The sequence below is a fragment of the Halostagnicola sp. A-GB9-2 genome (assembly GCF_030068615.1).
In the GTDB taxonomy this organism is placed as follows: Archaea; Halobacteriota; Halobacteria; order Halobacteriales; family Natrialbaceae; genus Halostagnicola.
In genome coordinates this window covers 1-109,116 of record NZ_JASJOC010000002.1, presented here as the reverse complement: position 1 = coordinate 109,116, position 109,116 = coordinate 1, and the positions used below count along the sequence as shown (strand labels likewise).

Sequence of the window (109,116 nt, the reverse complement as noted above, 5' to 3'; positions counted from 1 at the left end):
ATCGTACTGATCGACGACCTCAAGAGCCAGTCCGGGCCGGAGGATCTTCTGTGTCGCACCGAGATAGATGAACGTCGTCCCGAGGCCGAATCGAACGACTGTCGGAAGATACCGTCTGTAGGGAGCCGTTCGGTCCTGAAACGAACGTGCGCTATCGTAGATCGGATCGAACCGCCTGTAGACGGTCCCCGGAGTGCCGGCAACTCGCTGGAGAACGTGATCGGCACTCGGCTTCCCGCTCCCGATCAACGCGATGGCGAGCAGGCCGCCGACGAACTCGAATTGTAAGAGAAGCGTCGGCCAGATTACCACCCCGACGAGATAGACCGCCAACGTTGCGAGCGCAACGACTCGAGTTGCGAACCCGAACAACAACAAAAAGCCGAGCCCGACCTGCAGAATCCGAAGCTCGACCTCGAGGGCGGGGCTAATGAAGTAGCCGCCGAAACCGGCACCGATCAATGGGATGCCAAAGGAGATCCGCAACAGCCATGGAACGTAGTCGACGTACTCGTCCATCGCGTGGCTGAACGCGCCAAGATCCCGCTGGAACGGCTGGATCCAGAGGTAGAGAGTTACGATGCCGAGAACGACGAGTCCCCCGGCCAGCAACGGGCCGACGACCATCGGATCGGTGAGCGCATCGGCGAGAAATTCGTCGACCGGAACGCCCTGCTCCCCGTCGACGACATACTCCTCGTGAGCACTGACCGAACCGACTGTCGCGCCGAACCAGCAGGCGGCAATTGTGAGCCAGACACCGATCCGGCTCGGTCGAACGTCGAATCTTCGAAACATACCTAGTGATATGAGGACGGCGGTAAAAACGACGTGGCTACGATCTACTTTTCGCGGCCGTCCAACCCGGTAACGGGGCACCTAACACTCAAACGTCGAACACGACGTACGCCTCCCAGCCGTCGTCGGTCTCCTCGAGGCGCATCTCCGAGTACGTGACCGCTTTGATCTCTCGTGCGGTGATTTCGGATAACGGAACGCCGCGTGCAGTGGCCTCGATCGAATAGGCTGTCTCGTCAGCCGAGTCGTCTTTGGTTCGCGATTCACCGAGTTCGGCAATTTCGAGTTTCTCGACCCGATTATCGACGGGAAGCTCGAGGCGAACGTCGCGGAGGTAAATCAGTTCATCGATGTAATCGAAAAGCAGCGCCTCGAGATTTTCCGCACTCACCGTGAGCGAGAACCGGTCTCCGCCAGTTTGGGGGATGTCCTCGGTCGAGGCCGCGGCGAGTCCGTCCGCGACTGCGCCGAAAACCGACTCGAGACTGTCCCCAGTTGCCCCAACCGCGATATCGGCAGTGTGTTCTCGGAGTTCGAAACCCATCGGTTCCCGGTTTATCGGCGAGGACCGTATGGCCGTCGGTTCCACGGCCCGGACACATTCGATTTAGCATGTCTGATTGCCCGGGTCGCCAACAGTTCGAAAATCGCCTTCTCAGCCGAATATATCAAAGTTATGATGATCCCTTCACGAGTTCGCATGCCGGTGGAATTATATTGACGAGACTGTTAGAAGACAGCAGTGAGCGTCAACATCGACAGTCGCGTCGTCACCTCGGGTAGTGACGATTATGTCGACGAAGCCTGGCAACTCAAAGAGGAGATCAACGACCGTGTTGGTGTTCTCAAACAGCGACATAGTTTCTTCACCGACGCTTATCGCCGCTCGACCGTTCACATCTATCTGCAAGACGAGGAACTGATCGGCTTTGCGGCCGTTCGACGGGACGGCTACATTCTCTTTCTGGCGGTCTCGCCCGACTATCAGGGCGAAGGGATCGGCAAGCGTCTCGTCGCACGCGTCGCAGAGGAATACGACACGATCACCTGTCACGCTCGAACGACCAACGAGGATGCGCTTCGATTCTACGAACACCTTGGCTTCGAGATCAACCGTCGGATCGACAACTACTACGAAGACGGCGGCGACGCCTATTACCTCAAACTCGGCTCGAGCAGCGGTATTACGGACAAGATTTCCGAACTGATGCGCCGGTAGCCGCGAACGGTCGCATGTCAGTTGTTTTCCACCGCTCGAGTCACACTCTTCGCTATAAACGCACCAGCTACAATCTTCTCGAGATTATCGCACAACCGTAACGTCACGAAATCGACACGCTACCGTCACCTGCATATAGTGCGTCTTTATATCATTCGCGGTGAGTCCTCCCGTTCGCTGTCTTTCGAGCGTTCGAGACTTTCGGGAAGATTATAGTCTCCCGTCTCAGATACCGTGGACGAATGGAGGAGCGAACGAGAGCGTATCTTCGAGGCCGGTTCCGTGATCACTACCGTCGGACGGAGATCACGCTCCCGCCCGAGGCTAACGAGCGCGAGTGGGGGTTCATCCCGTGGACCGAGGGGCCGGGAACGACGATGGTCAGACACCGATCGCTCCTCGAGCTCGGCGACATCGAGGAGTTTCTCGTCCGCAAACGGCCCCAACACGTCTACTTTTCTGCGGGACGCTATCGCGACCCCGGTGCGGGCTCGATGACCGAAAAGGAGTGGCGCTCGTCGGATCTGGTCTTCGATCTCGACGCCGATCACCTGCCGAGAGTTACCCTCGGCGAGGATTCGTACGCGGAGATGCTCAGCAAGTGTAAGGACGCCCTCCTTCGCTTGCTCGAGTTTCTCGAGGACGATTTCGCCTTCGAAAACATCGAGATCGTCTTCTCCGGCGGGCGGGGCTACCACGTCCACGTTCGCGACGAAAACGTCAAACACCTCGACCGGGAACACCGCCGCGAGATCGTCGACTACGTTCGCGGGATCGGTCTCGACTTCGAGGAGCTGATCGAAACTGAGACGGTCGCCGGACTCGGTCGAAAGACGCCGACTGAACGGCGAAACCTGCGAGTCGACGGCGGCTGGGGGTCCCGAATTCACGAGCACTTCATGGCCTTCATCGAGGATTTGCTCGAGATGGACGAAGAAGACGCGCTCGAGCGATTGCAGGAGTTCGACGGCATCGGCGAGGGAAAAGCCGAAGCGACGCTCTCGGCCGCCCGGAACAACCGCGAGGGCCTCGAGGCGGGCAACGTGACCGTTCACACTGCCATCGCGCAGTTGGCCGAACGGTTCGCGTCGACGGCGGTCGAACGCGACAACGCCCCGATCGACGAACCGGTGACGACCGACACGAATCGGCTCATCCGACTGCCGGGGAGCCTCCACGGCGGGAGCGCCTTGACGACACAGCGGATCGCTCCCGAGGACCTCGAGGCGTTCGATCCGATCGTCGACGCCGTTCCGGAGACGTTTACTAGCCACGAAGTGGCGATCAATGTCGACCGCGGCGGCGAGGTCGAACTTGGGGGCGATATCTTTACAGTCCAGGAGGGTGACCAGTCACTACCGGAGTACGTCGCCATGTTTCTCATGGCGCGTGGCCGCGCCGAAAAGGAAAAAGAATGAATCTCGACGAACTACGCTCGGTCCAGAGCAAGGAGCGCCAGAAGGATAGCCTCCAGAATCTGCGCCCCTCGTTCTATCAGGAAGTCGGCGAGTATATTGCAGACCTCGAGGACGAGCGCGATCGCGTCGCGGAAGCCACGGACGATCCGTTTGCCTCACCGGAAGTGAGCCAGCTCACCGACGAGATCGAGACCGCTAAAGACGTCGTCGAGGCGATCTACGAACGCCGAATGGGGAAACTCGTCAAGCAGGCGAGCCTCTCTGCGGCCGGCATGGCGGCGAACGACGAGGGACTCACGGCCGAGGAAGCCGATCTCTTTGACGACCTCATCGACCGCATCCAGTCGAACAAAAATCGAGTGCTCGACGTGCTTGAGGGCGTCGACGCCGAAGCGGGAACACAAGCCGAGACCGAAGCGCTCGAGGGCGAGGGCGAGCCGACGGCGTCAGAACGAACTGGCTCACCGACGGCATCGGCCGAAACCGGCGAGGAGGCGATCGGCGGGTCAGCTATCGAGCCCGAAGATCGGACCTCGCCCGCACCACCCGAGTCACAGCCGGAGAGTGCCAACGCGAACGAATCGGTATCCGACGCGTCGGATTCGTCCCCGGACTCGAGCACCGTCACTGCCGCGGACGTGATGGGTGGCGATCCGCCGGAACCAGCGGAGTCGTCCGGGACGGATCCGGCGGAGCCAGAGCCGGAAGCCCCGCCGAAGCCACCGGCTCCCGACGGTGACGAAGGGGCGGACTCGACTACGCCGTCGACCGGTACCGAAGGTGACACGAACGACGGGGCTTCACTCGAGCGCCTTACCGTCAAGATCACCGAGGATGTCGGTTCGATTCTGGGCGTCGACGACCGGGAGTATACGCTCGCGGCCGACGACGTCGTCACGCTGCCCGAACAGAACGCGACGCCGCTGGTCGAGCGCGAGGCCGCCGAACAACTCGAGTGAACGGTTATTGGGTGATTCGGTCGAATCACAATACATACAACGACGCTCTCGAAGACGCTTCTATGCTCGAGGTTGGCGACGACGCACCACAGTTCGAACTACAGAATCAGCACGGAGAGACCGTTCGCAAAACAGATTTTGACGGCCAACGGCTTGTCATCTACTTCTATCCGCGGGCGAACACCGACGGCTGTACGACCGAAGCGTGTGGCTTCAACGACACACTCGCCGCACTCGAGGACCTCGATACCGCCGTCATCGGGATCAGCGACGACTCGGTGTCCGACCTCGAGAAATTCGCTGGGGAGTACGACCTCGAGTTCGACCTCCTCGCCGACGAGATGGGTGAGGTGTCGACGCTGTACGAATCCTACGGCGAAAAGCAACTGTTCGGCAACACGTTCGACGGCGTCTTCCGGAACACCTACGTCGTCGGTCCCGACGGAGCCATCCAGGCGGTTTACGAAAACGTGACCCCCGAGGGTCACGCCGAGGAGGTCCTCTCGGATCTCGAGGACGAACCGGCGGAAGCGTTGCCGTAGGTCGTCGCGCCCGTCGAATTTGCGACGGGTGATTTGACGAGTGCTCCGTACTGCGCGAGCACACTCGAGTGCGTCGCGCAAGCGACGAGGGGTTCCGAGTTCTCTAAGTAGTCTGCCCGGTACCACCCAATATCGACAGCGAAATGGCACTCAGCGATAACGACCGGTCGATCGCGGCGTTCACGATGTTAGCCCACGCGATCGTCCACTGGTTCGAGTTGGCGATCCCGATCTTTCTTGTCGTCTGGCTCGACGCGTTCGACGTGAGCGTCGCGCTCGTCGGCCTCATCGTCGCGCTCGGGTACGCGCCCTTCGGCCTGGGCGCGTTACCCGCAGGACTGTTGGCCGATCGGTACGGCCCGAAGCGACTCGTCCTCGTCTGTCTGGCCGGCATGAGCGTCACCTTTGTGACCCTCGCCTTCGCGAACTCGATCTACGCCGTCGCGGCCAGCCTGCTGTGCTGGGGAATCGTCGCGAGCATCTACCACCCCGCCGGGCTGGCGCTGATCAGCACCGGCGTCGAGAGCCGAGGAACGGTTTTTGCCTGGCACGGCATCGCGGGCAACGTCGGCATTGCGCTCGGCCCGTTCGCCACCGCGACGATGTTGCTCGTCCTCGAGTGGCGACTCGTCGCCGTCGCGCTGGCCGTTCCCGGGATACTCGCGACCGCCTACGGGCTCCGAGCGCAGTTCGATCCCGCCGCCGCTCTGGGAGATTCGGACGACAGCGACGGCGGCGACGACGCAAGCGCTTCGACGGGATCGCTCTCCGCTCGCGAGTTCGCCTCGAACTCTCGGACGCTGTTTGCCAGTTCGTTCCTGCTGGTCTTCGCCGTCGTCACGTTCGTCGGCCTCTACTACCGCGGCGTCCTCACCTATCTGCCGGAACTGTTGAACAACCTCCCGGCGATGGAGGGGATCGAACCGCCGAGCAGCCTCGAGGAACTCTCGCTGGGCGATTACTTCTACGTCGGTCTGCTCGTCGCGGGGATGGCGGGTCAGTACGTCGCCGGCAAGTTGACAAGCCGCGTGCCCGTCGCTCGGGGGTTGATCGTGGCCTTTGTCGGACTCGCAATCCTCGCCGTCGCGTTCGTCCCCGTTTCGTCGATGGGCCTCGTCGTGATTCTGCTCTACTGCGGCGTCCTCGGCTTTGCCCTATTCGCGATCGAACCCTTCTATCAGGAGGCCGTCGCCGTCTACACCCCGCCGGAAACGCGCGGGCTCTCCTACGGCTACACTTACCTCGGCATGTTCGGCCTCGGCTCGGCGAGCATCGCCCTCGGCGGCTTTCTCCTCGATCACGCGACGATGGCGACGTTTTTCGTCACGCTCTCGTCGATCGCACTGGTCGGTGCGGGCATTTCGGTGAAGTTGCTGGTTGGACCGGCACCGCGAGAAACTCGATCGACCGATTCGGCGACCGCGCCAGACGACTGAGCGTGCCTCTCGAGTCCGTCCGGTGCCATCCCGTTGATGATGGCACTTACTCTTGCAATTTCCGTTAGCTAAAGGGCGAAGATTCCGATCAACACCGCTCTCATATTCTGGATCGGTATCTACGCTATCGTGAAATATATCGTTCTATTGTACTATCCGGTTGACAATCCGACGAGTACACGATCATCGACTCGACAATCGACACTCCTCGAGTTGAGTCGTATCCGAGAGAACCGCAGATCGAAAAAGTCAGAACGCCTCAAGCGACTTACTGGAAGGTTCGACCCAGCTGGTCGCTCTCACCGCTTGGCTCTGCCTGCTGGAACTGCTCTTCCATCTCTTCGTACTGCTCTCGAGTTTCGGGGGTCACGCTCGGCTGGACCTCCTCGAGGGCGTATTCGAAGTGCTCGCGGCTGATTCGAACGTTGCCGATGCTGTCTCCCATCTCCTCGGGGTCGACCGAGTTGATGAACTCGCGGCTGGCCGCCATCGAGGCCTCACGACAGACAGCTTCGATGTCGGCACCGACGTAGCCCTCCGTTTCGGCGGCGAGCCACTCGAGGTCGACGGCGTCTGCGAGCGGTTTGTTACGCGTGTGGACCTCGAAGATGCGTTCGCGGCCTTCCTCGTCCGGCACGGGGACGTGAACGTGTCTGTCGAGTCGGCCTGGACGGAGCAGGGCGCTGTCGATCAGGTCCGGTCGGTTCGTCGTCGCGATGACGACCACGTCCTCAAGCTCCTCGAGGCCGTCAAGTTCGGTCAGCAGCTGGCTGACGACCCGTTCGCCGACGCCGGAGTCGGTGGTGTTCCCGCCGCGTTCGCCGGCGATGGAGTCGATCTCGTCGAAGAAGATCACGGTCGGTGCGTTCGACCGAGCCTTCTCGAAGACCTCGCGGACGCCCTTCTCGGATTCGCCGACGTACTTGTTGAGCAGTTCGGGGCCTTTGATCGAGATGAAGTTCGATTCGGCCTCGTTGGCGACCGCCTTCGCGAGCAGGGTCTTCCCGGTCCCCGGTGGCCCGAACATGAGGACGCCCTTGGCGGCCTGCATGTCCATCGCCTCGAACACGTCGGGGTAGTCAAGCGGCCACTGGATGGTCTCGCGAAGCCGCTCTTTTGTATCGCCGAGCCCGCCGACATCGTTCCAGGTGATGTCCGGAACTTCGACGAAGACCTCCCGAAGCGCCGAGGGCTGGATGCCCTTGAGTGCCTCCTTGAAGTCCCGCTCGGTTACCTGGAGACTCTCGAGAACGTCCGCGTCGATCTCGTCGGACTCGAGGTCCAGTTCGGGCCGGATCCGTCGGAGCGCGTTCATCGCGCTTTCGCGTGCGAGACTCTCGAGGTCCGCACCGACGAAGCCGTGAGTGTTCGACGCGTAGTGTTCGACGTCGACGGAGTCCGAAAGGGGCATTCCGCGGGTGTGGACCTGCAGAATCTCCTTGCGTCCCTGCTTGTCGGGAACGCCAATTTCAATCTCGCGATCGAACCGACCGCCGCGACGAAGTGCGGGATCGATATCGTCGATCCGGTTGGTCGCCGCGATGACCGTGACGCGACCGCGCTCCTCTAAGCCGTCCATCAGCGAGAGCAGCTGCGCGACGACGCGACGTTCGACGTCACCGCCAGCTTCCTCGCGCTTTGCGGCGATCGAGTCGAGTTCGTCGATGAAGATGATCGCCGGGGAGTTCTCCTCGGCTTCCTCGAAGACCTCGCGGAGTTGTTCCTCGGATTCGCCGTAGTACTTCGACATGATCTCCGGTCCGGAGATGGTCTCGAAGTAGGCGTCGATCTCGTTTGCGACCGCTTTCGCCATCAGCGTCTTCCCGGTACCGGGTGGTCCGTGCAAGAGGACGCCCTTCGGCGGTTCGATGCCGAGTTGCTGGAACAGCTCGGGGTGGCGCATCGGCAGCTCGATCATCTCGCGGACTTGATCGAGTTCGTCGTCGAGACCGCCGATATCCTCGTAGGTGACATCCGGGATGCCTTCGGACGCTCCACCGGGGCCGGAGCTGATCTGCTCGGCTGGCGTCTCTGAGATTTCGATATCGGTCGAGTCGGTGATGACGACCGTTCCCGACGGCGAGGTGCTCGCGATTTTCAGCGGAACCGACTGGCCGGAGCTGGCCATCGGACCGAACGAGAGCGAAAACGGAACCGTCTGGCCCTCGGTGACGGCCTGTCCGCTCAACTTATCGCGGACGAGCGGGCCGATATCGCCCCGAATACGAAGGTTTTGCGGGAGCGCGACGGTGACGGCCGTTGCCGGTTTGACATCGGCCTTCTCGACGGAGACGCTGTCGTCGATCCCGACGTTTGCCTCCTGTCGGAGACGACCGTCGATTCGGACGACGTTTCGTCCCTCGTCTTCGGGATAGCCGGGCCAGACTCGGGCAACGGACTGTCCGTCACCTTTGCCCTCGATTGTGATGTAATCCCCGTTCTCGAGGCCGAGCTCGCTCATCGAGACGCGATCGATCGCTGCGAGTCCGCGACCTGCGTCTTTTTGCTTGAGGGGTTTGACGGTGAGTTTCATACGTTGTCCTCCAGTTCGATAGTGAGCACGCCGTTTCTGATAAACGTGTCCGCGTCGTTCTCTTCGACTGGAAGATCGAACTCGTACTGTTCGTCGCCGCTGACGATAATGACCGTTCCATCGACGAGATCGACTGACGGCTCCGGCACGCTCGTGCCGAGGTCGATCGCGATGACTGACCCGTCCTCGTACTCGTATTTGCGAGCGAGTTGATCGCTCGTGAATTGCTCAGAGTTCATTGTGACTAACCCTAAGTTAGGGCTTCTAGTACTTATATCTGTCGCAGGCAAACCCACAGAGGGCGAAGGGATAGAGAAGAAGAGCTTGAACGCAGTTCCACGCTATCTTTGCAACTTCGTCTCCATCAGCGGTCGCCCCTGTCTTGGCGATCAGCCCCATCAGGATAGTCGACGCGCAGAGCCGCGAAGCTGACTCGGGTATTTATGCGGGCTGTTATCCTTTAGCAACGTATGAGAACGCTCGCCCACCACGGACGGGAGACGGCATACACTGTGACCGAGGGAGAAACGTCCAGCGAAACGGTTTGTTTCGTGCACGGCAGCGGCGGTTCACACGCGGTTTGGCGCTTTCAAGAATCGCTGTCGGATCGCTACGAGATCGTCGCACTCGACCTGAGTGGACACGGCGAATCCGACGATATTCAGGCGAACTCCGGCTACACCGCACTGTCGGCGTACGCCGACGATGTGCTCGCGGTCGTCGAGGAAACGGATTCGACCGCCCTCGTCGGGAACTCGCTCGGCGGTGCTGTTGTCCTCCACATCCTCCTCGAGCGGTCGTTCGAAGCCGAGGCGGCGATTCTGACCGGGACGGGTGCCCGAATGGGCGTGCTCGACGATCTCCTCGCCTGGCTCAAGTCGGATTTCGAGCGGGCCGTCGAGTTCCTCCACGAGCCGAACAGGATCTTTCACGATCCCGATCCGGAACTGCTCGCGGCGTCGCGCGAACGAATGCTCGAGTGCGGACAGGCGGTCACGTATCGCGACTTCCTCACCTGCCACCGGTTCGACGTTCGAAACGAACTGCACAGAGTCGAGGTTCCGACGCTCACAGTCTACGGCGAGTACGATCAGCTTACACCGCCGTGGTACCACGAGTATCTCGCCGACGAGATCCCCAACGGAGCAATAGTCGAAATCCAACAGGCAGCGCATTTTCCGATGGTCGAACAACCCGACGCCTTCAACAAGACGATAGCTGAGTTCCTCGAGTCCCGGTAGCGTCCCGAGCCGAGGGAGTGTCTTCGTCCGATCCGCGAAAATCTTCGTCGCCGCGCGATCAGTAAATGTCCTCGAGGTCGCTCTCTTCGTGACTGTGTTCCTCAGCCGGGAACTCGCGCTCCTCGACCGCTGAAATATATTCGTCGACCGCCGACTCCATCTCCGAGCGGACATCGCCGAACTGTTTCGAAAACGACGGCGTCCACTCGCTCAGACCGACGGCGTCGTCGAAAACGAGTACCTGTCCGTCGCAGTGGGGTCCCGCACCGATCCCGATCGTCGGGATATCGATCGCTTCGGTTATCGTCCGGGCGAGATTCGAGGGCACGTGCTCGAGGACCAGTGAGAACGCACCCGCATCCGCGTGGGCTTTCGCCAGGTCGAGCATTCGGTCCGCGGCCTTCTGATCCGTACCCTGCCGGGGATAGCCGCCGTACTGGTTGACGTGCTGGGGGGTCAACCCGAGGTGGGCCATGACCGGGATTCCGAGCTGGACCATCTTCTCCGTGATATCGACCGTGTGCTGGCCGCTCTCGAGTTTGACCGCCGACGCTCCCTCCGCTTTGAGCATCCGGCCGGCGTTTTCGATGGTCGTCGCCTCGTCGACGCCGAAGGAGAGAAACGGCATGTCCGCAACGACCAGCGCATCGTCGGTCGCTCGAGCGACGGCACCGGTGTGGCTGGCCATTTCGTCGACGGTCACCGGGACCGTCGTCTCGTACCCGAGCGTGGTGTTTCCGAGGCTGTCGCCGACGAGAACGACGTCGACGCCCGCCTCGTCGACGATTTCGGCTGTGGGTGCGTCGTAGGCGGTCAGCACCGTGATAGGGTTCTCACCCATCTGCTCTCTGAGGTCGCGTACGGTTACCATACACACACCTTCGTACCCGATCAGTAAACAGCATCGTTCTTCGAGCACGCCCGCGACGACCCCTTCTCCGGGACGTATTTGGCTCGTCCCGCGGCACTTATTAGGACTGCACGGCGAGGTCAACTCGTACTCGTGCCAGAACCCGTCGAAACCAGTTCACCCGACGGCGTCGATTTCGGATGGGTGATGCAGGTTACGTTCGTCGCGACCATCGCCGTTGGAGCACCAATTGTCGCGCTCCTATCGGTTCCCGTCGATCTTCCGAGCTGGGGTGCTCGCGTAGAGTTCGCTATCCGCGTCGGGGCAGTCATCTGGATCATCACCGCGCTATCGGTATTTCTGTATGCGAAACGTCAGCAAAAATAGCGCTTAAGTGGGACAACCGTCGTTCTCGCGGTCACATACCCTCAAGCGGTACCGACAGGGATCGGCTCCGTTCGCCGATTAGCAATCCGACATCCGACCGCCGGTTAATAGCTCGGCTTCCGACCGTCGACGTACTCGAAGTCGATACCCGCCCGTTCTGCGGCCAGTTCGTCCCGTTCGGAGTCACCGACAAACAGCGTCGTCGTCGGGTTCACGGAGAGCGACCGAATGGTCTCGATCAACGGCTCGGGATCGGGCTTTCTCATCGGCATCGTATCACGACCGACGACGGCCCCGACTGCATCCGCGAGCCCGTGTTCCTCGAGTGCGATCCGGCAAGCCGCTTCGCAATTGAGCGAGCAGACGCCAACCGGAACCTCGCGCTCGAGGAGGTCATCCGCATGAGCGAGCCGCTCGGAGCGTCGAGCTCCCTCGCGTTCGTGGTCGGCGATCGTCTCTTCGATTTCGCTGGCCAGCCCGACGGAGCTCGAGGCGTCGAGCATATCCCAGAGTTCGGTGCTTGGGGGTTCGACCCCATCGTATGAGTAGACGGCGAGCACGTCGATAGCGACGGCTTTCCAGTCGACGGCGAGGTCGACTAACGTCCCGTCTAGATCGTACACAACCGCGTCGTACTCGGTCACGTTCGAAGGTACCAGTCGAACCTGAATAGAGACTTCGATTCTGGCAATCGGTTCTCGACCGGAGACTGCTCTCGAGTCGTCCGAAAGCGCCGAGAACTTCGTCCCCGATGCGCCAAGAATACGTGCGACGTCGGAGACAAAATAATTTCAGACACAGCGGCTCAGTCGTCGCCGGGAGCCGGTGCCTGCTGTTCTTTGATGTGGTCGACGATCGCTCCGGTTTCGGTTACGAACTCGTCGTAGTCCATCTCCGCTCCGTGTAAGACTGTCGAGAAGTATCGAACGTCGCCGGCGACGGCGACCGTTTCGTCTATCTCGTCGTCGGTTACCTCCTCGAGTTTCGCTTCTTCCCTGTGGAAGTGGATGCAGTATGGACACTGTATGGCGGATGCCGCACTGAGTGCGACGAGAGCCTTTTCGCGCTGTGTGAGTTCGGTTTCTCCGAGCTGGAGATCCCGGACGACTTCCCAACTGTGATCCGCCGCGGACTCAGGAAGCGCTTCGATCCAGCCTGGAACCTGCCCAAAATACTCCGTTATTTCTGTTTCTGTCTCTTTCGATACCATTTTCCTCCTCCTCAGTTCTGGATCTCGCCGCGATCGCGTTCGGCGGTAGGCTGAGTGCCGAGACGACGTCAAGAGACCCGTCTCTTCGTACGTGTCACAAGGAAATGAAGCTAACACGCTCTTCTTCGGGGGTACCCCTCGTATTTCTAGAGGGTATTCGGACAGGAACAACGACAGAATTGGACAGACACAAGGGACAGGCACAAGGAAAATACCGGACAGACACAACGACGAACCCGGAAACCGAACGGAGCTATCCTTAGGGTTTTTGCGCGTCGACTCCCAACGGGTGGTATGCAGTTTTGCGACGAGTGCGGTTCGATGATGAAAGCCGACGGTGAGCAGATGGTCTGTACGAACGACGACTGCGGGCTCTCGAGCGACCGGGATCGAGAGCGCGAATCGGCGTTCGTCACCACGGAGGCCCAGACCGACAACGAGGTGATCGAATCCAGCGAGGAAGCGAACTTCGAAGGGAAACCCATCGCGACGGATATCATCTGCGACGACTGTGGAAATCAGGAAGCGTGGTACGAACTCAAACAGACCGCCTCTGCTGATGAACCCCCGACGCGGTTCTTCAAGTGTACCGAATGTGGCTACCGGTGGCGGGGCTACAACTGACGGCGGCTCAGGCCGCGTTTTTCTCCCGAAGTCTGGAGAAGGCATCCTCGAGATGCATCGGCATCGTCGCGGCAGCGAGCGTCTGGACGTGCACCAGATGGGTGATCGCAGGCGCGAGTCGCCGGCCGGACAGCGTCGCCGCTTCGCGGCCGATTTCGTCGGCTGGAACGCCGTAAAGCGGAGCGTCCTGTATAATGGAGTCGATATACTCGCGTTTCGTCGCGTCGTCGCCCGTGAGTTGCTCGCGGATCGTTCGTTGTGACGCTTCGGAGACCGACTCCTCGAGCGGCCTCGAGCAGACGGATTCAGCGTACCATTCGAGCGCCCGCGACGTCGCCTCGAGAATCGCTTCGTTCGAGTAGTCCCCGTCCTCGTGGAACCGACGAACTGCGGCCTCGACTTCTGCCTCACGCGCCTCGACGAGGGCGTCAAGCTGATCAGGAACGTCCGACTCGAGGACGGCGTCGACGACTGCCTCACTCGAGTCGGCGTCGTCGACGGCACCCTCCTCGAGAAGCATGACCGGAGCGTTGGCGACGCCGTTTTCGATGTCTTCGGGGAGATCCTCGACGTCGTCGAAAATCGTGTAGACGAACAGGAGGTTCTGCGAGACGGTCGTGAGCCGCTCGAGCTGGTCGTCGGAATAGGAGCCGGACGCGCCGACGACGGTTGCGACCAGGTCCCCCCAGACCGAGCCTCGCTGGTCGAGCCGTCTAACCGCGTCGGCTTTCGACGCCTCGGAAGAGCCGAACCCGTCTTCGTCGAGTTGCCCGGTACCGATGGTGCGGATGCTGGAAGCGACCTTCCCCGTCTCGAATCCGTCTGGGAGGTCATCGAGACGGTCGATCAGGTGCGTAAACACCAGATCACCGATCGTCACGTGCTGGTTCAGGAACTGTCTGGTGGTCAGTCTCGTCGAGGACTCGCCAGCGCGTTCTACTGCGGAGTCGAGAGCCGTCTCGTCGATTGCGTCGTCGTGGAGACTGCTCGAGACGAACAAGAGCGGAGGAATTTCGGCGGCAGTGCCCGCGAGTTGTTCATCTTCGGATTCCAGATACGTGAATACGTAGACCAGAATACCGAGGAGTCCACCCTGATCGCCGTAGCGCTCGAGTTTCTCCCGCAGGGAAGGGTGGATCTCCTGATGGTCCAGAAAATCAGAAGGTAGTAGGGACATACTGCTGACATGGAGTGGTGGGCAAATCAGTGTAGTGGACTCGCCCGTGATCGCCCTCGTCAGCGGTGAGCCTCGAGGCAGTCGACGACTCCGAAGGCGTCTCGCCAAACTGATTTGGCTAGCCCGCCTAACGTATTCGTATGAACATTCTCGAGGCCCTTCGAGCCGAGTCGGGAACCGTCTGTACGGTGGGTGCGGGCGGGAAGAAAACGACACTCTACACGCTCGCCTCGCATGCGACCGAGGACGTCGCACCCAGAACCGTCGTCACGGCCAGCGTTCGGATTCCGTTCTTCGACTCGCACGTCGAGCGGGTCGACGTGACCGAGGAGCCAGTTTCGGCTCTCGAGGAGCGAGCGGACGGCGGAACGGGAACGAGCGACGCGAACGGAGACTGGCCGCTTGGTCTCGTTCCCGAACGCGCAGACGAGGAACGGTACGGCGGCTACGACAACGAGATCATCGACGAGATCGACGCGTCGGGGGAAGCCGATCTCGTTCTCGTCAAAGCCGACGGGGCGCGAATGCGGGATTTCAAGGCACCGGACGATCACGAGCCCCAGCTCCCCCAGTGCACTGATACCGTGATTCCGATCGCGAGCACCCACGTCGTCGGCGAACCGCTGTCGACGGAGCTCGTCCACCGACCAGAACTCGTCGCCGACATCACCGGACTCGAACTGGGTGAGGAGATCCGACCGGCCGACGTGGCGGCCGTGCTCGCGAGCGAGCAGGGCGGCGTGAAAGACGTTTCCGAGGACGCGACGGTCGTTCCGTTGCTCAACAAAGTCGACGACGAAGCGCTTCGCGACGCGGGAGTCGAAATCGCGACGGAACTGCTCGAGCGGTCCGATCACGTCGATCGGGTCGTCCTGGCACAGATGATCGCCGACGATCCGCTCGTCGACGTTCTCGAGTAGCTTTAAGCCGGATCGACGACCACTCCGCATATGACCGAGGATGAGCGCCACCGTCAGAGCCGCCTCTTTACCGACGACGACGGGACGTTCGACGCCGACCGCGCTCGAGACGAGTCCTTGCCCGTCGAGGACGGCGAGGTGGTCGACACCGACGACCTCTCCGACCACCAGCAGTACCTCGAGGGAAGAGGGATCTACGACGAACGGAATCGGGTGAACGACCTGACCGGCCGAGAGTGGAAGTACGCAACGAAATCGGTGCTTGCCGAGGGATACCCGCCCGATGTCCAGCACGACCTGCGAAGCGAACACGGCGGACAGAAACCGCCGCGACTCTGCGCGGAGTTAATCGGGCGCTTTAGCAAGGCGGGCGATACGGTGCTCGATCCGTTCGCCGGCGTCGGCGGTACCTTGCTCGGCGCGAGTTTCTGCGAGCACGAGGGAACGGGGCTTCGCGAGGCCATCGGCTTCGAGCGAAACAAGCGGTGGATCGACATCTACGAAGAAGTCTTAGCGCAGGAGAACGCTGAGCGCCGGGAGCGAGGCGATTCGCCACTCGCCGAACAGGACGTCCGTCACGGGGATTGTTCGTCACTAATCGAGGAGATACCGGACGACTCCGTCGACCTCCTGCTCACCGACGTCCCTTACTGGCACATGGACGAACTCGAGCAAACCCGGAACGAACGGGCGACTCGAGAGAGCAAACTGGGTTCGTTCGACGGGGGATCGACAGGGGAGGGCGAAAGCGGTCCCATCGCCGAAGGCGGAATCGACGATAGCGAGACTACCGACGAAGGGAGTGTCGACGATAGCGAGACTTCCGTCGAAGAGGCACCCGACGACGGCGACGGGGAGCCGGTCGGCCGGACGAAAACGGCATGGCTCGAGGATATGGCCGAGAAGTTCGCCCGGTTTTCCAGAGCCGTCGATCCGGACGGCCACCTCGTCGTCTTCATCGGAGACATGTACCGCGACCAGTCCTACGAGTTCCTTTCGGCCGATCTCGCTCGAGCGATCGAGTCGGCCGCACCCGTTCGGCTGGTCGCCAATCTGATCTGGTACGACCCGTCCAAAGACCTCCACGTCTACGGCTATCCGTTCTCGTTCGTTCCGTCGATGGTCCACCAGAACGTGCTCGTCTTTCGACCCGACCGGGAGGAGTGACCACTATCTAAAGACTGGGCGATTGAAGCACATTTCCTCACCGTCTGACGATCGTCACGCAATCGTCTGACACAGTTTTATCATATATCGTGCCGACGAATCAAACAGGCGCGCACCGCGTGACGGGTACCAACTCCCCCCATCCTCCCGTCAGCGCGCCTCCCCCCATTCGCTCCCCACTTTTCACACCATCCTCCACTCGCATTCTACCGGCAGTCGACCTCGGATCGAAACGCTCGAGCGAGAACTATCGAGAATAAGTCGAACGAATCCCATCGACGAGTCGGCAACTCAACTCGAAGCAGGCGACAACGTCGTGTGTACGTCGTCTGCGACGTTGGTTTCCGTAATGATAGCAACCTCGTCTCCCACCGACAGCTTGGTTCCGGGGAGCGGGATGGTCAGCGGCTCGAGGTCGTGTCCGTGGGCGTAGATTCGAGCGTTGCCCGGTAACTCGAGTTCGCTGATCCGTTTGCCAACGGCCGGGGAGTCGTCCGTAATTTCGACGACCGTGAGCTGGAGGTTCGCGGTCAGGTCCGCGACGACGTTGAAATCACCGCCGAGGAGGGCGGTCTTCGCGCCCGCCGCGCCGAGTCGTTCGGGGTAGATGATTTCGTCGACGTCCTCGGCGTACTTCTCGTAGATGTCCTGGCGATAGTCTTCGTCGATTCGGAGAACGGTCCGACAGCCGTGGTGGGAACCAACCATACACGCCGCGAAGTTGACGTTCAGGTCCGGCGTGAACGCCCCGATCGCGTCGGCGGTATCGATTCCCGCCTCCAGCAACGCGGCCTCGTCCGCGCCGTCGCCGCGGAGGGTTTCGAACCCGTTCTCTGCCGCTCGGTCGACCCGGTCCGAATCGTTGTCGACGACGATGACGTCGTGTCCCTCTTCCGCGAGAACCCTCGTCGTCCGTGATCCGACACGACCGTATCCCACGATAACAAACCTCATAGATCTGGGTACGTGGCGGACGGTCAAATACGTTGGTCCCGTCGACGAGCGAGACGGTCGTCCCCGCTCGAGACTCGAGCGTAAGGAATTCCGAAAGCAACGGACCGTGCGGTCCAACATCGAGAGCCAGACCGCCACCGTTCGAGTCCCATTCTCGATTCGTTTTCCGGACAGATACACGCGAACTTGCATAAAATTTCGTTAGGCGAGACAGGAAGGGTTAAATTGCCGGTGTCGCTATGCTCGTTCATCCAACATGGGGGCACGTGAGACGATCGCGGAGTTTTTTGACTTCGACGAGCACGGGACCGATTTCAGAACGGAGACACTGGCGGGACTCACGACGTTTCTGGCCATGGCGTACATCATCGTCGTGAACCCGGCGATTCTCAGCGACGCGATCCTCTACGATCACGACGCCGGGGAGTTCCAGGAGACCACGATGATCAACGGCGTCGAATACACGTCGGGCGAGATTTTCCAGATGCTCGCCGTGGTCACGATACTGGCCTCGATCGTGGCTATTCTGGTAATGGCACTGTACGCGAACCGCCCGTTCGGACTTGCACCCGGGATGGGGCTGAACGCCTTTTTCACCTACACGGTCGTCGTCATCCTCGGCGTCCCGTGGGAACTTGCCCTCGCAGCGGTGTTCGTGGAAGGAATCATCTTCATCGCGCTGACGGCTGTCGGCGCACGGAAATACGTTCTCGAGTTGTTCCCCGAACCAGTCAAATTCGCCGTGGGGGCCGGTATTGGCGTCTACTTGCTGTTTCTCGGACTGCAGGAGATTCAACTGGTCGTCCCCTACGACGGTACCCTCATCACGCTCGGGAACGTCCTCCAGAGCCCCGTTGCGGGACTCTCTCTGGTCGGACTGGTTCTCATGCTTTTACTGTACGCTCGAGGCGTCAAGGGGTCGATCGTTATCGGCATTATCACGACCGCGGTCGCCGGCTGGGCGTTGACCCTCGCCGGCGTCTTCGAACCCGACGTTCTCACGCCCGAGGGATCCTACGAGCAAGTCACCAACGACGGGATCCTCTCGATGCTCGTGTCGGTTCAGTACGACTTCACGCCCCTGTTCTGGGGATTCGTCGACGGGCTGGGGATGATCACCGACGAACCGCTCGTCTTCCTGCTGGTCGTCTTTACGTTCTTCTTTGTGGACTTCTTCGACACCGCGGGGACGCTCATCGGTGTCTCCCAGATCGGCGGCTTCCTCGACGAAGACGGCGATCTGCCTGAGGCCGAGAAACCGCTCATGGCCGACGCGGTCGGCACGACCGTCGGCTCGATGATCGGAACCTCGACGGTGACGACGTTCATCGAGTCCTCGACGGGCCTCGAGGAGGGCGGGCGAACCGGATTCACCGCGCTCGTCGTCGGTGGCTTCTTCGCGCTCTCTCTGCTCTTCGTGCCGCTGATGTCCGCGATTCCCCAGTATGCGACCTACCTCGCGCTGGTCGTCGTCGGAATCATCATGCTCCAGGGAGTCGCCGACATCGACTGGGAACACCCCGCATGGGCGATTTCGGGCGGCCTGACGATCACGATCATGCCGCTGACGACCTCGATCGCGAACGGTCTCGCGGCGGGGATTATCAGCTATCCGCTCGTCAAATCTGCGATGGGCGAGCGCCGAGACGTCTCGCTCGGACAGTGGCTGCTCGCGCTGTCGTTCATCGTCTACTTCATCGCCTACTTCGCCGTCGAAGCCGGCGCGATCACGTTCTGATCGGTCGCTCGTTCCGGTACCGACCCGTTTTCGCCGCCGTACATGGCAACCAACGTACTCATACGGGAGGGCGGACAACACTCATCCATGGCTGACATCACGTTTTACGAACTGCCAGGCTGTCCGTTCTGTGCGAAAGTCCGAACGAAACTCGAGGAGCTCGAACTCGAGTACGATTCCGTCGAAGTGCCACGATCCCACGGCGAGCGCACCGAAGTCGAGGAACTCAGCGGACAGACGGGCGTTCCCGTCATCGTCGACGAGGCCCACGACGTCGACGGCATGCACGAAAGCGACGACATCGTCGCGTATCTCGAAGAGACGTACAACTAGGAATCAAGAGCTCGAGACCGCTCGGTCGGAAGTCTGCCGGTCAACTCGACGGTACTCACACAACTTTTCGGGCTATATCCAGGAGAAAAGAGTTGTTACTGCTCCCGGAATCGAATTTGTGGGCCCGTCGGGAAACCCTTACGCTGAAACCGTGTATCCTGCCTGCTCGACCGCACCGCCGATCGATGCGGCGTCCGCGAGAGCCGGATTGTGTTCGACGCGAACCTCGTCCGACTCGTGGTCCGCGGTCGCCTCCGAGACGCCATCGAGCCCCTCGAGGGCCTCGACAACGTTCTGTTCGCAGCCAGTACAGCTCATGCCGGTGACCTCGAGCGTCGTCTGTTCCATATGTGCGTATTCGGCTCCGACAAGGTGAGCCTTGCCCTCCCGGCTGTCTGCATAGTGGTGAGGATGGGGTGGTAGCGGTGAGGGTAGTGAGGGTGGTAGTGGTGAGGATGAGGTGGTAGCGGTGAGGGTGATAGTGGTAGTGGTGGTAGTGGAATACGAACGAAGGCCCGATCACCGATCGCCTCGAGCGTCTTTGAGGGATCGATTTAATATGTGATCACTGTCTTGTACTAGACATGTATCGCGTGCTAGTTCCGATCGACGACCGCGATGATCGCGTCCGTTCACAGGCCGAAGCAGTGCTCGAGTTACCGGATGCTGACTCGGCTATTCGGGTCGATGTGCTCCACGTCGAGACCGATATCGAAATCTTCGACGGCGACGGAGAGGAGCCCGAGATCGGTGAACTCAAAGAAGATCGCGACTCGCTCGAGGAACTCCCCGAGACCGCACCCCTGATCCGCGATCTGTTGGCCGAGGCGGGGGTCGAGACTGCCTTTCATACCATCGCCGGCAACACGACTTCCGGGATCCTCAACGTCGCCGACCAGTTCGATTCCGACACGCTCGTCCTCGGCGCTCGCCGGCGAACGCCCGCCGGAAAAGCGATCTTCGGCAGCGTCAGCCAGAAGATCATCCTGAACAGCGATCGGCCGGTGATGGTCGTTCCGAACTGAGCCACGAAGGTCGACCGACTCCCTTCGTTCGATAGAGGTCACTGCCCTGCTTGAACGAAAGGCGCGGGCTTCGAACCCTACTCTCCGCCGGTTTTCGGCGCTCGTCCGAGATGCGATTCGACAGCGTCGACCTTGTCGCTCGCAGTCTGATCGCTCGTCCGCTTGTCGTCGATTTTGAACACCGTGCTGACTCGATCGGCGTCGATCGCGTCGTGGGCGGCCTGGGCCGCGGCGAAGAGTTCGTCGGTCGTCTCCGCTTCGATCGTCGTCCCCATCGGGCCCGTTTCGTACTCGACGTCGTACTCCTCGAGTGCATCCACGGCTTTCGCGACCTCGCCGGACATGCTGTCTTCGATGACTGGTGCCGTACTCAGAAAGCCAATGACGGTCATCGGTTCGAACAACGGGCGACGTCCCTAAATCCGTTCCTCTATCGGGAGTGATCGGGCAGAGAAAACAGGCCAACAGCGACGGTTAAGAGGGCCGAACGCGTCAGTTCGGGGGCCGGCGGCGCTGGGATCTGGGTGGGTAGACGATAATATCTCCGTTAGCGTAGACGTAGACTTCGTGTTCGAGGGCGGTAAACGCGACGTGGCCGCCCGTTCGATCGCTGCCGTCCGCCTTCGACGCGAAGAGCCGTTCTAGTGCGTCGGGATCGACGCTATCGTACAGTGAGAACTCGCCCTGTGAAACGTCGGTATCTGCGATCGACGCGAGTGCGTGAACAACCGTCGCCGTCAGCGTCGCACTACCGTCGGTGTCGTACTCGAATACGTACCGATCGTTCGTCTGGTCGTACTGGATCTCGCTCGCCTCGTCTGAGGTATGTACTTCCGTTTGCATTTCGATATCTGCTCGTTCGATTGTCCAATTGTTCGTACTGACTCATCGTATAAAAGCCAATCGGAGTGTTGAAATATAGACACTTGTTACAATAATAGAGGAGAGAATGTCGTTTCGGAGTGGACGGATCGCTCTCGTTGACAGCGATAGAATCGTCCTCAGCGAGGATGTGGACGAAGACATCTTCCGCTTCGACCTGAAAACAGTCCTCGAGGAGTGACGCTCCGCAACCACTAAACGCGGCTCACTCCTATCACGACCAATGAGTGATTGGACCGAAACGTACCGGCCGACGACGCTTTCGGAGGTACGTGGGAACAACAAGGCTCGCGACCAACTCGAGGAGTGGGCCGAAACGTGGGACGACCACCGCGACGCCGTTATCGTCCACGGCAGTCCCGGCGTCGGCAAGACCTCCGCGGCACACGCGCTGGCCAACGATATGGGCTGGCCGGTGATGGAACTCAACGCGAGCGACGACAGACAGGCCGACGTCATCGAACGGATCGCCGGTGAAGCGGCCAAAAGCGGGACGCTCACGGCCGGCGAGACGGGGCGGCGGCTCGTCATTTTGGACGAGGCCGACAACTTCCATGGCAACGCGGACTACGGCGGCTCTCGAGAGGTTACTCGAGTCGTCAAGGACGCCGAGCAGCCGATCGTCCTCGTGGCCAACGAGTTCTACGAGATGAGCCAGTCGCTTCGCAACTCCTGTGAGACGATCGAGTTCCGGGACGTCTCGACGCGCTCGATCGTTCCAGTTCTGCGAGATATCTGTCGCCGAGAGGGGATCGATTTCGACGAGGACGCGCTGAAAGCGATCGCTGACTCGACCAGCGGCGACCTGCGCTCTGCGGTCAACGATCTTCAGGCCGTCGCCGAGGAGACGGATCGGCTCACCGTCGAGGACGTGGTTACCGGCGAACGGGATACGACGGAAGGGATCTTTGACTACCTCGACGCGCTGATCAAAGAGGAAGACGCGGAAGGTGCACTCAAATCATCGTACGACGTCGATGAGACGCCGGACGATCTTATCAACTGGATCGAGGACAACGTTCCGAAAGATTACGAGGGCGACGAACTCGCCGACGCCTACGAGTTCCTCGCCAACGCCGACCGCTGGCTCGGACGCGTCCGAGCCACTCAAGACTACTCCTACTGGCGGTACGCCTCGGACAACATGACCGCAGGCGTCGCCGCCTCGAGACGGGGATCGAAAGGCGGCTGGACCCGCTATGGCCCGCCGAGCTACTGGTCGAAGCTCGGCCGAACCCGCGGCGCTCGAGACACCCGTGATTCGATCGCCGAGCGAATCGCCGAACGCGAGGGAACGAGCGTCGGAACCGCCCGCCGGGAAATCGTCCCGTTTCTCGAGTCGATGACTCACCACTGCAAGCCTCGCGACCTGACCGTAACGATGGCGGCGGCCTACGAGCTGGACGCCGACGAAATCTCGTTCATCACTGGTAGCGGCGCGGACACGAACAAGGTCGAGTCCATCGTCGAGGACGCCGAAGAACGGACGGCAGAGGTCGCCGTCGAGCACTCCGGAACCGCCTTCGAGAACGCGGTCCGTTCGTCGGATAATGACGCTGAGGGCGAAACCGGTGGCGACGAAGCCGCCGGAAGTACTGGCGATCGATCCGACGGGATTAACGGATCGAACGGCTCCGGCGGAGGATCCGACAATCAAGCGACGCTCACCGACTCGAGCGCCCAAACTGCCAGATCGGACGTGACCGAATCCGACGAGGACGACGCCCGCGAGACGATTGACGAAACCGAGACCGACGACGATCAGTCAGGCCTCAACGAGTTTTTCTAGAAGCGAACGATCCGTACAGTTACGTTCGTGCTTGGTGTGAACTCGTCTCGAGTGAGTCCCATGACATCAAGACACCCCTGTCCACTCTGTACCGACGCGTTCGAGAACGAAAGGAGGCTTACCGTCCACCTCGAGGTCGAACACAGAAAGTCCGAACTCGTGACATATCTCGTCGACGATCAGGCGACCTCGTCCGAATCAGTCACTGAGCCGGAGAACGGAACGCACACAGATACCCGTCCGACGCCGCCCCTCTGAGAGGAGTTCGACGGGTTTTCTCTCGGCTACGTCTCTTGGCCCCTCTCTACTTGTCGGCATCCGATCGGACCGGCCCTGAAATCGACCGGCGGACGCCGAGAGCCAGCTCTCGAGGCGTTTCACCTTCGAGCGGCGGAACCGTCTCCACGGGGTGGCCGGTCATCCGCTCGAGTTCCCCGACGTTCGTCCGTTCGGCGACCGTCTCGCCGCGATACTCGTTACAGATGATCGAGCGCACATCGACACCGCGGTGCTCGAGCGCCTCGACTGTCAGTGTCGTGTGGTTCAACGTTCCGAGACCCGACCGGGTGACGACGACGGCCGGGCACTCGAGATCCGTCACGAGGTCGATCACCTCGTACCCCTCGGCGAGTGGGACGTGGAGTCCGCCGACTCCCTCGAGAACGCCGACCTCGGCCGACTCGAGGGCAGAATCACACCGCTTCCGGATTTCACCATCGGACAGGTCGATGCCCGCACGTTCGGCGGCGACTCGCGGCGCGAGCGGTTCCTCGAGGTATTTAAAACAGCTCGCCGCGTCGGAGTCGTCGCACGCGTCCGCGACGAACCCGGCGTCGTCGTCGGGCGGGTAGCCGGTCTGGACGGGCTTGACCGCTCGAGCGTCGATTCCGTCGTCGCGAAGCGTTGCCGTCACGCCGGCCGTAATCACCGTCTTTCCGACACCGGTATCCGTGCCGACGACCGCGATCCGTTCGTCGTCGTGTTCGAGGATCATGTGTCAGTAGTGTGCTCGAAATCGTACGTCAGTAGTCGCGTTCGAGGATCCCGGTCGATCATCCGCGCTGATCGGTCATCTGCGTTCGTCCGGACAATCGCGGCTCGCTCATAACAATCCAACTTCGTTACCGACGGTCTGGAACGCCTCGAGACAGGTGACGATATCGGCTTCGTCGTGTGCCGCTGTCGGAACGATACGAATCCGGCTCGTTCCTTCGGGAACGGTCGGCGGCCGGATCGCCGGCGCAACGATCTCGCGCTCGCGGAGGCCGGCGGCGAGGTCGAGTGCGTCTCGACGGTCGCCGATGATCACGGGCAGGATCTGCGAATCGCCGAGGATATCGAGACCGAGGGCTTCCAGTCCGTCCCGGAGGTGGGCGACGTTCTCCCAGAGCTTTTCGCGAGCGTCGCTGTGGCGAGAGACGTGCAGGGCCTCGCTCGCGGTCGCGGCCGCCGGCGGGGTCAACCCCGTTGAGAAGACGAACGAGCGCGCATCGTTGACCAGCAACTCGATCAACTCGTTGCTTCCGGCGACGTAGCCGCCCTGACTCGCGAGGGCCTTCGAGAGCGTCCCCATCTGGACGTGGACGCGATTCTCGAGCGACTCCGACTGGACGATTCCGCCGCCGTCGGCGTACAGTCCTGTCGCGTGTGCTTCGTCGACCATCACCCACGCACCGAACCGCTCGGCGGCGCTACAGATCGCCTCGAGCGGGGCGACGGTTCCGTCCATACTGAAGACCGAATCCGTGACAATCAGCCAGGATTCGTCCGCCGCGGGCGAGCCGGCTTCTGCTGACGGCGCTGACTCCGAGGCTCGCTCGGATCGAGCCGTCAGCTTCGCCCGCAGGTCGCCAGCGTCGCAGTGGTCGTAGATTACGACCTCGGCGTCGGAGAGGCGACTCGCGTCGATAATACTGGCGTGGTTCAACTCGTCGGAGAAAATCACGTCGGGTTCGAGCGCTGTAATCGTTCCGACGTTCGCGGCGTAGCCCGACGAAAAGGTCAGCGCACGTTCCGTTCGTTTGGTTTCTGCGAGCAACCGCTCGAGGTCGTGGTGAACGAGCGTATCGCCGGTCACGAGTCGGCTGGCACCCGCTCCGGTGCCGACGGTCGCCGCGGCCTGTCTCGCCGCGTCCTGCACGCGCTGATCGTCGGTGAGTCCGAGATAGTTGTTCGACGCGAACACCAGCGCCTCCTCGGACTCGAGTACCGGGAGGTTGCCGCCCGAGGGTTCTGCAAAGTACCCTCGCTCCGCGACTCTATCGACGGGTGAAAGCGCCCGCTTCAAGTCGTTCGCCTCGCGTTGACGGAGGCGTGTTTCCAACTCGAACCCACGGTCTACCATCTACGTGGATGGTGACCGCCCCACGGTTTTACTTTCACGGTTCGACGCCGCCAAACCAGTTCGTGGCGATTTGCAGGCCTGCGGACCACAGCGACTTTCTTTGACGGCGTTTGAAAGAAGATTATGAACCTCCCGCTCGGAACAGAGACGATCGAGCTCCGACTGCCCGAGTGTGACGTCTCGGTCGCCACGCCGTCCGGAATCGACACTGTCGACGTTCGTACGGCCGCAGAGCGGGCGCTCCAAAACCCACACGGCGCACCACTCGAGTCGCGCGTCGCTCCCGACGACGACGTCGCGATCGTCGTTACCGACGGCACTCGAACGGTCCCCGACGACGTGCTTCTCTCTGCCCTTCTCGAGCGACTGGCAGATCACGGCGTCGCTCGAGAACGGGTTACCGTCGTCGTCGGTCTCGGGCTCCACCGGCCGATGACCGAGGCGGAGATCGATGCGATGCTCGGTCCGCACGCCGACCTCGCGGTGAACCACGATCCGGACGACATCGTGACGGTCGGAGCCGTCGACGGCTGTCCGATCGAAATCGGCACGCCGGTCGCGAAGGCAGACTCGATCCTCTCGACGGGCGTCGTCGAACCCCACCAGTACGCGGGGTTTAGCGGCGGCGCAAAAACCGTCGCGATCGGTGCCGGAAGTGAGTCGCTGATCCGCTACACGCACGGTCCCGAGATGCTCGCCCGAGACGGCGTTCGGCTCGGACGGATCGACGGGAACCCGTTCCGAAACGCGCTCGACCGCGCGGGCGACCTCGCCGAAATCGACTTCTGTCTCAACCTGACCCACGGCCCGAACGGTGTCCTTGGCGTTGCGGCCGGCGATCACCGGGCGATCGTGCGGGAACTCGCAACCGTCGCTCGCGACGCTCTCTCCGTTCCCGTCGATGACGAGTTCGACGCCGTCGTCTGCGGCGTCGGCGCGCCGAAGGACGCGAACCTCTACCAGGCGACCCGAGCCGCCACCTACGTCGCGCTGGGCGATCGGAATCCCCTGCGACCCGGCGGGAAACTGGTTATCCCCGCCGAACTTCCGGAAGGCGTGGGAGCGGGTGACGGCGAAAAGCGGTTCTATCGACGGCTTCGGACTGCACCCGACGCGGAAACGTTGTACGAGGAGATGCGACGGGGCTATCAGCCCGGGGCGCAGCGAGCGTTCGTGGTCGCTCGAGTGCTCCGCGAGCACGACATCACCGTAGCGAACAGCACCTCTCCGGCGGTCGTCGAGGACTGTCTGATGAGCGCTCGAGCGGACGTAGCCGATGCCGTCGAACCCGGCAGCGACGTGCTCGTCGTCCCCGACGCGTTGAACACGCTGCTCGTCGAGGGGTAGTTCGGCGCTCCGAACGAGCGAGCGCCCCGAGGTAGGTGGGGTCATTGCAAGCGGCGAGTGCCGCTCCCGTTTTATCGCCACGGGCGTGGTGGAAACGCCCATGCTCGAGCGAATCCGTTCACATCGGCCGCAGGGCCGTGTCGCCGTCTGGCTCGTCACGGCCATCGCGTTGCTCTCGATCGCGACCGGCGTCGTCGCAATCATCACCGCCCCGACCGTCCAAGCGAGCGGGTTCTGGGGCGACCTGCAGGCGATTTCGGAGTTCAGCGGAACCGTCCTTGGGTTCGCCCTGCTGGTCACGGCCTGGGGAATGTACCGCGGCTATCGGCTCGCCTACGTCGCGGCCGGGGCGCTCGTCCTCCTCGCCGCGGTTCACGGGATCGCCCAATCCCGGCTCCTCTCGGTCCCGCTCGTCGTCCTCTCGCTGGGTGGGCTGATCGTCCTCGTCCTCACGAGCAGTCGGTTTACCCGCTCGACGTCGCTTGGCGCGACTCAACTCGGAACGCTGATCGCCATCATCGGCGTGTTCTCGTACGGAACCGCCGGGTCGTACGCGCTTCGCGCCCAGTTCGACGAGTTAAACACCGTACTCGACGCCGTCTACTTCACGTTCGTCACCTCGAGTACGGTCGGCTACGGGGACATCCACCCGTTGACCGAGGGTGCGCGGCTGTTCGCCATCTCGCTCATCGTCCTCGGACCGACGACCGTCGGGTTGACCGTCGGCTCCCTGATCGGCCCCGAAATCGAAAACCGGCTCTCGAGAACCGGCCGTCGAGCGAAAGCACCGAATCGAGGTGACGGACACGACAGAATCGTCGTCCTGGGGTACGACGATCTGACCGAATCCCTCGTCGACGGGCTCGAGAATCATGCGGACGTCTGCGTCGTTAGCACCGACGAGGCGGTCACGGGCAAGTTCGGGAACCGATCCATCGGCGTCGTCGCCGGCGATCCGGCGGACGAAGCGGCACTCGAGCGGGCGAACGTAGCCGAGGCGACCGCTCTCCTGGTCGCGACGGCGGACGACGCCCAGAACAGTTACGCCGTGATCACCGCGAGGGAGCTAACCGACGCTCGGATCGTCGTCTGCACCGAGGACGGAAATCCGAACGCTCTCGAGAAAGCCGGCGCCGACGTTGTCGTCGATCCCGGAGAACTACTGGCGAACGCCATCGTCGGCGACGCGGCCCGCTCGAGTTCGCACGCCGATCACTCCGCCGTGTCGACGGCCGACCACAGCGGATAGAGATCGTCTTCGACGGGGTTCGTGATCGTCTCGTCGCCGAGGCGGAGTTCGGGTCGATCGACTGCCTCCCGCACGGTCCCGATCACCGCGGCCTCGATCCCCGCGCCCGACAGCGCATCGAGACAGGCCTCGAGGTCGTCGTCGGGAACCGTCGCGACCAACGCTCCCGATCCGAAGATCCGGAGCGGGTCGACGCCCGCGGCCGCACAGAGGGCGGCCGTCTCCTCGCGGACCGGGACGGCGTCGCGGTCGATATCGAGCCGACACTCCGACGCTCTCGCAACCTCGAGCAGTCCGGCCGCGACGCCGCCTTCGGTCGGATCGTGCATGGCCGTCGCGTACTCGCGGACGAGCCTGGCGTCCGGAACGACGCTAATCTCCTCGAGAAACGCCTCGGCTCGCTCGCAGGCGGCCGCGTCCACCTCGAGGTCGTCGCCGAAATCGGCGGCGAGAATCGCCGTTCCCTCGAGCCCCGCCGCCTTCGTCAAGACGACCCTATCGCCGGGTTCCGCCCCGCCCGTTGGGATGAACGCCTCGGTCGATCCCATCGCGGTGAGCGAGACGAGCGGGCGATCCAGCGCGTCGACGTACTCGGAGTGGCCGCCGACGATCGACGCGCCGACCGCCTGGGCCGCCACATCGAGATCGCGACTGATCGGCTCGAGATCGGTTTCCTCGGGGAGCATGACGACCGCGGTGAGCCACCGCGGATCGGCACCGGAGGCCGCGACGTCGTTGCACGCGACGTGAACGCCAAGCGTGCCAACCTGTGAGGCCGCGAGCGAAATCGGATCGGAGCTCACGACGAGGGTGCCGCCCGGCCAGTCGATCGCGGCGGCGTCTTCGCCGTCGGCGGGCCCCTGCGTGACGGTCTCGTCGGCCGCGCCCGTCCGATCGAAGACGTGCTCGAGCAGATCTGACGGACTTACTTTCCCGGGCATACCTACGTCTGGGTCTATCGGCGGTTTGTAGCTGTCGGCTCCGAACGCGGATCCGTCCGACTGGGCCACGGAAACGAGTGCCTATCAGAAGACTAACTTCAGAAGGTCATTTTCGGTGCAACCGCAGGATAGTCACAGTTGTACCGGTAAATCGTTACAGCGGGTCGTCTCACTCCTCATCGAGCAAGGAGTCAACCAGTCGCTCGAAGCGGTCGACCAGTCGCGTGCCGGGCGCCGGTGAAATCGCCTCGAGCAGGGCCGCCGTCTCCGAGGGACGTGCCAGCGAGAGCGAAACCCGATTACCGCGGACGTACTCGCGCTCGACGACGCCGCAATCTTCTAAATGAGAGAGGTGGTGCTCGAGCGTGCTTCGCGGAATATCGAGCGCGTCGGTCAGTTCTCCTGGTCTGGCGGTTTCTCGAGAATAGAGCGTCGTGGCAACGGCACCGGCGGTCTCCCGTCGGAGGATGGCGACGGCGTCGCGTTCCCACTCGTCGTACTCGGGCGGGTAATAGTGCGTTCGACCGAACCGCTCGTGTCGAACCACTCGGTCGTCGTCGATCAGTCGCCGAACGTGATACTGGATCTGTCCCGGTGCGAGCGAGAGATCACGCACGAGGGCATTGAAGTGGATACCTGGGCTAGTTCCGATTTCGTCCTCGATTCGTACTCTAGTTTCGTTCATTTGTCCTTGTTCGGTGGTTTCCTCTCAGCGTTCGACTCCGTCTCGAGGGTGCCGACGGAAAGCACCGCGGCGATCAAGAATCCCGCAATAACGACGTCGAGCAAGTGCTCGATCGTGTGATGGTGCCCCATCGGAACGTGGCCGAGAACCGTCCCGGCACCCACGATCGGGCGCAAGACGAGCGCCCCTAACGCGGCCGTGATTAACAGGTACGGAAGCGACTTCCGGCGGCGAAACGCCGTCGCGGCCAACGCGAACACGATCAACGCACCGATCGCAGAAATTGCAAGCAACAGCGCCAGATGCCAGTCGACCTCGCCCGATCCGATCGAACTCTCGAGGACGACCGTTTCCAGACGAACGGAACGGGCCGGCTCCGGATCCCGGCCACCTATCGACGGAAGGCTCGAGCCGTCCAAGATCCAGCGGCTCGACTCGGCGAAGACCGATCGAGCCAAATGAGTGGACGAGGGGACAGCCACGTCCGAAACCGGTTGCATACACCACCGTTACGAGGGAGGGGTCTTTTCGCTCTCGCTTTTTCGGCGTTCGTACCAAAACCGGCTTACTCGCTGACTATGTGCTATCGGTACAATGGAACGACGATCGGTACTTCTCGGCGCTGCGGTCGTGCTCGCCGGCTTTTCGGCATTTGCACATCTCATTATCGGATTCGAAGGCCTCCTCGGATCGGTCGCCGACGGCGCACTGAGCGTCGTTCCGATACTGTTCATCGTCAGCGCCGTGCTCGTCGTCGCTCTCCTCGTTTCCCTCGCTCGAGGGACGCTCGCCCCGCCGACGGTCTATCTGGCGGGCGGCGTGCTCATGGTCTTGCATCTGTTCGCCTACGCCGATGTCCACGCGTTAGGGTACTTCGAGACGGCGACCGGTGTCGACATGCACGATCACGGGGGCGGTGACGGCCATGATCACAACGGCGACGACCACAGTCACGACGGGGACGGTCACGACCATAACGGGGACGGTCACGACCATAATGGAGACGATCACAGCCATGACCACGACGGGGATGGTCACGACCACAACGGCGACGACGGTCACGACCACAATGGAGACGATCACGACGGCGCCGCCCACGAGGTCGTGATCGATCACCTGCGAGAGGACGTGACCGCACTTTTGACGAAGGTCGCAGAAACCGGCGCTGCAATCGCGTTCTTCGCCCTGTACGCTCTCGAGCGATAATAGCGATTCAGACACGCTCAAGGGAGATTTTTTGCGGAGTTGTAGACCGCTCACTGCAGGAGCGACATCGAGCTTACAAAAACGAATTTCAGGGAATCCTTATCTCGAGTTCGTCCCTTCGAACAGCTGGTAACAACCGATGACTGACTACGAACTCGATCCGCTTCCGTACGACTATGACGCGCTCGAACCGCACCTCTCCGAACAGGTCCTCACGTGGCATCACGACACCCACCATCAGGGCTACGTCAACGGCTGGAACAGCGCCGAGGAAACCCTCGAGGCGAACCGCGAAGATGGCGACTTCTCCTCGTCGGCCGGCGCGCTCCGGAACGTGACCCACAACGGCTCCGGCCACGTCCTTCACGACCTGTTCTGGCAGAATATGTCGCCCGAGGGCGGCGACGAGCCGACCGGAGAACTCGCAGACCGTATCGCCGACGATTTCGGTTCCTACGACGCCTGGAAGGGGGAATTCGAAGCCGCCGCGTCCGCAGCTGGCGGCTGGGCGTTGCTCGTCTACGACAGCTTCTCGAATCAGCTTCGCAACGTCGTCGTCGACAAGCACGATCAGGGAGCGCTCTGGGGAAGCCACCCGATCCTCGCGCTCGACGTCTGGGAGCACTCCTACTACCACGATTACGGCCCAGCGCGCGGCGACTTCGTCGAGAACTTCTTCGAAGTCGTCGACTGGGAGGAGCCGTCCGATCGTTACGAGCAAGCCGTCGAACAGTTCGAATAGCACTCGTCCGGAGCACGATTTTTGTCGGAAGACCTCTCCGAACTCGAAGCACTGGCGCGGCGGTTCGTTCAGGGATGAACGATGTACCCGCTCGTCTCGAGCGACTCGATCACGCCTTCGGGTGCTGCAACGTCTTCCCCGCTCGAGGAGGCGAACTCGAGTTCGTTCTCGCCGATCACGTCGAATCGGTAATCTGTCCCCTCGTGATCGACGACGACCTGCGCATCCTCGACTGTGATGTCCATGTGAATCGGAGCACCCTACACCGATCGGCGTGTTAAACGTGGGGCGGAGGAGAGCGGTCGGGGCGGGGTTCGATTCGTTCGCAATGCGAGACGAGCCGAGCCGAGAAGGAGGTCGAGATCGAACGCGGGCCTCAGTTCGAACGCTCTTCGGGGGCGAGCGCTGACATCGTCTCGCGAACGTCGTCTTCGCTCGCGCCGCGGGGAAAACTCACTGCGACGGAGTCGACGCCCTCGAGCGACTCGAACGCCGCCAGGTTATCTCGGGCCGTCTCGCGGTCGCCCGCGGCACAGAGGTCGTCGAGCAGGCCGTCGTCGAGCGCCGCTGTCGCGCGCTCGCGGTCGCCTTCCTGCCACGCATCGTGGATCGTCTCGGCCTGATCGTAGCCCTGTCGAGCGAGCGAGTCCCGATAGTATGTTCCCATGCCGCCGACGTAGAAGGCGGCGTGCTGACGGGCAAGTTCCCGCGCCCGCTCAGCATCGTCGAGGACACAGCAGGTCACGCCGACCGTCACCCGTACGTCCTCGAGCGAGCGGTCGCCGAGGTCGACGCCGCGTTCGAGGTCCTCGATTCTGTCGTCCATGCCACTCGCCGTGAACATGATCGCGTGCCAGCCGTCAGCGAACCGGCCGGCGAGTTCGACGGCTTTCGGACCCATGCCGGTCACTTCGACCGGCGGCGTTCGCTCCGGGGGCTCGCTTCGAAGTTTGAACCCCGACAGCGAGAAACACTCGCCGTCGTACTCGACCGGGTCCCCCGAGAGCACCTGCCGGATCACGTCGACGTACTCTCGAGTGCGCCGAAGCGGCTCGTCGAACTCGACGCCGTGCCAGTTCTCGATGACGATCGGGCCGCTCGGACCGATTCCGAGCCGGAATCGGCCGTCCGAAACCTCCTGTAACGTGGCCGCGGTCTGTCCCAGAAGTGCGGGCGAGCGCGAGTAGGTGTTGACAATGCTCGAGCCGAGATCGATGGTCTCAGTTCGTTCGGCGATCGATGTGAGCACCGTCACCGCGTCGCGTCCCCACGTCTCGGGTAACCACGCGCAGTCGTAGCCGCCGTCTTCGGCCAGTTGTGCGTATTCGACGAGCGAGTCGACGCTCGGCTGTGCCGCCACCGGGAGGTGAACGTCTCGAGCGGTCATCGTTCGACGTCCCACTCGGGAGCTCATACGTCCGGCGATTCCTCGACTCTCGGAACGCCTTTCACGGTCAGCGTCTCGCCGACGAGGTACGACGCCGCCGGGCTCGCGAGGAACTGCGCGACGTCGGCGATTTCCTCGACGGTTCCGATCTGCCGGTCGACCTCAGAGCGTTCGATCGAGTCCGCGGAGACGCCCATCTGGCTCTCGACGCCGGGCGTGGCGACGAAGCCGGGTGCGATACAGTTGACCCGAACGTCGTCGCCGGCCCACTCGGCGGACAGCGACGTCGTCAGGTTGATGACGGCCGCCTTGGCCGCGCCGTAGTGGCTCATGTACGCCGACCCCTTCTGGCCCGCGACGCTCGCGAGGTTGATGACCGAGCCGCCGCCCTCTTTGAGGTGTGCGGCGGCGGCGTGGGTGCAGTGGTAGGTTCCGTTGATGTTGATGTCGACGATGGTCTCCCAGCCGTTCGGGCTGATGTCGTCGAAGCCGGCCATGAACGATGCCCCGGCGTTGTTCACCAGCACGTCGAGTCCGCCGAACTCCTCGACGGTCGTCTCGACGAGCGCCTCGACGGCGTCGCGGTCGGTCACGTCACACTCGACGGCGACCGCGTCGCCCGGCCGATCGCTGTCGATGATTCCCTCGGCGACCGGATCGACGTTGTCCTGTTCGCGCGAGCAGATCACGACGTCGACGCCGTCGGCCGCGAACGATTCCGCGATCGCCTTCCCGATCCCGCTCGAGGCACCCGTCACGATCGCAACGTCGCCATCGACGCTGAACTGGTCGGTACTCATCGGTGCTCACCTTCACGAGTCAGTACTGTCTGTGTCTGTGTTATTACCATTGTTAGCATCGGGATGAAATACGAAGACACTGTTAATAAAGATGAGGATGGATTCCCTATCGTTAAGTACATCACTTCCCTTGTCACAGTCACGCATACGCGGAGGCCCGTCCATCGAGATGGGTGGAAACGACGGGTCAAGAGCCGGATCGGGCGCACTCGGATACCAAACCCACATGGCGCGAACAGTCCACACGGCCCGAAGCAACCCACTTACGACCCGAAACAACCCACACGACCTGAAACAGCCACACAACTCAGTCCAGCTCTCGCCCACAGGAGGAACACATGTCAGACGACAGAACACCAACGGATCAGACGCAGTACGGACCGGACCGACAGGAAGCGATCTATCGGAGCGGGATGCTCCGAAACGAGTTACCGGAGTATCCGGTCTCCTTCGGGGACTTAGAGCAACGGGCCCTCGAGGAACTCGACGACGAAGCGGCCGCATACGTCGCCGGCGGCGCGGGCTCGGAGTCGACGATGGAGGCCAACGACCGGGCATTCGACGAGTGGCGGATCGTTCCCCGAATGCTCAGGGATATCTCCGACTGGGACCTCTCGCTCGAGCTGTTCGACACGGAGCTTCCCGCACCGGTCTTGCTCGCGCCCATCGGCGTCCAGGGAATCTTACACGACGAGGCCGAACTCGCCGTTGCACGCGCGGCCAGCGAGTTCGATATCCCCCTCGTCTGTAGCTCCGTCGCTTCTCACACGTTCGAAGCAATCGCAGACGAACTCGGCGACTCGCCGGGCTGGTTCCAGCTCTACTGGAGCTCCGACAGAAACGTCGCCGCGAGCTTCATAGAGCGGGCCGAAGACGCGGGCTACGAGGCCGTCGTCGTCACGCTCGACACGCCCAAGATGGGCTGGCGCGAGCGCGACATCGAACTCGGCTACCTCCCCTTCCTCGAGGGCGAAGGCGTCACGAACTACTTCGAGGATCCCGCGTTTTGCGACCGGATCGATGGCGAGCCCGAACACAACCTCGTCGAGGCGCTCGAGTCCTTTACCGACTGCTTCGGCAACCCATCGTTGACGTGGGACGACCTCGAGTTCATCCGGGAGAAGACGGATCTCCCAATCATCCTCAAGGGGATTCTCCACCCGGACGACGCGCGCGAGGCCGTCGCTCGCGGCGTCGACGGCATCGTCGTCTCGAACCACGGCGGTCGCCAGATCGATGGCGCGATTCCCGCCCTCGAGGCGCTTCCGGAGGTCGTCGAGGCCGTCGACGGAACGGTTCCGATCCTCTTCGACAGCGGGATTCGGCGTGGAAGCGACGCGTTTCGCGCGCTCGCGCTGGGTGCCGACGCCGTACTCCTCGGACGACCCTACGCCTACGGACTCGCGATCGGTGGCGAGGACGGCGTCCGGTCGGTGCTCGGGAATTTTCTCGCGGATCTGGACCTCACCGTCGGACTCGCCGGCTGTCGAACGCTCGAGGAGATCGACCGCTCGACGATTCGACGACGTGAACGGGGTCGACGATGAACGGATGTGACCGGTCGTGAGCGGTCTCGAGATGAGCGGCGTCGACGATCGAGACGCCGATCCGGAACGAGCGCCGACGGAGTGGGGCGCCGTCTTCTGGGACATCGGCGGCGTGATCCTCGACCTCGAGTCGGTGCAGGCGGCCCACGCCTCGTTCGTCGCCGCCCTCGTCGACCGGTACGATCTCGAGATGGGACGAGAACGGGCACTCGAGACGTGGCGGACGACCGTCGGAGACTACTTCCGCGACCGAGACGGGACGGCGTTTCGCTCGGCTCGGGAGGGCTACGCCCGCGCTGTCGAGGAACTCGTCGGCGAGGACGTTCCTCGAGACGAGTGGAAGCCGACCTTCGAAGCGGCTGTGAGCGAGTCCATCGAGCCGGTTCCCGGCGCTCCTGAGGCCATCGAGCGACTCGCCGAGCGGGATCTCCACGTCGGCGTCATCAGCGATGTCGACGACGCCGAAGGGAAACGGATGCTCGAGCGCTTCGGCGTTCGGTCGCAGTTCGATTCGATCACGACCTCGGAGGGGGTCGGCCGGACCAAACCCGATCCGGCCATGTTCGAGACCGCGCTCGAGAAAGCCAGCGTTTCTCCCGAACGGTCGCTCATGATCGGCGATCGGTACGAACACGACGTAAAGGGGGCCGCCGAGGCGGGACTGCACGGCGTCGCGTTCGGCGCGGACGAGGGCCCCGCCGTCTCGTACCGGATCGAAGACCCCCTGGAGGTGCTTGATATCGTCGATGGTGCGTGAACACTTTCGATCCTCTCGAGCCGTGTCAACAGTACGTATCGTGACGGCGTTAGGTCCCTCACAGACCCACATTCCAAAACATTGTAAGATATTACTCTCGTCGAAACTATTTTCGTTAACCAGACAAACAGTAGCGAACACACCTATGTCGAACGGGATCGAAGCGAACGACGAGCGTTCGTCTACGAACGGCGATAAAAGGACCGGCGGGAGGCCATGAGCGACGAGTACTACGAACGCCTCGTCGACGAGGATGCGCTGGCGGCGTTTCTGGACGACAATCTCGAGTCGGTCGAGGAGTACGAGGTCCGCCGACACCGCGAGGGCCACTCGAACGAGACGCTGTTCGTCACGTGGGGCGAGCGGGAACTGGTCATCCGGCGGCCGCCGCCGGGCGAAACCGCGGATACGGCCCACGACGTGCTCCGGGAGTATCAGGTGACGAACGCCGTCGCCTACACCGATATTCCCGTTCCGGAGCCGCTTTTCGCGTGCGAAGATCACGACATCATCGGAAGCGACTTCTACGTAATGGAACGTCTCGAGGGTGACGTCCTTCGGGAGGACGAACCCGAGCGCTTTGCGAACCTCGACGCTCGAGCCCGGATCGGCGAGGAACTCGTCGACACGCTGGCGACGATCCACAACCTGGAGTACAAATCGGTTGGTCTCGGCGAGTTCGGACGGCCAGCCGGCTACACCCAGCGACAGGTCGATCGCTGGGGCCAGCAACTTATGTGGGCCTTCGACGTGACCGCCGAGGAACGCGAGGTGCCGGACCTGTACGACGTCGGCGAGTGGCTTCAGGAGAACGTTCCTGGGGAACACCCGCACACGCTCGTCCACGGCGACTACAAGCTCGATAACGTGATGTTCGGTCCGGGCGAAACGCCCGAGCTGGTCGGCGTCTTCGACTGGGAGATGGCAACCCTCGGCGATCCGCGCGCGGATCTGGGCTGGATGCTTTCGTACTGGCGCGATTCGAAGGATCCCAAGCCGTCCATTCCGGAGCTGACGACTCGCTTTATGGAACGCGAGGGGTACTCGAGTCGCCGCGAACTGGTCGATCGCTGGGAGTCCCAGACCGGCTACAGCTTCGCGAACGATCGGTTCTATCGTGCACTCGCAGTTTACAAACTCGCTGGTCTCGGCGAGATGTTCTTCCGGCGCTACCTCGAGGGCAACAGCGACGATCCGATGTATCCGAAGATGGAGGATCGGGTCCCGGCGCTGGCCGCTCGAGCCAAACGGATCATCAACGGAGAGGAGCCGCTGTAGCGGGGCCACAGTTCACTAATTTATTACGACGTTCGTTCATTTTTCGTGGCCGAATACGATCTGTAGCGATATTCGAACACGCCTTAACATTGGTAAGGAACGTTCGGAGGAATTAAGGGAGTATCGACCGACACGATAACTATGTCATACGGAACCATCGACCGCGTCGCCGTCTTGGGCGCAGGAAACATGGGTCACGGGATCACCGAAGTCACCGCAATGGCCGGCTACGACGTCACCATGCGGGACATCGAGGATGACCTCGTCGACGGCGGATACGAGCAGATCGAGTGGAGCCTCGAGAAACTCGAGGAAAAAGACCGACTCAACGAGCCCGCGGCGGACGTCCTCGATCGAATCGAGACGACCACCGACCTCGACGAGGCCGTCTCCGACGCTGATCTGGTCATCGAGGCCGCCCCCGAGAACCTCGAGTTGAAACACGACATCTTCGCCGATCTCGAGGAGTTAACCGACGAGGACACCCTGCTCGCGTCGAACACCTCGAGTCTGCCGATCAGCGATATCGCGGAGGTCCTCGAAACGCCGGAGCGAGTCCTCGGACTGCACTTTTTCAACCCGCCCGTGAAGATGGACCTCGTCGAGGTCATCTACGGCGAACGGACGACCGACGAGGTCGCCGAAGCCGGCTACGAGTGGGTCGAATCGATCGACAAGACGCCGATCTACGTTCGGAAAGACGTCCGCGGCTTCGTCGTCAACACCGTCCTCGGTCCCTTCGGCGGCGAAGCGGCGTGGATGGTTTCCGAAGACGAAGCGACGATCCGCGAAGCCGACGCAGCGATGGTCCACCAGCGAGGGTACCCGATGGGGCCGTTCGAACTCGCCGACCTGACCGGCATCGACGTCGGCTACCACGTCCGAAAGGAAGGGGGAACCCCCGTTCCGCCGATCATCGAGCAGAAGGTCGAAAACGAGAATCTCGGTCAGAAGACTGGCGAGGGATTTTACAACTATGAAGACGGCAACGGAGCCGACTACGAACCGGGCGACGGCGAAGGGTTCGACACGCTCCGGATCGAGGCTCGTCTCGCTAATCGTGCCGCGTACATCGTCGGCGAGGACGTCTCGACGCCCGAGGAAGTCGACATCGGCGTCCGACTCGGACTCGGCTTTCCCGAGGGGATCTGTCGCCGCGCGGACAAGATCGGCATCGACACCATTCTAGAGAAACTCGAGACTTTACAGGAAGAGACCGGCTCGAATCGCTTTGAACCGCACCCGTATCTCGAGGAACTCGTCGAGGAGGGACGGACCGGCGAAGACGCCTGGGCGGGCTTTTACGAGTACGATACCGACGAGGGCGACCTCGATTCGTATCACGACATCAACGTCGACCTCGAGGACGGCGTGTTGCAGATCGAACTCGATCGTCCGTCGCGGATGAACGCCCTCTCGGAGGACCTGCTCGGCGAGATCGACGACCTCTTCTCGAGCGTCGACACCGATGACGTTCGCTGCGTAACGATCGAAGGGGCGGGCGACCGCGCCTTCAGCGCTGGCGCGGACATCTCCGGATTCAGCAGTACGAAGCCGACTGATATGATGCAGGTGACGCCGGCATTCGAAACCGTCAACGACTTTCCGCGACCCGTCATCGCCAAGATCGACGGCTTCTGTCTCGGCGGCGGGCTCGAACTTGCACTCGCGTGCGACCTGCGCCTTGCGACCGAACGGTCGTCGTTCGGGGCACCTGAAATCGGCCTCGGCTTGATCCCCGGCGGCGGCGGCACGCAACGACTCATGCGCATCCTCGGGGAGACTCGAGCGAAGGAACTCGTCTTCCGCGGCTCGCACATCGACGCCGAACGGGCCCAGGATTGGGGCCTGATCAACCGCGCAGTCGATCGCGAGGCGTTCGACGACGTCGTCGAGGACTTCGTGAGCGACCTGCGAAACGGCCCGCCGATCGGTCTCGAGGTCGCCAAGAAGGTGATGAACGAGGGTGAGGACGCGAGCATGGAGGCCGCCCTCGCAATGGAGAGTCAGGGCTTTGGCCTCCTGATCAGCACGGACGACGTGATGGAAGGGACGATGGCCTTCGCGGAGGATCGAGAGCCCGAGTTCGAAGGAGAGTAGTCGGAAACAGGCGCAAAAACGGTTCCGTTTCGAACGCGCCGTTACTCTCGCGTCGGCTCTGAACGCGTCGTTACTCCTCGCGGAGGTCCTCGTAGATCCGCGGATCGGTTCGGAACTTGAGGACGTTGTGGACCGCGGAGTTCCGGATGTTCGCAATGACGCCGCCGTAGTCCTTGTAACACTCGTGAATCCACCGGGAGACCTCCTGACGATCCCGGAACATCATCACGGTCTTCCACTGGTACTCGCCGTCCGAGAGGAAGAAAAACAGCGTGTGCTTGTCCTCGCGGATGTACTCCATTGCCTCCTGCCAGCTGTCGGCGAAGTGTTCGGTGTTGAACTTGAACTCGAACAGCGCGAAGATGTAGTACTCCTCGTTCGGGATGATCGCCTCCCGAAAGACGCCTTCGTCGCGCATTCGACGGATCGACTCGCTGACGGTGACATGCGAGACCTCGATATCGTACTCCGATGCCAGAACGTCGGTCAACTCTCGAGAGGAAAGTTGCGGGTCGTCCGCAAGTTCACAGAGAATTGCGATATCGCGGTCTTTGAAGTCCCAGTTCGGGGGCTCGTCTTCAGTCATATCGGCTTGTTTCGAGTCATCTCACCTGTGCGTTTCGATCAGGAACTCGAGTTGTCAATCTCAGCATCATTTTCTAGCGGTTTCTTCGAGTCGACCGCTACAGCAGGTTATCGGCGATGATGTTCTTCTGGATCTCGCTGGTCCCCTCGTAGATCTTGGTAATTCGGGCGTCGCGGTAGTAGCGCTCGGCGGGGTAGTCGGAGACGTATCCGGAGCCGCCGTGGACCTGAATCGACTCGTCTGCAACCTCGACGGCGTGCTCGCTCGCGAACAGCTTCGCCATGCTCGCGAACTTCGCCGCCATCTCCTCATCGCCCTCCATCGCACAGCTGGCCGCCCGATAGGTGAGCGAGCGGGCCGCCTCGACGTTGGTCGCCATCTCCGCGAGTTTGTGTTCGATCGCCTGAAACTCCGAAATCGGTTGACCGAACTGTTCGCGTTCGCCCGCGTACTCGAGGGCGGCGTCGAGTGCGGCCTGTGCGGTGCCGACCGCCTGGGCCGCGACGTTGATTCGGCCCGACGCAAAGAACTCCATGAGCTGGTAGAAACCGCCGTTTTCGGTTCCGACGACGTTTTCCTCGGGGACGACGACGTCGTCGAAGATGAGTTCGGCCAGATCGGACGCGCGGATGCCCAGTTTGTTGTCGATCTTCTCCGCGGCGAACCCATCCGTGTCGGTCGGCACGAGCAGCGCGGAGATTCCTTTGTGCCCTTCGCCGGGGTCTGTCTTGACCATCACGACGGCGACGTCGGCGACGGTGCCGTTCGTGATCCACATTTTGTTGCCGTTGATCACGAAGCCGTCGTCGGTCCGTTCTGCGGTCGTCTCGATCCCCGCGACGTTCGAGCCGTGTGCGGGTTCGCTGATCGCGCTCGCACAGGCGGATTCACCGGAGGCGATAGCCGGAAGCCACTCCTCTTTCATCCACTCGTCGCCGAACTCGTCGATCATCGTCGCGCCGAACGCTCGGCTCCCGATGGCGCTCCCGATACCCGGATCAGCGCGCCAGAGTTCCTCGGTGACGACGACTCCTGAGAGGAGATCCATCCCCGCGCCGCCGTAGTCGATCGGAATGCTCGTTCCGACGAGATCCAGTTCGGCCGCCTTCTGGACGAGCTCTGCGGGATACTTTCCGTTCTCGTCGTGCTCTCGAGCGACCGGTTCGATCTCTTCTTTCCCGAATTCCCTGACGCTGTTTCGGATCGCGCGCTGTTCGTCCGTCAGTTGAAAGGACATACCCCACACACGCTTTCCAACGAAAAGTATTTTTGGGTATTTATTAGTTGCGTTAAACTACAGTAGTGTTTTGAGAATGAGTGGTAGCACAATTCCGAGAGCGAGAGATTGCAATAGTATTTCCAACTGTATGGTCTTTCCAGTTACCCCGGCTTTGCTACCGTGGTGTTGTCCGCTCTACCAGTCCTGATAGTATCCGTGAAGCTGTTCGTGGTACTACTCTGGTTGGACTATCCCTAACTGCACTATTGGCCGTTGATGATAACTCAGTCGTCCGTCGGGAGACCCCGAACCGACTCCTCGCCGATCTCCTCGAGTACGTGCTCGTGGAAGTTCTGTAAGGCCGCACTCTCGTCCTCGGCGAGGACGACGTCGCTCGCCGAAAGCGTCGCGAGGCCGAACGCTCGAGGCGAGGGCGAATCCAGCAGCTGTCGTTCGACGGCCAGCTCGCCGCCGTCGATACGGGAGATGATACCTTCGATCTCCTCGACGTTGAGTTTGTCCTCGAGGATTTCGCGGTAGGTTTCCTCGATGACGGCGAACTCTTCGAGGTCCTCCGCAAAGCCCAGCAACATCTCACTCGAGACCTGCTGTTCGCTGGCGGATTTCTCGTAGCCCTTGTATCGCTTGAGGATCATCAGCGCACGTGTAGCGTTGATTCGGAAGTACCGCTGGAGCAGGTCCGTGCCGGAGATGGCGTTTCGGAGATCCTCGCGAACCTGCTCGGCCTCGAGATCCGAGACGATCCCCTTGAGATCGATCTTTCGGTTGAGCGGCATCGAGAGGACGAAGCCGTTGTCGGCGACGGCAACGCGGACGTTCGCAGTCGCCTCCTGGGCACAGCGGTAGGCGAACAGCCGGGAGAGTCCGTCGTTGACCTTCCGTCCGTAATTCGAGTGAACGTAGTAGTGGCGCTCGTACTCGTTGCGGTCGCGTTCGACCTCAATGGTGAGTCGGCTCTCGGTGCTTACGCTTTCGGGGCCCGCGTACCGAAGCTGGTGGTCGAACAGTCGCGCGATCGCCCGAACGCAGTCGTCGCCGAGCGGGAATTCACGGAGCCACGCGCGGACTCGCGGCGAACCGCCCTCGGCGTGGTGGCCGAGCAGTTCCTGTTGGAACACGAGGATCTCACAGCCCAGATCGTAAGAGAGCGGCAGGCGTTCGGAGTACCACGAGGGAACGGTCGGTCGCGCGCTTGTTCGATCGGCGTACACCTTCGAGCCGCGTCGGTACTGGTACTCGAAGTGATTGCCCCCGAGGACGAACACGTCGCCCTTCTCTAGGGTGTCGAGGTAATTCTCATCGAGTTGGCCGACCCACTCGTCGTTGGCCCTGGTGTGGACGTTACAGGTAAAGGAGTCGGGAATCGTCCCGATGTTGGTCATGTAGATGACTCGAGCGAGCCGCCCCCGTTTGCCGATCAGGGGTTCGCCGACGGGGAACTCTTCGTGGTGGTGCTCGCCGTCGGGCGGGTCGTTTTCGTCCCGCCAGATCTTCGCGTAGACGTTTCGATCCTCCATCCCGGCGTAGTCGGCCGTGAGGTAGCTCATCAGGGACTCGTACTCGTCTTCGGAGTAGTCTCGGTAGGGATAGGCCCGGCGGAGGACCGTCCGCATCTCGCGTTCGGGTCGAATTTCGGCGATCGCCATCCCGTAGACCTGCTGGGCGGCGACGTCCTGGGCGTTTTCGGGGATCGACACTGAGTCGACGAATCCGTCCTCGGCCTTCTTCAACATCACCGCACACTCGAGGAGTTCGTCCCGATCCAGCGCGATCACGCGCCCGGTCACGGTCTGGCCGACGCGGTGGCCCGCGCGACCGACTCGCTGGAGGAGCGCGGCGACGGATTTCGGCGAGCCGACCTGGACCACGAGATCGACGTGGGGCATGTCGATCCCCAGCTCGAGGCTGGTCGAGGAGGTGACGACATCCAGTTCGCCCGCTTTGAGCTGCCCTTCGACCTCCTGTCGGACCCCTTTCGAAAGGCTGCCGTGGTGACAGCCGGAGTTGTCCTCGTCGTACTCGTCGAACCGCTCGCGCAAGTTGTGGAGCACACGTTCCGCGCCGGACCGTGTGTTGGTGAACACCAGCGTATTGGTGTGGTTCTGGATGTGTTCGTGGAGTTGTTCGTAGAACCGGCCCTGGACGACCTCTCGAGACGTGTTGATCAGATCGTCGGTCGGACACTCGAGTTGCAGATCGAATTCGCGGGCGAATCTGGCGTCGATAATCTCGTAGGGTCGCGGTCCCCATTCTCGTTCGTCCGCGAGGTCAGACTCGGCGTCGAGATTCGCCGAGGTGGAGTCGCCCGACTCGTTGGCTGATCGGTCTGGATCACCCTCCGTTGGCTTCGACTCGGCTTCTGCTGTATTCGAATCATCGTCCACTGCCTTCGGCTCGGCTTCCTGTCCCTCAGAATCTTCGTAACCGACAAGAAACTCTGCGACGCGAGACAGCGGTTCGATGGTCGCCGAGCAGCCGATTCGGGTGATCTCCGTCTCGCTCATCGCCTCGAGGCGCTCGAGGCTCACCGAGAGGTGCGTGCCGCGCTTGCTTCCCGCCAGCGAGTGAATCTCGTCGACGATGACGTACTCGACGGTCCTAAGCTTCTCCCGGAATTTCGGCGAGTTGAGCAGAATCGCGAGCGTCTCGGGTGTCGTATTCAGAATGTGGGGCGTCTCCTCGAGCATCTTCTGACGGTCGTTCGAGGACGTGTCGCCGTGGCGGATCGCGTGGCGGATCTCGCCCATCGACTCGCCGCGGTCCTCGACGATTTCCTCGATTCCAGCCAGCGGTACCTCGAGGTTCCGGTGGATGTCGTTGGCGAGGGATTTGAGCGGCGAGACGTACAGGCAGTAGACGGAGTTCTCTAACCCGTCCTCGGCCTCACGATCGCGCTCGAAGAGTTCGTTGATGATCGCGGTAAAGGAAGCAAGCGTCTTGCCCGAACCCGTCGGCGCACAGATTAGTGTGTTCGTCCCGTCGTGGATCTTCGGGATCGCGCCCTCCTGTGGCGGCGTAAAGAAGCCGTCGTTCTCGGGAACGTACTCGCCGAACTCCTCGAGCCACCACTCCTGGAGGGCGGGCTCGAGCAGGTCGAACACCTCCTGATCCTCGAGTTCGACCATCGAGGGATCGAACTGCAGGTGCTCGTCGTCGACGGGCAGCGCGCTCCCATCCATTATACGCGTCTGCGGTCCGTGTAGGTAAGAGGGTTTGGCCACCGGAACGGAAGTGAAACGGCGGCGGGGTAGGTGTCCCCGGAACACCGACCCGTCCGCAATCTTCAACGGACCGCCCGTCGAAGACCGACCATGATCACAGGCGAGCGAATGGCCGCCGTCGACGAGAACGCGGCCGCGCTGGGCGTCAGCCAGAAACAGCTGATGGAGTCGAGCGGGAACGCCGTCGCGAGGGCCGTTAGGGAGGTCGCCGAACCGGATGCGAGCGTGGCGATCGTCGCCGGCAGAGGAAACAACGGCGGCGACGCGTTCGTCGCCGCTCGCTTTCTCGAGGCCTATGACTGCACCACAATCTTGCTCGGTCGACCGGCGGCGATCGGCACCGAAATCGCGCGAGAGAACTGGGACGCACTCGAGAACGCGGACGCCGAGACGCGAACGGTGACGGACTCGAGTCAGTTCACTCTCCCGGACGCCGACGTGGTCGTCGACGCGATGCTCGGGACGGGGATCAGCGGCGAACTCCGAGAACCGGAGGCGACCGCCGCGCGGGCGATCAACGAGAGCGACGCGACCGTGATCGTGGTCGACGTTCCCTCGGGGTTCGACGCCGACGCGGCGGCGAGTTCGAATGGCGAAGGTCGCGACGCCCACGCCGACAACGGCGTCGAAGCCGACCGCGTCGTCACGTTCCACGACGAGAAACCCGGCCTCGAGGACCTCTCGGTCGACGTCTCCGTGGCAGATATCGGCATTCCGGCGGCCGCAGAGCGCTACGCCGGACCGGGCGATCTCCGTGTCGCGCGACCCGACGGGCGAACGGGACGGGCGTTCGTCATCGGCGGCGGTCCGTACACCGGGGCCCCGGCGTTAGCCGCACAGGCCGCCCTCCGGAGCGGAATGGAGCTCTCGTTCGTCTCCGCGCCGGAGGGCGTCGGCGGCGAGATCCAGTCCTACGCGGCAGATCTGATCGTCCAACCGTACGAGGGCGACCGCCTCGTTCCGGAGCAGGTGGAGGGCCTCGTCGAAACTGCAGAGCGCTACGACGACGTGGTGATCCTCGGCCCCGGACTCGGCACCGCCGACGAAACCCTCGAGGCCGCGCGCCGGTTCCTCGAGTCCTACACGGGTCCGGCGGTCGTCGACGCCGACGCCCTCGAGATCGTCCCGGATCTCGAGACCGAGGCGACGCTGGTCTGTACGCCGAACCGTCGCGAACTGGCGGGGATGGGTGGACCGGAGACGGACGACCTCGAGGCCGCCGCGGACGAACTCGAGGAGTTCGCCGCCGACCTCGGTCACGTCGTTCTCGCGAAGGGCGTCGACGATGTGGCGACCGACGGCGAACGTACCCAAATCTGTCGAGCCGGGACACCCGGAATGGCCGTCGGCGGAACCGGCGACCTTCTCGCGGGCATCGTCGCCGGACTGCTCGAGCACGCGGAGCCGCTCGAGGCCGCGACGGCGGGTGCCTACGTCAACGGGAGAGCGGGCGAACTACGGGCAGAACGGATGGGACAGGGATTCTTCGCCTCCGACCTGCTCGAGGATATTCCAGCAGTGCTTTGGGGCGAGACCGACGAGGGCGAGTAACCAATGAGCGACGATCACCCGACGAACGTTCCGGAGGGGTCCGCCGATACCGACGAAACCGACGCCGACGAACTCACCCACACCACCGACGACGGCGACGTGCAGATGGTCGACGTCGGCGACAAACCGGACACCAGTCGCCGCGCCGTCGCCGCTGGCGAAATCCGACTCCAGCCCTCGACCCTCGAGGCGATTCGCGACGACCAGATCGGCAAAGGCGACGTGCTCGCCACCGCCCGAATCGGCGCGATTCAGGCCATTAAACACACCTGGGAGACGATCCCGATGTGCCACCAGATCCCGATCACGAACGTCGACACCAGCTTTTCGCTCGAGGACGACCGCGTGGCGCTCGAGGTTGCCGTCGAGACGACCGGGAAGACGGGCTGTGAGATGGAAGCGCTCGAGGGCGTCACGACCGGGCTCAACGTTGTCTGGGATATGGTCAAAGCCGTCGAAAAGGACGAGGACGGCCAGTATCCGGCGACTGGCATCGAGAACGTGCAAGTGCTCGAGAAGGAAAAGCGGGAGTTGTAAACCGATCGACGAAGCTGTAAACGCTTCGACGGAGCGGTGGGCGAATCGATAACGCAAACGCGCGGTCGAGTAGCGAATTCCGGAACGACTTCCAAGCACCTTTCAGCCGAACGAAAGTGCTTATTCGAATACCTGTCAGATTAGATATGATGGTTTCCGGGTCAATCGATCTTCCAGGGGTCCTGTTGCTGGCGTTCCTGCTCCTTCTCGTTGCCGGAGCCTGGTGTCTCTGCTACGCCGTCGCGGTGGACGCCAGCGCTCGAGGTGCGAGCGGATCCCTCTGGGGATTCGTCACGTTCGTTCTCTTACCGGTCGCGATCCCTGCGGATCTCGTGTACAGAACGCGGCTCCCGGAGCGGACGGATTCGTCGTCGAAGATCGAGCGGTGGGCCGGTTCGTTCGGAATCGGTGCGACCGCCGCATGGGCGCTCGCCACGACCATCGCACCGCCGGATCCGTTCACCCTCGTACTGTTGACGTTTCCGGCGGCGCTCGTTCTCGTTCCGCTGTCGATGAATCTCTGTTACGGCGTTGGGCCGGGTAGTGCACAAGTCCAGTAGGGCAAAGAGACGAACGAGTATCGGGCCGAATCGGTTAGAGATCCATGCCGCCGTTGACGTCGATCACTTCTCCGGTCACGTACGACGAATCCTCGCTCGCGAGGAACCGCACGACTGCGGCGATATCTTCGACCTCCGCGAGTCGCTCCAAGGGAACGCTCGAGATAATCCGCTCGAGAACGTGCTCGGGGACCGTCTCGACCATATCCGTCGCCGTAAAGCCCGGAGCCACGCAGTTGGCCGTCGAGCCGCCCTGTGCGAGCTCGAGGGCGATCGTGCGGGTAAAGCCGAACATGCCGCTCTTGGCCGCGGCGTAGTTCGCCTGCCCGAAGTTACCTTGCTTGCCGACGACGCTCGAGATGTTGATCAACCGGCCCTCCTCGGCGTTCCAGAGGTCGTCGTAGAAGACCTGACTGCAGTTGAACATCCCGCCGAGGTTGACGTCCATCACGCGGTCCCAATCCTCTCGGGTCATCTCGGTGAACTGATGGTCTGCCGTGATGCCAGCGTTGTTCACCAGCACGTCCGCCGGGCCGAACGCCTCGAGACAGACCTCGCGCATGTGTTCGACATCCGCGCGGTCAGCGACATCGGCCCGTGCAGTGACCGCCGACCCGCCAGCCGTTTCGATCGCATCGACCGCTTCGTGAGCATCCCCCTCCGACGAGCGATAGTTGACCACGACGTTCGCACCCTCCTCTCCGAGGTGCTCAGCGATTCCTCGACCAATGCCTCGAGCCGACCCGGTGATGACGCAGGTTCGCCCCTCCATTGACATAGACGCCTAGTCAATGAACCTCATACCCTATATAATGACGTGCGGGCTCTCAATTTGCCAGGTATCGACAACGGATAATAAGAGTGGAAGATGAGCGAACAACAGTTGTCTCGAGCCGTAATTTCGTTGTCGGTGAGAGCCCGGGATAAAAACACCGCACACAATCTATCGAGAGACGACCAACTCGGACCGTCGTGACAGTCTCGGCCTCATAACTTGTACCGATCAACACAACTCTCGCCAACCGACAACTATCATTACTCGCGACCGATGACGGGGAACAGATGGCACTATCCGATTCTCAAGAAGCGGTTCTCGGCAACCTCGTGACGAATATCCCGAACGACGTGACGTGGTACGTTATCGGAAGCATCGACTCGGTTCTGAGAGGGCTCGAGGACGATCCGAACGATATCGATATTCTCACCACGGATTCAGGGGCCGAGTGGCTCCGAGACGCGTGTTCCGACGAGTTCGTTCGGACTCGCGATGTCGGCGACTCGCAGATCGACGAGTACCGGATCCACGGCGAGGAACTCGAGGTGGTGTTCGCCGACCACGGAAACGACCACCACGAGCCGCTCGTCGATTTCCACGACATCGAGATGGAAAGCGCCGCCGAGCCGGCGGTCCCGCTATTGCCACTCGAGGAGCTTCTCTGCGTCTACAGGCAGATCGATAAACACGAAACGGCCGACAGGTTGGAAGTCGAATTCGAGCCGACGGACGATTGCTGACTGTTCGAAGCCTCGCCCCGCCGGAGCTATCTCGAGGCGGCCTGGTCGATCCAGTCCTCGAGTCGCGCCGGGGAGATTCCGGTCTCCGTAGCCAGATCGGCGGCGTCCGCCGCGGCGAGGTCGTCGACAGTCTCGATTCCGGCTTCCCGGAGGTCTTGGGCGTAGGCGTCGCCGACGCCGGAAAGATCGGTGAGGTCCCCGTCGGCGCCGGTTCCGTCGATTTCGATTTCGACCCCTTCGTCGCCGACGCCGGTTTCGTCCCCCTCGACGTCCGCTGCGAGCGCGGCGTCCGACTCGTCGGGGTCCGCTTCGGCGGCATCCGGTTCCGCTTCCCCCGCAAGATCGGTCCCCGATCGTTCCTCGAACCACTCACAGACCTGCGGCCAGAGTTCGTCGTGGCTCCGCGAGGAGACCGACATACCGATGTGTCCCGTCGGGAACTCGAGGATCTCGGTGTCCTCGGAAGCGATCGCGTCGTTGAACGGCTTCGATGCGTTCGGCGGAATCAGGTGGTCGTACTCCGCGACGATCTGGAGGACGGGCATTTCGATATTCTCGAGGTCGACGCGTTCGCCGCCGAGAACGAGCTCGTTTGCCATCAGCTTGTTCTCCTGATAGATGTCGGTGATGAACTCCTCGTAGGTGGCTCCAGCGACGTCGATCCCCTCCGAGAGCCAGCGCTCCATCCGCGCGAAGTTTTCGACGAAGTCCTCGTCGTCCATATTGTCGTAAAAGCGGACGTACTTCGTCACGTTGTTCGCGACGGGATCCATCAACGCGAAGCCGACATCGAGGAACTCCGCAGGCACGTTTCCGTACGTGTTGGTGACCCGATCCGGGTCGTAGTAGTCCTCGGCACCCCACAGCTCGAGGACGCCGCCGTCGCCGGCGAAACAGAGGCCGGAAGCCATCAGCGCGAGGTTCTTGACTTTCTCGGGATAGAGGGACGCGTACATGGCCGACTTGGTGCCGCCCATGCAGTAGCCCAGAATGTTGATCTCGTCTTCGCCCGACCGGTCGCGAACGGTATCGACGCAGTTGTCGATGTACCGGTTGACGTAGTCGTCGAGCGTGAGCGATCGATCCAGCGCGGAGGGCTCGCCCCAGTCGATGAGGTACACGTCGTAGCCCGCCTCGAGTAAGGTCTGGACGACCGACCGATCCGGCTGTAGGTCGAGGATGTAGGGTTTGTTGATCAGGGCGTAGACGATGAGAATCGGCACGTCGTGTTGTTCCTCCGTCTTCGATTCGTAGTGCAACAGCTCGAGTTTGTTCTCCTCGTAGACGACCTCGCTCGGCGTCTGTCCGACCTCGACGTTCTCGAGCGTTTCGGTCCGCTCGGGCGCGACGCGGCTCTTCTCGGCGAGTTCGGCGGCCCCTTCCCAGGCCTGCCGTTGCATGTCCATCGCGAGTGTGTATGGGTTTTTCATTGTGTGGGGTCCGTGTGTGGGTGATCTGCGTGTAGACGGTCGATGTGGATGGTTCGGTGTGGGTGATCTGTGTGCGGATGGTCCGTGTCTGGACGACCGGCGTCGATGATCCGCAGTTACTGGTCGTCCTGTTCCTCGAGGTGCTCGAGGACCCGATCCAGCTTGTTCTCGACGGCGTGTTGGCGTCGCTCGAGTTCGACGAGTCGGTCGCCGACCTCGACGACGTCGCTTTCGGTCGCGAACCCGAGCGTTCGAAGCGTCGTTTCGGCCGCTTCGTCGGCTTGCTGTTGGGCCTCGAGGACGTCGCCGACGGTCTCGCCGGTCATCTTGGCGAACGCCGTCGTGGACATCACGTCTTTGAACGCGTCGTTGGCCGTGTTGAGCCAGATATCGCGAAACTCTTCGATATCGACATCCTCGCCCTCGAGTTGGTCGTTCATCCGATCGACCATCTGTTGGGATGCGTCCATCCACGTCTCGTAGGCCCGGGCGTAGCCCTCGACACCTTCAGAGATTTCGTTTTCCTCGGCGGCTTCGCCGACCGTTTCTGACCAGCTCTCGACGAACTGGGCCTGAGCTTCCATGTTCTGCTCGAGCGCCTCGAGAAACTGTTCGTTCCACTGTTCGGCGGCCGCGTTCCAGTCGTGTCCCTGGGATGCTGGATCTGTCATGAATAAAATTGTGGGTTGGATCGTGAAAGCGCTTCGGGGCTACGCGGAGGTGTCAAACTCCTCGGCGGCGTCTTCGACGTTTTCGGCGACGGCCGTGATGTTGGCTTCGGCCTGTTCGTGAGCGTCGAGGAACGCATCAAACGAGCTATCGACGGTCTCAGTGTAGCTGTTGGCGAGTTCGTCGTAGGCTTCACCGGATTCTTCGACCGCTTCGACGACCGTTTCGAGGGTTTCGACCTGTGCCTCGGTCGCGGTCTCGAAGCCCTCGTCGACGAGTTCGCGGAGTTCGTCGACGTTCGCGGCGTCCTCGGGAAGCGACGATTCGACGGCGTCGAGAGACGCGTGGATCGCGCCTTTCGTCAGGTCGGCGTTCTGCTCGAGCATCGAACTCGAGGAGTCGACGACGGTCGCGAAAGCGTCGATCGACTGCTTCTGTGCCTCGACGGCGTCGTGGGTAAGCGTCTGGCTCTGTTTCACTGCGGTGCGCTGTGCGTCGAACAGTTGGGTGAGTGGGGTCTGGGTCATGTTATTCGTCCGCTTCTCGGTCGCGTTTGACGGGGACGACGATCGTCTGAACGATGTCTCCCTCCTCGATATCGAGGGCGTCTCGTTCCGGGCCGGGAATGCTGACCCGGCCGCCGCTCTGGACACGCGCTTTGAACGTCGCCGTGCCCATGTTCATCGGGCCGAACGACGACATCCCTTCGAGAGGATTCGTCGAACCGGACTGCATCATCTGTTTCATCAGCTCCTGCTGGGATTGGGCGACCTGCTCACCGGCTTCCTGTAGCTGCTCCGTAAACATCGCAGGCGGAAACCAGGGTGACTGGTCGGAGTCGTCCGTCATCACGTGTTCCAATGGCGCGAGCAGTAATAAGCGTTTCCACCAGCTACCATTTAGTACCATTCAGATACATTTGATGGAGTGAATTGCATTTCAGTGTGTTCAGATGGGGTAGAACGTTCACAATTCGGAGTGGAAATACGTCGGTATTTCTACCCAATCCGCGGTTAGCGGCTATTTTATGCCCTGTAACGCCGTTTTATCAGTTATTAATCGGTTCCCCTCTCAGCCAAAGAAGACTTAACGACGACTCGCGTAGCTATCGATCAGATGTCCCAACAGAATTCGGGGAAAACGGACGTTTCCGCTATGACCGACGCCTGGTCCGCGATGACTCGGAGTTTTATCCAGACCACAGCCGCCGCAAACCGAGCGGCGGTATCTGCGATGGTTCCTCCCATCGTAACGGACGGTTCGGACGAGGACGGCTCGAGTCGATCCAGTTCCGACGAGCCTCGATCGAACGGCCCCACGGGTGTCGAACAATCGGCAGACATCGTCTCGGCGCCGATCCCGTCAGTCGAGTACTCCGATCTCGACTGGGAGTTCGAACGCACTACGGACACCCCCGACCACATCAGCGTCGGCGACACCGTCACCTTTGAGAAAACCCTCTCGGAGGACGATGTCCAAGCGTTCGCTCACATCAGCGGTGATACGAACCGGCTCCACCTGGACGACGACTTCGCAGCCAAAACCCGATTCGGCAAACGAATCGTCCACGGGACCCTCGTCTCCGGACTCATCAGCGCCGCACTCGCGCGCCTTCCCGGACTCACTATCTACCTTTCCCAGGACCTCGAGTTTCAGGGCCCCGTCGGCATCGGCGACCGCGTCTCGGCGCGGGTCGAAATCGTCGATTCGCTTGGTAACGACCAGTATCGGCTCGAGACGCTCGTCCGCGACGAGGACGCCGACGAAACCGTCGTCGAGGGGGAGGCGGTCGTGCTCATCGACGAGTTCCCCGAATAGCTGAAAACCGGGATCGGTCGTCCCTGAAAGAGGACGCCCAAATCCGATTCTGCTGGGCAATATCGACACAGAAGTCTCTACTCACTCCGGAAGGCGATGCTCCCGACGCGAAGACGTATTTTTCTTCGCCGCGAATACTGAATATGACGACAGAGGACGAGTCCGACGGATCCCGTCACCGGAGCGGTCTCGAATCGAGCCCGGAGACGACCGTCGAACCGGTCTCGATGGGGGACGCGAACGAGACGGTCGACGGATCCTGAACGGCGACAGCCGAAACCGCCTCCGAGCCGAGCGAGGCCTTGCAGTCGCTCGGCAACGAAGTCCGAATGGGTATCCTCGAGACGATGCTCGAGCGGACCGACGGAAGCAACGCGGGTAGGACCTTCTCGGCGTTGTTCACGGCGTTGTCCGTCGATACTTCAGCGGGCTTGCGTACCACCTCGACCAACTCGTCGGCCCGTCCCTTCGGAAAGACGCCGACGATCGCTACGAACTCACCTACGCAGGGTTGAAGAGCCGTCGTTTGAAGCTATCAACACATAAGTGGCTGCTCGCGAAACCCTCGATTATGACGCTGTTCGGGACGGCGGGAATCCGTGGGCCAGTCGACGAAACGGTAACACCGGCAGTTGCACTGTCGGTTGGACAGGCCGCCGGAAAACCCGGCGAGACGTTCGTCGTCGGGCGCGACGGGCGCGAAACGGGCCCCGCGCTGGCCGCCGCGATGGAAGCGGGCCTCGAGAGCGCGGGTGCTGACGTCAGTCGTCTCGGACAGGTTCCGACGCCCGCGCTCGCGTTCGCCTCCCAGGGTCGACGCGGCGTGATGCTTACGGCGAGTCACAACCCACCGGAAGACAACGGAATCAAGCTGTTCGTCGACGGGATCGAATACGACCGCGACGCCGAAAGAGCCGTAGAGGCCGCCGTCGAGAGTCCCGAACTCGCTCGCTGGGACGAGTGGGGACGATCGGAGGAACTCGAGGCTCTCGGCGGCTACCGCGACGCAGTGACGGCGTACGTCCGCGAGCAGTTCCCGAACCTGTCCGGAAGGGAAGGAGCCGTTTCGTCCGCCGAGGGGTCGGAGCCGCTCTCCGGACTTTCGATCGCCGTCGACTGTGGAGGCGGCGTCGGCGCGCTCGCGACGCCGCAGATCCTCGAGCGACTCGGCGCTGACGTCGCCGCGCTGAACGCAACCGTCGACGGGCACTTCTCGGCTCGGGAGAGCAAACCGACCCCCGAAACGCTCACCGACCTCTCGGCGTTTCTCGAGTCGGGTTCGTTCGACCTCGGAATCGCACAGGACGGAGACGCCGACAGGTTCGTCGTCATGGGTCCCAACGGCGACGTGATTCACGAGGACACGATTCTGGCGGTCGTCGCCGCTCATTACACGCGAAGCGCCGACCGTGAGGATCCCGTCGTGGTCACGACACCGAACGCCTCTGCGCGGATCGACGAACAGGTTCGGTCCGCGGGCGGTCGCGTCGAACGCGTCCGACTCGGCTCCCTCCACGAAGGGATCGCCCGCGAACGCAAACAGGGCGACGCACACACCGAGGTCGTCTTCGCGGCCGAGCCGTGGAAACACATCCACACCTCCTTCGGCGGCTGGATCGACGGCGTCGCGAGCGCGGGCGTCATCGCCGCACTGACCCTCGAGGCCGGCGACACCGACGCGCTTCGCGAACCTGTCACCGAACGACCCTACCGGAAGGTGAGCGTTGACTGTCCCGAAGACAGCAAAGTCTCCGCGATGGAGACGCTCGAGACGACCCTTCCGGACGCCTTTCCGGACGCCGAAGTCGAGACTGAGTACGGGGTCCGACTCGAGTTCCCCGACGCCTCGTGGGTGCTCGTTCGACCGAGCGGCACCGAGCCGTACGTCCGTATTTACGCCGAGAGCGACGACGTCGACGAACTCGTGGCCGACGCGCGTGACGTCGTCGAGACGGCGATCGAAACCGCGGACTGAACTCGACGCCCCTTTTCAAGTCCCTCGGCTCCGTTAGCCAGGCTATGCAACTCGACGACGTTCGCGTCCTCGATCTCACTCGATTACTTCCGGGGCCGTATGCAACCCAACTTCTCGCCGATCTCGGTGCCGAAATCATCAAGATCGAAGATCCGAACGTGGGCGACTACGCGCGGTGGATGCCGCCTCGTACCGACGACGGAACGGGTGCGATCTTCGCCGCGGTCAATCGCGGCAAGCAAAGCGTCGCGCTTGATCTGAAATCGGAGGACGGTATCGAGGCGTTCTTCCAATTACTCGAGGACGCGGACGTGGTCGTCGAGGGGTTCAGGCCGGGCGTCGCCGAACGACTCGGCGTCGACTACGACACGGTCAGCGAGCGTAATCCCGACGTCGTCTACTGTTCGATAACCGGGTACGGACAGGACGGCCCGCACAGTGACCGCGCCGGCCACGACTTGGGCTACGTCGGCCTCTCGGGACTGCTCGATATGACCCGGTCGGGTCCCGACGCGACACCCCAGATTCCCGGCTACCCGATCGCAGATATGGCCGGTGGCATGTCCGCGGCGTTCGGAATCGTCTCCGGGCTCCTCTCTCGAGAACTCGGCGACGGCACGGGGACCTACCTCGACGTTTCGTTGACCGACGCGGTGGTTTCGTTCTCGCAGGTCGTGGCGCTACCGGCACTCCTCGGAGACAAGCCGCGTCCAAGCGAGACCCACCTCACCGGAGCACTCCCGTGGTACGGCGTGTACGAAACCGCCGACGGGGCGTACGTCACGCTCTCCGCACTCGAGGAGAAGTTCTGGATCGCTTTCTGTGAGGCGATCGATCGCCCCGATCTCGAGGGAGTGCACGGAACCGAGGATCCCGCCGAACGAGACGCGCTCCGCGAGGAGCTCGAGTCGATCTTCGCCGAGCGGACCCGCTCGGCGTGGGCGGATCTCGAGGAGGTCGACGTTCCGGTCGAACCGGTTCTCTCCCCGGCCGAAGCGCTCGAGCATCCACAGATCGAGTCCCGCGGGATGGTCCGTCGGGCGGAGAACGGATACCCCGCGATCGTTTCGCCGATCACCGCCGACGGCTCGAGCGGCCGCGAGGGAGTTCCGGACCACGGCGAACACATGGAGGCAGTACTCGAGGAAGCGGGCGACGACCGCGCAGAACTCGACGGTGTCGGAAGCGGGAACTGAGCAACCGAAAGACGCCTCGAAGGCGGGTTCGAAACGGAAGGGGCCGAGTGCCGGGGTCGGTGCTTTCTTGCCGCCGGTCGCGGTAGCATGGCTATGAACGACGAGGCGCTCATCGAAGCGGCACGAGACATCCAGTCGGAAGCACACGTTCCCTACTCCGAGTATCGAGTCGGCGCGGCCCTCGAGACGGCCGAGGGCGAGGTCTACGTCGGCTGTAACCTCGAAAACGCAAACTACAGTAACAGCCTCCACGCCGAGGAGGTCGCCATCGCGGAGGCGGTCAAAAACGGCGCGACCGAATTCGAGCGTCTCGTCGTCAGCTCGAGCCAACGTGACGGCGTCACCCCCTGTGGGATGTGTCGCCAGACGCTCGCCGAGTTCTGCGGAGACGACCTCGTCGTCGTCTGCGACGAGGGAGAGTCGACCAGTAAGTACACGCTGGGCGAATTGCTCCCCAATACGATCACCGAAGAGATGCTCGAGTGAACGTCGATGATGGGCAGGGGCGATACCGGTCGACTACCGGAACCGGGATCGATCTTCGAGATGCTCACACAAAATCGTCCGGTGACACCGCTTTTTCGCCGTGTTCTCGAAACAAACGAGTGCGAGTGATTCGCCGTCCGCGAGACGCTCCTCGAGGTCCTCGAGTGCCGCCCGCGCGGCCGAAGACTCCTCGAGGTACGTTCGATATTCCGCCTCGAATCCGACCTCCTCCCAGGCGGCATTGTGTGCACCTTCCCCGCAGAATCCCCGCATTTTGAGTGCCTCTTCGGCCTCGCTTATCGACTCGAGAAGCTCTTCGGGCGGACCGAGTTCGGGGACGTTCTCGTCGACCGCCGCGTGAAACCACGACGTCGGGTGTCGGACCACGCCCACGAGAGTGGTTTCGGGCTCAAGGTCGGCGAGATCGTGCTGGATCGCCGCGACGTAGGTATCCGCGAGGTGACCGCTGCCCATACGTTCCCTACGGTCGCCCCGCATTTATATACGGGCCCGGATCGAATCACTCGAACCTCATGGCAGGTCACAGCGAAGACCCGAACGCGGACGAACAGTACCACTTAGAGGTCGGGGCGGCGGACGTTGCAGACACCGTCTTGCTTCCGGGCAACCCCGAACGGATCGAGAAGATCGTCGCCCACTGGGACGAGTACGACGAGCGCGCCTATCACCGCGAGTACCGCACTGCAACCGGAACGTACGACGAGACGCCGATTTCGGTTACCTCGACGGGAATCGGCGGTCCGTCGACGGCGATAGCGGTCGAAGAACTCGCTCGCGTCGGCGCTGATACCTTCATCCGCGTCGGCTCCTGTGGCGCGTTACAAGAAGAGATGGCAGTCGGCGATCTGGTGATCACGACGGGCGGCGTCCGCCAGGAAGGAACCAGCGACGAGTACGTCCGCGAAGACTATCCCGCGACCGCGGACTACGAGGTCGTCTGTGCGCTCGTCGCCGCCGCCGAGCGACTCGGCTACGACTATCACACCGGCGTTACGATGAGCGCCGACGCCTTCTATCCGGGACAGGGACGACCCGGATTCGAGGGATTCGAAGCCGCCGGATCGTCGGATATAGTCGACGACCTCAAAGAAGCGAACGTGAAAAACATCGAAATGGAAGCCAGCGCGATCATGACGATCGCATCGATCTACGGCCTTCGGGCCGGAGCCGTCTGTTCGGTCTACGCCAACCGAGAGACCGGCGAGTTCCGAACCGAAGGGGAGTCCAGATCCGCAGAAACCGCCTCGCTGGCGACGCACCTTCTCGCGAAAATGGACGACGTAAAACGCAAAGCGGGTGCAGATCGATGGCACGCGGGACTGAGCCTCGAGTAGGTCCACGAGAAATCGAACGTTCCCGATCAGCCTCGTATCCGAACGACGCCCTCCTCGAACACCTTCCGATTCGGAACGATGAATTCCTCGGAATCGTCTTCGATCTTCGTCACGAACAGATCGACCTCCTGGACGATGCCGGAGTGGTCGCCGATCTTCACCTGATCGCCGATGCTGTAGGGTTGGTTCAACAGGAGATAGATGCCCGCCGCGCTCGAGACGAGGAAATCCTTGAACGCGTAGCCGCCGACAATGACGATGCCGATGGCGTAGACGGCCAACAGGATGAGCAAGGCGAATACCGCCACGCCGACCTGATCCAACGCGACGATAAACGCGATGTACAGCACCGAGTACTTCACGACTTTCGGGATGATCGCGACCTCCGGGAGTTTGACCCCACGAAGGTATTCGCTGACCACCAGTTCCGCCTTGTCGGCGATAATAAAGCCGAGGATAAGCACGAGAACGGCGATGAACAGTTGCGGGATAAACTCGATAATTCGCGCCCAGAACGCGTCGGTCGGAAGCAATTCTGCGATATGTATCGCGGTGAGGACCGCGATGCCATAGATGAACCATGAACTGATCCGCGCGACGATTTCGACGGTCGAGGTTCCGAGACTCTGGGCGGTCCGCTCGAACGGTGTCCCTTCGACGGCGTCGGATACTCCGGCCGCGTTCAGCAGTTCCTTGTTGAGTTTGCCGACGAGATATCCGACGACGAATCCGAGCGCGAGCACTGCGACGGCGATGACCGCCGGCTCGTCGACGAACGTCTGCCACTCCATATCAGTACGCCTCCGGATCGACCTCGATCAGGAGCTCGCCACCCTTGAACGCCCGTACCATTCCATCACTCTCGGAGAGCGCGATTGCGATCGCGTTCGTATCCCTGGTGATCGCACCACCTGCCATGTGGCGCGCACCCAGCCCTTTGGGAATGTCGACACCCTCCGCAGAGGGCTCTAAGTACCGGTAGGCCGAGACGATCTTGCCCGAATCCGAGATGACGAACGCGCCGTCGAGTCGCGAGAACTCCTTGAGCATCACGCTCACGATCGGGTCGCCGACGTGGACGTGGGACTTCTCGAAGGGGTTGTACGAAAGCGGCCGGGACTTGTTCATCACCTTCCCGGCGTCGCCGACGATGAACAGCGCGCCGACGGGCTTGCCCTTCTGTCCTTTCTTCCCGAGTTCGATCGCTAACTCGAGAACCGATTTGATAACCTCCGGATCCGCGCGTGACCTCGAGAACAGATCGTAAATTCCCGTCTTCGATTCGGCATCGGCTCGGACGCGCGAAACCGTATCGATACTATCGCTGAACACGCTCGTCGCACACGCGAGTTCGTCTCCGTCTTCGATAATTCCCTGTTGCAAGGCTCCTTCGAGACCGAACGAAACCCGCTCTGCGACGTCTTCGAACTCGAGTGGCAGTTCGACGAACGTGTCGGCGCTTACGACGTTTTCCGTTCCGACGACGATGACGTCGAGGTCTTCGACCGACGAAAAGCGCTCGTAGTACGACCCGCTCGGCCCGAAGAGTACGACGGCATCGACACTCGAGAAGATGTCCCCGAACACATCGTCTAATCCGTCCATTACTCCTAGAAGTCGTTCGTGATCGAATAAACGTTGTGGGCTTGACGATGGTAGTGGTGGCTGTTACCAAACGGATCGATCCAAGTGGGTCCCGAAACTGATTGACGGGAATCTCGAGATTGTTCGTCGTTAAGACAATTGTGATAGAAGAAAAACAAGTTACTATGGTTCACCACCAACGAACGGAACGACTCGTCCCGTCGTCGGCCTGGTTCAACGTGCGATGTGTAACCCTCGAGTTACTGCTCACGCTCTCGTTGCTCGCGGGTGCAGTGTCATTGCTCGCGCTCTCGACCGGGAATCCCGAAACGATCGCGATGGTCGCATTTGCGAGCGTCACGGTACTGGTCACCGGGATCGCGGTAATTCGGCTTCTCGATCGTCTGGAGTCCCGCGGCGTTCCGGCACTCGAGTGATATCGCGAATCTCGACGAACTGACGGCACCCGATTCGCTTCGATTTCGTTCGTGTCGGATCCCGTCGCAATCTCAGAACGCTTTTTCCCGGTCGGTCGAATCGATGAGGTATGAGTAATCTCCTCCTCAGCGTCCTCGGACCGGTGGTGATCGGCGTCGTCTCGTTGCTCGTCTACTGGGACGCGAGACGAGTCGATGTCGTCTGGCCGCCGGTTTGGGCGCTTCTGGTATTCAGTACGGGAATGCTAGGGCTCGGACTCTTCCTGTTCGTTCCGACGGTTCCCATTCCGGGGCTGCTCGTCATCGTCCTCATCGGCCCCGTTTTCTACGTCTTCGAACGCGATGACACCAGACACAGCGACGAACCCGCTGATCCGCACACGCTCGCCGACGCGGAGACGACCCACGAGGGTCCGGATTCGATAACGGATGCTTCAGACGACGAAACGGACGGAACAGTCACAGCTCCCACCGAAGGCGACGCAAATCAGGAATCGACAGATTCCGACGAGTACGCCGATCAGCGATAACAGACGTCGGTAGCGCGCACAGAAACCGGAAAGCGTTCGCCGTCGGGAATATTTCGGCGGGGATCAACTCGGTGAGACACAAGTTAGCCGGACACAAGTTAAGAGAAAGAGCACGTATTTGAGAACGCTCAGACGCAGCCCGGGAACTCCTCGCCCTGAATGTGCACCGAGTCGACCCAATCGGGTCGTTCCTCGTCGTTCTGGGTGAACCTCGAGCGGGCGTCCATGTACGACATGATGAGCGCTCGACGGGGACTGTCGGTCGTGTTCGGTTCAGTGTAGTGGGGAAGCAGGCAGTGTTGGAAGAGTGCGTCACCTGGCTCCATCGGCAGTTTGACGAGGTCCTCGTCGTCGTACTCCTCGCCGCCGATCACGATATCGGTCTCGTATTCGTCAGTTTCGTGGGTGATGATGCCCTCTGTGTGTTCGCCGGGGACGACGGACATACAACCGTTCTCGAGGGTTGCCTCATCGACCGCGATCCAGACAGTGACGTGGTCCATTGGACGGATCGGGTAGTAGGCCGCATCCTGATGGAAGCTCTTCTCGCTGCCGACGTGGGGCGGCTTGAGCATCGCGGCACTTCGGAGTAACTTGAGGTGCTCGCCGAGCAGGTGTTCGTTGATCGAGACGATGGTCTCGTCCCTCGCGACCTCCTCGAAGACCTCGTCCTCCTCGACCATCCCCAGTCCTTCCATCTTTCGAACGGCGTCGCCGGGTTCGTCGACATCCACCTCGCCGCGTTCGACGGCGGGCTCGAGCTGTTTGCCGAACGTCTCCGGTTCCCGATCGCCGTGGGTGTACTCCCGAAGTCGTTCCCTCACTCGGTCGATAGTTTCGTCGGCGAGCACATCTTCGACGACGACGTAGCCCTCGGCCTGATACTGTTCGAACTGCTCGTCGGTGAGTTTCATGACCACAACTCGATGGTATTCGGGGGTAATGCTTTCGGTCCAATCGAAGACAAATCGCCTCTTAAATAGAAACAGGAGGTTTATTTTGACCAATCCGAAGATTGTTCACAGGCTGTAACCGTTCGTCACCACTGATGGTGGGCCGCGTTGTAGACGTCCTCCTCGTAGATATCTCGAACGACGCCGCGGGTTTGGTTCGAGAGCGGGTCCAGGGAGGCGGCGGCGACGTTCTCGCGAATGTGCTCGGGGGAACTCGAGCCGGGGATGACCGTCGAAACGGCGTCGTGATCCAGAATCCAGCGCAGAGAAAACTGCGCGGTCGTCATCCCCTCGGGGACGTGGCTTTCGATCCGGTCGACGACCTCGAGCCCCCGCTCGAATGCCAGCCCGCTGAAGGTCTCGCCGCGGTCGAACGCCTCGCCATCGCGATTGAAATTCCGGTGGTCGCTCTCAGGGAACGTCGTGTCCGTCGAGAGCGCGCCCGTCAGGAGTCCCGAGGCGAGTGGAATGCGGACGACAACGCCGATATTACGGCGTTTGGCCTCCTCGAAGAACAGCTCCGCGGGGCGTTGACGAAGCGGGTTGAAGATGATCTGAATCGTGTCGACACATGGGTACTCGATGGCTTTCAGCCCCTCCTCGACTTTTTCGACGCTCACGCCGACGTGGTCGATCTTCCCATCCTCGACCAATGACTCCATCGCGTCGAACACTCGAGGCTGATAGTAGACCTCCCGCGGCGGACAGTGTAGTTGCACGAGATCCAGCGTTTCGACGCCCAGATTCTCTCGAGATCGATCAACGTGTTCCTCGAGGTTTGCGGCGGTGTACTCCGCGGCTTCGTGGGGCTCAAGCCGTCGGCCGACTTTGGTGGCGACGGTCACCTCCGCCGAGTCGTCCCAGTCCTCGAGAACTTCCCCGATGTACTTCTCGCTTGCACCGTCCCCGTAGACGTCGGCGGTATCCAGAAACGTCACGCCCTCCTCGAGAGCCGTCCGGACGGCCGCTCGAGCCTCCTCATCCGAAACGTCGCCCCAGGCCGAGCCGATGTTCCACGTGCCGAGGCCGACCTCCGTTACGTCCAGGTCCGTCGAACCGAGTCGTCGCTTGTCCATAGGTAGTTGTTGGCAAGGGGGTACTTGGATCTGTTTCACTCGCCGAACGGGACTCGGGCTCGAACGTCGAACGAGGTTTCGAACGTCGAACAAGGTCTTGAGGGAGGAGGAAACGACAACTGACACAGAACCATGACGAACGCGGGTGCCCGGGTGCGTTCCTCGTGAGCAACCAAGCAGACGACCGCACAAGCGACAGGGCAGAGGAGACAGTGGATAAACTCGTTTTGCTGTTGCAAAAGACACAGGATCGCGAACGAGTTGTACCTATATTTATCCATGCCGTCGATAACGTAGTAGATATGAATTACTTCGACAGGAAAATTATATCTATTCATAACGATGAAGAGTTGAACGAAGCTGAAGTTATACTCAAAGGGACGGTAAACAGGACCGTTCGAAAACTCCCGTTAGCGACGTTTCAAGAACACGAGAAACAATCGAACGGCGACGGTGACGAGAGTAGTGACCAATTGACTAATCAGAGCGTCGGTGGCGTCCAACGAGCACGGGAGCTAACGGAGGCCAATCCAGAGGATTCCCTGCCCGCAGTCTATGGCGGACTGTTCACCGTGGCAGAGTACTTTACCCGGTCCTTTGACGCGGTCAAGGGCAAGTTCTTCGAGAAGGTGATAGCCGCCGAAGAGGATTCACACCGACTCGATGTGGACCGAAACCTCGGTCATCTCTTACAGTATCTCCTGGAACCAGAACTGTGTTGGAAATCCCTCAACTATACCCGCGAGACGCTCGATGCTGATGAGGAGGATCGATTGAGCGACCTGGATTCCATCACCTTCGACCTTGCCGAAAACAACCAGCAGGCGAACGCAGACGCCACGCTCTTTTTTGAGGAAGAAGGGACGCTCGTTTTCGGAGAGCACAGGACGAGTGTTGTCAGCGGTGGAACGACTGCGAGACCGTCGCTAATGCGAAAGCCGCGAGCGTTGGTCCGTGAGCTAACAAAGTCAAACAATATCGTCACAATCCCAGATAATATTGGACAGGAATACGACATCTCACCGGATTCGTATGCGTTAACCGAATTATTAAACGAGGTTGGAGTCGAGGAGATTCACTTCCACGTCGGGATCCTTTTCAACGAAAAAAGAACACCTGCACGCTGGGAGGAAGATCCACAACAAGGAACCAGTCGGAGACTCATCGAAGAATTCGAAGAGGACCTGCCAACAAATCTCACAAAAGACCTGCGTAATATCAGTCTAGATTCGCAGAACCTACAACTCGAGTTTGAGGTACCGGTATCACCAAATAGCGATGAAACGATCCAGTTCCACATGTCGTTCCTCTACGGCGATGTGTATCTGAATACAATATACACTGGCTCGCGGATTGCCACCGGTGAAAGTGGTTCGGTAGAGACGTTCGATTCGCCACGCTCGCTTCGAGGAATCATCAGCGAGAACGACGCCGACGACCTTTGGCTCGGGTTCTCAATCGCAGAGCGGGAAAACAAGGTCTTCGAAATTTCCACACAGAACCGAAACAACGCGATGGAGATCGCGGACCTCATACTCGAGGATGACCAACTGACCGACCGTCTTGTCGAGTTTCGAGAGTTGTGCCGCACCGGAAAACGTCGAAAGGCCGATAGAGAGTTATTAGCGTTTGCTCGAGACGTTTCCGAGATGTACGATGAAAAACGCGACAACCAGTATGTCGAGTGGGTGTTCGGAGGGAATCCGCTCAATTATCTGCAAGACGTTACGATCGAGACGCTCGTTTACGACTCGATTTCCCGACCCCTCTTCTTACGTCGTTTTCCTGAAGCCACACCACCTGAACCGGAGTACGAGAAAGACGATATCGTTGAGGCCTCTCTCGGGGATGTTCGGCATACACTAGAAACGTACCTGTTCGACGTTGAGGACGATACGACCAAGAAACAGAACATCGTCCGGGCCGTTCGAAATAAAACGGAATATGAGCAGAGTGGAACGAATATCCCTGCATCTGAAGATGACCCGATCGACTGGGATAACGCGCCAACGAAATCCGAGATCGGCGATTTGTTGGACATTGCAACACCGACATCGCTTCTCAAGAACATGGCTTCCGGAACCTCCAAAAACAAAGGCGGGCTCTTCGAAAAGAGAGGTGATAAATTTGCGGTCCCAGCCCGAGTCGGTCACCGCATGGGTCGTTTTATGCGGGACCTGCCCGAGGATGCCAAAAGGGAGGCTGAACAACCGGCCGTTCTATCATCCTAACGACAATACACGCTTCCAGTACTTTTTAACTGAGCAAGCAGGAACGTACACTCAATGAATGAGGAAGCCTCGGGTTCAGAAATCCCATCCATCTATACCCAACATGGAAACGTGGAAATGAAACGGAAGGGAAACCGCGTTTTTCCGGATTTTCGTTTTGAAGACAATCCGGGTATGAGTCACGTTCCGGACGAACCTGGATATCAGCTCGGAGAAGTCCCGAAAGGCGAGGGTGTCAACTATGCATTCGAAGGAGAACCTGACGAGTATCCAGAAATGGATTTTCGTGCCCTAGCTAACGATCTGGACGACGGGAGGACGATTCCAAACACAACATACCTCACTCACGATATCCACAAACACCCGGCCATATTCATACCACAAATCCCGAGTTACATTATTAGACAATTCACCTCCAAACGGAACGAATCGGGCGACAGACCGATCGTTCTCGACCCGTTCTCGGGGAGCGGAACGACAGGACTGGAAGCAAAAATCACCGGTCGAGACTACCTGGGTATCGAAATCAATCCACTATCCAGACTGGTATCTGAGGTTTCTACCTCTCCTCTCCCTCCGAATGCGCTGAAACAGGCACAAGCGGAATATATCAGTTTACTCCATGAAACGGAAGCGAAGCTATATGAGAAATACGATGCGGAGTTTCTTGATAGGACTAAGAAAGAGCATTGGTTCGAGCCGGAAGTAGTACGTGACCTCTCTCGCATCAGAAAGGCTCTCGCCGATTTCAAAGAAAGCGATTTTGACTTTCTCGAGGATCTTACAGAGAGTGAAACCGAAGCTCTGGGAGACCTGGGTATCGACAATAAAAAAATCAAAGTCCGACTCAATCGCTGGCTCACTTTGATGATTGCCAATACCGTCTTTACCGTCTCGAACGCAGACCCCGGTATCTCGAAGGCATATAAATCGAAGAAAATGCGCCGTCGCATAGAAAACGACGAACATCCGCCCGATGTGATCGAAACCCACGAGGAGGAGATCGCAGAGTCGAGGGGAAAACTCGTTGAATTGTGGAACGAGATCTACGCAACCAATTACAGTGGTGGGACCGTCCAGCGGACCCTACAGAGATTTGATTCCTCAGATACTGAGAACGATTTCGAGCAAAACGCGGCCCATAATGCGGCGGTCGACATTCGTCTCGGAGATGCAAGAACCTTCGATATCCCAGAATACCGGGAAGAGGTAGACATCGCAATTACTTCGCCACCGTATATCAACGCAATGAACTACTATCGGGGTTCGAAATTGCGACTGTTCTGGATCTACGACTTCCTCGAAGAGGATGAAAAGTTCGAAGCAAAGGAACTGCGCCAGTCTATCATTGGGACCAACTCCGTCTCAATGAGCACCGTAGAAAGAAACCTACCGACAACTCTTCGAGACATCTGGCTCGGTACTGACGAAGCGTTCGAAGCGACTCGACTCCCGAATCTAGATGCAGACATTAAGACTATTCACAACCTCGATCACAATGAAGCAGAACGCAAAGCATACGTAACATGGAAATTTTTCGCGGATGGGATGTTGAAGAATTTGGCCAGAGTCTACGAGCATCTAAAACCAGGAGCGTACTACTTTTTCGTAATCGGAGAAAACACAATTGGAGAACAACTCATTCATAGTCATAAATATATTGCCGATATTGCACAAAATCTCGGTAAGTTCGAGAGACACGGTGGAGACTTCTCGGAGGAAGAAGGCTTCCGTTTAGTGGGTTCAGCATGGGACAGTATTACGAACCGCGACCTATTCCAGGGACGAAAACACGAAGGAGGAGTGATCGAGTGTGAATGGGCAACGATCCTTCAAAAACCACGCGACGGTACCGTCTAATTAAACCGGCTACTTCCCGGAACGAGACTTCTCTCTGTTGCAGATATTATCCTCAGTGAACGGTGCGCGGGACCGGATTCGAACCGCGAGGACTTCGCTCCGCTCGTCCTCTGGGCCGCGAATCCGTATTGGCGATTCCCGTCGCTCGCGAGTTTGCGAGCGACAGGAATGCGCGGGACCGGATTCGAACTATGTGGAGACGTTCCGGGTTACTCCCTCCGGTCGCTTCCCGGGCTGCGACTCCTCGAATTCGAATCCGCTCCTGTTCCTTCACTTCGAACTGTTCGCTCCGCTCACAGTTCTACGTTCAGTGCGCGGGACCGGATTCGAACCGGCGGACCCCTACGGGACAGCGTCCTAAGCGCTGCGCCGTTGGCCTAGCTTGGCTACCCGCGCGCAGGCTATCGTTTTCGCGATTCGAGTAAGAACCTGTCGATCCGTCCTAGTCCTCACGACGCATCGCACTCAGTCGTGAACTAACGGCTCCTCGGGCGACCAATCCGGTGGAACGATGAAGGTGACGTGCTCAGAATCCCGCAACTGGTGGAGTTCCGCCGCCTGCTCGGCCAGCGATCTGTCTCTGTACGGCATCTCGAGGCCACAGCCGGTACAGACGAGTTTGCAAGTTGGCTCGGTACTCATGATGAGACGCGAGTCGCGGGAGCGAGCGACGGGCGTCGCATCCACCTTCCGGCTCCCCCGGCTTTAGTAATCGTGACCTAGTGAAATCGCCAGCGAACGGCCAGTTTTCCTAGTCGTTCGTAGCTGAACGTTGCCCGGTATAGCCCCCTATTGCGAAGAGTATCCAGCCCCAGAGACAGTTCACGGAGTCCATAACTTCGAGTGGGGAAAACGGTCAGCCGAAGCGACGCGGCCAGCCGAGCGAGGACGTCCGTGGATTTATTTCGATGGCGCTGAAATCTCGGTGCATGCACAGTGCGCGCGACCGCGTCGAGTACAAACCCTGGCTCGAGGAACTCGAAACCATCGCAGACCGGCTCGAACTCTCGACCGAGGCGCGGTCGTACGCTGGCGACCTCTTTCTCACCGACGTCCCGGAATCGGATCGATCCAAGCGCGCAGTCCTCGCCGCAAGCGTCTACGCCGGCTCGCTAGTCGCCGGCGACGGCCGCACTCAGGGAACGGTCGCCGACGCCGCCGACGTCTCGCGGCTCTCGATCCAACAGCGGTGGAAGGGTCTGCTCGAGACCGCCGGGCTCGAGCCACCACGCTGGTAGCACCGGTCACCGGCCGCGATGGCTAACCGATCACCGCGCCGGCTACGAATTCCACCCGGATCAGCGGCGCTATCAAACGGTTTACCGAAATCAAAACCACGTAAGTGCCAGCTACGGTGATGAAACGGTAACCATCGGAAAGGGCCGATGAGAACGGGACTGCGGCGAGAACAGCAGTTCGGCGACACCCGCCGAACGTGGATCGATACGCCCGCTACTGGCCGTCCGAATCGACCAGTCGCCCGTGTTCGTCGATTTCGCCGTTGACGATGCGCGTACTCGAGATAATGTCCCCGTCTTCGGCCCGAAGGTGGGGCACGACGATTACCTCGAGAGAATCGTGGCCTCGTTCGCGCCGAATTTCGTTGATTTTCTCGCCCCCATCGACGGTTTCCGGTGAAACGACGAGATAATCGTACTGTGGCTCGGTCGCGATTCCCGTCGGCTCGCGGAGGGTTCGGACTTCGAACGTCCGATCGTACTCCTCGGCGAACGGCTCGAGTTCGTCCTCGAGACGATCCTTTCGCTGATCGAACGTCCGCACGGGTCGGTCCTCGTGGCGCGTTTTCGGTGCGAGGTCGTCACTCGTTAACCCGACGGTCACGTCTCCGAGTTCGAACGCCCGTTCGAACAGCCGCCGATGGCCGTCGTGGACGGGGTCGAACGTCCCACCAAGCGCGACATCCATACCCGGTTGGACTGTCGCAGGCCGTATAAAAGGGTCGAATCGTCGAACCCGGACGTGTCGAGAGCGCGACGACAAATAATTCGACGGTTGTCGAAATGCGGCTTCGCATTGTTTTTAGTGGTTCACGTTAGTGATCCCCGTATGGGACTAGACGAGGACGCACTGGAGTACCACCGAATCGATCCGCCGGGAAAACTCGAGATTTCGACGACGAAACCGACGAATACGCAGCGCGATCTTTCACTCGCGTACTCGCCCGGCGTCGCCGCGCCGTGTCTCGAGATCGACGAGGACGAATCTGAAGCGTTTCAGTACACCGCCAAGGGGAACCTCGTCGGCGTGATCTCGAACGGTTCCGCGGTGCTCGGACTGGGCGATATCGGTGCCCAGGCGTCCAAGCCAGTCATGGAAGGAAAAGGCGTCCTCTTCAAGCGATTTGCCGATATCGATGTCTTCGATATCGAACTCGACGAGGCGGATCCGGAGAAGGTGGTCGAAGCCGCGAAAATGATGGAACCGACCTTCGGCGGAATCAATTTAGAGGACATCAAAGCACCCGGCTGTTTCACCATCGAGGAACGGCTTCGCGAAGAGATGGACATTCCCGTCTTCCACGACGACCAGCACGGAACCGCGATCATCTCCGGGGCCGCATTGCTCAACGCGGCCGATATCGCCGACAAAGATCTCGAGGATCTACAGATCGTCTTCTCCGGAGCCGGCGCAAGCGCGCTCGCAACCGCTCGCTTCTACGTCTCGCTCGGCGCGAAGCGGGAGAACATCCTCATGTGTGACTCCTCGGGGATCATCACGCAAGCCCGCGCCGCGGCCGACGACATCAACGAGTACAAACGGGAGTTCGCTCGAGACGTGCCGGAAGGCGATCTCTCGGACGCGATGAAAGGAGCCGACGTCTTCGTCGGCCTCTCGATCGGCGGGATCGTCGACCAGAATATGGTTCGGTCGATGGGCGACGACCCGATCATCTTCGCGATGGCCAACCCCGACCCGGAAATCGGCTACGCTGAAGCCAAGGAGGCTCGAGACGACACCGTCATCATGGCGACGGGCCGCTCGGACTATCCGAATCAGGTCAACAACGTCCTCGGCTTTCCCTTCATCTTCCGCGGCGCACTCGACGTTCGCGCGACCGAGATCAACGAAGACATGAAAGTCGCCGCGGCCAGTGCGCTGGCGGATCTGGCCCGCCAGGACGTCCCCGACGCGGTTGTCAAAGCCTACGGCGACGACCCCATCCAGTATGGACCCGATTACATTATTCCGAAACCGGTCGATCCTCGAGTCCTGTTCCGGATCGCGCCCGCCGTTGCCCAGGCCGCGGTCGACTCCGGTGCCGCTCGCGCGGACGTCGATATCGACGAGTACGAAGAACAACTCGAGGCCAGACTCGGCAAGTCCAGAGAGATGATGCGCGTCGTCCTCAACAAGGCCAAAAGCGAACCCAAAACGGTCGCCCTCGCGGAGGGCGAGAACGAGAAGATGATCCGTGCGGCCTATCAACTGCAGGAACAGGGGATCGCCCTCCCGATTCTCATCGGCGACGAAGCCGAGATCAAATCGACCGCCACGAACCTCGGCCTCGACTTCGAACCGGAAGTTGCCGATCCGGATGCGGGTGACTACGAACGCTACGCCGAACGGCTGCACGAACTCCGCCAGCGCAAGGGAATCACGCGCACCGAAGCGGGCGAACTCGTTCGCCGGGACACGAACTACTTCGGCAGCGTGATGGTCGAGGAGGGCGACGCCGACGCGTTCCTGACCGGCCTCTCTCACCACTACCCCTCGGCGCTTCGACCGCCGCTTCAGGTTATCGGTACCGCGGACGACGTCGACTACGCCGCCGGCGTCTACATGCTCACGTTCAAGAACCGCGTAATCTTCATCGCCGACGCGACCGTCAACCAGTCGCCCGACGAGGACGTTCTCGCGGAAGTGACCAAACAGACGGGCAAGCTCGCCCGACGGTTCAACGTCGAACCCCGCGCCGCGCTCCTGTCGTACTCGAACTTCGGCAGCGTCACGAACGAAGATACCGTCAAGCCGCGCAAGGCGGCACAGCAACTCCAGGACGATCCCGCGGTCGACTTCCCCGTCGACGGCGAGATGCAAGCCGACACAGCCGTCGTCGAGGACATCCTCGAGGGAACCTACGGCTTTTCGGAACTCGAGGAGCCGGCGAACGTACTCGTCTTCCCGAACCTCGAGTCGGGGAACATCGGCTACAAACTGCTCCAGCGTCTGGGCGGTGCCGACGCGATCGGTCCGATGCTGACCGGGATGGACAAACCCGTCCACGTCCTCCAGCGGGGCGACGAGGTCAAGGACATCGTTAACCTGGCTGGCGTCGCGGTCGTCGACGCACAGCAAGAGTAACGCCTTCGACCGCACCCACGTAACGGTCCGCCGCCACACCACGTATCGGTCCGTCGTTTACTCTAGTCCGTCGGCTCTGACAGCCCGGGCGAAAAGGTTGCATTCAAGTATCCGCCCGGACTTTCAACGGATATGCAAGATCAAGGCCGTTCTACACGCAAGCGAACAGGCGGGCGACTCAAGCACATCCGAAACCGACGCAAATACGAACTCGGCCGGCTTCCGACCGAGACCCAGGTCGGTGAACCGCGCTACCGGACCGTCGACGTCCGCGGAAACGGCGAGAAGACGCGAGCACTCGCGACGGACGTCGTAAACGTCAACAAGGGCGGCGAAACCGTGACGACCGAGATCAACGACGTCGTCGAAAACGACGCGAACCCGAACTACGTTCGACGAAACATCATCACCAAGGGCGCAATCATCGACACCGACGAAGGGAACGCTCGAGTCACCTCCCGTCCCGGCCAGAACGGACAGGTTAACGCCGTTCTCGTCGAATAACTGTCGGAGTTCGAAAGCGATCTTCTCGAGTGCCGTTCATCTATTTCGCTAGCGGCGCGAAGTATCTGCAGATACCGGTCGATCGAACGACTCCGCCGAAACAGTCTGAGAGAGACGAACACAGCAGAATTGATACGCTGAACAGGCACAATACAACGGCCGTTAGCCCGTGGAGGATGTCAATCGGCAGTCTGCGCTTCGTGTCCGCTGACGAACTCGCGGAGTCGATCTGAGTACATTCCGACGCCGATTCCGAGCACGAACGTCAGGTAACTCGGAACGAGTATCCACCAGAGATTCGGATGACCGTGGCCGGCGTGTAGTAGGGTGTCGAACATACACCTCCTATCTCAATGGGAGGGAATTAATCTGCCGGTATCCGCAGTTCTTTCTCGTTCGTCGCGTGATTTCGGTAACTGATCGTGACACGAGGGAGAGAGAACGGTGCTCGAGCAGGTATTTCTACAGCATCCGTCCACTGTTCGAGGCACACACCGACGATTGCTCGAGGATCAGTGGCCGGTCTCCGCCGACCGATAGAGCCGATCCGACTCAGGGGCTCGGCGCGGCCTTCTGTAACGCCGTTTCCGCGATGTTGCCCCCGTAATCTGCGCTCCGAGACAGCGAGTCGATGATCAGGCCGAGCGATTGGGCCTGCATCGGGTCGAGTTCTCGAAGCATGTCGTCGATCGTCCGGGTGTGCTCGTCGATATCCAAAATTAGCTCTCGAGCGGCGTGGCCAAGCCGGTTCGCTTCCTCACCGTCTTCGGCGAACAGCGCGTCCAGGGACTTCTCCAGCACGTCGAAAGCGTCGTCGTGAAGCGAGACGAGCGCACTGGCAACGCCCTCGGGAATCTCCTCGAGTTTGAGCGCGAGCTGACTGATCTTGACCGCGTGGTCGGCGACGCGCTCGAGCTGTCTGGCGCTCGAGTGGTAATCAAAACAGTCCTCCCGGGGAACCCCCAGCTCTTCGGCGGCGCGCGGCGAACGGAGCGTCGCACGGAAAATCCGCGAGACGACCAGCCAGAGACGGTCGACATCGTCGTCGCGTTCGATCACGTCGCGCGCGATATCGTCATCGTTCTCGACGAGGGCGGTGACGGCGTCATCGAGCATCGACGAAGAGATCAGCCGCATGCGGGTGACGGCGTTGACGATCGAAAGCTCCGAGGAGTCGAGTAGATCCTGGATAACGACGCTATCGGTGGTCTCTTCGAGCACTTCAACGCCGACGAGGCTCTGGGTTGCGTTCCGGATCGCCCGGCGCTGGTCGGTCGTGATCCGGTTTGCCTCGAGTCGGATGAGGTCGAACCCGCTGACGTACATCGTCATGACGGCCCGGGTCAACCGCTCGTCCTCGAGATTCGAGACATCGAGCGTCCCCTCCTGTCTGTCGACGTCGCTCTGTGGAGTCAACAGGAGCGAATCGTCCTCGGGGTAGAACTCGACGGTCGTCCCGGCGCTGACCTCGTTCTCCGTTGCCCAGGATTTTGGAAGCGATACCGTGTACGTCGACCCGCCCGTCACCTGGACTTTTCGCGTCTCCATAGTCAGGGGTTTTGGACATGGTACTATAAATCTACCCCAATCTATAGAGACACACCTGTAATCGACTATAGAAGCGTTCGAAGGCCGCAAACCGCGCATATTATGATCAGTATCCATCAATATATTGGGCCTGTTAATGGTTGTCCTACATAGTACTATATAGAAATAATAGAAGGGTATTTAGATCCCATCTTCTAATGATTTCGTGATGGAAACTGAGCCGATATCGGGACGCGGCGGGGGCGTTTCTCGCCGTCGCGTTCTACTCGGCACCGCGGGAACGGCCCTGACCGGGCTGGCCGGGTGTCTCACCCGCGGTGAAGACAGTGGACTCGAGGGGCGTATCGTCATCGACGGTTCGAACACGTTGTTGCCAAACAGTGCGCTAGTTGCAGAGCAATTCCTCTGGCAAAACAATCAAGTGCAAATCCCCGTCAGCGGGTCCGGCACCGGTGCCGGATTCCAACAGTTCTGTTTGGGTGAGACAGACCTCCAGAACGCGAGCCGCGAGATCAGTGACGACGAACGGGAACTTTGCCGTGATAACGGCATCGATCCGGACGAGGACATCCTTGAGCTTGAGGTCGTGATGGACGGAATCGCGGTTATGAAACACCCAGATAACGACTGGTGTGATTGTCTCACGAGCGACCAGCTCGAAGAACTCTGGCGAAACGACTCGCCGATCCAAACCTGGGCGGATATCGATGACGATTGGCCCGACGAAGAGATTTCGTTTTACGGACGCGACGCGGCATCCGGGACGTTCGACTACTTTACCGAGGAAGCGACGGGCGGCGTCGCAAACATTCGTGACGATTACAGCGGTTCCCCTGATACCAACGTCATCGTCAGAGGTGTTCGAGGAAACGAGGACGCGATCGGGTTCGGCGGTGCTGGCTACTACTACGAGAACGAAGACGATCTCGAACTGATTGGTATCGACGATGGAAACGGGTGTACACGCCCGACCTCGGAAACGATCGAAGCCGAAGACGAAGAAGATCGGTACACACCGCTTGCTCGACCGATGTATCTGTACGTCCGAACAGAGGAACTGAGTCGAGAGGTCTACCGTGAGTTCTTACGGTATTACCTCGAAAACACTCGAGAGACAGCACGTGAGGTCGGGTTCTACGCAGTTCCCGAGGAGACAGTTTCTAACCAACGCGAGAAACTCGAAAATGCAATCGAGGAGCACACATGAGTTCTGATTCGATCGACCTCTCCAGAAGCACGAACGATGTCGGCGGGCTCGGTGACCGGTTCGCACATTACGTATTCTTCGGCTGTGCGCTGGTAACCGTCGCAACGACGGTCGCGATTATCGCTGTTCTGGTAAACGGCGCGCTCGATTTCTTCTCGGAGGTGTCTCTCCTCGAGTACTTGACTAGCACCAACTGGTCCCCGCGGGCAACGGACGATCCCGGGTTTGGTGTGTTACCGCTGGTCTGGGGAACGCTTATGATCACCGTCGGCTCGGCACTGGTTGCGATTCCGGTCGGAACGCTTACCGCGATTTACCTCTCCGAATACGCCGACCAGCGCGTGCGAAAAACGGTCAAACCGACACTCGAGGTTCTCGCAGGTATCCCGACGATCGTCTATGGCTTTTTTGCCCTGTCGTTCATTACACCGGTAATTCAGTTTTTCTTCCCGGAAACGGGAACGTTCAACGCGGCGTCGGGTGCGATCGTCGTCGGTGTAATGATTATTCCGATGGTGTCGTCGCTTTCGGAAGACGCGATGAGTTCGGTTCCGGACTCGCTTCGAAATGCGGCCTACGGCCTCGGTGCGACGAAGTTCGAGGTGTCGACACAGGTCGTCGTCCCTGCATCGCTGTCGGGAATCCTGGCTGCGTATATTCTGGCAATCTCGCGGGCAATCGGGGAGACGATGGCGGTGGCGCTCGCCGCAGGTGCGCTCTCTCAGATAACGACGAATCCGCTCGATGAGGTCCAGACGATGACTGCATTTATGGTCGAAATCGGGACTGGTGACGCCTCTGTCGGCTCGATTGGCTACCAGAGCCTGTTCGCGATCGGCTTGACGCTATTCATCATGACATTCACGATGAACATCGGCAGTATGTGGATCCGGTCACGGTACCGGGAGGAGTATGAATGAGCGCTCCAACTGAATCCGAAGAGTTCGAGTTTGACGGCACTTCGATCAAACGCAAACGCCAGATCGGCCGAGTGTTCCTCGGCCTCTGCGTCGGCGCGACGATGGTCGGCATCGTTGCACTGGTCGCCCTGTTACTCGACGTGCTCGTCGAGGCGTGGGGATGGCTTACCTGGGAATTCTTGACCTATCCTCCGTCGCAGTTGGTCGAGAACTACAACCCCGCAAACTACGGCGATCTTCCAACAGGACCCGGCGGGATCTACCCTGCGCTGGTGGGATCGATCTATCTGATTAGCCTGACCGCAATCTTTACGCTCGTCCTCGGTGTCGGTGCGGCGATCTATCTCGAAGAGTACGCGCCGGATACCCGACTCACGCAGTTCATCGAGGCGAACATCTCCAATCTCGCCGGTGTTCCGTCGATCGTCTACGGTCTCCTCGGACTGGCGATGTTTGTTCGGGCGCTCCACACCGGCGCGAGTCTTATCGCGGGCGCGCTGACACTGACGCTGCTCATCCTCCCGATCGTCATCGTCTCCTCACAGGAGGCGCTCCGGGCCGTCCCGGACTCGATGCGTCGTGCATCCTACGGATCGGGCGCGACGAAGTGGCAAACCGTCCGAAACGTCGTACTTCCCGAGGCAGTCCCGGGGATCATGACCGGAATAATTCTCTCGCTCTCGCGGGCGATCGGCGAAACAGCACCGATTCTAATGGTCGGTGCAGCCACGTCGATGTTCGCCCCGCCGGAAGTAACTGATCCCACGGGCCCATTCGCCGCGATGCCGATGCAAATCTTCGAGTGGGCGAGTTTACCCGAAGGCGATTTCCAACATGTCGCTGCCGCCGGGATCGTCGTCTTGCTCGCGATCTTGTTGCTGATGAACGCAGTCGCGATTTTTATCAGGAACAGGTACGATCGACGAGGATAGCGGACGTCACGCAGTTACGGCTTGCGAATGTGTTTCTTGTCCGGATTCGAGCTGGTCCGGATCCAAGCTGAACCGGATTTGAACTGTACCAAGTTCGAGCTGAACCAGGGATGTCGAATCAGTAGCGCCGCCTATCGAACGGCCGCGGGAGGCCTCGAGCGGGACCCACTCGGCGTTCGATTCCGGAACAGGTAACTGCCTGAGGGCCGACAATCAAGTAACCCGTATGACGGCAAACAGCGGCGGACCTGAGACGGTCTCGAAGCACCAAATCGACGATTCTCCCCCGGCAGAAACGACCACGAGCGAGACGCTCGAGGACGCGTGGGGCGACGAGGCCGTAATCCAGTCTCGGGACCTCGAGGTCTTTTACGGCGACGAACAGGCCCTCGACGAGATCGACATGGATATTCCCGAACGGCAGGTAACGGCGCTCATTGGGCCCTCGGGCTGTGGAAAGTCGACGTTCCTGCGATCGATCAACCGGATGAACGATCTGATCGACGTCGCTCGCGTCGAGGGCGATCTCTACTTCCACGGGAAGAACGTCTACGACGACGACGTCGATCCCGTTGCACTCCGTCGAAAGATCGGAATGGTCTTCCAGAAGCCGAACCCGTTCCCGAAAAGTATCTTCGACAACGTCGCCTACGGCCTTCGCGTCCAGGATCAGGAGGACAACGTCGACGAACAGGTCCAGCAGGCTCTCGAGCGAGCCGCACTCTGGGACGAGGTAAAGGATCAGCTTGATTCCTCGGGGCTCGATCTCTCGGGCGGCCAACAACAGCGACTCTGTATCGCCCGCGCGATCGCGCCCGACCCCGAAGTCATCCTGATGGACGAGCCGGCGAGCGCACTCGACCCCGTCGCGACCTCGAAGATCGAGGATCTCGTCGAGGAACTCTCTCAGGAGTACACCGTCGTTATCGTCACCCACAACATGCAACAGGCCGCCCGGATTTCGGACAAGACGGCCGTGTTCCTGACCGGCGGTCGACTCGTGGAGTTCGACGAGACGAACAAGATCTTTAACAACCCGGAGAGCCAGCGCGTCGAGGACTACATCACGGGCAAGTTCGGGTAGTCTGTCCCTCCGCAAGGCAAGAAACACGCTCGATCGTTTTTCTCCCAGATCTGTTTTTCCGTTCGCTGACACCCTTCGTCGTTACTCCGCCAGCGTAACCCCCTCGTCGGCCGCGTTCCGAAGGGCGTCGGAGCGACCGTGACTCCCCGGCGCAATTGCGACGGTGTGGATGCCGGCCGTGCCCGCGTACTCGAGTACCGGCTTGAAATCCGTGTCCCGCGAGGCGATGACGAGGGTGTCGATGGTTTCGTCGGCGCTAAAAGCGGTCGCATCGACGGCGAGTTTGACGTCCACATCGCCGCTCGTGATAATGACCTCGTAGCCGCGGGCCTCCGCGGCCTGAATCAATCCCGGTGTCGCATGTTCGTCGAGATAGAGCCTGGTGATCCCGACGCGTCCGTACTCGAGTGCCTCGTCCCGGACGTCGTCTAGATCGACATCAAATTCGTCGCGAAGCACGTTCGGTCCGTCGACGAAGAGTCCGACGCTGGGCGGCGAGTCAGAAGGGGGATCGGACGAAGACTCGAGACGAGAGCGAACGCGGTCGAAGATGGACATCGATACTACTCCGTAGCGGGGGTCGCGAAATAGGTGTGACGAAAGGATCGGGACCGACGGCCGTTTCGATGCCCGGCGGTGGTGGTTCCTCGTGACAGTCAATGGGAAGTTACAGCTGAGGGCGATTGTCCGTAGCCGTAGTCGCTGATAGAGGCGATTGCCCATAGGCACGATTGTCGAGGCATGCGATCGGCAATTCGTACGGTTCTCGAGAACGAACGGTTACCGAATTCACTGGTCACCCCCAGAATCAACCGGTTCGCGATCGCGAAACTAAGCCAGGATACAAACTCGTCCTGTACCGATATGAACCCTTATTCGGCACCCGTTCCGGCAGCCGTATCGAACTCGTCGGGATCGTCGAGCACATCGGTCTGCTCGACGACTTCGAACGTACTGGTTCCGCAACTACAGCCGTCCTGACCGATGATCTGGATGTCTCCATCCGGCCACTGTCGTGCCGCATACACTGAGTCGCAGTTCTCGCAGGAAGCTAACACTCTCTCAATGTCTTCTCTTCGGGACATTTGATACAGTACAAGAGGAGAGATACTATGAAAGAATCTTTCTATTTTGAAGGTGTTAACGCTGGAACCAGTGAGTTTCGGGGTCAACCGGATGTAACGGTGAGAGCATTTTTCGGCAATACCGGTTCGTGATCGGTTCCCGATCACCGATCCTATCAGTCCGAAAATTCCTCGAGTGCCTGATCGACGGAGGTAACGATCCGTCTCGTGCCATCGTCTTCGACGGCCACCAGCGGTGGTCGGACCCGATCTGATTGAATAACTCCCCGATAGGAGAGTGCGGTTTTCGTCGCCGGCGCGAATCCGAACTCCTTGCACGATTCGAACAGCGGGCTAATTGCGTTCTTCTGAAGCGCTCGGCCGCGCTCGTCGTGTTTGCGTGTTAATGCGCTATCGTAGACGTTCGGGAGCACGTTCGAGAGCGCGTTGACACCGCCGTCTGCGCCCATCCGCATCGCCGGGACGAGAAGCGAGTCGTACCCCTGAAGCATGAGGAACTCCTCCGGAGTTCGGTCAAGCACCGTAAGAAAGTACTCGAGATCGCCACTCGAGTCTTTGAGCCCGAGTATTCGGTCGTGGTCAGCCAGGGAAACGACGGTTTCCGGGGCAATCTCCCGGCCGGTACAGGCGGGAATGTTGTACAGAAGCAGTGGAAGCGACGACCGATCGGCGACGGTCTCGAAGAATCGCTGGTTTCCCTGCGGTGCGTTCGCCGTATGAAAGTACGGCGGCGTGAGCACTGCTGCGTCGGCTCCAGCGGCGGAAGCGACGTCGATCGCTTCGACCGCGGATTCGACATCCGTCGCTGACGCGCCCGCGACGACGGGAACCGAGGCCCGTTCGACGGTATGTTCGACGAGCAGTCGCCGTTCGTCGGGCGACAAGCTCGCGAACTCGCCCGTCGTCCCGGCCGGAAATAGCGCGTCAATCGATCCCGCCTCGAGGTGGTCGATCAGATCGGTTACTGCACCGGTATCGACGGTCCCGTCGGCGAAGGGGGTGATCATCGGACAGGTGATGCCCCGCAACTGATCTCGAATGTCCATACGAGAAGTGCTTCGTCCATCCCTAAAGCCGTACTCCTCGAGAATCCCCTCTCCGGTTCCGGATAGGGAGCCGAACCCGGACCGTGCGGTGCGGTTCGGCAGACGGCTTATCGTGTGGTTCGGCAGTCGATCGACAGTGCAGTTCGACGGACTACCGTCGAATCGATCGGCGATCGCCAACCGGAATCGAGCTGCTTCGCCCACAGCGACGAAAAGACATTACTATCCCGGGGGTGTCCAGTCGATTATGCCGCTTCAGACGCCGCCGTTACGTGGGGTCCACGACGACTACGGAGCGAAGTTTACCGAGTTCGGCGGCTGGGATATGCCCGTCGAGTTCGAGTCGATCCGCGACGAACACGTCGCGGTCCGAGAGGACGCCGGAAAGTTCGACGTCTCGCACATGGGCGAGATTCACGTTACCGGCCCGGATTCGACCCGGCTCATGCAGCGACTCACCTCGAACGACGTGGCGGCACTCGAGGTCGGCGACTCCCAGTACGCGGCGATCACCGACGAGGACGGCACGATCATCGACGACACGGTGATTTATCGGCTCCCCGACGAGGACGGGACGGCGACGTACCTGTTCGTTCCGAACGCCGGTACCGACGAGGCGATGCACGAGCGCTGGATCACCCACCGAAACGAGTGGGATCTCGAGGCGACGGTCGACAACATGACCGACGAGTACGCGATGTTCGCCGTTCAAGGGCCGAACGCGGCCAGTCTCCTCGGCGACGTCGTCGAGGAATCGATCGCGGATCTCTCTCGGTTCGAAGCGCGGTACGCGACGATCGCCGGCGTCGAGTGTTGGACCGCCCGAACCGGGTACACGGGGGAGGACGGATTCGAATTCGTCGTCCCGTGGAACGACGCGGAAACGGTCTGGTCGGCGTTCGACTGTAAACCGTGCGGACTCGGCGCTCGCGATACACTCCGGATCGAAGCCGGCTTCCTCCTCGCCGGGCAGGATTTTGACCGCGAGTCCAATCCTCGAAACCCCTACGAAGCTCGCATCGGGTTTGCGGTTAAGCTCGAGACCGACTTCGTCGGTCGGGACGCACTCGAGCGAGTCCACGAAGAAGGCGTCGAGGAGAAACTCGTCGGCATCAAGCTGATCGACCGCGGCGTCCCGAGACACGGCTACGACATCACCAACACAGACAGCCGCGTTATCGGGACGGTGACGAGCGGGACCATGAGTCCAACCCTCGAGTCGCCGATCGGGCTCGGCTACGTTCCGGTCGAGTACGCGGATCCGGGCACGACGCTCAGAGTCGTTGTCCGCGGACAGTCCAAGAAAGCAAGAGTCGAAACGATTCCGTTTATCGACACAGTATAATGAGCTTCGACATCCCAGCAGACAGACGGTATCAAGAATCGCACGAATGGACACTCGAGACAGACGGCGTCGTCCGCGTCGGCATCACGGACTTCGCACAGGACGAACTGGGCGACGTTGTCTTCGTCGAACTCCCCGACGAAGGAGACGACGTCGTTCGAGACGAGGAGTTCGGCGTCATCGAGTCGATCAAAGCCGTCTCGGACCTCTACGCGCCCGTCAGCGGCGAGGTAGTCGCGGTCAACGAGGACCTCTTCGACACGCCAGAACTCGTCAACGACGATCCGTTCGGCGACGGATGGATGCTCGAGATCGAGCCTGCGGAGGAGGACGAACTCGAGGCGTTGCTGACGGACGAGGAGTACGAAGACCAGATTGCCTGAACGGCAACGACAGTTCGTTTTTCCAAATCACCGTTCGAACCGACAACCATTGTTTCGGTTACGGAGGGCAAGGAGATGCCCCGACCTTCAGACTGAGCGGATGCCACGTCGAACGTATCAGCCGTTTACTACAGGTGCGAACATCGATCCTAAATAACTATATCCACAGATACATCACCACATGCGGAATGAGAAATCCTACCAATACCGCAACAGCAGCGAGCGGTGTTGCTAGCCAGAGTGCCGAGTAATCCCCTACTGGCTGTCCGCTATATACTGCCAAAGAAACATCCCAAGCGAGATACACCCCGGTCATGAGAAGCGAAATGAGGACGATAGATGCAGCCGCGCTGTGCAATCCAAGACTAACGAGAACGGCTGCGATCGCGACGACACCAAGGGTCTGGACAAGTTCTCCGGCACCGATGTAGACTTCGAGATGTTCATATTCAGGGTCGTGTCCCTCGTACAGTTCGCTGTACCGTTCGAATTCGTCCGGCCCAACCCACTCGTCATCGTCACACAATGCGACGTGCTGAGGAAACTCCGTCATGACGAGTTTGATATCCGCTGAGGGAATGCCAACCACCCACCGTCCAGTCATATAATGTCCTAGTTCATGGATGAAAATAGTACCGAGCACAACCACCACGAACCCGAGGATACTCCAGAGAAAATCGAGCATGTCGACGTATTGTTACTCGTGAAAAATAATTTTGATGAATCATCTGCCGTTTTTGATGAAAGCTGAGTCTTCAACGAACTGTACGATATGCGTGTCACCTGCACGTACCGAAAAGGCTAAAATCGGACGATTTCCGAATTTTGGGTCGACACGCGCCATCGCCAATCGATAGAGCCACACGGCTCGATTTCAATTCTCCGGCATGTCGATCGAGATTCGCTCCGCCGACCTCGAGACGGACCGCGACGGCCTCTGGCGGCTCAAGCGCCAGTTCGAACTCGGACTGGGAACTGATACTGGGGGCGAACAGAAAGCCGAGATCTACGAGCAGAAATTGACAGGCGAGTACCGAACTCGGTATCTCGAGTGGGCCGAACGCTGTACCGAAGAAGCAGCCCAATCCATCCTGGTTGCCGAACGGAACGCGACTGCCGGTCGAACGACCGACGGAGGCGAACGCCTCGTCGGCTACATATTCGTCCTGCCAGAGTCGCTCTCGCTCATCTGGGATGCCGGCGTCGTGAACGAACTCTTCGTCGCCGAGCCACACCGAGGAACTGGTGTTGCCGACCGACTCATGGAACGCGCGCTCGAGGTTCTTTCCGAACAGGACCTCCCCCTCGAGCGCGTCGTCCTCGACGTCGATCGGGCTAATGACCGCGCCCAGGCCTTCTACGAGCGATACGGGTTCGACCATTGGGGCGAACTCGTTTCCCGGCCGCTCGAGTGACAGATAGACAACTCCGGTAGCCCGGTCATCTCACTTCGAGTCCGAGAAACGTCGCGACTCGCGATACTGCTCTCGAGTAATTGTGTAGCGGTGGAGGTCGCGAACCGAATCACCGATAGGAACCCAGTTACGGAGGATCCCATCGTACTCGCCGTCGAAGCGGTCGACGTACTTCTCGATCGCTCGTTTCGAGTTCTCGTTTCCAGCCAGATACCCCGCCGAAACCATCTCGAGATCGAGCTCCTCGAACGCGAGCTCGATTAACGCGGCGGCTCGTTCACCCGAGTAGCCACGACCCCAGAACGGCTTCCGGAGCCAGACGCCGAGCCGAGCAGTTCGTTTCTCCCAGAGCGGGATCAGGCTGGCAACACCCGCGAACTCACCGGCGTTCGGTTCCTCGGCGGCCGGATACATCGCCCAGTTCGCGCGCGTACGCTCATCCCACTGTTCCGCTGACTCGAGGAGATACTGCCGGGACTCCTCTGGGGTGTGATGAACCTCGTCGGTCAAATGGGTCGCAACCTCGTCGAATCCGCTGTCAGGGTTTCGGTACTCGTACAGTTCGAGCGGGTCGATCGTTTCTCGAGTGAGTTTTCTGAACTCGAGGCGCTCGGTTTCGAGGGTTTCGGGGAACATTCGTTTGCCACCGTACGCACACGCTGTATAAAATAGTCAGCAAGGATCTTCGTTGACTCGGTCCGCCATCCGCCGAATCCGAGCTTACTTCGAGTCGGGTGGTTGACCCGTCTCGACCCGTTCTCGGATCCACGCCGTCGCATCCTCGACGGTGGCCTCGTCAGTTCCGGTAATCCGAAGTCGTCCTAATCGGTCCTCACTCTGAGGATAACTGCCGACCGAGACGTCGAACTGTTCGCCCACCCCCTCGAGAACCGCCCGAAGGGACCCTTCGGGGGCAGGCGTGAACACGGTCTGCGAAACGATGTCGCCGGAGAACTCGGTTTCGACGACATCGAACATGGCCTTCATTTCGTCAGGGATCCCGGCGAAGACGTAGACGTTCTCGATCACACAGCCCGGCGACCAGCCGGCATCCGTGACGATCGATCTGGCACCATCGGGAAGCGAGGCCGCGGCGTCGACGTCGAACTCGAGGTCGTACTCCTCGAAGAACTCCGGTCGTTCCGCCCGCAGTTCGCGTCCCTTCTCGAGGATCTGTTCTCGAACGTCGGGAAAGACCACGAGGTCGCGCTCGAGACCGGCCGCGACCGCCTCGATCGTGACGTCGTCCGGCGTCCCGCCGAGACCCCCGGTAACGACGACGGCATCGAACGTCTCGCTCCACCGTGAGACGGTCTCCGCGATGAGTTCCCGATCGTCGGGGATCGTCAGAATCCGGCGGACGGAGCCGCCGCGGTCGGTGATCTGCGAGCCCAGCCACGACGCGTTCGTATTCGTCGTTTGCCCGGCGAGCAGTTCGTCACCGATCGTGAGAATAGCGACCTGCATACGAGACCGTTCTCGTCGTCGGCAGTTATATCCCGCGCCGATCGGTTCCGATCGCCGGAGGGGAAAACACTTATAGAGGGGTTGACAACCCCGAAAGCGATTGAACTCGTTGCATGACCGACGATCCTTCTCCCGCACCGGGCCGGGATTCCAGCAGTTCAGGTGATTCCTCGAGCGTCCGTTCGGTGATCGGATCGCGACTCGGAATCGACCCTCGAGCCCTCGCCGCGTTCCGAATCGCCCTCGGTATCGTCATCCTCCTCGATCTGCTTCTCCTCCGAGTCCCGGGAACCGTACCGTTCTACACCGATGCAGGCGTCCTTCCACGATCCGCGCTCGCTGAGGTGTATCCGGCGTTTGCATCGGCGTCAATCCACGCGCTATCAGGATCGATGTGGGTGCAGGCGGTTCTGTTCGCGGTCGCCGGACTCTTCGCCGTCTCCCTGTCTCTCGGCTACCGAACTCGCCTCGCAACGTTTGTTTCGTTCGTCCTCCTCGCCTCGCTTCAGGCCCGGAATCCATACGTTCTCAACGGCGGCGACACCATCCTGACCTCGTTTCTGTTTCTCGGTCTGTTCCTCCCGCTTGGTACCCGGTGGTCGATCGATGCCCGAAGAACCGCTCGAAGACGGTCTCGAGAAGTCACCGGCGACCCAGAACGAGCAGGGCCTGGTGAAACAGAAGACGGGGTGACCGGCGACGCGGCACAAGTCGTCTCCGTTGCGACGGTTACAATTCTCGCCCACATCGTCCTCATCTACGCGACGAACGCGGTTTTCAAGTTCCAGAGCGAGGCTTGGATGAACGGAATCGCCGTCCGGCGAACCATGCATCTCGAGCAGTTCGTCGTTCTGCTCGGTCCATCTCTCTCGGATCTCTCGACGGTCCTAACCGCAGTCAACTGGCTCTGGATCGCGACGCTGTCGGCCGCTCCGCTTCTCGTCCTGTGTAGCGGAAAACTCAGAAGCGCAGTCGTTGTCGCGTTCGTCTGCACCCACCTTGGAATGGCCGCAACGATGCGTCTCGGTGTGTTCCCTTTCGTGCTGATAACCGGATTGCTGTTGTTCCTCCCGCCGGAGATCTGGGAGTCGATCGAACGCAGTCGGGCTCGAGACGCGCTCGAGCGCATCGAAACCAGCATCCGGGCCAGCCGTCCCCGCGGTTCCCCGCTCAAGTCACGTTCGATTCCGGCGATTACGGTTCCGTCCGCGACCCGCCGAATCGGGGGACTTTGTGCATCCGGATTGCTCGTCGTCGTGCTCCTCACGTTGGTGTTTTGGCAGACTGCTCAGGTCGGTCTGGTCGACTCGCCCGCTCCGGAACTAGAAGAAGACATGGGTGACGTCGGCTGGACGTTCTTCGCCCCGAACCCGCCGGATGCTTCGAGTGGCTACGTCGCCGAAGCCAAACTCGAGTCCGGGAAGACGATCGATCTTACTCACGGCGGCGAAGCCACGCTGGATCGCCCGCCGAACCCCGCCGAAACGTTCCCGACGACGCTCTGGAAACGCTACGGGACGGATATGAGCCACGCCGACGAGAGCCAGTACGAACCCGTACTCGAGTACCTCTGTGATCGTTCGGATCACGAGATCGAGGTACTGACGATCTACTACCTCGAGCAACCCGTCGGGCCGGATGGGCCGGTCGATGATCCCGAGGCTCTCGAGCGGATTACTGGGACGTGTTGAGACGAACGACCCCGCAATGATCGATCAATACCCGCTTCAATCCGGACTACTGTTGTCGCTCACGAGTTTGTTCGCGATAAAAGAGCGTTGACTGGGATTTGAACTACTCCTGAGAACCTGCTCGCGACGCTCGCAGAACCTCAGTATAATTCAAATCCAGATGGATTTTTCCAAACTCGAATACTCGAATTGCTACGCAATGCTCGTGGAAAGTGAGTTTGGAAAATGCGTTGGCTGGGATTTGAACCACGGTCGTTCCACTCACTTCGTTCGTTTCACTCTCTGATTCAAATTCCAGAGAGATCTTTCTCCTCACGTAATTGTTCGGAGAAAGATGCGTTGGCTGGGATTTGAACCCAGGTTGTGACCATGGCAAGGTCACGTGATACCACTACACTACCAACGCCCTGCTACACTTCTAAATACATCTGGAGAGGTGTATAAGGGTTGCGAATTGATCCGATATCGAGAGACAATCACACGAGGGCGGCGATTTCACTCGCTCGAGCGCCACTCCCTTCGAAACCCGCATATTTGCCCGCAGTAAGTCAAAATTTCGGACACGTTATGCAACGGAACTATGCATGTGTCTGATACGCACGAATTCGATACTGTGAGAGGTTCACAGCCGGAAAGAGATTCCGCTACCCTTTTAAGATCCCGTCGGGAAATATCGCTACAGTCTAGTGACGAGGCGCCGAAGCGTCACGGTATGACCACAAGCGTACTCGTGCCGTCGTCACTCGCTCGAGAAGCCGAGGACAAACGCGAGGCTACTCGCAAACTCGGATACGTTGCCCGCGCGGCGACGATCTATCGGGCCGATCGCCTAATCGTCTACCCAGATCGGGACGGCGAACGGGGCGATCTCGACGGCGGATTCGTAAGCACCGTACTGCGGTACGCCACGACGCCTCCGCATCTTCGAAAGGAGATCTGGGGCAAACGGGACGAACTGGAGTACGTGGGTGTCTTACCGCCGCTCCGCGCCACGTCACAGACCGGCTCCGAATCCGACGATTCGGGGTCGAAAAGACAAGGAATCGTGACCGAGGTCGGACCTGATCAACGCGTCCGGGTCAATTGCGGTCTGCAACACCCGATCTCTCTCAACGTGCCGTCGGATATGGCACTCGAGCAGGGAGAGCGCGTGACAGTCAGGATCTCTTCGCGACGACCGGTCCGTGCGAAAATCGTCGACAAGCCCACGCAGGGGCTATCGATTGAGGAAACGGACCTTTCGGCGGCCCTCAGCCGTGAGGACGCTGGCGTCCGAATCGCAGCTTCCCGGTTCGGTGAACCGCTCACCGTGGGGAAACTCGAGACGCTGGCCGGACGGATCGAACGAGACGGTCTCACCGTCGCGTTCGGTGCGCCCGAAAGAGGGCTGCCGGCAATCCTCGGCATCGACGCCGACGCCGTTCAGAAAGACGGTGTTAAACGGCTCGATGCGGAGGACGACGCAGACGTCGAACCCAACGGCGATCCGGGGTTCGACCTCTGGCTCAATACGGTTCCGAACCAGGGAAGCGGCGTGGTGAGAACGGAGGAGGCTCTGTTCGCCACGCTCGCTCCCCTCACATTGAGAGCGTGATAGAATGCCACAACCAAACGCACCACGCAAAGGCTCACTCGGGTTCGGTCCACGACAGCGTGCGACCAGCGAGGTCCCACGATTCAACTCGTGGCCGGACGACGATGGACAGCCAACGCTCCAGGGCTTCGCGGGCTACAAGGCCGGCATGACCCACGTGGTAATGGTCGACGACGCCGCTAACTCGACGACCGAGGGAATGGAGACGACCGTTCCCGTTACCATCGTGGAGACGCCGCCAATGCGCGCCGTTGCTCTGCGTGCGTACGAAGACACACCGTATGGTATCAAGCCGATAACCGAGGTCTGGACCGACGAGTTCGACGACGATCTCGATCGCGTTCTGGACCTTCCCGGGGATGACTACGATGTCGAGGCCGAGGAGGCCAAGCTTCGCGACCTGCTCGAACAGGGTCGCGTCCACGACATCCGCGTCATCACCCACACAGTACCCGGATCTCTGCAGTCGATCCCCAAGAAGAAGCCGGACGTCATGGAGACGCGCGTCGGCGGCGGTTCCGTCGAGGAACGCGTCGACTTCGCGCTTGACGTGGTCGCCGACGGCGGCGAACACGTCCTGAACGATGTCTTCCGTGCCGGCGAGTACGTCGACGCAAGCGGCGTCACGAAAGGGAAAGGGACCCAGGGTCCTGTCAAACGCTGGGGCGTCCAGAAGCGAAAGGGCAAACACGCCCGTCAGGGATGGCGCCGCCGCATCGGTAACCTCGGTCCGTGGAACCCGAGCCGCGTTCGCTCGACGGTTCCACAGCAGGGACAGACAGGCTACCACCAGCGAACCGAACTGAACAAACGCCTCGTCGACATCGGCGACGGCGCAGACGCGACGGTCGACGGCGGCTTCGTCAACTACGGCGAAGTCGACGGGCCGCACGCGCTGATCAAGGGCTCGCTCCCCGGGCCGAACAAGCGTCTCGTACGCTTCCGCCCGGCGATCCGACCCGGAGACCAGCCGCGCCTCGATCCCGAGGTTCGGTACGTCTCCACCGCATCAAACCAGGGATAACCCATGCAGGCAACAGTACGCGACCTGGACGGTGCAGACGCAGGGGAAATCGAGCTCCCGGCGGTCTTCGACACGCAGTTCCGCCCGGACCTGATCGCCCGTGCCGTCCGCACGTCACAGGCCAATCGAAAACAGGACTACGGCGCCGACGAGTTCGCGGGCATGCGAACGCCTGCGGAATCGTTCGGTAGTGGCCGAGGCATGGCCCACGTTCCACGACAGAACGGACGCGCTCGCCGCGTTCCACAGGCTGTCAAGGGACGAAAGGCACACCCGCCGAAAGCCGAGAAAGATCAGACTGAATCGATCAATACGAAAGAAAAGAAACTGGCCGTCCGCAGCGCGATCGCTGCGACGACCGACGCCGAACTCGTCGCCGACCGTGGCCACGAGTTCGACGACGACACCGAAATTCCGCTGGTCGTCAGCGACGATTTCGAAGACCTCGTCAAAACGAAGGAGGTCGTCTCCTTCCTCGAGGAGGTCGGTGTCGACGCCGATATCGAGCGCGCCGACGAGGGTCGGAACGTCCGGTCCGGCCGCGGGACGACCCGTGGCCGAAAGTACAAGACGCCGACATCGATCCTCTTCGTCACCTCGAGCGAGACCGGTCCATCGCGGGCCGCTCGCAACCTCGCTGGTGCCGACGTCGCGACCGCCGCCGAAGTCAACGCGGAGGATCTCGCGCCGGGCACCCAGCCGGGTCGACTGACGATCTGGACCGAAAGCGCACTCGAGGAGGTGGCAGACCGATGAGTTCGATCATCGACTACCCGCTCGTCACCGAGAAGGCGATGAACGACATGGACTTCGAGAACAAGCTCCAGTTCGTCGTCGACGTCGACGCCACCAAACCGGAGATCGCGGATGTCGTCGAAGAGCGCTTCGACGTCGGTGTCACTGACGTCAACACGCAGGTAACGATGAACGGGAACAAGAAAGCAACCGTCAAACTCTCCGAGGACGACGACGCGCAGGAAGTCGCCTCGAGAATCGGGGTGTTCTGAGAATGGGACGACGCATTCTCGGACAGCGACGTGGACGCGGTACGCCGACGTTCCGCGCCCCGTCACATCGATACAAGGCAAAGCTCGAACACAAGAAACCGGAGGACAGCGACGTCGTTCGCGGAACGATCGTCGACATCGAGCACGATCCAGCCCGCTCGGCTCCGGTCGTCGCCGTCGAGTTCGAAGACGGAGACCAGCGACTCATCCTCGCTCCCGAGGGAGTCACGGTCGGCGACGAAATTCAGGTCGGCATCTCCGCGGAGATCAAGCCCGGGAACACGCTCCCGCTGGCGGAGATCCCCGAAGGTGTCCCGATCTGTAACGTCGAAGCGAACCAGGGCGACGGCGGCAAGTTCGCCCGGTCCTCCGGCGTCAACGCGGACCTGATCACCCACGACCGCGACGCCGCGGTCGTTCAACTCCCCAGCGGCGAGGTCAAACGCCTCGACCCGCAGTGCCGTGCAACCGTCGGCGTCGTCGCCGGCGGCGGTCGAACGGAAAAGCCGTTCGTCAAGGCAGGGAACAAGTATCACAAGATGAAGGCCCGGGGCACGAAGTGGCCCCGCGTCCGCGGTGTTGCGATGAACGCGATCGACCACCCCTTCGGTGGCGGTGGCCGCCAGCACCCCGGCAAGCCCAAGTCCGTCTCTCGCGACGCACCGCCAGGACGGAAGGTGGGAGACATTTCCTCGCGCCGTACCGGCCGAGGTGGTGACAAATGAGTTCTGATTACCGAACCGGCCGTGAAGGTGAGTTCACCTACCGCGGTCACACGCTCGAGGAACTGCAGGAGATGGAACTCGAGGACGTCGTGGAACTGCTCCCCGCTCGCAAGCGGCGAAGTATCGAACGCGGTCTTTCGGTCGAACAGCAGAAGCTGCTCGAGAAAGCCCGCGAAAAAGACGAGGAGACGACTGCGAACAATCCGATTCGCACGCACCTTCGGAACATGCCGATTCTTCCGGAGTTCGTCGGACTGACGTTTGCCGTGTACACCGGTCAGTCCTTCGAGCGCGTGCGCGTCGAGCCCGAGATGATCGGACACTATCTCGGCGAGTTCCAGTTGACCCGGACGTCCGTCGAACACGGACAGGCCGGTATCGGTGCAACTCGCTCGTCGAAGTTCGTCCCACTGAAGTGATCAACGCATGGGAATCAATTACTCAGTCGACGCCGACCCAGACGCCACCGCGAAAGCGATGCTCCGGGAGCGTCACATGAGCCACAAGCACAGCAAGGAGGTCGCACGCGAACTCAAGGGTCGAACCGTTGAGAACGCACAGGCGTACCTCCAGGACGTCATCGACGAGAACCAATCGGTTCCGTTCCGCTCACACAACAGCGGCGTCGGTCACCGATCGGATATCGACGGCTGGGACGCCGGCCGCTATCCGGAGAAAGTCAGCGAGGCATTTCTCGATCTCCTCGAGAACGTTTCCTCGAACGCAGAGCATCAGGGATTCGACGGTCAATCGATGGAGATCGCCCACGTCGCCGCCCACAAGGTCGGCGAATCCGTTGGTCGGAAACCTCGAGCGATGGGACGTGCCTCGGCGTGGAACACGCCGCAGGTCGACGTCGAAATCGTCGTCGAAGAAGCTGACGCCGCTGATGAGGGAGGTGACAACTAAATGGCAGACGAACACCAATTCATCGAAAACGGCCTACAACGATCCCAGATTGACGAGTTCTTCGAAGAAGAGCTCGGTCGTGCAGGCTACGGTGGTATGGACGTCGCCAAGACGCCGATGGGAACGCAGATCGTTCTCAAAGCGGAGAAACCAGGAATGGTCATCGGCAAAGGTGGCGAGAACATTCGGAAAGTGACGACGGCACTCGAGGACCGGTTCAACCTCGAGGACCCACAGATCGACGTTCAGGAGGTCGAAGAACCCGACCTGAACGCCCGAATCGTTGCCGACCGACTTTCGAACGCACTCGAACGCGGTTGGTACTTCCGAAAGGCCGGTCACACGACGATCGACCGGATCATGGAAGCCGGCGCGCTCGGTGCCGAAATCGTCCTCTCCGGGAAGGTTACCGGTGCACGCTCGCGCGTTGAGAAGTTCAACCGCGGCTACATCAAACACAACGGCGAACCCGCCGAAGAGGTCGTCGACCACGGACAGGGCGTCGCGGTCATGAAACTCGGCACCATCGGCGTGGACGTCAAGATCATCCCGCCGGGAGCCGAGCTCCCCGACGACTTCCAGATCTACGACGATATGGATCCCGAGGAGGTCGTTCCCGACGCCGTCGAAGCGAACGAAGGCGTCGAAGAACTGCTCGAGGCCGAGCCCGAAGAAGACGAAACTGCAGAGGCCGACGAGGAGGACGGCGATGCTGAGGCGGACACCGACGCCGACGCGGACGAGCCCGACCTCGACGAAGAAGTCGTCGAGGAGGTCATCGAAGAAGAAGTCGAGTCTGAGGACGCCGACGCCGAGGCAGACGACGACTCCGTCGAGGACATCGAGGAAGAGCTCGATGAACTCGAGGAAGACGTCGAAGCCGAAGCCGAGGAGCTACTCGACGAAATGGAAGCAGCGGACGACGAGGACGCCGACGAGGGTGATTCCTGATGGCGATCCTCCACGTTGCGGAGATCCGCGACATGACGGCTGCTGAACGAGAAGCCGAACTCGAGGAACTCGAGACCGAGCTTCTCAACCAGAAGTCCGTCCTCGCAGCCGGTGGTGCACCGGAAAATCCAGGTCGCATCGGCGAACTGGGCCGTACCATCGCGCGGATCAAGACGATTCAGCAAGAAGAAGGCGACTTCGAAGACGAAGACACAGACGCCGAATAAACAGTATACAGATGGCACTCACACCAGAGACACTCCCGCGACACGAACTCAACGGACTTCCGGTCCGCGTCGTCGAAAGTGACGACGACGGACGGGAGGGACTCGAGGGCCGCGTCGTCGTCGAGACGACGAACACGCTCTCGATAGAGGTCTGCGTTCCGCCGGAAGCGGAGCGATGGCGAGACGGTTCGACCGTCGAGCACGAGGACGGAGAGTCTCGAGTGGTGATGGTGCCGAAATCGGGCTCGGTGTTCGAGTTCGCGATCACAGATGAAGCCGCCGAGGACGAGAAGTCCTCGGGGACTGCGTCCAAACTGGCCGACACTCAACCCTCGTCGACCGACGAGGACCGAGCTAACGGTTCCACCGTTAGCTGTCGTCGCGAGGATCCCGTAGGGGACCGCCGCGACGCCGCCGGCGAGGATGTAGCCTACGTTACGGTCGATGGATCGCGGCTGCTCTCACGACCCGCCCGACGAACAGAAACGTCAGGTGATTCACCATGGCAATAGGACTAGACGTAACAACACCTCCGGAACCAGAAAACCCGGAGGAATACGACTACGAGAAGTGTCCGTTCTACGGCGAGCTTTCCGTTCGAGGACAGATCCTCGAGGGAACGGTCGTCTCGACGGACATGGACAAGTCCGTAGTCGTCGAGCGAGAGTACGACGTGACGGTTCCGAAGTACGACCGTCAGATGAAACGTCGCTCGCGCATTCCGGCACACGTGCCGGGCGTGCTCGAGCCGCTCTCGGTCGGTGACACGGTCAAGATCGCAGAGACCCGACCACTGTCGAAGACGAAATCGCACGTGGTCGTCGAAGTAACCGAAGAAGCGACCGCCGAAGACCTCGCCGAGTTGACCCGTCAGAGCGAACCTGAACGGGAGCTCTCGGCCGAGGACGTTTCGGCGGACGCAGACGAGGAAGACGAAACCGACGGTGATCAATGATGGAGGCAATGAAAGCCGACGTCACCCAGGGACTCAAGAAGGGGTCGCTGGTCACGTGTGCCGACAACACCGGCGCACGCGAACTCAAGATCATCAGCGTTTCGGGCTACCACGGCACCAAGAGCCGCCAGCCGAAGGCGGGAATCGGTGACAAGGTGACCGTTTCGGTCACAAAGGGTACCCCGGAAATGCGCCGTCAGGTCCTCGAAGCCGTCGTCGTTCGTCAGCGGAAATCGATCCGCCGACCGGACGGCACGCGGCTGAAGTTCGAGGACAATGCGGCAGTCATCATCGACGAGAACGAAGAGCCACGCGGCACGGAAATCAAGGGCCCGATCGCCCGCGAAGTCGCAGAGCGCTTCGGAGCAATCGCCAGCACGGCAACGATGATCGTATAGACAATGAGTAAGCAACCACACAAACAGCGAAACGAAACTGCGCGTGCCCCGCTTCACCAGCGACAGAAGCAAATTCACGCCACTCTCTCGGACGATCTTCGCGATGAGTACGACACGCGTCGCACCCGCGTCAACGCGGGCGACACGGTCGAAGTCATGCGCGGCGATCACGCCGGAGAGGAGGGTGAAGTGCTGACGGTCGACCTCACGGAGCAGGTTATCCACGTCGAGGACGTGACGATCGAGACGGCAGACGGCGAAGAAGTGCCGCGACCGCTCGAGCCCTCGAACGTTCGAATCACGAACCTCGATCTCGAGGACGACCGACGCGAGGCACGCCTGGAAGGTGAGACTGCATGAGCAACCATCAGAAACGACTCTCGGTACCGAAATCTTGGCCCGTCGAGCGCAAGACCGAGACGTTCACCGTCAAGGCCGGCGCCGGCCCGCACGGTGAAGCAGGCGTTCCGCTCGTCGTTCTCCTGCGGGACGTTCTCGGCTACGTCGACTCCAAGAAAGAAGCGCGCTACGCACTCTCGGAGGACTCGATCCTCATCAACGGAGACGCAATCAACGACGAACAGCGTCCCATCGGGATGTTCGACATCGTCGCGTTCCCCGACCTTGAGGAATACTACCGCATCTTCCCCGACGAGGGCGGCCGACTCGCGCTGACGCCGATCGACGCCGACGCGGCCGACAGCCGCCTCGGTAAAATCGACGGCAAACAGCAAGTCACTGGCGGCGATACCCAGTTGACGCTTCACGACGGAACGAACATCATCGTCGACGACGAGTACAGTGCGAAGGACTCGGTCGTCATCGACAACGAAGACAAATCGATCGTCGCTCACTTCCCGTACGAAGAGGGCGAACTCGTGACCGCCGTTCGCGGCAACCACGCCGGCAAGATCGGCACGATCGAGGAGATCGAAGTCACGCAAGGAAGCGGATCGAACATCGTGACAGTCGAGACCGACGACGAACTGTTCGAAACCGTCGAAGAGTACGTCTTCGTCATCGACGAGAAATTCACGGGTGATGATGAATGAGCGAAGCCAGCAACGCTGAGTTCCACGAGATGCGCAAACCGCGCGTCGAAAAAGTCGTCGTCCACATGGGCGTCGGCCGTGGTGGTCGCGACCTCGGGAAAGCTGAAGACATCATCGAGGAAGTTACCAGCCAGAAAAGCGTTCGTACCCAAGCCAAGAAGACCGAACCCGAATTCGGTATCCGCGAGGGAGAACCGATCGGCACGAAGGTTACCCTTCGTGACGACGACGCGGCTGAGTTCCTCGAGACGGCACTGAAACTCGCCGATCTCTCGGCGAACCAGTTCGACAATACGGGGAACTTCAGTTTCGGTGTCGAAGAGCACACCGAGTTCCCGAGCCAGGAGTACGACCCGAGCATCGGGATCTACGGGCTGGACGTCACCGTCAACCTGGTCCGACCAGGCTACCGCGTCTCGAAACGCGACAAGGCGACCCAGCAGATTCCATCGAGTCACCGACTGACGCCCGAGGACGCCATCGCGTACCTCGAGTCGAACTTCGACGTCGACGTGGAGGAGTCCACAGATGAGTGAAAGTGAAAACGAACGAACGGGCGAACACGCCGAAAAGCGCACGGGCCAGATCGAGGCCTGTCAGCGCTGCGGTCGAAAGCAGGGACTCGTCGGCAAGTACGACATCAACCTGTGCCGGCAGTGCTTCCGAGAAATCGCCCGCGACATGGGATTCAAGAAGTACAGATGACAGGGAATAACCCGCTCAGTAACGCGCTTTCGGGGCTCGACAACGCAGAAGATGTCGGGCACCTGAGCCACGAGGTACAGCCCGCCTCGAACGAAATCGGCAGCGTACTCGAGGTCTTCTACGACCGCGGGTACATCGACGGATTCGATCTCGTCGACGATGGAAAAGCCGGAACGTTCGAAGTCGAACTGAAAGGAGCGATCAACGAATGTGGGCCCGTCAAACCCCGCTACGCCGTCGGTGCCGATGGCTTCGAGAAATGGGAGAAACGATTCCTCCCGGCTCGAGACTTCGGGACGCTCGTCGTCACGACGAGCAGTGGCATTATGAGCCACTACGAGGCACGCGAGAAGGGGATTGGAGGGCAGGTGATCGCATACGTCTACTAACAATGCGAGTTGAACTGGAAATTCCCGACGAAGTAACCGCTGAGGTTGATCATCTCGACGTGACAGTCGAGGGTCCAGAAGGCACCATTACGCGGCGTCTCTGGTATCCTGACGTGACGGTCGAGGTCGAAGACGACACCGTGGTCATCGAAAGCGACAACGAGGACGCGAAAACGAACGCGACCGTTGGCACGTTCGAGAGCCACGTCGAAAACGCCTTCCACGGCGTGACCACGGGCTGGGAGTACAAGATGGAAGTCTTCTACTCTCACTTCCCAATGCAGGTCCGCTCGGAAAGCGGCGACGTCGTCATCGAGAACTTCCTTGGCGAAAAGGCAGAGCGACGAACGACTATCCACGGTGATACCGACGTTTCCGTCGACGGTGAAAAACTCACCCTCGTCGGCCCCAACAAAGAGGACGTTGGACAGACCGCAGCAGATATCGAACAGCTGACGAAGGTCAAAGGAAAGGATACCCGCGTCTTCCAGGACGGGGTCTACATCACCGAAAAACCAGCAGCCGGAGGTGCCTGATAAATGGCAGAAGACGAACACGAATCCGATGCTGACGAACAGGCTCCCTCGGAGACTGACGGTGACGTGGAAACCGAGGACGTAGAGACCGAATCCGAGCCGGAAGTCGCCGAAGAAAGCGACGAACCGGAGGATCTCGAGAGTATCAGCGGTGTCGGCGCAAGCAAGGCCGATGCACTTCGCGAAGCCGGATTCGAGTCCATCGAAGACGTCAAAGAGGCGTCTCAGGACGATCTGGCCGACACGGAAGGCGTCGGGAATGCACTCGCCGCCCGTATCAAGGCCGACGTCGGCGATCTCGAGGTCACAGAGGAGACCGAAGCCGAGATCGAAGACGAAGACGCCGAAGCTGTCGAGGAAGACGTCGAGACGGAACTGCAACCGCGCGGTCTCGTCGAGAAGACGCCCGACCTCTCGGATACCGAACAGCGATTGCTGAGCCAGCGAAGCGGCGAAGGCAAACCGCAGTTCAACCGGCAGGATTACCACATGAAAAAGCGGACCCCCGAATCCTGGCGACGCCCGCGCGGTCAGCTATCGAAGCAACGCAAGGGTGTCAAAGGAAAGGGTCCGAAGGTTCAGGCCGGCTACCGAACGCCAAAAGCCGTCCGTGGAAAACACCCCAGCGGCTTCGAAGAGGTCTACGTCGAGAACACTGACGACCTCGAGGGTGTCGACGGCGACACGCAGGCGGTCCGAATCGCCTCCTCGGTCGGCGCTCGCAAACGCGAGCGAATCGAGGAAGTCGCCGAAGACGACGGCGTCCGGGTGCTGAACCCAACCTACGTCGAAGTCGAAGTGGAGGACGAACAATGACTGATCTTTCCGCACAGAAACGACTTGCATCCGACGTCCTAGACGTCGGCAAGAACCGCATCTGGCTCGACCCCGACGCCCAGGCGGATATCGCCGAGGCGATTACGCGAGACGAAATTCGCGAACTCGTCGACGAGGGCACCATTCAGGCAGAAGATGCCAGCGGAAACTCCCGCGGCCGTGCCCGCGAGCGCAACGAGAAACGTGCCTACGGCCACCAAAACGGCCCGGGCAAGCGTAAAGGAAAGAAGGGCGCACGCCAGAACGAGAAAGAACAGTGGACGAAACAGATTCGCGCACAGCGCCGAAAGCTCCGTGAACTCCGCGACAAAGGCGAGCTGACGCCGAGGCAGTACCGCCAGCTCTACAAGAAAGCGGGCGGTGGCGAGTTCCGAAGCGTTCGGTACCTGTTGAGCTACATCGACGAAAACTACGGTGACCAATAATGGCGACAGGACCACGATATAAAGTGCCAATGCGTCGTCGCCGCGAGGTCCGGACGGACTACCACCAGAGGTTGCGCCTGCTGAAATCGGGCAAGCCCCGCCTCGTTGCTCGCAAGAGCAACAAGCATACTACGGCGCAGCTGATCTCCCCCGGCCCAGAAGGCGACGAAACGCACGCAAGTGCACATTCGAGCGACTTAGCAGAGTACGGTTGGGAAGCACCAACAGGAAACATTCCGGCAGCGTATCTGACCGGCCTACTGGCTGGCCAGCGCGCCGTCGAATCCGGTCTCGAGGAAGCGGTCCTCGATATCGGCCTCAATACGGCGACGCCCGGTAACAAGGCGTTTGCCGTTCAGGAGGGTGCAATCGACGCCGGTCTCGAGATTCCACACAACGATAGTGTGCTCGCGGACTGGGAACGAACTCGCGGCGAACATATCGCCGAGTACGCTGAGAGCCTGGACGAACCACTCTACAGCGGCGAGTTCGATGCAACCGAACTACCCGAACACTTCGATGACGTACGAGAGGCAATCCTAGAATGAGTGGAAACAACTACAACGACGGCTGGCAGCCAGTCACCCGTCTCGGCCGAAAGGTCCAGGAGGGCGAAATCGAGACGATGCAAGACGCCCTCAACACGGGACTCCCGCTGAAGGAGCCCGAAATCGTCGACCAGCTCCTTCCCGGACTGGACGACGAGGTACTGGACATCAATATGGTCCAGCGGATGACCGACTCCGGACGGCGGGTGAAGTTCCGCTGTGTCTGTGTCGTCGGTAACCGCGACGGATTCATCGGCTACGCCGAAGGACGAGACGATCAGGTCGGCTCTGCCATCCAGAAAGCGATCGGTATTGCAAAGCTCAACATGATCAAGGTCCCGCGCGGTTCGGGATCGTGGGAGGACCGTTCGGACCGACCACACTCGCTGACCCACCAGACGACCGGCAAAGCCGGCTCCGTCGAGGTCGAACTCATCCCCGCTCCGGAAGGATTGGGACTGGCAGCGAGTGACACCGTCCACGCCGTCCTCGAGCTCGCCGGAATCGAGAACGCCTGGACCAAGAGCCACGGCAACACCCGGACGACGGTGAACCTGGCGAAGGCTACCTACAACGCACTCGAGAACGCCTCGCAAGCGCGTCAACCCGAGGTGGTCGAGGGATGAAGGCGATCGTGCAGATTCGCGGCGAGGTAAACCGCAACACGGACGTCGACGACACGCTCTCGATGCTCAACATTCACAGCGTCAATCACGCGACGCTGATTCCGGACACCGACGCCTACCGCGGGATGGTCACGAAGGTCAACGACTTCGTCGCCCACGGTGAGCCGAGTCTGGAAGTCGTCGAAACGCTGCTCGCAAATCGGGCGGAGCCCCTCGAAGGGCGCCAATCCGATGTCGACGAGGAGTGGATCGACGAGAACACGGAGTACAGTGATTTCAGCGAGCTGGCCGAGGCACTGGAGGCAGAGGAGACGAACCTCCGCGATCAGGGTCTCTCGCCGACGCTTCGATTGCACCCACCGCGCGGTGGTCACGACGGCGTCAAACACGCCGCTATCGAAGGTGGCCAACTCGGAAAACATACAACCACGGAGATTGACGAGCTCCTAGAATCGATGCGATAATCATGACGAGTAAAAAACGACGCCAACGCGGCTCGCGAACGCACAGTGGCGGCTCCCATAAGAACCGGCGTGGAGCCGGCCACCGTGGCGGACGCGGCCGTGCCGGGCGCTCAAAACACGAGTTCCACAACTACGAACCGAAGCACAAACACGGCTTCAAACGACCACAGGGTATCCGAGAGGAGGTCGTCGAAATCGACGTTCAGAAGCTCGACGAGGATGTCGCGCTCTACGTCGCCGACGATCTCGCCGAGGAATCCGGCGACGGTTACGAGATCGACGCCCGTGACGTCGTCGAAGACGGTCACGAGGCAGATGTCGTAAAAGTCCTCGGTAGCGGGCAAGTCCGGAACACGCTCGTGATAACGGCCGATGCATTTACCGACACCGCCCGTGAAAAACTCGAGGACGCAGGTGGGGAACCGGTCCTCACCGAACGCGCCGAAGAAGCTGCGGAAGCCGAAGCCGACGACGACGAACCCGACGAGGAATAACATATGGGATGGAAGGAAGCCGCCGAACCGGTTTTGACGAGGATGCCGACAGTACGCCGTCCGGAGGGACACGTTCCCTTCAAGCGGAAGCTGGCGTGGACGGCGGGTATTCTCGTGTTGTATTTCTTCTTGACAAACATCGACTTGCTCGGCTCAGCCGGCGGACAGGACATCTACGGTCAGTTCCGCTCGGTCATTGCCGGGGAACACGGCTCACTGTTGCAGGTGGGTATTGGCCCGATCGTCACGGCCAGCATCGTCATGCAACTACTCGGCGGTGCGAACTTGCTTGGTCTCGACACGGACGACCCACGAGACCAGGTTCTCTATCAGGGGCTTCAGAAACTGCTCGTCATCATCATGACGGCATTGACGGCGTTGCCAATGGTGTTTGCCGGCGACTTCCTCCCAGCCCAGCAGTCGCTTCAACTCGGCGGCTTTGCGTTTTCGACGACTGAGATTCAGCTGCTGATGTTCGCGCAGATCTTCATCGGCGGCGTGCTCATCCTCTACATGGACGAGGTCGTGAGCAAATGGGGGATCGGGAGCGGTATCGGTCTCTTCATTATTGCGGGGGTCAGCCAGCGGCTGGTTACCGGATTTATCCAACCTGAACAGGGTGGATTCTTCTATAACTGGTATCAGATTCTCTTCGGTGATATCGTCGTCGGCTCGGTCTTCAGTAGCGACGGGCTGTCCACCCTGCTGATGAGTGACGGCGGACAGATCATCGCTCTGCTAACGACGTTCCTGATCTTCGGGATCGTCGTCTACGCCGAGTCCGTTCGCGTCGAGATCCCGCTGAGTCACGCTCGAGTCAAGGGTGCTCGCGGTCGCTTCCCGGTGAAGCTCATCTACGCGAGCGTCCTGCCAATGATCCTCGTTCGTGCGTTGCAAGCGAACATTCAGTTCCTGGGTCAGATCCTCGAGAGTCAGGTCGGTATGCCAGCCGCACTCGGCGTCTACGACGGCGCGAGCGAACCCGTCTCAGGGTTCTTCTACTACACCGCGCCAATCTACTCGCCGGACGACTGGATGTGGTGGACCGCCACTGTCGATCAGGCCTGGTGGATGGTCATGATTCGGGTCAGCGTCGACCTTTCGTTCATGGTCATCGGTGGCGCGATCTTCGCCATCTTCTGGGTCGAGACGACCAACATGGGTCCGGACGCGACCGCGCGCCAGATCCAAAACTCCGGGATGCAGATTCCCGGCTTCCGACAGAACGTCGGCGTCATCGAGAAGGTCATGGAGCGGTACATCCCGCAAGTGACCGTCATCGGCGGTGCACTCGTCGGACTGCTCGCCGTCTGGGCGAACATGCTCGGAACCATCGGGATGGTCGACGGAACCGGCCTCCTGCTTGCCGTCTCCATTACGTACAAACTGTACGAGGAGATCGCAGAAGAGCAGATGATGGAGATGCACCCGATGATGCGCGAGATGTTCGGTCGGGAGTAGGCAGCTCTCGATTCGTTTCGTGCGTTACGGTTTCATTTTTGGACTGCTGCTAAACGGTTAACAGATGGTTTAGCGATGTAACTCTCGAGTCATCCGTATCCGATAGCGAAGGACGCTTCCGATCGGCACTGCCTGAAATTCGCCTTCTTCAGAAGAGTTCGAAGTTAAAACGCGATTACTTCTCTTCGAGCGCGTGCCAGGACAGCCGCGGGTTCCGAGCCGCGCTGGTCTGGTCGATTCGACGCGCGGTCGTTCGCTCGGGTGCGGCCTCGAGCGCCTCGTCGTCCTCTTTGGCCACGGCGTTGAAGCCGGCGGCCAGTTGGTCGAGCGTTTCCTTGCTCTCGATTTCGGTCGGTTCGGTCATGAGCGCCTCCGGGACGATCTCGGGCCACTTCGTCGTCGGCGGGTGGACGCCGTAGTCGAGCATCCGTTTGGCGACGTCCGCGGCATCCTGATCACCCGCGCTGGCGACGAACTCGTGGTGGAAGGGGCCGTACGGAACGTCGTACTCGATCTGACTCGCGAGGTAGTTCGCGTTGAGGACTGCCTTCGCGCTCGAGTCGGTGAGTCCCTCGTCGCCGAGTCTGGCGATGTAGGCGAAGGCCTTGAGGAGGACGAGCCAGTTACCCTGATAGCCGTGAACGTGTCCGATGGAGTGCTCGGGAGAGAACAGTTCGTAGCCGCCGCCGGATTCGCGAACGCGGGGTTCAGGAAGGTAGGGGGCGAGCTCCTCGACGACGCCGACGGGTCCAGCACCTGGTCCGCCGCCGCCGTGGGGTGTTGCGAACGTCTTGTGGACGTTATAATGCATCACGTCGAACCCCATATCGCCGGGGCGGGCGCGGCCGAGGAGGGCGTTCAGATTCGCCCCGTCGTAGTAGAGCAGGCCACCGGCGTCGTGGACCATCTCGGCGATCTCAGAGATGTCGCGTTCGAACAGCCCCAGCGTGTTCGGGTTCGTCAGCATCAACGCCGCGGTATTCTCCGAAAGTGCGGCCTCGAGCGCCTCTATGTTCACTCGTCCCTTTTCGTCACTAGGTAGGGAAACGACGTCGTACCCGCCAAGTGCGGCGGTTGCGAAGTTGGTCCCGTGAGCGCTCTCGGGAACGATCACTTCGTCGCGATGCCCCTCGCCGTTGTGTTCGTGGTAGGCCGTCGCGACGCGGATGCCGACAAACTCGCCCGCAGCGCCCGCGGGCGGTTGCAGGGTAACGGCGTCCATACCCCCAATTCGACCGAGGTACTCCTGCAGTCGGGCGAGCACCTCGAGGGTCCCCTGAATCGACTCGTCGGAGCGATCCGGATGGACCAGACCGCTTGGCAGGGCCGCGACATCCTCCGTGAATTTCGGATTGTACTTCATCGTACACGATCCCAACGGGTACGGGCCGCTGTCGATGCCGTATATCATCTGGGAGAGTCGCGTGTAGTGACGAACCAGTTCGGGTTCGGATGGAGCGGGTAACTCGAGGTCGTCTCGCGTCAACTCCTCGGGAAGTGGCGAGTCGTCGCCGATTTCGACGCGAGTGCTGTCCTTCTCGATGAGCAAGGGCTCGTATCGACCGTTTCGAACGTAGCGAGCCTGATCGTATCGCGATTGTTCGGGTCGACTGCCCTCGTCGTCAGTACTTCCGGGACGATCGTCGCTCATCGAAGCACCTCCTCTAGGGCCTCGAGGAACGCATCGAGTTTGGCGTCGGGAACGCCGGCGACGCAGATTTGTATCTCGTGTTCGCCGACGACATGGACCGCGAATCCGTGTTTCTCCAGATCGGCGGCGATCGGCTGTGCCGGTTGGTCGACGTGAGCGACGAACTCGCGGAAGTGCCGGCGATTGTGGACAGGTGCTTTGACGCCGACGAGCGCGTCGACATCCTCGGCCAGGGACTCCGCTCGAGTGACGCCGCGTTTTGCGAGTGTGACCATCCCGTCGGGACCGAGTTCGGCGGCGTGCATGGCCGTTCGAAGGGCGACCCACGCCTGATTCGTACAGATGTTACTCGTTGCGCGTTCGCGGCGAATGTGTTGTTCTCGTGTCTGTAAGGTCAGCGTGAACGCTCGCCTGTCGGTCGCGTCTTCGCTCACGCCGACGAGTCGGCCGGGCACCTGCCGAAGGTATGATTCGCGGGTCGCGAACAGTCCGAGACCCATGCCGTAACTCGTCGGCAGACCGAGAACGCTCGCGTCACCGATGACGACGTCCGCGCCGATGTCGGCCGGTTTCTGGAGCAAGGAGAGCGCGATCGGATCGGTTCCGAGGACGAACAGCGCGTCAGCGGCGTTTGCGACTGCACCGATCTCTTCGAGCCGTTCTTCGATCGTTCCCCGAACCGTCGGGTTTTCGGCGTAGATCATGACGGTCTCCTCGTCGACCGCGCGCTCGAGCGCCTCGAGATCGACGTTTCCGTCGTCGGTTGCGTAGAGGTCGACGGTGAGGTCGGTTCCCGCGACGTAGTTCTCGAGGGTGCTCCGTCTCCCGTCGCGCAGAATATCGGGGACGAGAACGCGGTGGCCCGAGCTGTCACGAACCCGTTCTGCGAGGGTCGCCGCTTCGCCGAGTGCGGTCGCGGCGTCGTACATCGAACAGTTTGCGATCCCGAGGCCGGTCAGTTCGACGAGCAACGACTGGTACTCGAACAGCGCCTGCAAGAACCCCTGCGAGACCTCGGGCTGGTACTGCGTGTAGGAGGTCAAAAACTCCGAGCGGTCCGCCAAGTGATCGACGGCCGAGGGAATGTAGTAGCCGTAGTGACCTCGTCCGAGAAGTTCCGTCAGATCGTCGTTCCGTTGGAGTATCGAACGGACCAGTTGCCGAGTTTCGCGTTCAGTTCTGGCGTTAATTTCAAACTCGCCGTCGTACTGTACCTCCTCCGGAATGTCGAACAGTTCCTCGACGGTCTCGACGCCGACCGCCTCGAGCATGGACTCGAGATTTTCGTTCGTATGGGGGGCGTACGGACTCCCCGTTGCATGTAATCCGTTCATGGGTAGCGAAGGTCTCGGACGGACAAAAACTGCGTTCTCAGACCGCGAGCACCCGAGGGGTCAGTCCGAAACACGTTAGTAACTACTACCGAACAGAGGGTAATGAACGCACCTCTTTCAGTCGAGTGCTGAATCGAAAATCGACCGATAGTCGCGTCGAAAACAGTCCTCGCCGCAGTCGGATTTGATACGTTACTCGACGTACTCGTACTCTCGTTCGCCCATCCGGCCCCAGCCGCCGAAGACGAATTCGCCCTCCGGGGTGGTTAGCGACTCGACATCGACGTCCATATTGTGGTTGTGAACGTCGTGTATCTCCTCGTAGTCGTCCCAGCTCAGTTCGTACCGCTCTTCGAGCTGTTCGTCGACGTTTAACGCACCGATTTCGTCCTTCCACGCGTCCTGAACGACTTCGGAGTGAATCTCGGCCTGCGCACCGCTTCCGTAGGAACCGACAGCCAGCTTCTGGCCGGAGAGGTCTTCGCCCTGCTCGAGGGCGTGTTTGAGCGCACTGATTCGCGCGACGTGGACCGAGCCCGTGTACCAGTTTCCGACCTCTCGAGCGATTGTCAGCGTCGGATCGATCGTCTCGGCGTACCACTCCTGGTAGCGGTCGGTCTCTTTGAGGCCGTCCATGTACTCCCGGAGGGCCTCGCGGAACTCCTCGTCGGTTTCGAAGGCCTCCGGACGCGGCTGCCGACCGATTTCGTCTGCGAGTTCGTCTTCGACGGCCGTATCCCGGATGATGTGACGGTAGGCCAGCATCGCCGCCTTCCGGACCATTCCGGGGAACGGCGTGTGGAACGGAACGAACCGGACGTCGTCGAGGTGAATCTCTCCGGCGACGCTCTGGTAATCGACCAGCGCCTCCCGCATCCGGGCGAGATAGACCTGCACCGATCGTTTACCGTCGACGCTCGGGAACTGCTGGTTGGGCTTGAGAAAGTCCGTCTCGTCGGCCGAACCGTAGCCCTGTTCGGTCGAAAGCGTGACGAGATCCGGGTCCTCGGTAATGTACAGTGCGACGGCCCCTGCTCCCTGAGTCGCTTCACCGGGGTCGTCTCGAGCGTACAGCGCCGTGTCGGTCGCGATTACGAGCGCCCCGCGGCCACGATTCCGACCCGCGCGGATCCAGTTGTACGCGTCGTCCAAACTCTGGGTGCCGGCGATACAGGCGAACTTCCGCTCGCCCTTGTTTGCATGGTGGAAGTCGCCCTCGAAGACCGACTCGAGACAGCCGGCGATGTACGTCGAAACCGGTTTGGAGTTGTCGAACGCGCTCTCGGTCGCGACGTCGATTCGGCCGACATCGTCGGGCTCGAGGCCCTTGCGTTCCATCAACCGGTGAGCCGCGTTGGCTCCCATCGTGACGATATCTTCGTAGCTATCGGGGAACGAACTGGCGTTCAGGCCGAGTCCCTTGGTGTATTTTTCGGGGTCTTCGCCCTTTTCGGGTGCGAATACACCAGGTAAATCGAGTTTGAGATTCCCGGTCCAGATCTCGACGGCGTCGATACCGACTGCAGTCATACTTCCGTAATGTGGGTCGTGATACATGGTATTGTCGTTTGGAGTTTCGACGACTGTCGATTCCGCTCCGACAAGCAGTCATCGGATTTCCGACCAACACGTCCGTTCCTCGAAAACGATCGAGAAGCCACACTCGAAAACGGAGACTATCGGGCGTCCGTCGATCGCGATTGGATGGTTTGATAGGCTGGTCCGGCAAGCAAGACGACGACGGCAATGAGACAGCCGGCGGTGAGGAACAAGCCCAGTTCGCCGAGTCCGTCCGTACGCACGGTCGCAGCGGAGGAGCCGACGATGACCGCGGCGACCGTCCACGGGAGTTCGCCGAGAACCGTCCCGAGGACGAACTTCGGATAGCTAACGCCGCTGACCGCCGCCGCGCACGTCGAGATATCCGACGGAATCGGGGCGAGTCTCGAGACCGCGACCCCGCGAATCTGACCGGCGGTTCGATAATATTGACAGATGGCGGTCGCCGTTCGATCGATGGCACCACCGAATGGGAGCTCCGCCAACGACGAGTCGTTCGGATCCGAAACGAACCATCGAGCCGCGACGAAAACTGGCGTCACGGTAACGATCACTCCCACCAGTGCGATCGGAACGCCGAGTGCCACGCCGAACCCGTAGCCGACGACGAGCGCGAGCGGCGTGGTTGGCCAAGCAAAGAGCGGGCGGACCAGATACAACCCCGCAACGACCAAGCTGAACTGAACCGGGTCGCCAGCAACCGACTCGAGGAACGACACCGTCGCTGCGGGTGAAAATAGGACTCCCACAGTAACGATCCCACATACGAGGAGGACACCCCCGATTGCACGCGGTGGGATCCATGACATCAACCGACGTTCGAACGCTATCGTTGAAGGTTTTGTGACTCTCGAGTTCGGACGCAACGTTTATTCTACTCCGCAGATCAGCACTCATCGATGGACGACCGCGTCGAACGTGGGTTGGCCTTACTCGAGCGCCTCGAGCACGAGTCGTTATCGCTCGCCGACGCCGTCGATCGAATCGAGACGGTGACCAACGACCCGACCGTCACTCGAACGATCCTCGACGAAGCGGAGCTCCGGGGAATTATCGAACGCGAAGACGGAATTATCCGCCCGAAGAGCAGACAGTACGTCAGCTTCGATAAAGACGTGATCACGAAAGAGGGTGACTTTCACTGCCAGCGCTGTGGCTCGAGCGTCTCGACTGGCTACTTCCTGAACCTCGACGCCGGAGAAATCGGTCCGTTCGGCTCCTCGTGTATTCGGAAAGTTACTGGACGAGAGTAGTCGCGAAAATTGTGCGTGTCAGGCTAACGACGGCTGTTATCGTCCCTGCCGAAGCTCCTGAATCAACTGTTCGACCGTCTCCTGCTGGCTCTCGAGGAGTTCGGTCTGTCGGGCGACCTGCGCTTCGAGTTCGTCGATCCGCTCGAGCAGTTCGGGATCGGTCCCCGCAGTTGCGGACTTGAATCCGCTCTCGCCAAAGGATGCGGACGACGTTCCGTCGGCAGTGCGTTCGGTGTCCCCTTCGGCAGGACGGTCCGTTTGCACTGCGGCCCCGGACGATCGGGATACCGATCCCCGCTGTGTGGCGTCCGCGTCGGATTGTTGGTTCGACGGCTCGTCTCGAGACGAGCTTTCTGCGAGGGGATCGACGGGTTGTTTCTCAGCCTCCTGGGCGGAACTCGGACCGTCGACCGGTTGGTGATCCTGCTCCGCGTTCGACGCCGCACTCGAGTCCATAGTCGCACTCTCTTCGCGTACAGGCTCGGGTGACTCCTGATCCGTCTCGTCCGGCATCGGCGGGTTCGCATCGAGCGGGTCGACGCCCTCTCCGAATGCCGTTGCCGGATCCTCGCTCGGTTCCGGATCCGCTTTTTCACCGACCGCGGCGTTGAGTTGTGGAAGCGAATCGACGCCGTGATAGGCGAACAACGCTCGCTCGAGGCGTTCTCGGAGATCGACGGCCTCGTCGTTCGGGGCCTTGATTCGTTTCGGGCGGCCGTTAACCTCGAGAACAATCTGAGTTGCGACGCTGCCGTCCTCGAACGAGAGGTTGGTAACATCGTCGAAATGGTACTGCTCGAAGTCTTCGTCCCATACCGCCTCTCCGATGTGTTTGACGAGTCGGTCGCTGGTGACGATCAGTGTGAGTTCGCTGAACCGGTAGGTTTGAATAACCTCTTCACCGGCATCCGAGATTCCGTTGCCGTTCAGTACACCCGCGACAAGCGGGGTAAGCACGGCGTTCGTCGATCCCGAGGGAATCGTGAACTCGCGAGTGCCGTCGAGGGCGTACTCGAGTGAAAAACGCGTTTTTCGACGGCCTTCCGAGATCGTCAGCCGGTCAGCGTCGTGAGGGAACTCCTCGACCGATTCGTCGCTCAACAGGCCATCCGCACGATAGATGATCGAGTCCGTTGGGGTGACAAAGAGCTCATCGTCGCCACCGAGAGAAACGCGCGTGACGATCTCTTCGCCATCCAGAGTGGACTGTACGATGCCGGGGACGCTCATGGTTCCGGTGTTCGCAATGCCCTGTGATAAATCCGTGGGTAGTCACGGATTCCATGCGGGGGCTGTGCATGCACGAGTTGAATGAGAAGGTTAAAGAAAGAGACCGCACTACGGAAGAATAGGCCCGGGTGGCTTAGCTGGACATAGCGCCGCACTCATAGGGTTCAGAGATTCGGTGCGGTTTCGCCTTGGAAGCCTCCGTGTCCCTCGAGGACTCTGCCGAGCCTCGGACCTGGGACATGCGGAGATCGAGGGTTCGGAGCCCTCCCCGGGCACTCATCAGTTTCTTTACATGCCCACGTAAAAACACCCTCTCAACAGGGTGTTTGTGGGGATTCCGTTACTTCCGATACTGCTAAGAATACACCACATACCGCGATAGCGACGGCCAACGGAGGTGCTCTCGCGTGAGCGGGCGATCGTACGATGGCCCCGCTCTCGACGGCACAGTTCAGTATATAACTGAACGACCGGAACTCGACAAAGAAGCCGAGAGCGTCGTCTACGCAACTGAGCCGGAACCGGTCGGTCAAGAGCGAACTGAGGGCGTCCCGGAAATCGACAGCGAACAGGAGGTCGATCGCCCCGATGTCGACGGTCAATCGTCGTTCGAAGACTGGGGGTGGTCGTCGTGACGACCGGTTACGTCGTCAACCTCGACAACGGGCACAACGGCTACTGTGTCGAGATCATCCCCGGTGTCACCTACTGTGGAGGGATGTTCTCCCCCGCTGCGGTCGACCGTGAGGTGTACGCGATTGGTCGCGATGAAGATCACCCACACAACTACCTCTGTTACGACTGCTCAAAAGCCGATTCACGTAGAGTCCGTGGTGCAGCACGGGGTGAGATCGCGTGAGCGACCGACCGTCCCTCGAGGAACAGGTCGAGCGCTACCTCGAGGCCAACCCCGACGCGTCGGTCCCGGAAGTCGCCGGAGCGCTCGGAGAGTCACCCGCTGCGATCGCGGAGATCATCACCGGTGAATCCACCGATTCGGACGAAGACTCAAATAGTAGAACCCGAGACCGGCTAAGAGGTTCGCAAACACGGCCGCGTCCAGACCTCGAGACACGGTTTGCGAACTGGTCAGACGCGGACTTCGCGAACCCCGCCTCGAACACCTGGCCCGACGAACTGCTCGAGCGCGAGCAGTGGATGGGCCACGTCGGCAAGAAGCCGTTCGCCCCCTGGGCCGACCGCGATCACCCCGAGGCCGACGTCGACGAAGATGCTCGCTGGAAGTGGGGCCTCAAGGAGAACTACGGCGATGGTGAAACCATCGCGATGGCCGAGATCGACCCCCGACTCGACGGCCGGGCGTTCCTCCAGACGGAGGATGACCCGTTCGTCTACGTCGATGGTGACGACGTCCGCTGTCCTGAGACCGGCGACGTCCACCCGGCCTTTATCGCA

Annotated in this window: 123 protein-coding genes, 3 tRNA genes and 2 pseudogenes (1 of these 128 only partly in view); 78 read left to right on the top strand and 50 right to left on the bottom strand. The window is 60.8% G+C overall.

What is annotated here, in order from left to right:
- Positions 1–798, bottom strand: partial view of a DoxX family protein gene (locus QNM96_RS05980; protein WP_283835110.1) — the 5' portion only. The gene continues 300 nt to the left of window position 1, outside the view; the window shows 798 of its 1,098 coding nt (coding positions 1–798); its start codon is at positions 796–798; its stop codon lies beyond the left edge, outside the window.
- 88 nt (positions 799–886) lie between these two features.
- A complete protein-coding gene (locus QNM96_RS05975; RefSeq protein WP_283835109.1) occupies positions 887–1,342 on the bottom strand; it encodes an archease in 456 nt (151 codons plus the stop codon).
- A 198-nt stretch (positions 1,343–1,540) separates the two neighbouring features.
- On the opposite strand from QNM96_RS05975, the gene QNM96_RS05970 reads away from it, so the two are divergent.
- The 5 genes from QNM96_RS05970 to QNM96_RS05950 all read left to right on the top strand — a co-directional run bounded on the left by QNM96_RS05970 (position 1,541) and on the right by QNM96_RS05950 (position 6,372).
- Complete coding sequence (locus QNM96_RS05970) at positions 1,541–2,017, top strand: N-acetyltransferase (protein ID WP_283835108.1); 477 nt, start codon at positions 1,541–1,543, stop codon at positions 2,015–2,017.
- 242 nt (positions 2,018–2,259) lie between these two features.
- Positions 2,260–3,435 carry a DNA primase small subunit PriS gene (gene priS, locus QNM96_RS05965; protein WP_283835107.1) on the top strand — a complete coding sequence of 392 codons (1,176 nt, stop codon included), beginning with the start codon at positions 2,260–2,262 and terminating at the stop codon, positions 3,433–3,435.
- Positions 3,432–4,394, top strand: coding sequence for a hypothetical protein (locus QNM96_RS05960; protein ID WP_283835106.1), 963 nt, complete (start codon positions 3,432–3,434; stop codon positions 4,392–4,394). Before priS ends, QNM96_RS05960 begins: the two co-directional genes overlap by 4 nt.
- A 62-nt stretch (positions 4,395–4,456) precedes the next feature.
- A complete protein-coding gene (bcp, locus tag QNM96_RS05955) occupies positions 4,457–4,936 on the top strand; it encodes a thioredoxin-dependent thiol peroxidase (RefSeq protein WP_283835105.1) in 480 nt (159 codons plus the stop codon).
- Between the two features lie 143 nt (positions 4,937–5,079).
- Positions 5,080–6,372, top strand: a complete 1,293-nt coding sequence (locus QNM96_RS05950; protein WP_283835104.1) for an MFS transporter — start codon at positions 5,080–5,082, stop codon at positions 6,370–6,372.
- Between the two features lie 268 nt (positions 6,373–6,640).
- Here the strand turns inward: QNM96_RS05950 and QNM96_RS05945 are convergent, their stop codons facing one another.
- Together QNM96_RS05945 and QNM96_RS05940 are read right to left on the bottom strand one after the other, a co-directional pair.
- The gene (locus QNM96_RS05945) at positions 6,641–8,905 is read right to left on the bottom strand and encodes a CDC48 family AAA ATPase (protein WP_283835103.1); all 2,265 of its coding nucleotides are present in this window, start codon (positions 8,903–8,905) and stop codon (positions 6,641–6,643) included.
- Positions 8,902–9,144: an Hsp20/alpha crystallin family protein gene (locus QNM96_RS05940; protein ID WP_283835102.1), complete on the bottom strand. Its 243-nt coding sequence runs from the start codon at positions 9,142–9,144 to the stop codon at positions 8,902–8,904. Before QNM96_RS05940 ends, QNM96_RS05945 begins: the two co-directional genes overlap by 4 nt.
- A gap of 231 nt (positions 9,145–9,375) precedes the next feature.
- Here QNM96_RS05940 and QNM96_RS05935 point away from each other — a divergent pair, with 231 nt between their 5' ends.
- A complete protein-coding gene (locus tag QNM96_RS05935; protein ID WP_283835101.1) occupies positions 9,376–10,146 on the top strand; it encodes an alpha/beta hydrolase in 771 nt (256 codons plus the stop codon).
- Between the two features lie 58 nt (positions 10,147–10,204).
- Here QNM96_RS05935 and panB read toward each other — a convergent pair whose 3' ends face one another.
- Positions 10,205–11,017, bottom strand: a complete 813-nt coding sequence (gene panB / locus QNM96_RS05930) for a 3-methyl-2-oxobutanoate hydroxymethyltransferase (RefSeq protein WP_283835100.1) — start codon at positions 11,015–11,017, stop codon at positions 10,205–10,207.
- Positions 11,018–11,149: 132 nt separating this feature from the next.
- Between panB and QNM96_RS05925 the strand changes: the two genes are divergently transcribed.
- Positions 11,150–11,383 carry a DUF5822 domain-containing protein gene (locus QNM96_RS05925; protein WP_283835099.1) on the top strand — a complete coding sequence of 78 codons (234 nt, stop codon included), beginning with the start codon at positions 11,150–11,152 and terminating at the stop codon, positions 11,381–11,383.
- A gap of 104 nt (positions 11,384–11,487) precedes the next feature.
- Here the strand turns inward: QNM96_RS05925 and QNM96_RS05920 are convergent, their stop codons facing one another.
- Positions 11,488–12,027 carry an HAD family hydrolase gene (locus QNM96_RS05920; RefSeq protein ID WP_283835098.1) on the bottom strand — a complete coding sequence of 180 codons (540 nt, stop codon included), beginning with the start codon at positions 12,025–12,027 and terminating at the stop codon, positions 11,488–11,490.
- Positions 12,028–12,188: 161 nt separating this feature from the next.
- On the bottom strand, positions 12,189–12,593 hold the full coding sequence (locus QNM96_RS05915) for a carboxymuconolactone decarboxylase family protein (RefSeq protein WP_283835097.1): 405 nt from the start codon (positions 12,591–12,593) through the stop codon (positions 12,189–12,191).
- A gap of 294 nt (positions 12,594–12,887) precedes the next feature.
- On the opposite strand from QNM96_RS05915, the gene QNM96_RS05910 reads away from it, so the two are divergent.
- Positions 12,888–13,217 (top strand): transcription factor S, encoded by a 330-nt coding sequence (locus QNM96_RS05910; protein ID WP_283835096.1) that lies wholly within the window; start codon positions 12,888–12,890, stop codon positions 13,215–13,217.
- Positions 13,218–13,224: 7 nt separating this feature from the next.
- Here the strand turns inward: QNM96_RS05910 and QNM96_RS05905 are convergent, their stop codons facing one another.
- Positions 13,225–14,394 carry a class 1 isoprenoid biosynthesis enzyme gene (locus QNM96_RS05905; RefSeq protein ID WP_283835095.1) on the bottom strand — a complete coding sequence of 390 codons (1,170 nt, stop codon included), beginning with the start codon at positions 14,392–14,394 and terminating at the stop codon, positions 13,225–13,227.
- A gap of 140 nt (positions 14,395–14,534) precedes the next feature.
- On the opposite strand from QNM96_RS05905, the gene yqeC reads away from it, so the two are divergent.
- Positions 14,535–15,314, top strand: coding sequence for a selenium cofactor biosynthesis protein YqeC (gene yqeC / locus QNM96_RS05900; RefSeq protein ID WP_283835094.1), 780 nt, complete (start codon positions 14,535–14,537; stop codon positions 15,312–15,314).
- A 30-nt stretch (positions 15,315–15,344) separates the two neighbouring features.
- On the top strand, positions 15,345–16,481 hold the full coding sequence (locus QNM96_RS05895; RefSeq protein WP_283835093.1) for a DNA methyltransferase: 1,137 nt from the start codon (positions 15,345–15,347) through the stop codon (positions 16,479–16,481).
- A 291-nt stretch (positions 16,482–16,772) separates the two neighbouring features.
- Here the strand turns inward: QNM96_RS05895 and QNM96_RS05890 are convergent, their stop codons facing one another.
- Positions 16,773–17,435, bottom strand: coding sequence for a TrkA family potassium uptake protein (locus tag QNM96_RS05890; protein ID WP_283835092.1), 663 nt, complete (start codon positions 17,433–17,435; stop codon positions 16,773–16,775).
- 256 nt (positions 17,436–17,691) lie between these two features.
- On the opposite strand from QNM96_RS05890, the gene QNM96_RS05885 reads away from it, so the two are divergent.
- Together QNM96_RS05885 and QNM96_RS05880 are read left to right on the top strand one after the other, a co-directional pair.
- A complete protein-coding gene (locus tag QNM96_RS05885; RefSeq protein WP_283835091.1) occupies positions 17,692–19,173 on the top strand; it encodes an NCS2 family permease in 1,482 nt (493 codons plus the stop codon).
- An 87-nt stretch (positions 19,174–19,260) separates the two neighbouring features.
- Entirely contained in the window at positions 19,261–19,506 is a 246-nt protein-coding gene (locus QNM96_RS05880; protein WP_283835090.1) for a glutathione S-transferase N-terminal domain-containing protein, read from the top strand.
- A 138-nt stretch (positions 19,507–19,644) separates the two neighbouring features.
- Here QNM96_RS05880 and QNM96_RS05875 read toward each other — a convergent pair whose 3' ends face one another.
- On the bottom strand, positions 19,645–19,854 hold the full coding sequence (locus QNM96_RS05875; protein WP_283835089.1) for a cation transporter: 210 nt from the start codon (positions 19,852–19,854) through the stop codon (positions 19,645–19,647).
- A 236-nt stretch (positions 19,855–20,090) separates the two neighbouring features.
- Here QNM96_RS05875 and QNM96_RS05870 point away from each other — a divergent pair, with 236 nt between their 5' ends.
- Positions 20,091–20,531 (top strand): universal stress protein, encoded by a 441-nt coding sequence (locus tag QNM96_RS05870; RefSeq protein ID WP_283835088.1) that lies wholly within the window; start codon positions 20,091–20,093, stop codon positions 20,529–20,531.
- Between the two features lie 77 nt (positions 20,532–20,608).
- Here QNM96_RS05870 and QNM96_RS05865 read toward each other — a convergent pair whose 3' ends face one another.
- Together QNM96_RS05865 and QNM96_RS05860 are read right to left on the bottom strand one after the other, a co-directional pair.
- Positions 20,609–20,923 carry an MTH1187 family thiamine-binding protein gene (locus QNM96_RS05865; RefSeq protein WP_283835087.1) on the bottom strand — a complete coding sequence of 105 codons (315 nt, stop codon included), beginning with the start codon at positions 20,921–20,923 and terminating at the stop codon, positions 20,609–20,611.
- A gap of 100 nt (positions 20,924–21,023) precedes the next feature.
- Positions 21,024–21,374: a HalOD1 output domain-containing protein gene (locus QNM96_RS05860; protein WP_283835086.1), complete on the bottom strand. Its 351-nt coding sequence runs from the start codon at positions 21,372–21,374 to the stop codon at positions 21,024–21,026.
- 262 nt (positions 21,375–21,636) lie between these two features.
- Between QNM96_RS05860 and QNM96_RS05855 the strand changes: the two genes are divergently transcribed.
- On the top strand, positions 21,637–23,202 hold the full coding sequence (locus tag QNM96_RS05855; RefSeq protein WP_283835085.1) for a replication factor C large subunit: 1,566 nt from the start codon (positions 21,637–21,639) through the stop codon (positions 23,200–23,202).
- A gap of 60 nt (positions 23,203–23,262) precedes the next feature.
- The gene (locus QNM96_RS05850; RefSeq protein ID WP_283835084.1) at positions 23,263–23,460 is read left to right on the top strand and encodes a hypothetical protein; all 198 of its coding nucleotides are present in this window, start codon (positions 23,263–23,265) and stop codon (positions 23,458–23,460) included.
- 46 nt (positions 23,461–23,506) lie between these two features.
- On the opposite strand, the gene bioD is transcribed toward QNM96_RS05850, so the two are convergent.
- Both bioD and QNM96_RS05840 read right to left on the bottom strand, forming a co-directional pair.
- Entirely contained in the window at positions 23,507–24,196 is a 690-nt protein-coding gene (bioD, locus tag QNM96_RS05845) for a dethiobiotin synthase (protein WP_283835083.1), read from the bottom strand.
- 108 nt (positions 24,197–24,304) lie between these two features.
- Complete coding sequence (locus QNM96_RS05840; RefSeq protein WP_283835082.1) at positions 24,305–25,546, bottom strand: 8-amino-7-oxononanoate synthase; 1,242 nt, start codon at positions 25,544–25,546, stop codon at positions 24,305–24,307.
- Between the two features lie 123 nt (positions 25,547–25,669).
- Here QNM96_RS05840 and QNM96_RS05835 point away from each other — a divergent pair, with 123 nt between their 5' ends.
- Both QNM96_RS05835 and QNM96_RS05830 read left to right on the top strand, forming a co-directional pair.
- Positions 25,670–26,893, top strand: a complete 1,224-nt coding sequence (locus QNM96_RS05835) for a lactate racemase domain-containing protein (protein ID WP_283835081.1) — start codon at positions 25,670–25,672, stop codon at positions 26,891–26,893.
- Between the two features lie 100 nt (positions 26,894–26,993).
- On the top strand, positions 26,994–28,142 hold the full coding sequence (locus QNM96_RS05830; RefSeq protein ID WP_283835080.1) for an NAD-binding protein: 1,149 nt from the start codon (positions 26,994–26,996) through the stop codon (positions 28,140–28,142).
- Here the strand turns inward: QNM96_RS05830 and QNM96_RS05825 are convergent.
- The 3 genes from QNM96_RS05825 to QNM96_RS05815 form a co-directional block, all read right to left on the bottom strand.
- A complete protein-coding gene (locus QNM96_RS05825; RefSeq protein WP_283835079.1) occupies positions 28,106–29,083 on the bottom strand; it encodes an AIR synthase family protein in 978 nt (325 codons plus the stop codon). The genes QNM96_RS05830 and QNM96_RS05825 overlap by 37 nt on opposite strands.
- A gap of 169 nt (positions 29,084–29,252) precedes the next feature.
- Positions 29,253–29,768 carry an ArsR family transcriptional regulator gene (locus QNM96_RS05820; RefSeq protein ID WP_283835078.1) on the bottom strand — a complete coding sequence of 172 codons (516 nt, stop codon included), beginning with the start codon at positions 29,766–29,768 and terminating at the stop codon, positions 29,253–29,255.
- Positions 29,765–30,268 (bottom strand): hypothetical protein, encoded by a 504-nt coding sequence (locus QNM96_RS05815; protein ID WP_283835077.1) that lies wholly within the window; start codon positions 30,266–30,268, stop codon positions 29,765–29,767. Before QNM96_RS05815 ends, QNM96_RS05820 begins: the two co-directional genes overlap by 4 nt.
- A 94-nt stretch (positions 30,269–30,362) precedes the next feature.
- Between QNM96_RS05815 and QNM96_RS05810 the strand changes: the two genes are divergently transcribed.
- Positions 30,363–30,974: a hypothetical protein gene (locus tag QNM96_RS05810; RefSeq protein WP_283835076.1), complete on the top strand. Its 612-nt coding sequence runs from the start codon at positions 30,363–30,365 to the stop codon at positions 30,972–30,974.
- A 139-nt stretch (positions 30,975–31,113) separates the two neighbouring features.
- Complete coding sequence (gene sod, locus QNM96_RS05805) at positions 31,114–31,716, top strand: superoxide dismutase (RefSeq protein ID WP_283835075.1); 603 nt, start codon at positions 31,114–31,116, stop codon at positions 31,714–31,716.
- Between the two features lie 68 nt (positions 31,717–31,784).
- On the opposite strand, the gene QNM96_RS05800 is transcribed toward sod, so the two are convergent.
- The 3 genes from QNM96_RS05800 to QNM96_RS05790 form a co-directional block, all read right to left on the bottom strand.
- A complete protein-coding gene (locus QNM96_RS05800; RefSeq protein ID WP_283835074.1) occupies positions 31,785–31,961 on the bottom strand; it encodes a hypothetical protein in 177 nt (58 codons plus the stop codon).
- A 131-nt stretch (positions 31,962–32,092) separates the two neighbouring features.
- Complete coding sequence (locus tag QNM96_RS05795) at positions 32,093–33,103, bottom strand: TIGR04024 family LLM class F420-dependent oxidoreductase (RefSeq protein ID WP_283835644.1); 1,011 nt, start codon at positions 33,101–33,103, stop codon at positions 32,093–32,095.
- A 23-nt stretch (positions 33,104–33,126) separates the two neighbouring features.
- Positions 33,127–33,903: an SDR family NAD(P)-dependent oxidoreductase gene (locus tag QNM96_RS05790; RefSeq protein WP_283835073.1), complete on the bottom strand. Its 777-nt coding sequence runs from the start codon at positions 33,901–33,903 to the stop codon at positions 33,127–33,129.
- 338 nt (positions 33,904–34,241) lie between these two features.
- Between QNM96_RS05790 and QNM96_RS05785 the strand changes: the two genes are divergently transcribed.
- The 4 genes from QNM96_RS05785 to QNM96_RS05770 all read left to right on the top strand — a co-directional run bounded on the left by QNM96_RS05785 (position 34,242) and on the right by QNM96_RS05770 (position 39,585).
- Positions 34,242–35,450 carry an alpha-hydroxy-acid oxidizing protein gene (locus tag QNM96_RS05785; RefSeq protein ID WP_283835072.1) on the top strand — a complete coding sequence of 403 codons (1,209 nt, stop codon included), beginning with the start codon at positions 34,242–34,244 and terminating at the stop codon, positions 35,448–35,450.
- Between the two features lie 31 nt (positions 35,451–35,481).
- Complete coding sequence (locus tag QNM96_RS05780; protein ID WP_283835643.1) at positions 35,482–36,207, top strand: HAD family hydrolase; 726 nt, start codon at positions 35,482–35,484, stop codon at positions 36,205–36,207.
- Between the two features lie 216 nt (positions 36,208–36,423).
- Positions 36,424–37,485, top strand: coding sequence for a phosphotransferase family protein (locus QNM96_RS05775; protein WP_283835071.1), 1,062 nt, complete (start codon positions 36,424–36,426; stop codon positions 37,483–37,485).
- Between the two features lie 141 nt (positions 37,486–37,626).
- A complete protein-coding gene (locus QNM96_RS05770) occupies positions 37,627–39,585 on the top strand; it encodes a 3-hydroxyacyl-CoA dehydrogenase NAD-binding domain-containing protein (RefSeq protein ID WP_283835070.1) in 1,959 nt (652 codons plus the stop codon).
- A gap of 70 nt (positions 39,586–39,655) precedes the next feature.
- On the opposite strand, the gene QNM96_RS05765 is transcribed toward QNM96_RS05770, so the two are convergent.
- From QNM96_RS05765 to QNM96_RS05755, 3 genes are all read right to left on the bottom strand, one after another.
- Positions 39,656–40,171 (bottom strand): winged helix-turn-helix domain-containing protein, encoded by a 516-nt coding sequence (locus QNM96_RS05765; RefSeq protein ID WP_283835069.1) that lies wholly within the window; start codon positions 40,169–40,171, stop codon positions 39,656–39,658.
- Between the two features lie 97 nt (positions 40,172–40,268).
- Complete coding sequence (locus tag QNM96_RS05760) at positions 40,269–41,408, bottom strand: acyl-CoA dehydrogenase family protein (RefSeq protein WP_283835068.1); 1,140 nt, start codon at positions 41,406–41,408, stop codon at positions 40,269–40,271.
- Between the two features lie 266 nt (positions 41,409–41,674).
- Positions 41,675–44,590 carry an ATP-dependent helicase gene (locus QNM96_RS05755; RefSeq protein ID WP_283835067.1) on the bottom strand — a complete coding sequence of 972 codons (2,916 nt, stop codon included), beginning with the start codon at positions 44,588–44,590 and terminating at the stop codon, positions 41,675–41,677.
- A gap of 132 nt (positions 44,591–44,722) precedes the next feature.
- Between QNM96_RS05755 and QNM96_RS05750 the strand changes: the two genes are divergently transcribed.
- The 3 genes from QNM96_RS05750 to QNM96_RS05740 all read left to right on the top strand — a co-directional run bounded on the left by QNM96_RS05750 (position 44,723) and on the right by QNM96_RS05740 (position 47,280).
- Positions 44,723–46,183 carry an NAD(P)H-hydrate dehydratase gene (locus QNM96_RS05750; RefSeq protein WP_283835066.1) on the top strand — a complete coding sequence of 487 codons (1,461 nt, stop codon included), beginning with the start codon at positions 44,723–44,725 and terminating at the stop codon, positions 46,181–46,183.
- Between the two features lie 3 nt (positions 46,184–46,186).
- On the top strand, positions 46,187–46,720 hold the full coding sequence (gene moaC / locus QNM96_RS05745; protein ID WP_283835065.1) for a cyclic pyranopterin monophosphate synthase MoaC: 534 nt from the start codon (positions 46,187–46,189) through the stop codon (positions 46,718–46,720).
- Positions 46,721–46,869: 149 nt separating this feature from the next.
- Positions 46,870–47,280 carry a hypothetical protein gene (locus QNM96_RS05740; RefSeq protein WP_283835064.1) on the top strand — a complete coding sequence of 137 codons (411 nt, stop codon included), beginning with the start codon at positions 46,870–46,872 and terminating at the stop codon, positions 47,278–47,280.
- 34 nt (positions 47,281–47,314) lie between these two features.
- Here QNM96_RS05740 and QNM96_RS05735 read toward each other — a convergent pair whose 3' ends face one another.
- Positions 47,315–48,058 (bottom strand): beta-ketoacyl-ACP reductase, encoded by a 744-nt coding sequence (locus QNM96_RS05735; RefSeq protein WP_283835063.1) that lies wholly within the window; start codon positions 48,056–48,058, stop codon positions 47,315–47,317.
- Positions 48,059–48,342: 284 nt separating this feature from the next.
- On the opposite strand from QNM96_RS05735, the gene QNM96_RS05730 reads away from it, so the two are divergent.
- Positions 48,343–48,795 (top strand): hypothetical protein, encoded by a 453-nt coding sequence (locus QNM96_RS05730; RefSeq protein WP_283835062.1) that lies wholly within the window; start codon positions 48,343–48,345, stop codon positions 48,793–48,795.
- Between the two features lie 26 nt (positions 48,796–48,821).
- Here QNM96_RS05730 and phaC read toward each other — a convergent pair whose 3' ends face one another.
- From phaC to QNM96_RS05710, 4 genes are all read right to left on the bottom strand, one after another.
- On the bottom strand, positions 48,822–50,225 hold the full coding sequence (gene phaC, locus QNM96_RS05725) for a class III poly(R)-hydroxyalkanoic acid synthase subunit PhaC (protein ID WP_283835061.1): 1,404 nt from the start codon (positions 50,223–50,225) through the stop codon (positions 48,822–48,824).
- Positions 50,226–50,341: 116 nt separating this feature from the next.
- Complete coding sequence (locus QNM96_RS05720; RefSeq protein ID WP_283835060.1) at positions 50,342–50,896, bottom strand: poly(R)-hydroxyalkanoic acid synthase subunit PhaE; 555 nt, start codon at positions 50,894–50,896, stop codon at positions 50,342–50,344.
- Between the two features lie 39 nt (positions 50,897–50,935).
- A complete protein-coding gene (locus QNM96_RS05715) occupies positions 50,936–51,421 on the bottom strand; it encodes a hypothetical protein (protein WP_283835059.1) in 486 nt (161 codons plus the stop codon).
- Between the two features lies 1 nt (position 51,422).
- Positions 51,423–51,743 (bottom strand): AbrB/MazE/SpoVT family DNA-binding domain-containing protein, encoded by a 321-nt coding sequence (locus QNM96_RS05710; protein ID WP_283835058.1) that lies wholly within the window; start codon positions 51,741–51,743, stop codon positions 51,423–51,425.
- Positions 51,744–52,010: 267 nt separating this feature from the next.
- Here QNM96_RS05710 and QNM96_RS05705 point away from each other — a divergent pair, with 267 nt between their 5' ends.
- The 5 genes and pseudogenes from QNM96_RS05705 to cdd all read left to right on the top strand — a co-directional run bounded on the left by QNM96_RS05705 (position 52,011) and on the right by cdd (position 56,369).
- The gene (locus tag QNM96_RS05705; protein WP_283835057.1) at positions 52,011–52,712 is read left to right on the top strand and encodes a MaoC family dehydratase; all 702 of its coding nucleotides are present in this window, start codon (positions 52,011–52,013) and stop codon (positions 52,710–52,712) included.
- Positions 52,713–52,996: 284 nt separating this feature from the next.
- Positions 52,997–53,223, top strand: a pseudogene (locus QNM96_RS05700) (ArsR family transcriptional regulator); the annotation flags it as partial.
- 60 nt (positions 53,224–53,283) lie between these two features.
- Positions 53,284–54,687, top strand: coding sequence for a phosphomannomutase (locus QNM96_RS05695; protein ID WP_283835642.1), 1,404 nt, complete (start codon positions 53,284–53,286; stop codon positions 54,685–54,687).
- A 44-nt stretch (positions 54,688–54,731) separates the two neighbouring features.
- Positions 54,732–55,883, top strand: a complete 1,152-nt coding sequence (locus tag QNM96_RS05690; RefSeq protein WP_283835056.1) for a CoA transferase — start codon at positions 54,732–54,734, stop codon at positions 55,881–55,883.
- A gap of 93 nt (positions 55,884–55,976) precedes the next feature.
- A complete protein-coding gene (gene cdd, locus QNM96_RS05685; protein ID WP_283835641.1) occupies positions 55,977–56,369 on the top strand; it encodes a cytidine deaminase in 393 nt (130 codons plus the stop codon).
- Positions 56,370–56,402: 33 nt separating this feature from the next.
- Here cdd and QNM96_RS05680 read toward each other — a convergent pair whose 3' ends face one another.
- Positions 56,403–56,843, bottom strand: coding sequence for a DUF488 family protein (locus QNM96_RS05680; RefSeq protein WP_283835055.1), 441 nt, complete (start codon positions 56,841–56,843; stop codon positions 56,403–56,405).
- Between the two features lie 59 nt (positions 56,844–56,902).
- On the opposite strand from QNM96_RS05680, the gene QNM96_RS05675 reads away from it, so the two are divergent.
- Positions 56,903–57,724 carry a nucleoside phosphorylase gene (locus QNM96_RS05675; RefSeq protein WP_283835054.1) on the top strand — a complete coding sequence of 274 codons (822 nt, stop codon included), beginning with the start codon at positions 56,903–56,905 and terminating at the stop codon, positions 57,722–57,724.
- Positions 57,725–57,750: 26 nt separating this feature from the next.
- Here QNM96_RS05675 and QNM96_RS05670 read toward each other — a convergent pair whose 3' ends face one another.
- Both QNM96_RS05670 and dacZ read right to left on the bottom strand, forming a co-directional pair.
- On the bottom strand, positions 57,751–58,515 hold the full coding sequence (locus tag QNM96_RS05670) for a mechanosensitive ion channel domain-containing protein (protein ID WP_283835053.1): 765 nt from the start codon (positions 58,513–58,515) through the stop codon (positions 57,751–57,753).
- 1 nt (position 58,516) lies between these two features.
- Positions 58,517–59,329: a diadenylate cyclase DacZ gene (gene dacZ, locus QNM96_RS05665; protein WP_283835052.1), complete on the bottom strand. Its 813-nt coding sequence runs from the start codon at positions 59,327–59,329 to the stop codon at positions 58,517–58,519.
- Positions 59,330–59,493: 164 nt separating this feature from the next.
- Here dacZ and QNM96_RS05660 point away from each other — a divergent pair, with 164 nt between their 5' ends.
- On the top strand, positions 59,494–59,745 hold the full coding sequence (locus QNM96_RS05660) for a hypothetical protein (RefSeq protein ID WP_283835051.1): 252 nt from the start codon (positions 59,494–59,496) through the stop codon (positions 59,743–59,745).
- Positions 59,746–59,855: 110 nt separating this feature from the next.
- Positions 59,856–60,275, top strand: coding sequence for a hypothetical protein (locus tag QNM96_RS05655; RefSeq protein WP_283835050.1), 420 nt, complete (start codon positions 59,856–59,858; stop codon positions 60,273–60,275).
- Positions 60,276–60,403: 128 nt separating this feature from the next.
- Here QNM96_RS05655 and QNM96_RS05650 read toward each other — a convergent pair whose 3' ends face one another.
- Together QNM96_RS05650 and QNM96_RS05645 are read right to left on the bottom strand one after the other, a co-directional pair.
- Positions 60,404–61,189, bottom strand: coding sequence for a phytanoyl-CoA dioxygenase family protein (locus QNM96_RS05650; protein WP_283835049.1), 786 nt, complete (start codon positions 61,187–61,189; stop codon positions 60,404–60,406).
- Between the two features lie 125 nt (positions 61,190–61,314).
- The gene (locus tag QNM96_RS05645) at positions 61,315–62,304 is read right to left on the bottom strand and encodes an aldo/keto reductase (protein ID WP_283835048.1); all 990 of its coding nucleotides are present in this window, start codon (positions 62,302–62,304) and stop codon (positions 61,315–61,317) included.
- A 164-nt stretch (positions 62,305–62,468) separates the two neighbouring features.
- On the opposite strand from QNM96_RS05645, the gene QNM96_RS05640 reads away from it, so the two are divergent.
- Positions 62,469–64,535: a hypothetical protein gene (locus QNM96_RS05640; protein WP_283835047.1), complete on the top strand. Its 2,067-nt coding sequence runs from the start codon at positions 62,469–62,471 to the stop codon at positions 64,533–64,535.
- Positions 64,536–64,589: 54 nt separating this feature from the next.
- Positions 64,590–66,395: a DNA methyltransferase gene (locus tag QNM96_RS05635; RefSeq protein WP_283835046.1), complete on the top strand. Its 1,806-nt coding sequence runs from the start codon at positions 64,590–64,592 to the stop codon at positions 66,393–66,395.
- A gap of 311 nt (positions 66,396–66,706) precedes the next feature.
- On the opposite strand, the gene QNM96_RS05630 is transcribed toward QNM96_RS05635, so the two are convergent.
- A tRNA-Leu gene (locus QNM96_RS05630) sits at positions 66,707–66,791 on the bottom strand.
- A 69-nt stretch (positions 66,792–66,860) separates the two neighbouring features.
- The gene (locus QNM96_RS05625) at positions 66,861–67,082 is read right to left on the bottom strand and encodes a hypothetical protein (RefSeq protein WP_283835663.1); all 222 of its coding nucleotides are present in this window, start codon (positions 67,080–67,082) and stop codon (positions 66,861–66,863) included.
- Between the two features lie 242 nt (positions 67,083–67,324).
- On the opposite strand from QNM96_RS05625, the gene QNM96_RS05620 reads away from it, so the two are divergent.
- Positions 67,325–67,633 carry a transcription initiation factor IIB family protein gene (locus QNM96_RS05620; RefSeq protein WP_283835045.1) on the top strand — a complete coding sequence of 103 codons (309 nt, stop codon included), beginning with the start codon at positions 67,325–67,327 and terminating at the stop codon, positions 67,631–67,633.
- Between the two features lie 214 nt (positions 67,634–67,847).
- Here the strand turns inward: QNM96_RS05620 and QNM96_RS05615 are convergent, their stop codons facing one another.
- On the bottom strand, positions 67,848–68,321 hold the full coding sequence (locus QNM96_RS05615; protein WP_283835044.1) for a phosphopantetheine adenylyltransferase: 474 nt from the start codon (positions 68,319–68,321) through the stop codon (positions 67,848–67,850).
- 141 nt (positions 68,322–68,462) lie between these two features.
- On the opposite strand from QNM96_RS05615, the gene QNM96_RS05610 reads away from it, so the two are divergent.
- Positions 68,463–70,718 carry an NADP-dependent malic enzyme gene (locus tag QNM96_RS05610; RefSeq protein WP_283835043.1) on the top strand — a complete coding sequence of 752 codons (2,256 nt, stop codon included), beginning with the start codon at positions 68,463–68,465 and terminating at the stop codon, positions 70,716–70,718.
- Positions 70,719–70,850: 132 nt separating this feature from the next.
- The gene (locus tag QNM96_RS05605; RefSeq protein WP_283835042.1) at positions 70,851–71,222 is read left to right on the top strand and encodes a 30S ribosomal protein S8e; all 372 of its coding nucleotides are present in this window, start codon (positions 70,851–70,853) and stop codon (positions 71,220–71,222) included.
- Positions 71,223–71,401: 179 nt separating this feature from the next.
- On the opposite strand, the gene QNM96_RS05600 is transcribed toward QNM96_RS05605, so the two are convergent.
- Both QNM96_RS05600 and QNM96_RS05595 read right to left on the bottom strand, forming a co-directional pair.
- Positions 71,402–71,560: a hypothetical protein gene (locus QNM96_RS05600; protein ID WP_283835041.1), complete on the bottom strand. Its 159-nt coding sequence runs from the start codon at positions 71,558–71,560 to the stop codon at positions 71,402–71,404.
- 214 nt (positions 71,561–71,774) lie between these two features.
- Positions 71,775–72,770, bottom strand: coding sequence for a phosphate uptake regulator PhoU (locus QNM96_RS05595; RefSeq protein ID WP_283835040.1), 996 nt, complete (start codon positions 72,768–72,770; stop codon positions 71,775–71,777).
- A 208-nt stretch (positions 72,771–72,978) separates the two neighbouring features.
- Between QNM96_RS05595 and QNM96_RS05590 the strand changes: the two genes are divergently transcribed.
- The 4 genes from QNM96_RS05590 (at position 72,979) to pstB (ending at position 76,913) form a co-directional block, all read left to right on the top strand.
- Positions 72,979–73,977 carry a PstS family phosphate ABC transporter substrate-binding protein gene (locus tag QNM96_RS05590; RefSeq protein WP_283835039.1) on the top strand — a complete coding sequence of 333 codons (999 nt, stop codon included), beginning with the start codon at positions 72,979–72,981 and terminating at the stop codon, positions 73,975–73,977.
- Positions 73,974–74,897, top strand: coding sequence for a phosphate ABC transporter permease subunit PstC (gene pstC, locus QNM96_RS05585; protein WP_283835038.1), 924 nt, complete (start codon positions 73,974–73,976; stop codon positions 74,895–74,897). Before QNM96_RS05590 ends, pstC begins: the two co-directional genes overlap by 4 nt.
- Positions 74,894–75,829 carry a phosphate ABC transporter permease PstA gene (pstA, locus tag QNM96_RS05580; protein ID WP_283835037.1) on the top strand — a complete coding sequence of 312 codons (936 nt, stop codon included), beginning with the start codon at positions 74,894–74,896 and terminating at the stop codon, positions 75,827–75,829. The genes pstC and pstA overlap by 4 nt, the downstream gene beginning before the upstream one ends.
- A 226-nt stretch (positions 75,830–76,055) precedes the next feature.
- A complete protein-coding gene (gene pstB / locus QNM96_RS05575) occupies positions 76,056–76,913 on the top strand; it encodes a phosphate ABC transporter ATP-binding protein PstB (protein WP_283835036.1) in 858 nt (285 codons plus the stop codon).
- An 81-nt stretch (positions 76,914–76,994) separates the two neighbouring features.
- Here pstB and QNM96_RS05570 read toward each other — a convergent pair whose 3' ends face one another.
- The 3 genes from QNM96_RS05570 to QNM96_RS05560 all read right to left on the bottom strand — a co-directional run bounded on the left by QNM96_RS05570 (position 76,995) and on the right by QNM96_RS05560 (position 79,044).
- On the bottom strand, positions 76,995–77,465 hold the full coding sequence (locus QNM96_RS05570) for an NYN domain-containing protein (protein WP_283835640.1): 471 nt from the start codon (positions 77,463–77,465) through the stop codon (positions 76,995–76,997).
- 320 nt (positions 77,466–77,785) lie between these two features.
- On the bottom strand, positions 77,786–77,941 hold the full coding sequence (locus tag QNM96_RS05565; protein WP_345782524.1) for a hypothetical protein: 156 nt from the start codon (positions 77,939–77,941) through the stop codon (positions 77,786–77,788).
- Between the two features lie 212 nt (positions 77,942–78,153).
- On the bottom strand, positions 78,154–79,044 hold the full coding sequence (locus QNM96_RS05560) for a dihydrodipicolinate synthase family protein (protein ID WP_283835034.1): 891 nt from the start codon (positions 79,042–79,044) through the stop codon (positions 78,154–78,156).
- A gap of 247 nt (positions 79,045–79,291) precedes the next feature.
- Between QNM96_RS05560 and gcvT the strand changes: the two genes are divergently transcribed.
- The gene (gcvT, locus tag QNM96_RS05555; RefSeq protein ID WP_283835033.1) at positions 79,292–80,389 is read left to right on the top strand and encodes a glycine cleavage system aminomethyltransferase GcvT; all 1,098 of its coding nucleotides are present in this window, start codon (positions 79,292–79,294) and stop codon (positions 80,387–80,389) included.
- Entirely contained in the window at positions 80,389–80,772 is a 384-nt protein-coding gene (gene gcvH / locus QNM96_RS05550; protein WP_283835032.1) for a glycine cleavage system protein GcvH, read from the top strand. The genes gcvT and gcvH overlap by 1 nt, the downstream gene beginning before the upstream one ends.
- Before the next feature lie 157 nt (positions 80,773–80,929).
- On the opposite strand, the gene QNM96_RS05545 is transcribed toward gcvH, so the two are convergent.
- A complete protein-coding gene (locus QNM96_RS05545) occupies positions 80,930–81,457 on the bottom strand; it encodes a hypothetical protein (RefSeq protein WP_283835031.1) in 528 nt (175 codons plus the stop codon).
- Positions 81,458–81,659: 202 nt separating this feature from the next.
- Here QNM96_RS05545 and QNM96_RS05540 point away from each other — a divergent pair, with 202 nt between their 5' ends.
- Positions 81,660–82,187 (top strand): GNAT family N-acetyltransferase, encoded by a 528-nt coding sequence (locus QNM96_RS05540; protein WP_283835029.1) that lies wholly within the window; start codon positions 81,660–81,662, stop codon positions 82,185–82,187.
- 30 nt (positions 82,188–82,217) lie between these two features.
- Here the strand turns inward: QNM96_RS05540 and QNM96_RS05535 are convergent, their stop codons facing one another.
- Positions 82,218–82,823 carry a GNAT family N-acetyltransferase gene (locus QNM96_RS05535; protein ID WP_283835028.1) on the bottom strand — a complete coding sequence of 202 codons (606 nt, stop codon included), beginning with the start codon at positions 82,821–82,823 and terminating at the stop codon, positions 82,218–82,220.
- Positions 82,824–82,907: 84 nt separating this feature from the next.
- Positions 82,908–83,654, bottom strand: a complete 747-nt coding sequence (locus QNM96_RS05530; protein ID WP_283835027.1) for a molybdopterin-binding protein — start codon at positions 83,652–83,654, stop codon at positions 82,908–82,910.
- A gap of 113 nt (positions 83,655–83,767) precedes the next feature.
- Between QNM96_RS05530 and QNM96_RS05525 the strand changes: the two genes are divergently transcribed.
- A complete protein-coding gene (locus tag QNM96_RS05525; protein ID WP_283835026.1) occupies positions 83,768–85,345 on the top strand; it encodes an HTTM domain-containing protein in 1,578 nt (525 codons plus the stop codon).
- 335 nt (positions 85,346–85,680) lie between these two features.
- On the opposite strand, the gene QNM96_RS05520 is transcribed toward QNM96_RS05525, so the two are convergent.
- A tRNA-Gly gene (locus QNM96_RS05520) sits at positions 85,681–85,751 on the bottom strand.
- A 306-nt stretch (positions 85,752–86,057) separates the two neighbouring features.
- Between QNM96_RS05520 and QNM96_RS05515 the strand changes: the two genes are divergently transcribed.
- From QNM96_RS05515 to secY, 25 genes are read left to right on the top strand one after another with little or no spacing between them, the layout of a single operon-like run.
- A complete protein-coding gene (locus tag QNM96_RS05515) occupies positions 86,058–86,939 on the top strand; it encodes an RNA methyltransferase (RefSeq protein WP_283835025.1) in 882 nt (293 codons plus the stop codon).
- A gap of 4 nt (positions 86,940–86,943) precedes the next feature.
- The gene (locus QNM96_RS05510) at positions 86,944–87,963 is read left to right on the top strand and encodes a 50S ribosomal protein L3 (protein WP_283835024.1); all 1,020 of its coding nucleotides are present in this window, start codon (positions 86,944–86,946) and stop codon (positions 87,961–87,963) included.
- Between the two features lie 3 nt (positions 87,964–87,966).
- A complete protein-coding gene (rpl4p, locus tag QNM96_RS05505) occupies positions 87,967–88,719 on the top strand; it encodes a 50S ribosomal protein L4 (RefSeq protein WP_283835023.1) in 753 nt (250 codons plus the stop codon).
- Complete coding sequence (locus QNM96_RS05500) at positions 88,716–88,970, top strand: 50S ribosomal protein L23 (protein ID WP_283835022.1); 255 nt, start codon at positions 88,716–88,718, stop codon at positions 88,968–88,970. The genes rpl4p and QNM96_RS05500 overlap by 4 nt, the downstream gene beginning before the upstream one ends.
- 2 nt (positions 88,971–88,972) lie before the next feature.
- Complete coding sequence (locus QNM96_RS05495; RefSeq protein WP_283835021.1) at positions 88,973–89,695, top strand: 50S ribosomal protein L2; 723 nt, start codon at positions 88,973–88,975, stop codon at positions 89,693–89,695.
- Entirely contained in the window at positions 89,692–90,114 is a 423-nt protein-coding gene (locus QNM96_RS05490) for a 30S ribosomal protein S19 (protein ID WP_283835020.1), read from the top strand. Before QNM96_RS05495 ends, QNM96_RS05490 begins: the two co-directional genes overlap by 4 nt.
- Before the next feature lie 7 nt (positions 90,115–90,121).
- A complete protein-coding gene (locus QNM96_RS05485) occupies positions 90,122–90,604 on the top strand; it encodes a 50S ribosomal protein L22 (protein WP_283835019.1) in 483 nt (160 codons plus the stop codon).
- Positions 90,605–91,555 (top strand): 30S ribosomal protein S3, encoded by a 951-nt coding sequence (locus QNM96_RS05480; protein ID WP_283835018.1) that lies wholly within the window; start codon positions 90,605–90,607, stop codon positions 91,553–91,555. It begins immediately after the preceding gene.
- Entirely contained in the window at positions 91,555–91,782 is a 228-nt protein-coding gene (gene rpmC, locus QNM96_RS05475) for a 50S ribosomal protein L29 (protein ID WP_283835017.1), read from the top strand. The genes QNM96_RS05480 and rpmC overlap by 1 nt, the downstream gene beginning before the upstream one ends.
- 11 nt (positions 91,783–91,793) lie before the next feature.
- Entirely contained in the window at positions 91,794–92,294 is a 501-nt protein-coding gene (locus QNM96_RS05470; RefSeq protein WP_283835016.1) for a ribonuclease P protein subunit, read from the top strand.
- Positions 92,285–92,737, top strand: a complete 453-nt coding sequence (locus tag QNM96_RS05465; RefSeq protein WP_283835015.1) for a 30S ribosomal protein S17 — start codon at positions 92,285–92,287, stop codon at positions 92,735–92,737. Before QNM96_RS05470 ends, QNM96_RS05465 begins: the two co-directional genes overlap by 10 nt.
- Positions 92,737–93,135: a 50S ribosomal protein L14 gene (locus QNM96_RS05460; protein WP_049953233.1), complete on the top strand. Its 399-nt coding sequence runs from the start codon at positions 92,737–92,739 to the stop codon at positions 93,133–93,135. The genes QNM96_RS05465 and QNM96_RS05460 overlap by 1 nt, the downstream gene beginning before the upstream one ends.
- A gap of 3 nt (positions 93,136–93,138) precedes the next feature.
- Complete coding sequence (rplX, locus tag QNM96_RS05455) at positions 93,139–93,495, top strand: 50S ribosomal protein L24 (protein WP_283835014.1); 357 nt, start codon at positions 93,139–93,141, stop codon at positions 93,493–93,495.
- Positions 93,492–94,187, top strand: a complete 696-nt coding sequence (locus QNM96_RS05450; RefSeq protein WP_283835013.1) for a 30S ribosomal protein S4e — start codon at positions 93,492–93,494, stop codon at positions 94,185–94,187. Before rplX ends, QNM96_RS05450 begins: the two co-directional genes overlap by 4 nt.
- A complete protein-coding gene (locus tag QNM96_RS05445; protein ID WP_283835011.1) occupies positions 94,184–94,723 on the top strand; it encodes a 50S ribosomal protein L5 in 540 nt (179 codons plus the stop codon). The genes QNM96_RS05450 and QNM96_RS05445 overlap by 4 nt, the downstream gene beginning before the upstream one ends.
- Positions 94,716–94,892, top strand: coding sequence for a 30S ribosomal protein S14 (locus tag QNM96_RS05440; protein ID WP_283835010.1), 177 nt, complete (start codon positions 94,716–94,718; stop codon positions 94,890–94,892). Before QNM96_RS05445 ends, QNM96_RS05440 begins: the two co-directional genes overlap by 8 nt.
- Positions 94,889–95,281 (top strand): 30S ribosomal protein S8, encoded by a 393-nt coding sequence (locus QNM96_RS05435; protein ID WP_283835009.1) that lies wholly within the window; start codon positions 94,889–94,891, stop codon positions 95,279–95,281. The genes QNM96_RS05440 and QNM96_RS05435 overlap by 4 nt, the downstream gene beginning before the upstream one ends.
- A 2-nt stretch (positions 95,282–95,283) precedes the next feature.
- A complete protein-coding gene (locus QNM96_RS05430; protein WP_283835008.1) occupies positions 95,284–95,817 on the top strand; it encodes a 50S ribosomal protein L6 in 534 nt (177 codons plus the stop codon).
- Between the two features lie 3 nt (positions 95,818–95,820).
- On the top strand, positions 95,821–96,633 hold the full coding sequence (locus tag QNM96_RS05425; protein WP_283835007.1) for a 50S ribosomal protein L32e: 813 nt from the start codon (positions 95,821–95,823) through the stop codon (positions 96,631–96,633).
- Complete coding sequence (locus QNM96_RS05420) at positions 96,630–97,079, top strand: 50S ribosomal protein L19e (RefSeq protein WP_283835006.1); 450 nt, start codon at positions 96,630–96,632, stop codon at positions 97,077–97,079. The genes QNM96_RS05425 and QNM96_RS05420 overlap by 4 nt, the downstream gene beginning before the upstream one ends.
- Complete coding sequence (locus tag QNM96_RS05415; RefSeq protein ID WP_283835005.1) at positions 97,079–97,627, top strand: 50S ribosomal protein L18; 549 nt, start codon at positions 97,079–97,081, stop codon at positions 97,625–97,627. Before QNM96_RS05420 ends, QNM96_RS05415 begins: the two co-directional genes overlap by 1 nt.
- The gene (locus tag QNM96_RS05410; RefSeq protein WP_283835004.1) at positions 97,624–98,253 is read left to right on the top strand and encodes a 30S ribosomal protein S5; all 630 of its coding nucleotides are present in this window, start codon (positions 97,624–97,626) and stop codon (positions 98,251–98,253) included. Before QNM96_RS05415 ends, QNM96_RS05410 begins: the two co-directional genes overlap by 4 nt.
- Positions 98,250–98,717, top strand: coding sequence for a 50S ribosomal protein L30 (gene rpmD / locus QNM96_RS05405; protein ID WP_283835003.1), 468 nt, complete (start codon positions 98,250–98,252; stop codon positions 98,715–98,717). The genes QNM96_RS05410 and rpmD overlap by 4 nt, the downstream gene beginning before the upstream one ends.
- Positions 98,718–98,719: 2 nt before the next feature.
- Positions 98,720–99,211 carry an uL15m family ribosomal protein gene (locus QNM96_RS05400; RefSeq protein ID WP_283835002.1) on the top strand — a complete coding sequence of 164 codons (492 nt, stop codon included), beginning with the start codon at positions 98,720–98,722 and terminating at the stop codon, positions 99,209–99,211.
- Between the two features lie 3 nt (positions 99,212–99,214).
- Positions 99,215–100,672 carry a preprotein translocase subunit SecY gene (gene secY / locus QNM96_RS05395; protein WP_283835001.1) on the top strand — a complete coding sequence of 486 codons (1,458 nt, stop codon included), beginning with the start codon at positions 99,215–99,217 and terminating at the stop codon, positions 100,670–100,672.
- Between the two features lie 175 nt (positions 100,673–100,847).
- Here the strand turns inward: secY and gcvPB are convergent, their stop codons facing one another.
- From gcvPB to QNM96_RS05375, 4 genes are all read right to left on the bottom strand, one after another.
- A complete protein-coding gene (gene gcvPB, locus QNM96_RS05390; RefSeq protein ID WP_283835000.1) occupies positions 100,848–102,323 on the bottom strand; it encodes an aminomethyl-transferring glycine dehydrogenase subunit GcvPB in 1,476 nt (491 codons plus the stop codon).
- Positions 102,320–103,657 carry an aminomethyl-transferring glycine dehydrogenase subunit GcvPA gene (gene gcvPA, locus QNM96_RS05385; RefSeq protein ID WP_283834999.1) on the bottom strand — a complete coding sequence of 446 codons (1,338 nt, stop codon included), beginning with the start codon at positions 103,655–103,657 and terminating at the stop codon, positions 102,320–102,322. The genes gcvPB and gcvPA overlap by 4 nt, the downstream gene beginning before the upstream one ends.
- 192 nt (positions 103,658–103,849) lie before the next feature.
- The gene (gene hmgB, locus QNM96_RS05380) at positions 103,850–105,187 is read right to left on the bottom strand and encodes a hydroxymethylglutaryl-CoA synthase (protein ID WP_283834998.1); all 1,338 of its coding nucleotides are present in this window, start codon (positions 105,185–105,187) and stop codon (positions 103,850–103,852) included.
- Positions 105,188–105,333: 146 nt separating this feature from the next.
- Positions 105,334–106,026, bottom strand: a complete 693-nt coding sequence (locus QNM96_RS05375; RefSeq protein ID WP_283834997.1) for a VTT domain-containing protein — start codon at positions 106,024–106,026, stop codon at positions 105,334–105,336.
- Between the two features lie 90 nt (positions 106,027–106,116).
- Here QNM96_RS05375 and QNM96_RS05370 point away from each other — a divergent pair, with 90 nt between their 5' ends.
- Complete coding sequence (locus QNM96_RS05370; protein ID WP_283834996.1) at positions 106,117–106,470, top strand: DUF5830 family protein; 354 nt, start codon at positions 106,117–106,119, stop codon at positions 106,468–106,470.
- A gap of 36 nt (positions 106,471–106,506) precedes the next feature.
- On the opposite strand, the gene QNM96_RS05365 is transcribed toward QNM96_RS05370, so the two are convergent.
- Positions 106,507–107,700, bottom strand: a complete 1,194-nt coding sequence (locus QNM96_RS05365) for a hypothetical protein (RefSeq protein WP_283834995.1) — start codon at positions 107,698–107,700, stop codon at positions 106,507–106,509.
- Between the two features lie 122 nt (positions 107,701–107,822).
- On the opposite strand from QNM96_RS05365, the gene QNM96_RS05360 reads away from it, so the two are divergent.
- The 4 genes and pseudogenes from QNM96_RS05360 to QNM96_RS05345 form a co-directional block, all read left to right on the top strand.
- Positions 107,823–107,975 (top strand) — tRNA-Met (locus QNM96_RS05360).
- 132 nt (positions 107,976–108,107) lie between these two features.
- Positions 108,108–108,335, top strand: coding sequence for a hypothetical protein (locus QNM96_RS05355; RefSeq protein WP_283834994.1), 228 nt, complete (start codon positions 108,108–108,110; stop codon positions 108,333–108,335).
- Positions 108,332–108,559: a hypothetical protein gene (locus QNM96_RS05350; protein ID WP_283834993.1), complete on the top strand. Its 228-nt coding sequence runs from the start codon at positions 108,332–108,334 to the stop codon at positions 108,557–108,559. Before QNM96_RS05355 ends, QNM96_RS05350 begins: the two co-directional genes overlap by 4 nt.
- Positions 108,556–109,116 (top strand): annotated as a pseudogene (locus tag QNM96_RS05345) (hypothetical protein); the annotation flags it as partial. The gene QNM96_RS05350 and the pseudogene QNM96_RS05345, both read left to right, overlap by 4 nt.

Excerpts from the sequence above, each read along its gene's own strand:
- QNM96_RS05975 (WP_283835109.1), bottom strand. The coding sequence starts at position 1,342 with ATGGGTTTCGAACTCCGAGAACACACTGCCGATATCGCGGTTGGGGCA.
- priS (WP_283835107.1), top strand. The coding sequence starts at position 2,260 with ATGGAGGAGCGAACGAGAGCGTATCTTCGAGGCCGGTTCCGTGATCAC.
- QNM96_RS05960 (WP_283835106.1), top strand. The coding sequence starts at position 3,432 with ATGAATCTCGACGAACTACGCTCGGTCCAGAGCAAGGAGCGCCAGAAG.
- bcp (WP_283835105.1), top strand. The coding sequence starts at position 4,457 with ATGCTCGAGGTTGGCGACGACGCACCACAGTTCGAACTACAGAATCAG.
- QNM96_RS05950 (WP_283835104.1), top strand. The coding sequence starts at position 5,080 with ATGGCACTCAGCGATAACGACCGGTCGATCGCGGCGTTCACGATGTTA.
- QNM96_RS05945 (WP_283835103.1), bottom strand. The coding sequence starts at position 8,905 with ATGAAACTCACCGTCAAACCCCTCAAGCAAAAAGACGCAGGTCGCGGA.
- QNM96_RS05940 (WP_283835102.1), bottom strand. The coding sequence starts at position 9,144 with ATGAACTCTGAGCAATTCACGAGCGATCAACTCGCTCGCAAATACGAG.
- QNM96_RS05935 (WP_283835101.1), top strand. The coding sequence starts at position 9,376 with ATGAGAACGCTCGCCCACCACGGACGGGAGACGGCATACACTGTGACC.
- panB (WP_283835100.1), bottom strand. The coding sequence starts at position 11,017 with ATGGTAACCGTACGCGACCTCAGAGAGCAGATGGGTGAGAACCCTATC.
- QNM96_RS05915 (WP_283835097.1), bottom strand. The coding sequence starts at position 12,593 with ATGGTATCGAAAGAGACAGAAACAGAAATAACGGAGTATTTTGGGCAG.
- QNM96_RS05910 (WP_283835096.1), top strand. The coding sequence starts at position 12,888 with ATGCAGTTTTGCGACGAGTGCGGTTCGATGATGAAAGCCGACGGTGAG.
- QNM96_RS05905 (WP_283835095.1), bottom strand. The coding sequence starts at position 14,394 with ATGTCCCTACTACCTTCTGATTTTCTGGACCATCAGGAGATCCACCCT.
- yqeC (WP_283835094.1), top strand. The coding sequence starts at position 14,535 with ATGAACATTCTCGAGGCCCTTCGAGCCGAGTCGGGAACCGTCTGTACG.
- QNM96_RS05895 (WP_283835093.1), top strand. The coding sequence starts at position 15,345 with ATGACCGAGGATGAGCGCCACCGTCAGAGCCGCCTCTTTACCGACGAC.
- QNM96_RS05890 (WP_283835092.1), bottom strand. The coding sequence starts at position 17,435 with ATGAGGTTTGTTATCGTGGGATACGGTCGTGTCGGATCACGGACGACG.
- QNM96_RS05885 (WP_283835091.1), top strand. The coding sequence starts at position 17,692 with ATGGGGGCACGTGAGACGATCGCGGAGTTTTTTGACTTCGACGAGCAC.
- QNM96_RS05880 (WP_283835090.1), top strand. The coding sequence starts at position 19,261 with ATGGCTGACATCACGTTTTACGAACTGCCAGGCTGTCCGTTCTGTGCG.
- QNM96_RS05875 (WP_283835089.1), bottom strand. The coding sequence starts at position 19,854 with ATGGAACAGACGACGCTCGAGGTCACCGGCATGAGCTGTACTGGCTGC.
- QNM96_RS05870 (WP_283835088.1), top strand. The coding sequence starts at position 20,091 with ATGTATCGCGTGCTAGTTCCGATCGACGACCGCGATGATCGCGTCCGT.
- QNM96_RS05865 (WP_283835087.1), bottom strand. The coding sequence starts at position 20,923 with ATGACCGTCATTGGCTTTCTGAGTACGGCACCAGTCATCGAAGACAGC.
- QNM96_RS05860 (WP_283835086.1), bottom strand. The coding sequence starts at position 21,374 with ATGCAAACGGAAGTACATACCTCAGACGAGGCGAGCGAGATCCAGTAC.
- QNM96_RS05855 (WP_283835085.1), top strand. The coding sequence starts at position 21,637 with ATGAGTGATTGGACCGAAACGTACCGGCCGACGACGCTTTCGGAGGTA.
- QNM96_RS05850 (WP_283835084.1), top strand. The coding sequence starts at position 23,263 with ATGACATCAAGACACCCCTGTCCACTCTGTACCGACGCGTTCGAGAAC.
- bioD (WP_283835083.1), bottom strand. The coding sequence starts at position 24,196 with ATGATCCTCGAACACGACGACGAACGGATCGCGGTCGTCGGCACGGAT.
- QNM96_RS05840 (WP_283835082.1), bottom strand. The coding sequence starts at position 25,546 with ATGGTAGACCGTGGGTTCGAGTTGGAAACACGCCTCCGTCAACGCGAG.
- QNM96_RS05835 (WP_283835081.1), top strand. The coding sequence starts at position 25,670 with ATGAACCTCCCGCTCGGAACAGAGACGATCGAGCTCCGACTGCCCGAG.
- QNM96_RS05830 (WP_283835080.1), top strand. The coding sequence starts at position 26,994 with ATGCTCGAGCGAATCCGTTCACATCGGCCGCAGGGCCGTGTCGCCGTC.
- QNM96_RS05825 (WP_283835079.1), bottom strand. The coding sequence starts at position 29,083 with ATGCCCGGGAAAGTAAGTCCGTCAGATCTGCTCGAGCACGTCTTCGAT.
- QNM96_RS05820 (WP_283835078.1), bottom strand. The coding sequence starts at position 29,768 with ATGAACGAAACTAGAGTACGAATCGAGGACGAAATCGGAACTAGCCCA.
- QNM96_RS05815 (WP_283835077.1), bottom strand. The coding sequence starts at position 30,268 with ATGCAACCGGTTTCGGACGTGGCTGTCCCCTCGTCCACTCATTTGGCT.
- QNM96_RS05810 (WP_283835076.1), top strand. The coding sequence starts at position 30,363 with ATGGAACGACGATCGGTACTTCTCGGCGCTGCGGTCGTGCTCGCCGGC.
- sod (WP_283835075.1), top strand. The coding sequence starts at position 31,114 with ATGACTGACTACGAACTCGATCCGCTTCCGTACGACTATGACGCGCTC.
- QNM96_RS05800 (WP_283835074.1), bottom strand. The coding sequence starts at position 31,961 with ATGGACATCACAGTCGAGGATGCGCAGGTCGTCGTCGATCACGAGGGG.
- QNM96_RS05795 (WP_283835644.1), bottom strand. The coding sequence starts at position 33,103 with ATGACCGCTCGAGACGTTCACCTCCCGGTGGCGGCACAGCCGAGCGTC.
- QNM96_RS05790 (WP_283835073.1), bottom strand. The coding sequence starts at position 33,903 with ATGAGTACCGACCAGTTCAGCGTCGATGGCGACGTTGCGATCGTGACG.
- QNM96_RS05785 (WP_283835072.1), top strand. The coding sequence starts at position 34,242 with ATGTCAGACGACAGAACACCAACGGATCAGACGCAGTACGGACCGGAC.
- QNM96_RS05780 (WP_283835643.1), top strand. The coding sequence starts at position 35,482 with ATGAGCGGCGTCGACGATCGAGACGCCGATCCGGAACGAGCGCCGACG.
- QNM96_RS05775 (WP_283835071.1), top strand. The coding sequence starts at position 36,424 with ATGAGCGACGAGTACTACGAACGCCTCGTCGACGAGGATGCGCTGGCG.
- QNM96_RS05770 (WP_283835070.1), top strand. The coding sequence starts at position 37,627 with ATGTCATACGGAACCATCGACCGCGTCGCCGTCTTGGGCGCAGGAAAC.
- QNM96_RS05765 (WP_283835069.1), bottom strand. The coding sequence starts at position 40,171 with ATGACTGAAGACGAGCCCCCGAACTGGGACTTCAAAGACCGCGATATC.
- QNM96_RS05760 (WP_283835068.1), bottom strand. The coding sequence starts at position 41,408 with ATGTCCTTTCAACTGACGGACGAACAGCGCGCGATCCGAAACAGCGTC.
- QNM96_RS05755 (WP_283835067.1), bottom strand. The coding sequence starts at position 44,590 with ATGGATGGGAGCGCGCTGCCCGTCGACGACGAGCACCTGCAGTTCGAT.
- QNM96_RS05750 (WP_283835066.1), top strand. The coding sequence starts at position 44,723 with ATGATCACAGGCGAGCGAATGGCCGCCGTCGACGAGAACGCGGCCGCG.
- moaC (WP_283835065.1), top strand. The coding sequence starts at position 46,187 with ATGAGCGACGATCACCCGACGAACGTTCCGGAGGGGTCCGCCGATACC.
- QNM96_RS05740 (WP_283835064.1), top strand. The coding sequence starts at position 46,870 with ATGGTTTCCGGGTCAATCGATCTTCCAGGGGTCCTGTTGCTGGCGTTC.
- QNM96_RS05735 (WP_283835063.1), bottom strand. The coding sequence starts at position 48,058 with ATGTCAATGGAGGGGCGAACCTGCGTCATCACCGGGTCGGCTCGAGGC.
- QNM96_RS05730 (WP_283835062.1), top strand. The coding sequence starts at position 48,343 with ATGGCACTATCCGATTCTCAAGAAGCGGTTCTCGGCAACCTCGTGACG.
- phaC (WP_283835061.1), bottom strand. The coding sequence starts at position 50,225 with ATGAAAAACCCATACACACTCGCGATGGACATGCAACGGCAGGCCTGG.
- QNM96_RS05720 (WP_283835060.1), bottom strand. The coding sequence starts at position 50,896 with ATGACAGATCCAGCATCCCAGGGACACGACTGGAACGCGGCCGCCGAA.
- QNM96_RS05715 (WP_283835059.1), bottom strand. The coding sequence starts at position 51,421 with ATGACCCAGACCCCACTCACCCAACTGTTCGACGCACAGCGCACCGCA.
- QNM96_RS05710 (WP_283835058.1), bottom strand. The coding sequence starts at position 51,743 with ATGACGGACGACTCCGACCAGTCACCCTGGTTTCCGCCTGCGATGTTT.
- QNM96_RS05705 (WP_283835057.1), top strand. The coding sequence starts at position 52,011 with ATGTCCCAACAGAATTCGGGGAAAACGGACGTTTCCGCTATGACCGAC.
- QNM96_RS05695 (WP_283835642.1), top strand. The coding sequence starts at position 53,284 with ATGACGCTGTTCGGGACGGCGGGAATCCGTGGGCCAGTCGACGAAACG.
- QNM96_RS05690 (WP_283835056.1), top strand. The coding sequence starts at position 54,732 with ATGCAACTCGACGACGTTCGCGTCCTCGATCTCACTCGATTACTTCCG.
- cdd (WP_283835641.1), top strand. The coding sequence starts at position 55,977 with ATGAACGACGAGGCGCTCATCGAAGCGGCACGAGACATCCAGTCGGAA.
- QNM96_RS05680 (WP_283835055.1), bottom strand. The coding sequence starts at position 56,843 with ATGGGCAGCGGTCACCTCGCGGATACCTACGTCGCGGCGATCCAGCAC.
- QNM96_RS05675 (WP_283835054.1), top strand. The coding sequence starts at position 56,903 with ATGGCAGGTCACAGCGAAGACCCGAACGCGGACGAACAGTACCACTTA.
- QNM96_RS05670 (WP_283835053.1), bottom strand. The coding sequence starts at position 58,515 with ATGGAGTGGCAGACGTTCGTCGACGAGCCGGCGGTCATCGCCGTCGCA.
- dacZ (WP_283835052.1), bottom strand. The coding sequence starts at position 59,329 with ATGGACGGATTAGACGATGTGTTCGGGGACATCTTCTCGAGTGTCGAT.
- QNM96_RS05660 (WP_283835051.1), top strand. The coding sequence starts at position 59,494 with ATGGTTCACCACCAACGAACGGAACGACTCGTCCCGTCGTCGGCCTGG.
- QNM96_RS05655 (WP_283835050.1), top strand. The coding sequence starts at position 59,856 with ATGAGTAATCTCCTCCTCAGCGTCCTCGGACCGGTGGTGATCGGCGTC.
- QNM96_RS05650 (WP_283835049.1), bottom strand. The coding sequence starts at position 61,189 with ATGAAACTCACCGACGAGCAGTTCGAACAGTATCAGGCCGAGGGCTAC.
- QNM96_RS05645 (WP_283835048.1), bottom strand. The coding sequence starts at position 62,304 with ATGGACAAGCGACGACTCGGTTCGACGGACCTGGACGTAACGGAGGTC.
- QNM96_RS05635 (WP_283835046.1), top strand. The coding sequence starts at position 64,590 with ATGAATGAGGAAGCCTCGGGTTCAGAAATCCCATCCATCTATACCCAA.
- QNM96_RS05620 (WP_283835045.1), top strand. The coding sequence starts at position 67,325 with ATGCACAGTGCGCGCGACCGCGTCGAGTACAAACCCTGGCTCGAGGAA.
- QNM96_RS05615 (WP_283835044.1), bottom strand. The coding sequence starts at position 68,321 with ATGGATGTCGCGCTTGGTGGGACGTTCGACCCCGTCCACGACGGCCAT.
- QNM96_RS05610 (WP_283835043.1), top strand. The coding sequence starts at position 68,463 with ATGGGACTAGACGAGGACGCACTGGAGTACCACCGAATCGATCCGCCG.
- QNM96_RS05605 (WP_283835042.1), top strand. The coding sequence starts at position 70,851 with ATGCAAGATCAAGGCCGTTCTACACGCAAGCGAACAGGCGGGCGACTC.
- QNM96_RS05600 (WP_283835041.1), bottom strand. The coding sequence starts at position 71,560 with ATGTTCGACACCCTACTACACGCCGGCCACGGTCATCCGAATCTCTGG.
- QNM96_RS05595 (WP_283835040.1), bottom strand. The coding sequence starts at position 72,770 with ATGGAGACGCGAAAAGTCCAGGTGACGGGCGGGTCGACGTACACGGTA.
- QNM96_RS05590 (WP_283835039.1), top strand. The coding sequence starts at position 72,979 with ATGGAAACTGAGCCGATATCGGGACGCGGCGGGGGCGTTTCTCGCCGT.
- pstC (WP_283835038.1), top strand. The coding sequence starts at position 73,974 with ATGAGTTCTGATTCGATCGACCTCTCCAGAAGCACGAACGATGTCGGC.
- pstA (WP_283835037.1), top strand. The coding sequence starts at position 74,894 with ATGAGCGCTCCAACTGAATCCGAAGAGTTCGAGTTTGACGGCACTTCG.
- pstB (WP_283835036.1), top strand. The coding sequence starts at position 76,056 with ATGACGGCAAACAGCGGCGGACCTGAGACGGTCTCGAAGCACCAAATC.
- QNM96_RS05560 (WP_283835034.1), bottom strand. The coding sequence starts at position 79,044 with ATGGACATTCGAGATCAGTTGCGGGGCATCACCTGTCCGATGATCACC.
- gcvT (WP_283835033.1), top strand. The coding sequence starts at position 79,292 with ATGCCGCTTCAGACGCCGCCGTTACGTGGGGTCCACGACGACTACGGA.
- gcvH (WP_283835032.1), top strand. The coding sequence starts at position 80,389 with ATGAGCTTCGACATCCCAGCAGACAGACGGTATCAAGAATCGCACGAA.
- QNM96_RS05545 (WP_283835031.1), bottom strand. The coding sequence starts at position 81,457 with ATGCTCGATTTTCTCTGGAGTATCCTCGGGTTCGTGGTGGTTGTGCTC.
- QNM96_RS05540 (WP_283835029.1), top strand. The coding sequence starts at position 81,660 with ATGTCGATCGAGATTCGCTCCGCCGACCTCGAGACGGACCGCGACGGC.
- QNM96_RS05535 (WP_283835028.1), bottom strand. The coding sequence starts at position 82,823 with ATGTTCCCCGAAACCCTCGAAACCGAGCGCCTCGAGTTCAGAAAACTC.
- QNM96_RS05530 (WP_283835027.1), bottom strand. The coding sequence starts at position 83,654 with ATGCAGGTCGCTATTCTCACGATCGGTGACGAACTGCTCGCCGGGCAA.
- QNM96_RS05525 (WP_283835026.1), top strand. The coding sequence starts at position 83,768 with ATGACCGACGATCCTTCTCCCGCACCGGGCCGGGATTCCAGCAGTTCA.
- QNM96_RS05515 (WP_283835025.1), top strand. The coding sequence starts at position 86,058 with ATGACCACAAGCGTACTCGTGCCGTCGTCACTCGCTCGAGAAGCCGAG.
- QNM96_RS05510 (WP_283835024.1), top strand. The coding sequence starts at position 86,944 with ATGCCACAACCAAACGCACCACGCAAAGGCTCACTCGGGTTCGGTCCA.
- rpl4p (WP_283835023.1), top strand. The coding sequence starts at position 87,967 with ATGCAGGCAACAGTACGCGACCTGGACGGTGCAGACGCAGGGGAAATC.
- QNM96_RS05500 (WP_283835022.1), top strand. The coding sequence starts at position 88,716 with ATGAGTTCGATCATCGACTACCCGCTCGTCACCGAGAAGGCGATGAAC.
- QNM96_RS05495 (WP_283835021.1), top strand. The coding sequence starts at position 88,973 with ATGGGACGACGCATTCTCGGACAGCGACGTGGACGCGGTACGCCGACG.
- QNM96_RS05490 (WP_283835020.1), top strand. The coding sequence starts at position 89,692 with ATGAGTTCTGATTACCGAACCGGCCGTGAAGGTGAGTTCACCTACCGC.
- QNM96_RS05485 (WP_283835019.1), top strand. The coding sequence starts at position 90,122 with ATGGGAATCAATTACTCAGTCGACGCCGACCCAGACGCCACCGCGAAA.
- QNM96_RS05480 (WP_283835018.1), top strand. The coding sequence starts at position 90,605 with ATGGCAGACGAACACCAATTCATCGAAAACGGCCTACAACGATCCCAG.
- rpmC (WP_283835017.1), top strand. The coding sequence starts at position 91,555 with ATGGCGATCCTCCACGTTGCGGAGATCCGCGACATGACGGCTGCTGAA.
- QNM96_RS05470 (WP_283835016.1), top strand. The coding sequence starts at position 91,794 with ATGGCACTCACACCAGAGACACTCCCGCGACACGAACTCAACGGACTT.
- QNM96_RS05465 (WP_283835015.1), top strand. The coding sequence starts at position 92,285 with ATGGCAATAGGACTAGACGTAACAACACCTCCGGAACCAGAAAACCCG.
- QNM96_RS05460 (WP_049953233.1), top strand. The coding sequence starts at position 92,737 with ATGGAGGCAATGAAAGCCGACGTCACCCAGGGACTCAAGAAGGGGTCG.
- rplX (WP_283835014.1), top strand. The coding sequence starts at position 93,139 with ATGAGTAAGCAACCACACAAACAGCGAAACGAAACTGCGCGTGCCCCG.
- QNM96_RS05450 (WP_283835013.1), top strand. The coding sequence starts at position 93,492 with ATGAGCAACCATCAGAAACGACTCTCGGTACCGAAATCTTGGCCCGTC.
- QNM96_RS05445 (WP_283835011.1), top strand. The coding sequence starts at position 94,184 with ATGAGCGAAGCCAGCAACGCTGAGTTCCACGAGATGCGCAAACCGCGC.
- QNM96_RS05440 (WP_283835010.1), top strand. The coding sequence starts at position 94,716 with ATGAGTGAAAGTGAAAACGAACGAACGGGCGAACACGCCGAAAAGCGC.
- QNM96_RS05435 (WP_283835009.1), top strand. The coding sequence starts at position 94,889 with ATGACAGGGAATAACCCGCTCAGTAACGCGCTTTCGGGGCTCGACAAC.
- QNM96_RS05430 (WP_283835008.1), top strand. The coding sequence starts at position 95,284 with ATGCGAGTTGAACTGGAAATTCCCGACGAAGTAACCGCTGAGGTTGAT.
- QNM96_RS05425 (WP_283835007.1), top strand. The coding sequence starts at position 95,821 with ATGGCAGAAGACGAACACGAATCCGATGCTGACGAACAGGCTCCCTCG.
- QNM96_RS05420 (WP_283835006.1), top strand. The coding sequence starts at position 96,630 with ATGACTGATCTTTCCGCACAGAAACGACTTGCATCCGACGTCCTAGAC.
- QNM96_RS05415 (WP_283835005.1), top strand. The coding sequence starts at position 97,079 with ATGGCGACAGGACCACGATATAAAGTGCCAATGCGTCGTCGCCGCGAG.
- QNM96_RS05410 (WP_283835004.1), top strand. The coding sequence starts at position 97,624 with ATGAGTGGAAACAACTACAACGACGGCTGGCAGCCAGTCACCCGTCTC.
- rpmD (WP_283835003.1), top strand. The coding sequence starts at position 98,250 with ATGAAGGCGATCGTGCAGATTCGCGGCGAGGTAAACCGCAACACGGAC.
- QNM96_RS05400 (WP_283835002.1), top strand. The coding sequence starts at position 98,720 with ATGACGAGTAAAAAACGACGCCAACGCGGCTCGCGAACGCACAGTGGC.
- secY (WP_283835001.1), top strand. The coding sequence starts at position 99,215 with ATGGGATGGAAGGAAGCCGCCGAACCGGTTTTGACGAGGATGCCGACA.
- gcvPB (WP_283835000.1), bottom strand. The coding sequence starts at position 102,323 with ATGAGCGACGATCGTCCCGGAAGTACTGACGACGAGGGCAGTCGACCC.
- gcvPA (WP_283834999.1), bottom strand. The coding sequence starts at position 103,657 with ATGAACGGATTACATGCAACGGGGAGTCCGTACGCCCCCCATACGAAC.
- hmgB (WP_283834998.1), bottom strand. The coding sequence starts at position 105,187 with ATGACTGCAGTCGGTATCGACGCCGTCGAGATCTGGACCGGGAATCTC.
- QNM96_RS05375 (WP_283834997.1), bottom strand. The coding sequence starts at position 106,026 with ATGTCATGGATCCCACCGCGTGCAATCGGGGGTGTCCTCCTCGTATGT.
- QNM96_RS05370 (WP_283834996.1), top strand. The coding sequence starts at position 106,117 with ATGGACGACCGCGTCGAACGTGGGTTGGCCTTACTCGAGCGCCTCGAG.
- QNM96_RS05365 (WP_283834995.1), bottom strand. The coding sequence starts at position 107,700 with ATGAGCGTCCCCGGCATCGTACAGTCCACTCTGGATGGCGAAGAGATC.